Raw genomic sequence first — 97,622 nt, 5'->3', positions numbered from 1 at the left:
TCCTCCCCGATCATCGTTCCAAAAATCGTACCTCACTGGAGGTCGGATTTTTGGCGGGCCGTGGCCCGCACCGCCCCTCAGTCGTTCCGGCTACTTCAGCCCCAGCACCATCGCGTCCGAGGGCGAGGCCCAGGCCGTGCGGGCCTCGCCGAAGCCGGCCTCGCGGAGGGTGCGCGCGTGCCACTCCGCCGAGGGCGTGTCACCGTCCGCGTGCTCGCCGTAGATCTCGAACCGCTCGGCGGTCGGGCCGGCCAGCACCGGGTCGGCGGCGGCCAGCTGCCACCACTCCTTCCAGTCCACCGCACCGGCCGCCTTGGCCGCGTCCATCCGCGCGTGCCGCTGCGCCCGGTCCGCGGCGTTCAGCCGGGGCGTCGCCGGGTCCGGCATGTGGTCGGCGTTGAGGAAGACCCCGCCCTCCCGGACCAGGCCGGCCAGCTGCCCGTACAGCACGGCCAGGTCGTCGCTGTGCAGCCAGTGCAGGGCGGTGGCGGTCAGCACGGCGTCGTAGGAGTCGTACGGCAGCTTCGCCGTCCACCGCGGGTCCTTGAGGTCGGCGCGGACGAACCGCACCCGGTCCTCCCCCGCGAAGTACCCCTCGGCGATGGCCAGCAGCGCCGGGTCGAGGTCGACGCCCGTACTCACGGCCCCCGGCAGCCGCTTGAGCAGCCGGTCCGTGATGCTGCCCGTGCCGCACGCCAGGTCCAGGACGCGCGGCGCGGGGCCCGTCACCGCCTCGACCATGTCCACCATCACCCGGAACCGCTCCTCGCGGTCCGGCAGGTACCACTCCTGCTGCCGGTCCCAACTCTCCTGCCACGCCTGCCAGTCCGCCTGAGCAACGGCCTCGGCCACCGGAACCCCTCCCACCTGTAATACCCTCGAACAGACAACGCCCATTACGGGCTCTGCACGCAGACTAGCCCTCGCCCGGTAAGGACTACAAGTGGAACTGGCCTATTACTCGGACTACGCCGTGCGACTGGTCAACAGCGAGCAGCCGGAGCGCGGCGGCGACACCCTCACCTCGGTCGAGGCCGTACGCGCCCTCTTCGGCGTGGCCCAGCAGAGCGCGCGCCGGGCCACCGACGCCGACGTGACGCGGCTGCGCGCCGTACGGGGCCGGCTGCGCGCCGTCTTCGAGGCGGCCGACTCCGGGGACGAGACGCTCGCCGTCGACCTGCTCAATGCCCTGCTGATGGAGTTCCCGGTCAGCCCCCAGATCTCCGGGCACGAGATGCGGGACGCCGACGGCCGCCCCGACTGGCACCTGCACATCGCCGACCACGCCGCCAACGCCACCGCCGGCTACACGGCCACCGCCTGCATGGGACTGGCCGTCCACCTCACCGAACTGGGCGTGGACCGGCTCGGCATCTGCCGGGCGGCACCGTGTCGCAACGCCTACCTCGACACCTCCACCAACCGCTCCCGGCGCTACTGCTCCGACCGCTGCGCCACCCGCGCCAACGTCGCGGCCTACCGCGCCCGCAAGCGCCAGGAGGCCGCCGGCGGACCGGAGAAGGCGGAGGGCTAGCCGCGCCGGGCTAGCGCCGGGTGCCGCGTGCCGGGCGCAGGGGCCGGACCGGCCGGACCGCCGACAGCGCCCAGGACAGCACCCCGGGGACCGAACGCCGTACCTCCCGCGGCGGGCGCACCCGCAGCCATGCCCTGGCCACTACCAGCTCGTCGGGCACGGTGCCGAACTCGCGGCTGTCGTTCGCCACGTAGGGGTTGTCCCCCTGGACCCACCAGCCTCCGTCGCGCCGCTCCACCGCCCGTTTGACGATGAGCAGATCCTGCCGGAAGGGGTGCTTCAGCACGATCACGTCCCCGGGCCGCACCACCGCGCCGTACTTGACCACCAGCTGGTCGCCGGGGTGCAACGTGGGCACCATCGAGGGGTTGTACACCTCGGCCAGACCGATCGTCCGGAGCGGTCCCCTGCCCTCCCGGCCCTGTCCCTGCCCCTGATCGGTCCAGCGCTCATGAACCTGCTCCGGCATCCGGCACCTCCCGGTCCGTTCCTCCACCAGTCCCAGCCTGACACTGGACTTTTGCCCTAAGACCCCCGGGGCACCCGAGAAAAGGCTTCCCGTACCGAGTAATCTCGCACCTGAGAAGACGATCACGAGGAAGGACTGAACATGCTTTCCCGCCTGTTCGCCCCCAAGGTGAAGGTCAGCGCCCACTGCGACCTGCCCTGCGGCGTCTACGACCCGGCCCAGGCCCGCATCGAGGCCGAGTCGGTCAAGGCCGTCCAGGAGAAGTACCAGGCCAACGAGGATGCGGACTTCCGCACCCGCGCTGTCCTCATCAAGGAGCAGCGCGCGGAGCTGGCCAAGCACCACGTTTCGGTGCTGTGGAGCGACTACTTCAAGCCCCCGCACTTCGAGAAGTACCCGGAGCTGCACCAGCTGGTCAACGACACCCTGAAGGCCCTCTCGGCCGCCAAGGGCTCGAACGACCCGGCCACCGGCCAGAAGGCGCTGGACTACATCGCCCAGATCGACAAGATCTTCTGGGAGACCAAGAAGGCCTGACCCGGGCCCCGGCCCCCTGTCTGCGCTCGCGCAGCTCCGGGCCGACTCGACCGCACCCGGTCCGCAGACCGCCGCACCCGGCGGTCATGGCGGACCGGGTGCGGTCGTTGTACGAGGAGCGGCGGGCGGAAATCAGCCCCCGCGCCCCGGCAGACGTATGACGTCACCGGGGTTTGTACTGGTCTCTGCTGGGTTACTCGTCGGGGTACGCCGTTCATACGCCGTCCACGCGGACCAACGAGGCAAGTGATCGTATGAGAGAGCCGCCCACCGCGGCGGAGCAGGTACTGGCCGCTGCCACCGAAGCGGACCCGCGAGAACTCCCCGAGGTGCTCTGCGCCACCCTGTGCCGGGCCCTGAAGGTGGACGGGGTGACTCTCTCGCTGCTCACCGACACGCCCGACCGGCAGCTCCTGCACGCGAGCGGGACGGCGGCGCTGCGGCTGGAGCAGGTGCAGTTCGAGATGGGCGAGGGGCCGTGCGTGACGGCCGCCTCGACCGGCAATCCGGTGATCGTGGCGGATCTGCACGGCCGGCTGACGCAGTGGCCGCTCTTCGGCCCGGCGGCCCGCGAGCGGCTCCCGGAGATCGGTGCGGTCTACGCCTTCCCGATGACCGACGGCGACGGCGGACACCCCGTCGGCTCGGTGGACCTGCTGCGGCTGGAGCCGTGGGACCCGGACGAGGCGACCCTGCAGGAGTGGGCCTCGGCGACCCGCGCCGTGGGGCTGGCGCTGCTGACGTCGCCGGTCGTCCTGCCGTGGGACCCGACGCCGACGATGCAGGCCCACTGGGGCCGTACGCACCGCGCGGCAGGCGTGCTCTCCCAGCGGATGGGCGTACCCGTCGACGAGGCGCTCGCCCGGCTCCGCGCCGACGCCTTCGGCAGCGGGCGGCCGCTGCCCGACGTCGCCGAGGAGACGCTGGCCCGGCTGCTCGGCGGGGCGGCCGGGGACGGGCACGGTCCGCGGGGCTCCGCCTGAGACCGCCGCCCCGCCGGGACCGTCAGGGCCGGTCGGCCGGGCGGAGGGCCGCCGGGTCGAGCGTGCCGTCGAGGACCTTGCGGGCCAGGCCGGCGAGGCGCTCGTGGTGCGTCCTGGCGTAGCCGCGCAGCGCGTCGAACGCCGCGTCCACGCCGGTGCCCCAGTGTTCCGCCAGGACCCCCTTGGCCTGCTCGATGACGGTGCGGCTGACGATGGCCGCCTGCACCTGCGCCCGCTCGACGTTGCCCCGCTCCGCGGTGTGCTGCTGGAGGATGGCGATGGTCGCCACGTCCGCGAGCGTCTGGCCCAGTCGTACGTCCGAGGGGCCGAGCGCGTGCGGTCCCGCGTGCAGCAGTCCGATCGCCCCGATGGGCCGCTGCCGCAGCCGCAGCGGCAGCGCGTGGGCGGTGGTGTACCCGGCCTGCCGGGCACGTTCGGCGAAGGCCGGAGGCAGGCCCGTCCCGGCGCCCGCCGCAAGGCCGATGTTCACCCGGGGCTCGCCGGAGCGGTGGCTCTCCGCGCACGGGCCGCCGTGTGCCTGCAGCGCGAACAGCTCCAGCAGCCGGGTGTGTTCCTCGGAGACGGCGAGCACCTGGAGGTCGTCGTGCGGATCGGCGAGCATGATGCCGACCGCGGTGACGTCGAGGAGTTCGACGCCCCGGGCGCACAGCCGGTGCAGGGCGTCGATCAGGTCGAAGTCGTCGATCAACGTGCCGACCGCTTCGCCGAACGCCTGAAGCACCCTTTCCTGCGGAGCCACCGCCATCATCTCCTCTTCCGGCCGGACTCGTCCGGCTCGGGTCCATCATTTCGGAAGTCCAGGCGCCTGGCGACCACGTCCTCGGCGACCTCCAGAATGGGCCGCCCGTACCGGTAGGCGTAAGCACGCAGCCGGAGCAGCGCCTGGGACAGCGGGATCTCCGCCTGCACACTGATCATGCCGGTCGCCTGGTGGACGGCCGCACGGTAGAGGTCGGACGGGCGTTCGGCGGCCATGAGCGCGTCGCTCGCGGCGCCGCCGTCCAGGAGCACGGCGGTCAGCGCTCCGGTCAGTATGAGCGCGTCGTCCATGCCGGCGTCGGACAGCGGCCCCGCTTCCTGCCGCTGGAGGGTCAGCACGCCCAGGCAGACGCGGCCGACCAGCAGCGGGAAACAGAACACCGCGCCGACCCCGAGCGACGCCAGCTCGGGCAGCAGCAGGGGCCAGCGGTCGGCGGGCAGCCGCGCCAGGTCCGGTTCGAGCACCACGGCGCCGCGGGCCACCGCGTCGACGCCCGGCCCCTCGCCCAGCGTGAACTGGAGGTCCTCCAGCGGGCCGCTCACGCCGTTCTTCGAGACCCAGACCAGCTCGGACGCCTGGTCGCTGCTCAACAGGGACAGGGCCACCCCGTCCACGCCCAGCGCACGGGCACAGATCTCCGGATCACTGCCGATCAGCCCCCGGTCGCCGCGGACGGGGTGCAAGGTCTGCAGCACGGCGGCCATCCGTGCGCTCGTGCCCACCGGCGTTCACCCGCTCTCCCGTACTCGCCGTGACGGCGGCTCCTGCCCATTCGCAGCGGGCCCACTCCCAGCCTATCCGCTGGTTCCGTACGCGCAGCGACGTGCGGCCGACCCCACCGGAATATCCGCCTCCGCACCGTGCACGGACGGTGCCGACGGGTCGCGGGCAGGGTGCGGGCCGGAGCGGATTCCGGGCGGATTTACCGGTGCATTCCGCCCAGGAATTCTTTTGGGTGCGTATCGCGGACGGGCGTAACGCGGCAGCGGCACCCGGCGCAGACGGAGATGCGGATGCCGAGCGCAGCCGCGGAATTTCCCGGCCGGAACGCGCACCGCCGGCCATGACCGCTTTCCTGTCGCCGAGGCGTGCCGCGCCGGATTGGACATTCCCGTGAACCGTCCCCACGACTCCGTGCCGGCGCCCGGCCCGCACCCCCCGCAGGGCCCCTACGACGCCGGATACGCCCCGTACGACCAGGGCGGGTACGCCCCGTACGACCGGGGACAGCCGCAGCCGGCCTACGACGACCGTCCCCGCGAGCGGTACCGCCGCCCCCGCGACGGCGCGGGCACGGCCCGGACGGCGCTGATCGTCCACACGATCGCCGACATCGCCGCGGCGTTCCTCGTGCTGTGGATCCTGCTGTACCTGCTCGGCGCCAATCAGGCGAACGTCTTCGTCGACTTCGTGGAGAGCGTCGCGGGCGGGCTCGCGTGGTGGTCGCAGGACATCTTCACGATGGACACCGAGGGCCTCCGGGTGGTGCTCAACCACGGCCTGCCGGCCGTCATCTACCTCCTCGTCGGACACGGCATCGCCGCACGGATACGCCGGCTCTGACAGCGGGTCCCGTCGCGGTCAGCCGGACCCCTCCCGCAGCCGCGCCGCCCGGGTCTGCAGGTAGCGCTTCTCCGGCAGGCTGAGGGCCCGCTCGGCGGCGCGTCCGTACGCCGCGCGGGCCTCCGCGGTCTCCCCGGCCCGTTCCAGCAGGTGCGCACGGACCGCTTCGAGGCGGTGGTGGCCCGCCAGGTGCGGGTCGCCGGACAGGGTGGCGAGGAGGTCCAGGCCGGCCCGCGGGCCGCTGACCATGGCGAGCGCGACCGCCTCGTTGAGGGTGACCATCGGGCTCGGGGCGATCCGGCCCAGCAGCCGGTACAGGCCGAGGATCTCCCGCCAGTCGGTGTCCTCGGGGCGCACGGCCTCGTCGTGCACGGCGGCGATGGCGGCCTGGAGCTGGTACGGCCCGAGCGCCGTGCGGCGGAGCGCGTCGCTGACCAGGGCCACGCCCTCGGTGATCGCCGCCCGGTCCCAGGCGCCGCGGTCCTGTTCGGCGAGCGGGACGAGCGACCCGTCGGGCGCCGTGCGCGCGGCGCGCCGGGCGTCGGTCAGCAGCATCAGGGCGAGCAGCCCGGCGACCTCGCCGTCCTCCGGGAGCAGCGCGTGCAGCGCCCGGGTGAGCCGGATCGCCTCGTGGGCCAGCTCGACGCGTTGCAGGCGGCTGCCGGAGGTCGCGGCGTACCCCTCGTTGAAGATCAGGTAGAGGATCTGCAGGACCGCGGCGAGCCGGGTCGCGCGCCCCTCGGGGGCCGGCTGCCGGAAGTGCCCGCCCGCGTCCTGGATCCGCCGCTTGGCGCGGCTGATCCGCTGGGCCATCGTGGCCTCCGGCACCAGGTAGGCGCGGGCGATCTCGGCCGTGGTCAGGCCGCCGACCGCGCGCAGCGTCAGCGCGGTCTGGGCGGCCGGGGCCAGCGCGGGATGGCAGCACAGGAAGAGCAGCGTGAGGGTGTCGTCCTCGGAGGGGGCGCGGCTCTCGCCGGGTGCCGGGGCGTGGAACTCGTCGCGTGGCGTCAGCGCGTACGCCGTCTCCTCACGCCGCCGGCGCGCCTCCTCACTGCGCAGCAGGTCGGTCAGCCGGCGCGCCCCGACCTTGATCAGCCAGCCGCGCGGATTGTCCGGGCGGCCGTCGGCGGGCCACTGGACGGCGGCGGCCAGCAGCGCTTCCTGGACGGCGTCCTCGGCGAGACCAAAGTGCCCGTACCGGCGGACGAGCGCGCCGAGGACCTGCGGCGCCAGGCGGCGCAGCAGGTCCTCGGTGCGTTCCGGTGCGCCCACGGCACGCGGCCGCTCAGGCGTCGCAGGGCGCGCTGTCGGGGATGGACCGGATGGTGACGGGGCTCTCGCCGGCGCCTTCGGGCGTCGGGCACTGGAGGATGCGCTTCGCGATCTCGGTGGCGCGGTCCAGGGAGGCGCACTCCAGCAGCCAGTAGCCGCAGAGCACCTCCTTGGTCTCGCCGTACGGCCCGTCCACGACGGCCGGTACGCCGTCCTTGCCGAGGGTCACGACGCGGGCCTGCGCGGGCTCGCTCAGGCCCTGCCCGTCGAGCATCTCGCCGTTCTCGGCGAGCTCGTTGTTCAGGTCCCCCATGAACTGGAACATCGCCTTCAGGTCGGCCTCGGTCCACCGGACCGTGCCCGAGTCCTTGCCGTTCATGGCGTCGTAGTGGGCCTGGCTCGCCTGGATCATCAGCATGTACTTCACGTCGCTCACTCCTTCGGGAGCTTCCGGCGTCCCCGCTGGGCGCCTCTCATGGGAGACGTCGGAGCCGGCGGCCGGTCCTCGACAGGGGCCGGGAAAATTCCCGGAGATTTTTTCCGGGCGCCCGTCCGCCCCGCGCACACGAGCCTCCGTTACGGATTCTCCTCGCCCCGGATGTCCGCCGCACGGCATACGGGACGATGCGTCGCACGTGTCTCCAAAGGGCCTATGACCCCACCGGAAGCAGGCTCTCGTTGCGCACCAGCCACTGGCGGTAGGCCGTGCTCGACCAGGCCACTTCCATGTACGCGGCCCGCAGGTCGGCGAAGAGCGCGTCGACCCATTCGGTGTCCCGGCCGCCGCCGCGGTAGGCCAGGAACAGGCGTACGGCCAGCGGGTCGCCGCACAGCGGGCGGACCACCATGCCGTGGCGGGGGCGGGAGGTCGGCTGGCAGGGCGTGACGACCTCGCCGGCCGCGACCAGGTCGGCCGCCGCGAGGTAGTCGCCGTGCACCACGCGCGGGTCCATCCCGGCCGCGGTGAAGATCCGTCGCAGCCCGGCCCACTCGCCGTCCACCGACGGGTCGACCATCCACTGGTCGTCGGCGAGGTCGGCCAGCGTGACGCACTCCAGCCCGGCCGCCGGGTGCGTCGCCGGAAGGGCCATGAACTGCGGCTCGCGGGCGAGGAGTTCCCGTTCGACCAGGCCCTCGGGGACGCGCAGCGGCGTGCCCTCGACCTCGTGCACGAAGGCCGCGTCGAGCTGGCCGGCGGCGACCATCTGGAGCAGGGTGTTGCCGGAGAGGTCGATGCGGATGGTGGTGTCGGTCTCGGGCAGCCGGTCCCGCAGCCGGCGCAGCCAGCCGGCCACCGCGCGGCTTCCCGTACTGCCCACCCGCAGCCGGGTGCCGTGCTCGCGCACCACCGCCGACCGGGTCTCGTCGACCAGCGCAGTCATCTCTGCGACTATCGGCCGGGCACGGTGCAGGACGGTGTGGCCCAGCGGGGTCGGCCGGCTGCCGGAGCGCTCGCGGAAGAAGAGCTGACCGCCCAGGGCGTTCTCGATGCGCCGCAGCTGCGTGGTCAACGAGGGCTGGGTCATGCCCAGTTGCCGGGCGGCCTTGCGTACGCTGCCGGTGTCGGCGATGGCGCACAGCGCGCGTAGGTGCCTCACCTCTAGCTCCACGCGCGGAGCATAACGACGTCCTTACGCGTCGCACCAGCCACCCAAACCCCGCGAACCACACATTCCCCACGGGTTATTGGATTGTCCTATCGCCACATGAAATCTCCGCGGCCGTGGATATCTCGCGCAGACTCAGCGGCACCACAGTTCATCCGCGGGCCCCGGCCGTTGCCCCACACCTCGGCCGGGCCCCCGGACACTAAGGAGCCCCCCACATGAGATCTCCGAAGTCTGCGCTGTCCGCCGCCCTTGGTCTGGGCCTGGCCGCGACCCTCGCCGCCGCGATGCCCGCCGTGGCCACCCCCTCGCACGCCCCGACGGACAACCGGGTCACCGCGGCGCAGTACGTCGGTTCGGCCGCCGAGAAGGCCGACACCAAGCGCTTCTTCGAGGCCGTGCTGAAGTCGGCGCTCGCCAAGCAGAAGAAGACCGGCGCCGCCTCGGTGACGGTGACGTACGACGCGAGCGGCGCGCCCACCTTCGCGCAGCAGATATCCGCGAGCGCGCAGATCTGGAACAGCGCCGTCTCCAACGTCAAGCTCCAGTCGGGCAGCGGCGCGGACTTCACGTACCGGGAGGGCAACGACCCGCGCGGCTCCTACGCCAGCACCGACGGCCACGGCCGCGGCTACGTCTTCCTGGACTACCAGCAGAACCAGGAGTACGACTCCACCCGCGTGACCACGCACGAGACCGGCCACGTCCTCGGCCTGCCGGACCACTACGAGGGCCCGTGCAGCGAGCTGATGTCCGGTGGCGGCCCCGGCCCGTCCTGCACCAACGCCCAGCCGGACGCCAACGAGCGCGCGAAGGTCGACCAGCTCTGGGCGAACGGCATCAAGGGCGCCCTGAACAAGGCGTCCTGACCCACAGGGACCGTCGGCCGTCGGCCGACTGCCGATGACCATGGGCCGACGGCCGGCCACCACGGGCCGGCACTGAAGCGCGCGGCGGGGTCCACGAGCCCCGCCGCGCGTGCATCCCCCCACAGCGCGCGCCCACCCGGGCCGCGCGTTCACCCCCCGCCACGTGCGGTGGTCTCCCCCACCGCGGCACCCCTCCGCGCGTTTCAGTGCAGCCCCCCGGCGCGTTTCAGCGCAGCGCCCGGCGCCCCGCCCGGTTCCTCGTACCGCCCCCGGCCCGTCGCGGTCCGGGGTTTTTTGACACGTCCAAACATGGGATGTTCCTATCACCGGTGTACTCGCGTCACATCGATCCCGGCCCCTCAGCGGTCCGGTCACCGGAAGGGGACGGCAGCCGATGCCGTTGCGCAGCACCACCCGCACCAGCCTGGTGGACCTGGTCATCGACCAGATGGAGAGCCTGATCGCCGCCGGCGAGTGGGCGGTCGGCACGAAGATCCCGGCGGAGCCGGTGCTCGTCGAGCAGCTCGACGTCGGCCGCAACACCGTTCGCGAGGCGGTCCGCGCCCTCGTGCACACCGGCATGCTGGAGCCGCGCCAGGGCGACGGCACGTATGTGCGCGCCAGCAGCGACTTCGGGGCGGCCGTGCAGCGCAGGCTGCGCCGCTCCTGCGAGCTGGAGGCCTACGAGGTCCGCGCCTCCCTGGAGCGGGACGCCGCCCGGTACGCGGCACTGCGCCGCACCGAGGAGGACGTCACCGCGCTCCGCGCCGCCCTCGCCGACCGCGACGCCGCCTGGCGCGCGGGCGACACCGCGGCCTTCATCGAGGCCGACATCGCCTTCCACCGCACCGTCGCCGCCGCCGCGCACAACAGCGTCCTGGCCGATCTCTACGGGCACCTCACCGACGCGCTGCGCGCCACGCTGCGGTCCGTCGTCTCGGCGCCCGTGCCCGACGCGGTACGCCACCAGTTCGACGCGCACGCCGCGATCGTCGACGCCATCGAGGCCGGGGACGCGGACGCCGCGGAACGGGCCGCGCTGACGCACCTCGACGAGGCGGCCACGGCCCTTCGGGAGCAGGCATGACAGCGGAAGAGACCGGGACGGCGATACGCACGGAAGGGGCCGGGACCGCCGTCCGTACGAGAGAGCCCGCGGCCGTCCCCCCGAGTACCGCGCGCGGCACGCTCTATCTGGCGGCGGGCGTCGTCCTGCTCGCCCTGAACCTGCGCCCGGCGCTGGTCGCCGTCTCCCCGCTGGCCGACACCGTCCGCGCCGACAGCGGCATGTCGGCCGCCGCCACCAGCCTGCTGACCGCCCTCCCGCTGCTCTGCTTCGGCCTGCTCGCGCCCGTCGCGCCGCGGCTCGGCCGGCGCTTCGGCCTGGAGCGGTCGCTGCTCGGCACGATGGTGCTGATCTGCGTCGGCACCGCGCTGCGACTGGCCGACCAGGTGGCCGCGCTGTTCGCCGGCACCGTCGTCATCGGCGCCGGCATCGCCGTGGCCAACGTGCTGCTCCCCGGACTGATCAAGCGGGACTTCCCCACCCGGACCGGGCTGATGACCGGGCTGTACTCCATGTCGCTGTTCGGCGGCGCCGCCCTGGCCGCGGGCGTGACGGTCCCGCTGCGGTCCGCCACGGGCCTCGGCTGGCAGGCCACGCTGGCCTGCTGGGGCTCGCTCGCGGTGGTCGCGCTGCTGGTCTGGCTGCCGCAGCTCCGGTCCCGTACGCGGGTGCCGGCGGACGCCGCGCGGCAGGCGGCGCATCCGGTGCGCGGCCTGTGGCGGTCCCCGCTGGCCTGGCAGGTCACCGGCTACATGGGCCTGCAGTCGCTCAGCTACTACGCGGCGACCGCCTGGCTGCCGACCATGCTCACGGACGCCGGGATGAGCGCGGGCGACGCGGGCTGGATGCTGTCCTTCTCCTCACTGCTGGGCATCGCGGGATCCTTCCTGGCCCCCGTGATCGCGGGCCGCAGGCTGCGCCCGGGCCACCTGGCCACGCTGGGCGCGGTGCTGTGCGCCGCGGGCCTGGCCGGGGTGCTGGCCGCGCCGGTGTCCGGGGCCTACGTCTGGATGACGCTGCTCGGCCTGGGCCAGGGTGCCGCGATCAGCCTCGCGCTGCTCTTCATCGTGCAGCGTGCGCCCGACACGAGGCACGCGTCGCAGCTGTCCAGCATGGCGCAGTGCTTCGGGTACATCCTGGCCGCGACCGGCCCGGCCGTCCTGGGCGCCGTGCACGACGCCTCCGGTACCTGGACGGTCCCCGTCGTCGTCCTGCTCGTGCTGCTCGTCCCGCAGGTCCTCACGGGGCTCGGGGCCGCCCGGGACCGGCACGTCTCGGGCGAGGGGTGAACCGGAGGGCCGTGATCGGCATACTGGGCGGCGCCCGACCGTAGTCGCCCCGGAGCCGCCCATGTCCGTGATCCGCCACCTCCGCAGAGCGGTACGCCTGCCCCAGCAGCGCAGCCAGGGGGTCGACCTGGCCCACCCGGCGCGCTCACCGCTCGGTACCGCGGTCGTCAACTGCGCGGTGTACGCGGACGGGACCCGGCTGGCCGGCCATCACCCCGTCGACGAGGCGGTGCGCCTGGTCCGCTCCTCGGGGGACGGCTTCGTGTGGATCGGGCTGCACGAGCCCTCCGAAGCGGAGTTCGCCGACATCGTGGAGCTGTTCGGGCTGCACCCGCTGGCCGTGGAGGACGCCGTCCTCGCGCACCAGCGCCCCAAGCTGGAGCAGTACGACACCAACCTCTTCACCGTCTTCAAGACCGCCTGCTACGTCGAGCACGACCGGCTCACCGCGACCAGCGAGGTGGTGGACACCGGCGAGATCATGGTCTTCACCGGCGAGGACTTCGTGATCACCGTCCGGCACGGCGGCCACGGCTCGCTCGGCCCGCTGCGCGAGTCCCTGGAGGCCCTGCCGGAGCAGCTCGCGCTCGGCCCCTCGGCCGTCCTGCACGCCATCGCCGACCTGGTCGTCGACGACTACCTGGAGGCCACGGCGGCCGTCCAGAACGACATCGACGAGGTGGAGAGCGCGGTCTTCGCCGAGAACGGGCGGAACGCCGACGCCGGGCGGATCTATCAGCTCAAGCGCGAACTGCTGGAGCTGAAGCGGGCCGTCGCCCCGCTGGACCGCCCGCTGGACCGGCTCTCCACCGAGCCGCTGGCCCAGGTCGACCCGCGGATACGGACCTACTTCCGGGACGTCGCCGACCACCTGGCACGGGTCAACGAGCGCATCACGGCCTTCGACGAACTGCTGAACTCCATACTCCAGGCGCACCTCGCGCAGGTCACCATCGCGCAGAACGAGGACATGCGCCGCATCAGCGCATGGGTCGCGATCCTGGCCGTGCCCACGATGGTGTGCGGCGTGTACGGCATGAACTTCGAGCACCTGTGGGGCAAGGACTCGGTCTACGGGTATCCGGTGGTCATGCTCGTGATCGTGGCGGCCTGCGCGGTGATCCACCGGGGCTTCAAGCGCAACGGCTGGCTGTAGCGGCGGGCGCCGCGTGCGGGCCGTACCGGTGCGGGGCGGCACGGCCCGCGGCCCTCAGTGCCCGGCGATGCCCAGCGCCTTCGCCTCCTTCTCCGGAGGCACGCCCTTCTGGGGGCGGTCCGGCCGCTGCGGCAGCTGCCCGCCCAGGGACCGCATCCAGTCCCAGGTGTCCGCCACCGTCTCCGCCACCGGCCGGCAGCGCAGCCCCGCCGCGTAGGCCTTCTCCACCCCCGTGCGGTGCAGGGAGTCGTGGTACCCCGCCCAGTCCGGGCCCGTCGGCGGCAACCACACCGGCAGCTCCGTCCACGGCTCGATACCGGCCGCGAGCACGTCCTCGGGCGCGGTCCAGCGCAGCTCGGCGTCCGACCCCGTGACCTCGGCGCAGGCCTCCAGCAGGCTGCCCATGGTCGCGTGCCCGCTCCTGCTGACCAGGTTGTACGGGCCGGCCAGGCCCGACTCGACGGCGTGCAGGATCCAGTCGGCGAGGTCGCGGACGTCGATGTACTGGATCGGGAGGCCGGCCGGCCCCGGCGCCAGCACGGGGCCGCCGCGGGCGATCCGGGTCAGCCACCACGGCAGCCGCCCGACGTTCTCGTACGGGCCGAGGATCAGCCCGGCCCGCGCGAGCAGCGCCCCGCCGTCGCCGAAGGACTCCGCGGCCGCCAGCTCACCGCCCCGTTTGGCCTCCTCGTACGGCACGTCGCCCGCATCCGGCGCGCCCGCCACCAGCGGGGCTTCCTCGCCCATCCCCGGCGCCTTCGGGAAGGCGTACACCGAACCGCTGGACACGTAGGCGTAGCGCCCCGCCCGGCCCGCCAGCAGCCGGGCCGCGTCGCGCACCGCCGAGGGCGCCCAGGCCCAGGTGTCCACGACCGCGTCCCACTCCCCCGTGCGCAGCGCGGCGAGCCCTTCGGGAGTCGTGCGGTCCCCGTGCAGCACCGCCGCGCCCCGCGGTGCCTCGTGCCGGCCCCGGTGGAACACCGTGACCTGCCATCCCTTCGCGAGGGCCGCCTCGGTGACGGCCCGCCCGACGAACTCCGTACCACCCAGAATCAGCAGTCTCATGGTGCGGACTCTGCCCGCACGGCAGTTCGGCCGCACCGCACCTCGCTCACAGCGGAATCGCCGGGTGACGGTCGGAAGTCTCCAGATCCGCGCGCCGAAGACTGTACGGTCTCGCACCCTGTGGCGCGCGCGCACCGCCAACACTTGTGAGGTCGATGTTCCGCTTCCGTTCGCCCTCAGGGGGAGAAGATGACCGGGTCGCGCGTCCTGGCGCTGGGCCACTACCAGCCGGCCAAGGTGCTCACCAACGACGACCTGGCCGAGCTCGTCGACACCGACGACGCCTGGATCACCAGCCGGGTCGGCATCCGTAAGCGCCACATCGCGGCGCCCGACGAGACCGTGGACGCGATGGCGGCAGCGGCCGGAGCGAAGACGCTGGCGGCCAGCGGCCTGGCCCCCGCCGACATCGACCTGGTGCTCGTCGCCACCTGCACGGCGACGGACCGGTCCCCGAACACGGCCGCCCGGGTGGCCGCCCGGCTCGGGCTGGCGGCGCCCGCCGCGATGGACGTCAACGTGGTGTGCGCGGGCTTCACCCACGCCCTGGCCACCGCCGACCACGCCGTCCGGGCCGGCTCGGCGCGCTCCGCGCTGGTGATCGGCGCGGAGAAGTTCACCGACGTCGTGGACTGGTCGGACCGCTCGACCTGCGTCCTGGTGGGCGACGGCGCGGGCGCCGCCGTGGTGACGGCCGCGGCGGAACCGGAGATCGGCCCCGTGCTGTGGGGCTCGGTGCCCGAGATGGGCGACGCGGTGCGCATCGAGGGCGAGCCCGCGCGCTTCTCCCAGGAGGGCCAGACGGTCTACCGCTGGGCCACCACCCAGCTGCCGGCCATCGCCCGGCAGGTGTGCGAGCGCTCCGGCGTACTCCCCGAGGAGCTGGCCGGCGTGGTCCTGCACCAGGCCAACCTGCGGATCATCGAACCGGTAGCGGAGCGCATCGGGGCGGTCAACGCGGTGATCGCCCGGGACGTCGTGGAGTCCGGCAACACCTCGGCGGCGTCCGTGCCGCTGGCCTTCTCCAAGCTGGTCGAACGGCGCGAGATCCCCTCGGGCGCACCGGTCCTGCTCTTCGGGTTCGGCGGCAACCTTTCCTACGCGGGGCAGATCGTCCGCTGCCCCTAGAGGCGGCGCGGTGCGGGCCCTACGGGTGCACGGCGCGGGGACGTCCGATTCGTTCAAGACGGCCGCCCCCGCGCCTTCGTACGCTCGGCCCATGACTGAGCGACACACCACTCGGAACACCGCCGGCGCCGCCGCGCAGGCCGCCCCGGCACCCCGCTTCGCCGCGATCGGCCTGGCAGCCGCCGACATGGCCGCCTCGTTCGCCTTCTACCGGCGGCTCGGCCTGGACATCCCCGCGGAGGCCGACTCCGCCCCGCACGCGGAGGCGCAGCTGCCGGGAGGGCTGCGGCTGATGTGGGACAGCCACGAGACGCTGCGCTCCATCGATCCGGACTGGACGCCGTCCCCCGGGGCCACCCCGCACCTCGCCTTCGAGTGCGCGGGCCCGGAGGCCGTCGACGCCCTCTACGCGGAGCTGGTCGCCGCCGGACACCGCGGCGAGAAGAAGCCGTGGGACGCCGTCTGGGGCCAGCGGTACGCCGTCGTCCTGGACCCGGACGGCCACGGCGTCGACCTCTTCGCGCCGCTGGCCTGAACGGGCCGGCCTCGGCCGGCCGGGCGCCGGTCAGCGCCGCCTCAGAACACCGACCACCCGGTGAGCGTCGTGAAGTGGTCCAGGGCCGCCGCGCCGGCGACCGAGTTGCCGCGCGCGTCCAGCCCCGGACTCCATACGCACAGCGTGCAGCGCCCGGGGACGATCGCCACGATGCCGCCGCCGACCCCGCTCTTGGCGGGCAGCCCCACCCGGTACGCGAACTCGCCCGCGGCGTCGTACGTACCGCAGGTCAGCATCACCGCGTTGATCCGCTTGGCGTCCCGCGCCGCCAGCAGCCGGGACCCGTCGGCGCGCAGCCCGTGGCGCGCGAGGAAGCCGCCCGCGGTGGCCAGATCGCGGCAGCTCATCTCGATCGAGCACTGCCAGAAGTAGTGCTCGATGACGCTGGGCACCGGGTTCTCCAGGTTGCCGAAGCTCGCCATGAAGTGGGCCAGCGCGGCGTTCCGGTCGCCGTGGTCGGCCTCGGAGCCCGCGACCGCCCGGTCGAAGGCGATGTCCGGGTTCCCGCTCTCCTCCCGCAGGAAGTCGAGCATCGCCGTGCTGGCGTCCCCGGTGAGGGTCTGCAGCCGGTCGGTGACGACCAGCGCCCCGGCGTTGATGAAGGGGTTGCGCGGGATGCCGTGCTCCCACTCCAGCTGCACCAGGGAGTTGAACGGCGTACCCGAGGGCTCGCGCCCCACCCGCTCCCAGATGCTCTGGTCCCCCTGCGCCAGCACGAGGGCGAGGGAGAAGGCCTTCGAGACGGACTGCACGGAGAACGGGACCTCCCAGTCCCCGACCCCGTACACGTCCCCGTGGATGTCGGCCAGCGCGATCCCGAAGCGGTCCGGCGAGACGCACTCCAGGGCGGGGATGTAGTCGGCGACCTTCCCCTGCCGTACGAGCGGCTTCGCCTGCGCCGCCACCTCCTCCAGAACGCCCTGGTAGTCCATGGTCCACACGCTATCCCGGCGCGATGACCGCCCCCAGCGGAGCGCCTGCCAACGCCTTCACCTCGCGCGCCAGGTGGGCCTGGTCGGCATACCCGGCGACCGCGGCGACCTGCGCGTACGGCATGCCGGAGCGGGCCAGGTCCAGGGCGCGCACCAGGCGCAGCACCCGGCCGAGGGTCTTCGGCCCGTACCCGAAGGCGGCCAGGCAGCGGCGGTGCAGCTGGCGCTCGCCGACGCCCACCGCGGCGGCCAGCTCGCCGACCGGGGTGCCCCGGGCCGCGGCCCGCGCGATCAGGGCGCCCGCCGGGTCGGGCGCGGCCCCGGCGCGCAGCCGGCCGGCGGCCACTCCCTCCAGCAGCCGGCCGGGCTCGCCGGTCCCGGCCAGCCGGTCGGCCAGCTGCCGCACCCGGCCCGCCGGCCACAGATCGGCGAGGGGGACGCGCAGGTCGCGGAGTTCGTGCGCGGGCACCCCGAAGACCGCGGGGCCCTGCCCCGGAGCGAAGCGCAGGCCGACGACGGGCGACTCCGGGGCGCGCTCGGGGGGCTGCGGCAGGTGGGCACGGGTGTCCGGCCCGGCGACCAGGAGCCGGCCGTCGTACCAGATCAGGTCCGTGCAGCCGTCGGGCAGCACGGGGCGCGGCGCCGGGTCGGGGGACTTGGTCCACACGACCGCACCGGGCAGTTCGGACGGCCGTTCCTGGTACACGTCTCCAGCCTGGCACGGGAACCGCCGCCGCGCCCCGGCCGTTGATCGGGTACGGCACGCACCGGGCCGGCCGAGGCGGGCGCCGGTGTCTGCGAAACCGAAGGACCGACGCGGAGGGCAGCACGATGGCGGGATTCCTGGACCGTGCCAAGGAGCAGGCGCAGCGCGGCCTGGCACAGGGCAAGCAGAAGGTCGACGAGGTGCAGCAGCAGCGCGCGGGTTCCGACCTGCTGAAGCGGCTGGGCGCCGCGTACTACGCGGAGCGGCGCGGCAGCGGCTCCCCGGAGGCCACGGCGGCGGCCGTGCAGGCTCTGGAGGCGCACATCGCCGTGCACGGGGACGGCTTCCTGCGCGGCTGACGGCGGCGGACGCCGGTCGTGCGCCGCCGCGGGCGCCCGGCGTGCGCAGCGCGGCGGAGTTCCCTGGGCGCCCTCGCGCGAAACCCGGCCCGCGGGGACATATGTCCAGCGTATGCCCCGTAAGCGGCCGGTTCGCCTCGCATTGGCCGCGAACTGCTGACCCCGAACCTCCCGTTCCAGTACAAGCGATTTACGAGGCGGTACGCGATCGGCGGCCGTCGTGCACCTGGAACGGAGGCGTCCATGGCCTCACCCATGTCGGCGGACAGATTCCTCGAAGCGCTGCGGGACGAAGGGCTGCGCGTCGTCGAGGTCGGCGACTGGCGTACCCACAACCGCAACCACAAGGGCCCCTGGGGCGGGGTGCACGGCGTGATGGTCCACCACACCGCGACCTCGGGTGCCGAGGAGACCGTGCGGCTCTGCTACGACGGCCACCCGGAGCTGCCGGGCCCGCTGTGCCACGGCGTGATCACCAAGGACGGCACGGTCCACCTGGTCGGCCACGGCCGCGCCAACCACGCGGGGCTCGGCGACGGCGACGTCCTGCGGGCGGTGATCGCCGAGAAGCGGCTGCCGCCGGACAACGAGGCCGACACCGACGGCAACCGCGTCTTCTACGGCTTCGAGTGCGAGAACCTCGGCGACGGCGAGGACCCGTGGCCGGAGGCGCAGATGGAGGCCATCGAGAAGGCGACGGCCGCCCTGTGCCGGGTGCACGGCTGGAACGAGCGCTCGGTCATCGGCCACCTGGAATGGCAGCCGGGCAAGGTCGACCCGCGCGGCTTCACGATGGACGCGCTGCGGGAGCGCATCGGAAAGCGGCTGCGCTGACCCGTACGGGCACGCGGCCGCCGTGGCCTCCGGCCGGTCCGACCCGGCCCACCGCCGGGCGGCCGGGCGGGCCGGACGCCGGCGGTCTGCGGTCTGCGGTCTGCGGTCTGCGGTCTGCGGTTCCGTACACCGATTCGATCCGCGGTGGCTGTCGCGCCGACAATGGGGGCGTGACCGGCACCGTCCCCGACCCGATGACGCTGCGGCCGCGCCTGCCCTCCCCGGTCCAGGAGATCGAGGACGACCGGTTCGCGCGCCGCGGCGTACGCCTGCTGCTCAAGCGGGACGACCTGATCCACCCGGACCTGCCGGGCAACAAGTGGCGGAAGCTGGAGCCCAACCTCCGCGCCGCCGCCGCGGCCGGCGACCGCACGCTCCTCACGTTCGGCGGCGCGTACTCCAACCATCTGCGCGCCACGGCCACGGCGGGCCGCCTGCTGGGCCTGGCGACCATAGGCGTCGTACGGGGCGAGGAGCTGGCGGACCGGCCGCTGAACCCGTCCCTGGCCCGCTGCGCCGCCGACGGCATGCGGCTGCACTTCATCGACCGGGCCCAGTACCGCCGCAAGGACGACCCCGAGGTGCTCGACGCGCTCCGCACGCGCTTCGGGCCGTTCCGGCCGGTCCCCGAAGGCGGCAGCAACGCGCTCGCCGCCCGCGGCTGCGCCGCCCTGGGCCGGGAGCTGGCCGGGGCCGCCGATGTCGTGGCCGTGGCCTGCGGTACCGGCGGCACCCTCGCGGGGCTGGCCGCCGGGCTCGCCCCGGGGCAGCGGGCCCTCGGCTTCCCCGTCCTGAAGGGCGGCCACGGGCCCGACCACTTCCTGGCCGCTGACGTGCTGCGCCTCCAGGAGGCGGCCTTCGGGGGCCGGCGCGGCGACTGGCGGCTGGACCCGGAGTTCCACTGCGGCGGATATGCCCGCACCACGCCCGCGCTGGAGGAGTTCGCCGCGGACTTCGAGGCGCGGCACGGCCTGCCCCTGGAGCGGATATACGTGGCGAAGCTGCTGCTGGGCCTCGTGACACGCGCCGAGGAGGGCGCCTTCGCACCGGGCACCACCGTGGCCGCGGTGATCACCGGTACGCCCTGAGGAGCCTCGTACGCGGGGCACGCCTCACTCGGGACTGACCGTCTCCCGGTAGGCCGCCGCCTCCTCCAGGTCCAGCCGGCGCAGCAGGGTCCGCAGCATCTCGTCGTCGATCCGCCGCGCGTCCCGCAGCTTCACGAAGACCTCGCGTTCCGCGCCGATCATCTCCCGGGCAAGCCGCAGGTAGGTCGCCTCCACCGACTCCCCGGTCTCCGGGTTCGGCGGCCCCAGCCGCTCCCACACGGCGTTGCGGCGCCGCTCCAGTACGGTGCGCAGCCGGTCCTCCAGGGGCCCCGGCAGCGCGTTGCGCGGATCCTCCAGGAGCTCGCGCAGCCGCTGTTCCGCCGCGTCCGACGCCTCGTTCTGGGCCTGTGCCTCGGCGAGCGTCTCGGCCTGCGGGTCCGGCCGGGGCAGCGGCAGGGCGCGGATGAGCGGCGGCAGCGTCAGCCCCTGGATCACGAGGGTGCCGATGACGGTGCTGAAGGTCAGGAAGAGCACCAGGTTGCGCGCCGGGAACGGCTCCCCGTTGTGCATCGTCGCCGGGATGGAGAACGCGATCGCCAGCGAGACCACGCCGCGCATCCCGGCCCATCCGACGATCACCGGCGCCGCCCGGGTCACCTCGGGCTCGCGCTCCCGGATGCGCGGCGACAGCCACCGGGGCAAGTAGGTCGCGGGGAAGACCCACACAAAGCGCGAGACCACGACCACCACGAAGACCACCGCGGCGTACGTGAGGGCCTGCGCGGCACTGAACTCCCCCAGCCCCCGCAGCACGACCGGCAGCTGGAGCCCGATGAGCGCGAAGACCGCGGACTCCAGCACGAAGGAGACCATCGACCACACCGCGGCCTCCTGGAGCCGCGTCTCGAAGTTCACCTGCCACGAGCGGTGCCCGAGGTACAGCCCGACCACCACGACGGCGAGCACTCCGGAGGCCCCCACCTGCTCCGCCGCCGCGTACGCCACGAACGGGATGAGCAGCGACAGGGTGTTCTCCAGCAGCGCCGAGTCCCGCAGCTTGCAGCGCAGCCAGTGCAGCGGCCCCATGAGGACCAACCCGATCCCGACTCCGCCGACCGCCGCGATCCCGAACTCCTTCAGGCCGCCCGCCCAGGTCGCGCCCTCACCGACGGCGGCGGCCAGCGCCACCTTGTAGGCGGTGATCGCGGTGGCGTCGTTGACCAGCGACTCGCCCTGCAGGATGGTCGTGATCCGGCCGGGCAGCCGCAGCCGGCGCGCGATGGCGGTGGCCGCCACCGCGTCCGGAGGCGCGACGACCGCACCCAGTACGAGGGCCGCGGTCAGCGGCAGGTCCGGGATCACGAGGTACGCGGCGTACCCGACGACGACCGTCGCGAAGAGCACGTAGCCGATCGACAGCAGCGCCACCGGACGCAGATTGGCCCGCAGGTCCAGGTACGAGCTCTCCAGCGCCGCCGTGTGCAGCAGCGGCGGCAGCAGCAGGGGCAGCACGATGTGCGGGTCGAGCGGATACTCGGGGACGCCGGGGAGGTATCCGGCGCCCAGCCCGGCGGCGACGAGCAGCAGGGGCGCGGGCACCGGGGTGCGCCGCGCCAGTCCCGCGACCGCCGCACTCCCGGCGACCAGCAGCAGCAGTGGCATCACGTCCATGGCACGACCCCGTCCCCGCGTTCCGGCTAACCTGGCAATCATGAGCGAGTGCACGCACGTTCTCGAACTGCCGCGCCCCGAACCGGCCGCACTGAGTGACACCTGCCCCGAGTGCCTCGCCGTCGGCAGCCACCCCGTGCAGCTGCGGCTCTGTCTGGTCTGCGGCCACGTCGGCTGCTGCGACTCCTCGCCGTACCGGCACGCCACCGAGCACTTCGAGACGACCGGGCACCCGGTGATGCGCTCCTTCGGCGCCGGCGAGGACTGGCGCTGGTGCTTCGCCGACAAGTCCCTGGTCTGAAACCGGGACGCGCGGCCGGTTGTCAGTGGTGCCCGCTAGCCTTCACGACATGATCCGCACCGCGACGCCCGCCGATGTCCCCGCCGTCCATGCCATGATCCGCGAGCTCGCGGAGTACGAGCGCGAGCCGGAGTCCGCGAAAGCGACCGAAGAGCAGTTGCGTGACGCACTGTTCGGTGACCATCCGGCGGTCTTCGGACTGATCGCGGAGGAGTCCGGCTCCCCCGTGGGCTTTGCCCTGTGGTTCCGGAACTTCTCCACCTGGACGGGCACGCACGGTGTCTACCTGGAAGACCTGTACGTCCGCCCCGAACACCGCGGCGGAGGACACGGCAAGGCGCTCCTGGCCACCCTGGCGCAGATCTGCGTCAGCCGCGGATACGGACGTTTTGAATGGTCAGTCCTGGATTGGAATGAACCGTCCATCGGTATATACAAGTCGATCGGTGCACAGCCCATGGACGAATGGACCGTCTTCCGGCTCACTGGAGAGGCACTGCACGACCTCGCGGCGACTGCAGATGTCAACGCAGCGTAACCGGAGCCGATTTGACAGTGCAGACCCCTAGCCACTGTCCGTACCCGTAGGCTTACAATGAGTGACACTCGTGGGTTTGCGGGACACTGCGAGTCCCACCGTCGTGCCAGGTCGGCAGCCACGCCGATCCCGGGCGACATCGCACCGCAGATCGCGATAGCGTCACACAGCGCATGCGCTGTGCCGGGTGGCCGTTCCTTCCGCCGGGAGGATCCGGTCCGGCATGAATATCAGCTCAAACAGCTTGTGTCACCTTGGAGGTGAGGGTGTCCCAGATCGCAGGCGAGCCCGGGAATCAGGACTTCGTGGAAGTCCGGCTGCCCGCTGCGGGTGCCTACCTTTCGGTGCTGCGTACGGCCACGGCCGGACTGGCAGCCCGGTTGGACTTCACCCTCGACGAGATCGAGGATCTGCGTATCGCCGTCGACGAGGCGTGCGCGATCCTCCTGCAGCAAGCCGTCCCCGGCAGTGTGCTGAGCTGCGTCTTCCGCCTGATCGACGACGCGCTTCAGGTGACCGTGTCGGCTCCCACCACCGACGGCCGCGCTCCGGAGCGCGACACCTTCGCCTGGACGGTGCTCTCCGCACTGGCCGGCAAGGTCGACTCCACCGTCGCGGAGGACCGGACGGTCAGCATCAGTCTGTACAAGGAGCGCGGCGCCGGTCCCGGACCGTCATGACCGAAGAGGGGGCCCTGTGAAGGATCTGGAGCGCGGCGCGCGGATGGAGCCGAGACTGGCCATCCCCGAGCAGCAGGCCCGGCCGCACCCGATGGGCACGGACGACCTCAGCGGCCGGTTGAACGCGGCGGAGCAGGCAGAGCGGGCGGACCACATGGACCACAGCGAGCAGCAGCGGCAGCAGCAGGATCCGCAGCATCACCCCCATGATGCGCACGATCCGCAGGACCGCAGCGGTGCCCGCGCGATGTTCTACGAGCTGCGCAAGCTTCCCGAGGGCTCCGACGAGCGCGCGGAGCTGCGCAACACCCTGGTCCGGATGCACCTCCCCCTGGTGGAGCATCTCGCCCGGCGCTTCCGCAACCGCGGCGAGCCGCTGGACGACCTGACCCAGGTCGCCACGATCGGTCTGATCAAGTCGGTGGACCGGTTCGACCCGGAGCGCGGCGTGGAGTTCTCCACGTACGCCACCCCGACCGTGGTCGGCGAGATCAAGCGACACTTCCGCGACAAGGGCTGGGCGGTCCGCGTGCCGCGCCGGCTCCAGGAGCTCCGGCTGTCGCTGACCACGGCAACCGCTGAGCTCTCCCAGCGGCACGGCCGTGCGCCCACGGTGCACGAGCTGGCCGAGCATCTGCGGATCTCCGAGGAGGAGGTGCTGGAGGGGCTGGAATCGGCCAATGCCTACAGCACCCTCTCGCTGGACGTTCCCGACACCGACGACGAGTCCCCCGCGGTCGCCGACACCCTGGGCGCCGAGGACGAGGCGCTGGAGGGTGTGGAGTACCGCGAATCCCTCAAGCCGCTGCTGGAGGACCTGCCGCCGCGCGAGAAGAAGATCCTGCTGCTGCGCTTCTTCGGCAACATGACCCAGTCGCAGATCGCCCAGGAGGTCGGCATCTCGCAGATGCACGTCTCCCGGCTGCTGGCCCGCACCCTGGCCCAGCTCCGCGACAAGCTGCTGGTCGAGGAGTAGCCGACTCCGGCGGGGCGGGAGACCGCCGGACGCGCACACTCCCGGCCGCGGCACCCACGGGCGCGGGCCGCACCGATCCGCCGCACGGACTCCTGCGGGAGTTCCCGGCCCCGGTGCGGCCCGCTCCCGTCGCCGTACGGCCGTACCGCCCGGCCCACGGCCCGGCGCCGTACACCCGATAAGCCCGGCGTACAGCGCCTCCCCGCGTCTCCGGATCTCCGCGTCTCCGCGCCCGCCGGCGCGCACCCGATGGGCGTGCCCCCTGCCACGCCCGCGCGGCACCGGCGCACGACGACGGCCCACGCCGATGCCGGCGGGACGCGTCGGGCGCTCACGCGGGCACAGCCGGACGCCCCCATAACCCGAGCCGCCGTTCCGACGCCGACGCAGGGCCCCGGCAGCGTCGTCGGACGACCCGGCGTCGGACGCCCCGTAGGCCAGCGGCCGCTACGCGTCCTCGCGCGGTCCGATGCCCAGGGCTTCGGTGGCTGTCGGGTTGACCAGCAGGCCGAGGACGACGAGGGCCACCACGCCCAGCACCACGCCGCCCGCGAGCAGCGCGCCGCCGCCGTTGATCAGCGTCCATGCCACCGGCAGCGCCACGATCTGGGTGATCAGCGAGGGCCCGCGGCTCCAGCGGCGCCGCAGCCACAGTCCGCGCGCGGCGATCAGCGGCAGCAGCGCCAGCACGATCATGGTGATGCCGCCCATCTCGGCCTGGCGCGGGCTGTCCGGCGAGCCGGTGAACCCGTCGACCAGCATGTAGGCGCCGAGCGCCGCCAGCGCGAGGCCCTCCAGGCCGGTGAGCACCGCCGCTGCGGTCAGCCGGCGCGGCCGCGGACCGGCCGGTTCGGGGGCGGGCGCGGGGGCGGCTGCGGTGCGGTTCTGCTTGCTGCTGCTCACCCCTGCAGGGTACTGCCGGGGCCCGGTCCACCTGACGGGCAGGGCTGGGCCCTCGTACCAGCAGGTAGGTACCCTGCATCCCATGCGTGCACTTCTTGTGGTCAACCCCGCGGCAACCACCACCAGCGCGCGCACCCGTGACGTACTGGCCCACGCGCTGGCCAGCGATCTGAAGCTGGAGGTCGCGCAGACCGAGTACCGCGGTCACGCGCGCGACCTGGCCCGCCGGGCCGCGGAGAGCGGTGAGACGGAGCTGGTGGTCGCGCTCGGCGGCGACGGCACGGTCAACGAGGTCGTCAACGGTCTCCTGACGCACGGCCCCGATCCGGAGGGCCTGCCGCGGCTCGCCGTGGTCCCCGGCGGCTCCACCAACGTCTTCGCCCGCGCCCTCGGCCTGCCGAACGACGCCGTGGAGGCCACCGGCGCCCTGCTGGACGCGTTGCGGGACGGAAGCGAACGGACGGTGGGACTGGGTTTGGCCGCCGGCACAGCGGACACCCAGGACGAAATGATTCCCGAGCGCTGGTTCACCTTCTGCGCGGGATTCGGCTTCGACGCCGGTGTCGTGGGCCGAGTCGAACAGCAGCGCGAACGCGGCAAGCGTTCGACGCACGCGCTGTACGTGCGGCAGGTCATGCGCCAGTTCATGGGCGACCCGCATCGCCGGCACGGCACGATCACGCTGGAGCACCCGGGCGCCGAACCAGGCACGACGGAGGTGATCGAAGATCTCGTCCTCTCCATAATCTGCAACACCGCACCCTGGACCTACCTGGGCAATCGCCCCGTGTACCCGTCACCGCTGGCGTCCTTCGACACCGCTCTGGACGTCTTCGCGCTGACCAGATTGTCCACGCCTGCGGTCGCGCGGTACGCCACCCAGCTGCTGGCGTCAACCCCGGATCGCGGGCCGCAGGGAAAGCACGCCGTATCGCTTCATGATCAGACGGACTTCACCTTGCATTCACAGGTTCCACTGCCCTTTCAGATGGACGGCGACCACCTGGGACTGCGTTCCAGCGTGACGTTCACAGGCGTACGCCGTGCACTGCGTGTGATTGTGTGAGCAGTAGGGCCTAAAGTCCTTTCAGTCGAACGTTTAGGCTGACTTCCACCCCCTAGAAGTACGGCTGTGACCTAGGCGACACCAAGGAATCAAAAAAAAGTTTCCGGAAGGGGTTGTATCCGTCGCCGAGGTTTGCGAGTCTCTTCATGGCGATCGGGACGGCCGCTCTACCGGCCCCCTTGAGAGCCCGAATCCCCTCCTCTTTTCCAGGACCGCACCAGCCCCTTGCGGGCGTTCGGCCCTTCCCTTGCGGAGGGATTCGTGAAAGCGTTCACATTCACAAGCAACTTTCCCGTAATACGAGGAGATGGAGCAGCCATGGACTGGCGTCACCGCGCCGTTTGCCGCGAGGAAGACCCCGAGCTCTTCTTCCCCATCGGCAACACCGGTCCTGCGCTGCTGCAGATCGAGGAAGCCAAGGCCGTCTGCCGCCGCTGCCCCGTCATGGAGCAGTGCCTGCAGTGGGCGCTCGAGTCCGGTCAGGACTCCGGCGTCTGGGGTGGTCTGAGCGAGGACGAGCGCCGCGCAATGAAGCGCCGTGCGGCTCGTAACCGGGCGCGCAACGCCAGCGCCTGAACCAGACGCCCCGTGGCATCCGAGCCGCAGCGCGCAGTACCCCCGATGCTCCCCCATAGCCTGAAGGGCATGGGCGGTACCCCCACAGCAATGTGAGCTTTGAGCCCCGGACCGCACTTCGGTCCGGGGCTTACTGCTGTTCGGGGCCGGGGACCACGCACCCGTACGGCCGACGCACGCCGGGAGCGCGCGGAGGTGCGTACGGAGTGAACGCGCCGGCCGGCGTCGTCCGAGCGCCGGCCCGGTCGGCCCCGCCCACGCGCCTCAGCGCTTGTCGGCCCCGACCGGCAGGTCCAGCACTACCTGGGTGCCGCGCCCGGGCGCCGGCAGCATGTCGAACGTGCCGCCCATCTCGCCCTCGACCAGCGTCCGCACGATCTGGAGGCCGAGGTTGCCCGCGCGCTGCGGGTCGAAGCCCTCGGGCAGGCCGCGGCCGTCGTCCTGGACGGTGACCCGCAGCCGCGGCTCGGCGGGGCTGCCGCCGCGTACCGCGCCCACCTCGACCGTGCCCAGCTCCCCCGGCGCGAAGGCGTGCTCCAGGGCGTTCTGCAGGACCTCGGTGAGCACCATCGACAGCGGCGTCGCGACCTCGGCGTCCAGGATCCCGAAGCGGCCGGTACGCCGTCCGGTGACCTTCCCCGGCGAGATCTCCGCGACCATGGCCAGCACCCGGTCGGCGATCTCGTCGAACTCCACCCGCTCGTCCAGCGTCTGGGACAGCGTCTCGTGGACGATGGCGATCGAACCGACCCTGCGGACCGCCTCGTTGAGCGCCTCGCGCCCCTGGGGCGAATCCATCCGCCGGGCCTGCAGCCGCAAGAGGGCGGCTACGGTCTGCAAGTTGTTCTTCACCCGGTGATGGATTTCCCGGATGGTCGCGTCCTTCGTAATCAATTCGCGCTCTCGGCGTCGCAATTCGGTGACGTCGCGCAGAAGCACGAGTGAACCGATGTGCGTGCCCTTCGGTTTGAGCGGGATGGCGCGCAGTTGAATGACGCCGTCGTTCCCCTCCACCTCGAATTCGCGCGGTGCCCAGCCGCTGGCGAGCTTCACCAGTGCCTCGTCGACGGGGCCGCGGGCAGGGGCCAGTTCGGCGGTGGCCCGGCCGAGGTGGTGGCCCACGAGATCGGCGGCGAGCCCGAGGCGGTGGTACGCGGAGAGCGCGTTCGGACTGGCGTACTGGACGACGCCGTCGGCGTCGAGCCGGATGAGCCCGTCGCCGGCCCGCGGCGAGGCATCCATGTCGACCTGCTGGCCCGGGAAGGGAAACGATCCTGCGGCGATCATCTGCGCCAGGTCGGACGCGCTCTGCAGGTAGGTGAGCTCCAGCCGGCTGGGGGTCCGTACGGTCAACAGGTTGGTGTTCCGCGCGATGACGCCCAGCACCCGGCCCTCGCGGCGCACGGGGATGGACTCCACCCGTACCGGCACCTCCTCGCGCCACTCGGGGTCGCCCTCGCGCACGATGCGGCCCTCGTCCAGCGCGGAGTCGAGCATCGGGCGGCGCCCGCGCGGCACCAGATGGCCGACCATGTCGTCCTGGTACGAGGTGGGCCCGGTGTTCGGGCGCATCTGCGCGACCGAGACGTACCGGGTGCCGTCCAGGGTGGGGACCCACAGGACGAGGTCGGCGAAGGACAGGTCGGAGAGCAGCTGCCATTCGGAGACCAGCGTGTGGAGCCACTCGAGGTCGGAGTCGCTCAGAGCGGTGTGCTGGCGGACGAGATCGTTCATGGAGGGCACGTATGCGAGCCTACCGGCGTACGGTGTAGGCGTTGACCGTGCACAGGCATGGACTGATGAGCCTGGTCTAGTCCACAATGAATCAGTAAAGGCCTCCGCCTTCCCCGCACAGGAAGGCGGATAGAGGCCCGAGGCGCTCTCTGCCCTGACTGCGCCGCGGCCTCCGATCGGCCGGACCGGGCGCCGCGAGGAACCGCACACCTCACGGCGTGCACCGGCCGATGTCAGCTCCGGGCTGCGGTGCCGGACAGGTTGAGGGTCCTGTCCCGGCGCCGCGGCCCGCGGGTGTTTTCAGAGCTCTTCGCACCGCACTTCCCCCTGTTCCCGGCCCCCGACGGCTCCCCCGTGCGGGTGATCGCGTGGCTGCTTCCGGGGGAAAACGGCGCGGCCCCCGAAACGGCGCGGCCCCCGCTCCCGGAGGAGCAGGGGCCGCACATACGAGTGAGGGAGGGGCGCCGGCCGGACGGGGCCGGCGTGGACCGCCGGGGAGGCTGGGTGCTCCCCTCCCCCGGTCAGCGGGTCTCGGTGACCTTGGCGAGGGAGCGGGGTGCGTCGGGGTCCTGGCCGCGGGCGATGGTCACCTCGTACGCGAGCATCTGCAGGGGCAGGATCTCCAGGATCGGCTGGACCTCCTCGGCGACGCCGTCGGTGGGCAGCGCGAAGCCCGCCGCCGCCTTGTCCACCTCCGCGCGGCTGCCGACGACGACCAGGTCGGCGCCGCGGCCGCGCAGCCGCTCCAGCACCGGCTGGAGGGCCTCGCCGCCCTTGCCCTCGGTGACGATCGCGATGACCGGCGAGATGTTGTCGACCATGGCCAGCGGGCCGTGCAGCAGGTCGGCGCCGGAGTAGGACAGCGCCGGGATGTAGCTGGTCTCCATCAGCTTCAGCGCGGCCTCCTTCGCGGTGGGGTAGCCGTAGCCGCGGGAGGTGAGGACCATCCGCTCCGCGAAGCGGTAGCGGGCGGCGAGCGCCTTGACCTCCTCCTGGCGGGCCAGGACGGACTCGGCCAGGTCGGGCAGGGCCTTGGCGGCCGCGCCGTCGCCGCCGCGCAGCCCCTCGACGAAGAGGTACAGGGCCAGCAGCTCGGCGGTGTACGTCTTGGTGGCCGGCAGGGCCTTCTCGGGGCCTGCGAGCACGTCGATGTGGAACTCGCTGACCTCGGCGAGCGGGGAGCCGGCGTTGTTGGTCACCGCGAGGGTGATGGCCCCGGCGGCGCGGGCGGCCTCGGTGGAGGCGACCAGGTCGGGCGAGCCGCCGGACTGGCTGACGGTGATGACCAGGCAGTCGGTGAGGTCGGGCTGGGCGCCGTAGGCGGTGGTGGTGGACATGGAGGTGAGGCCGCAGGGCTTGCCGAGCTGCACTTCGAGCAGGTACTTGGCGTACAGCGCCGCGTTGTCGGAGGTGCCGCGGGCGGTGAGCAGGACGAAGCGCGGGTTGCGCGCGGCGATCTGCTCGGCGACCTCGCGGATCTTGGGAGCACCCTCGGTGAGGATGCGGCGCAGCACGGCGGGCTGTTCGGCCATCTCACCGGACATGATCCGGCCCGGCTGCTCGCTGTGCTGGGCCGGCGTCGTGGCGGACATGCTGGGTGCCTCCAGGTGGCAGTTCTATGCGGTTCGTGTGCCCGCGGGTGTCAGCGGCCGGCGTCGTCGCCGGTGATGACCTCCGCGGCGGCCCGTCCGCAGACGCGGGCGGCACCGTGAGTCGCGATGTGCAGCGCTCCCGTGGGCGGCGCCTGCGGGACTCCCATCTCGACCACGACGGTGTCGGGCCGGGCGGCGATGAGAGCGGCGAGGGCGTCGGCCATCCAGGGGTGCCGGTGAACGTCGCGTACCACTGCGACGATCCTACGATCCGCCGCCTCGCGGAGCACATTTGAGATCATTGCGGGCGTACCGGTCTCGGCGGCGTGCGCCGCGCTGAAGGAGCCGGTGTCGGTCCCCGGGAGCCGCCGCGCGAGTTCGGCGGCCACGCCCCAGGGGGTCTCGTCGCCCACGGCGATGTTGGCGACCGGCGTGAAGGCCGCGACGTACGCCGGGGTACGCAGCGGCTCGTACGGGGTGCTGCCCGCCGTGAGCCGGAGTGCCCGGCGGGCGGCGCGCAGCCCGACCTCGGGGTCGGCCGTGGTGCCGGACGCCGTTGCCACGGCCGCCCGGTACGGCGCTGCCGTGGTGCGGATCCACTGGGCGGTGTCCCGGGTCCACTGCGACAGGGCGCGGACGCGGGCGGCGGCGTCGGCGAGGCGCTCCTCGGGGAGGGCGCCGGAGCGCACGGCGTCGACCAGCGCGTCGCGGAGGCGGAGGACGGTCTGCTCGTCGGCGAGGCCGCCGCCGACGCAGATGGCGTCGGCGCCCGCGGCGACGGCGAGCACGCTGCCGCGTTCGATGCCGTAAGTGGCGGCGATGGCCTGCATCTCGACGGCGTCGGTGACGATCAGGCCGTCGAAGCCGAGGCCGCCCGACGCGACAGGGGCGCGCAGCAGGCCGTGCAGGGCGGCCGGGCTGAGGGTGGCGGGCAGGTCGTCATCGAGGGCCGGTACGAGGATGTGGGCGCTCATGACGGCCTTCGTGCCGGCGTCCACGGCGGCCTTGAAGGGGACGAGTTCGCGGGCCTGCAGGGTGTCGAGGCCGGCGTCGATGCGGGGCATGTCGTGGTGCGAGTCGACGGCGGTGTCGCCGTGGCCGGGGAAGTGCTTGGTGCAGGCGGCGACGCCGGCGGACTGCATGCCCCGGACGTAGGCGGCGGTGTGCCGGGCGACGAGGGCGGGGTCGGCGCCGAAGGACCGTACGCCGATGACGGGGTTGCCGGGGTTGGAGTTGACGTCGGCGCTGGGGGCCCAGTTGAGGTTGACGCCGCAGTCGGCGAGGCGGCGGCCGAGTTCGCGGGCGACGGCCTGCGTGAGGCCGGGGTCGTCGACGGCGCCGAGGGCGAGGTTGCCGGGGAAGGAGGATCCGCCGCGCACTTCGAGGCGGGTGACGTCGCCGCCTTCTTCGTCGATGGCGATGAGGATGCCGTCGGTCTCGGCGCGGAGGCGGGTGTTGAGGGCGGCGAGCTGTTCGGGGCTGTGGACGTTGCGTCCGAACAGGCCGACGGAGGTGAGGCCCTCGCCGAGGCGGCGCAGCAGCCAGTCGGGCGCGTCGGTTCCGGTGAAGCCGGGCTGGAGGACGGCCAGCGCGTCGCGGGTGAGGGTGTCGGCGGAGCGGGCGAGCGTCGTCATGGAGCGGCGTGTCCCTTCACTGCGCTGGGGCGAGCAGGCGGGCGGGCGGCGGTACGGCCGGGAGCGGTCCGTACGGGGCCGGGGGCGGCCTTCATCAGACCGCATCCGGGTGGGCGCCCGCCGGAAGCGGGCGGTATCGGGCCGCACCACGCCGACGACGGCGTACCCGGGAGGGCCGCCTTCGCCGGTGTGGTGCGGTGCGGCGGGTGCGTTGCCCTCACCCCTTCACCGCGCCCGCGGTCAGTCCGCCGACCGCCTTGCGCTGGAGGAAGAGGAAAAGGATGAGGATGGGGAGGGCGAAGAGGGAGGCGGCGGCCATGGTGGCGCCCCAGTCGTCGCCGAAGTTCGTCTGGAAGCCGGAGAGCCAGAGGGGCAGGGTCTGCGCTTCGGTCTGCTTGTTGAGGATGAGGACGAGGGGGAACTCGTTCCAGGCGGTGATGAAGCCGAAGAGCGAGGTCGCCATCAGTCCGGGCGCGAGCAGCGGCAGGATGATCTTCACGAAGGCCTGGGGGCGGGAGCACCCGTCGACCATGGCGGACTCCTCCAGCTCCTTGGGGACGGCCGCGATGTAGCCGCGGAGCGTGAGGATCGTGAAGGGCAGCACCATCACCATGTAGAAGACGGTGAGCGGGACCAGGCTGTTCAGCAGGGCGGCGTCCCGGACGATCATGTAGATCGCGATCACCATGACCTCCCAGGGGGCCATCTGGGCGATCATGAAGGTGACGATCACGCCGCGGCGTCCCTTGAACCGCATCCGGGCGATCGCGAAGGACGCGAGCAGGGCGATGACGAGGGACATGCCGACGGCGAGGACGGTCACGGTGACGGAGTTGCCGACGTACGTCCAGAAGTGGGGCGCGGTGACGGCGGTCCGGAAGTGTTCGAGGGTCGGGGTGAGCGGGAACCACACGGGGTCCTCGCTGATGATGTCGCCGGTGGGCTTCAGCGCCGTACTGAACATCCAGTAGACGGGGAAGACGAAGCCGGCGGTCAGGAACAGGGCCGTGGCGTTGGGCCAGAGGCGGCCGAAGAGGGTGCGCTTCATCGCTCGTCCTCCTCTTGTCGGAGCACGATGCGGAGGTAGTACGAGGTGAGCGCGAGCAGGACGACGATGGTCAGCAGGGAGATCGCCGCGCCCATGCCGTAGTGCTGGTTGCCCATGCCCTCGATGAAGGCGTAGACGGGGAGGATCTCGGTGAGCCGGTCGGGGCCGCCCTCGTTGATGGCGAAGACCTGGGTGAAGGCCTTGAAGACCCAGATGACTTCGAGGAACGTCGTCGCGTAGAGGAACGGCCTGATGAAGGGCAGGGTGACCGAGGTGAAGCTCTTCCAGGTGCCGGCGCCGTCGAGGGCGGCCGCTTCGTAGAGCTCCTTGGGGATCGTCGTGGTCGCGGCGTAGAGGTTGATCGCGACGAACGGCACGGACTGCCAGACGATCAGGACGATGATGACGAAGAAGGTGGAGAACTGGCTGCCGGTCCAGTTGAAGTCCGCCATGGAGTGCCAGCCGAGCTTGTCCAGCACCCAGTTGACGACGCCGAAGCGCTGCGCGAAGAGCCACTGGTAGACGGTGGTGGCGGCGATGGGCGGCATGGCCCAGGCGAGGACGAGGCCGAAGAGGAGCGTGAACCGCATCCGGGGGCCGAGCCGGGCGAGGAGCAGTCCGACCAGGGTGCCGACGACCATGATGAGGACGACGTTGGCGGCGGTGAAAAGGAGGGAGCGTACGGTGACCCGCCAGAATTCGGCGTTGCCGAGGATCTGGCGGTAGTTGTCGACGCCGTTCCACTCCGTGACGTGCTGGATGAGCTGTCCCATGTTGAGGTTCTGGAAGGACAGCACACCGTTGGTGATCATCGGGTAGCCGAGGAGGACCACGGTGACGGCGAGGGCGGGGAGCAGCAGGAGGTACGGCGCGCGGCCTGCCGCCCATGCGTGGCTCCGCCGCGGCGGCCGGGACGGGCCGCCGGCCTTCTCCTTGCGGACGGTGCCGGGCGGTTCCCCGGTCCGTCTGCTCTGTACTGACATGGCTGCCATCTCGTTCGCGCCCTCCCCGGCGGTACACCTGCCGGGACGCGGTGCGCGCCCGGCAGGTGTCGGTGCTTACTGCTGCTGGCTGAGCCGCTTGTTGAATTCGCCCTCGACCTGCTGCGCGGCGGCCTCGGGGCTCTTGCCGTTGAGGACGGCGGTCATGTACGTCCTGATGGGGTTGGGCGGGTTCTCCACCGCGCCCCATTCGGGGATGAGCGGGGTGGTGCCGCCGCCCTCGACGGCGGGGGCCGCCGCCTCGCCCGCGAGGTTGCCCTTCAGCGCGGACTGCAGCGACTCCTTGTTGGGGATGACGCCGCCTTCCTTGGCGAGCTGTCCCTCGAACTTGTCGGAGAGCGCGATCTTCAGGAACTCCTTGGCCAGGTCCTGCTTCTGGCTGCCGGCGGCGACGGCGAGGTTGGAGCCGCCGAGGAAGACACCCTCGGGCTTGTCGGCGGTCTCACCGGGGATGGTGAAGTAGCCGATGTCCTTCTCGATCTTCGGGTTGGCCTTGATAGCGATGGCGGATTCCCAGCCCATGCCGATGAACGCGCCGGTCTTGCCCTTGGCGAAGACCTCGCCCTGCTGCGGGGTGGCCTCGTCCTTGTCCTTGGGGGCCTTGCTGAAGGACTGGTACTGCTTGTAGATGTCCATGGCCTTGGCGACCTTGGGGTCTGCCAGGTTGGAGACCCACTTGCCGCCCTGCTTCTTCACCAGGTCGGCCTCGGTGCCGATGGTCAGGCCGTCGAAGAAGTACCAGTTCTGGCCGGGCAGGTAGATCGGCTCGGCGTCGGTCTTCTTCTCGATCTGGGCGAGGTCCTTGAAGAACTCGGTGCGGGTCTTCGGGGTGCCCTCGATGCCGGCGTCGGCCCAGACCTTCTTGTTGTAGATCACGACGCGGTTGGCCACGAACCAGGGGGCGGCGTACTGCTTGCCCTGGTAGACGGCCGACTTGTTGATGGACGGCGTCCAGTCGGCGCCGATGTCCTTCTTCAGGTCGTCCAGTTCCGCGAGGCCCTGGGTCTTGGCGTAGGCGGCGGTCTGGGTGTTGCCGACCTCGATGACGTCCGGCGGGTTCTCCTCGGACAGCGCGGTGGTGATCTTCTGCTGAATACCGTTCCACTTCTGGATCTCGATCTTCAGCTTCGCGCCGGTCTTCTTCTCGAAGGCCGCCTTGACGTCCTTGGTCCACCCGGCCGGCGTGGAGCCGTCCATGGCCCATACGGTGAGTGTCTTGTCGTCCACCCCCGCCGACTCGCCGGACCCGCAGGCCGCGACACTTACCAGCATTCCCGCGACAGCTGTCGCCGCGATCAGCCCACGCTTCACAGCACACTCCCCTAATGGCTGGGTGTGGTCTTTAATGGTTTAGACCAGTGCCCGCAGCTTGGCCTAGACCTTTAGGGGTGTCAAGAGGTGTATAAGAGTCGCAGTCGGCTCCGTTACCGGACCGACATCCGGCAGGCGCGGACCTGCGAGGGAGCATCGGCACCCCACCCGTGCCACCATGTGAGCCGCTACGTACGGAGGAGCCGGTGACGACAGCACGAGTGGAGTCGGAAGGGCGGGGCATGGAGACCGACGGGGCCGGAGCGGAGTCCGGCGGCGGAGCCGCACGTACCGCCCGGGTGCCCAAGTACTACCGGCTCAAGCGGCACTTGCTGGAGATCACCGAGACCCTGCCGCCGGGCACGCCGGTACCGCCCGAGCGCACCCTCGCCGCGGAGTTCGACACCTCGCGGACGACCGTACGGCAGGCCCTCCAGGAACTGGTCGTCGAAGGGCGGCTGGAACGCATCCAGGGCAAGGGCACCTTCGTCGCCAAGCCCAAGGTCTCCCAGGCCCTGCAACTGACCTCCTACACCGAGGACATGCGGGCCCAGGGCCTGGAGCCCACCTCGCAGCTCCTGGACATCGGGTACGTCACCGCCGACGATCGGCTGGCCGGGCTGCTGGACATAGCGGCCGGCGGCCGGGTGCTGCGCATCGAACGGCTGCGGCTGGCCAGCGGCGAACCGATGGCCATCGAGACCACCCATCTGTCGGCCAAGCGCTTCCCGGCGCTCCGCCGCAACCTGGTCAAGTACACCTCCCTCTACACCGCGCTCGCCGAGGTCTACGACGTCCGCCCGGCGGAAGCCGAGGAGACCATCGAGACCTCGCTCGCCACCCCGCGCGAGGCCGGGCTGCTGGGCACGGACGTCGGCCTGCCGATGCTGCTGCTGTCCCGGCACTCCCTGGACCACGACGGCAGCCCGGTGGAGTGGGTGCGCTCGGTCTACCGCGGCGACCGGTACAAGTTCGTCGCCCGGCTCCAGCGGCCCACCGACTAGCGGTACGGGCCGGGGCCACCGACCAGCGGTACGGGCCGCGGCCACGGACACGGCCCGCGGGGGCGGGGAATTCGGCGGACGAAACGGAACCGCATATCCCCGTCACCCGGGTTTTCCACAGGGTGTAGCGCACGTCACACGCCCTGCCCTACGGTCCTTCCGTCACCGTCGGGACGGAAGGACGGCCAGTGCGTACGACATCACCCCGAACGATCGTCATCTGGACAGCCGTTGCGCTGATCGGCGCGGCCGGCTGGACCCTTCTCGCCCTGAGCCGCGGCGAGGAGGTGTCGGCGGCCTGGATGGTCGCCGCCGCGCTCGGCACGTACGCCATCGCCTACCGCTTCTACTCCCGCTTCATCGCCACGCGCGTCCTGCGGGTCGACAAGACCCGCGCGACCCCGGCCGAGCGGCTGAACAACGGCATCGACTTCCACCCCACCGACCGCCGCGTCCTGCTCGGCCACCACTTCGCGGCCATCGCGGGCGCCGGACCGCTGGTCGGGCCGGTGCTCGCCGCGCAGATGGGCTACCTCCCCGGCACGATCTGGATCATCGTCGGGGTCGTCTTCGCCGGCGCCGTGCAGGACATGGTGGTCCTCTTCTTCTCCACCCGGCGGGACGGCAAGTCGCTGGGCCAGATGGCGCGCGAGGAGATCGGCCCGTTCGGCGGCGCCGCGGCACTGCTCGCCGCCTTCGCCATCATGATCATCCTGCTGGGCGTGCTGGCCCTGGTGATCGTCAACGCGCTGGCCGCCTCCCCCTGGGGCACGTTCTCCATCGGCATGACGATCCCCATCGCCCTCCTCATGGGCGTCTACCTGCGCTTCCTCCGCCCCGGCCGGATCACCGAGGTCTCCCTGATCGGCATCGCCCTGCTGCTCCTCGCCCTCGTGGGCGGCCGCTGGGTCGCGGAGTCCTCGTGGGCCGACACCTTCACCCTCCAGCCGAAGACCCTGGTGATCTGGCTGGTGGCGTACGGCTTCATCGCCTCGGTGCTCCCCGTCTGGACCCTGCTCGCGCCCCGCGACTACCTCTCCACCTTCATGAAGATCGGCACCATCGGCCTGCTGGCGCTGGGCGTGGTGATCGCCCTGCCGACGCTGAAGATGGACGCGGTGACGGACTTCGCGAGCCGCGGTGACGGTCCGGTCTTCGCCGGTTCCCTCTTCCCCTTCGCCTTCATCACCATCGCCTGCGGCGCCCTGTCCGGATTCCACGCCCTGATCTCCTCGGGCACCACACCGAAGATGGTGCAGAAGGAGACCCAGATCCGGATGATCGGGTACGGCTCGATGCTCATGGAGTCGTTCGTCGCGGTGATGGCGCTGGTGGCCGCCTCCATCATCGACCCCGGCCTGTACTTCGCGATGAACGCGCCGGCCGGCGTCATCGGCGACACGGTCCAGTCCGCCTCCCAGGCGGTCGCCCAGTTCGGCTACGCGATCTCCCCCGACCAGCTGGCCGCCGCGGCCAAGGCGGTCGAGGAACAGACGCTGCTGTCCCGGACGGGCGGCGCGCCCACGCTCGCGGTCGGCGTCTCCGAGATCTTCTCCCAGGTGGTGGGCGGCGCCGGAATGAAGGCGTTCTGGTACCACTTCGCGATCATGTTCGAGGCGCTGTTCATCCTGACGGCGCTGGACGCGGGCACCCGGGTCGGCCGGTTCATGCTCCAGGACATGCTGGGCAACGCCTACAAACCGTTCCGCGACATCAGCTGGAAGCCGGGGCTGCTGCTGAGCAGCGCCGCGGTGGTCGGCCTGTGGGGCTACTTCCTGTGGGTGGGCGTCCACGAACCGCTGGGCGGCATCAACCAGCTCTTCCCGATCTTCGGCATCTCCAACCAGCTGCTGGCGGCGGTCGCGCTGGCGGTGTGCACGACGCTGCTGGTGAAGTCCGGCCGGGTGAAGTGGGCCTGGATCACGGGCATACCGCTGGCCTGGGACGCGGTGGTCACCCTGACCGCGAGCTGGCAGAAGGTGTTCTCCGGCGACCCGAAGGTGGGGTTCTTCACGCAGCGCGCCATCTACCAGGACGCGATCGACGCGGGGAAGGTGCTGCCGCCCGCGAAGTCCATGGACGACATGCACACGGTCGTCACCAACTCCACGGTGGACGGCGTCCTGTCGGCGGTACTGGCCCTGCTGATCGTGATCGTCATCGCCGACGCTGCCCGTATGTGCATACGCCACCTCCGCACTCCGGACGCGGCCCCGCTGCACGAGGCCCCGTACGTCGCCTCCCGCATCGTGGCCCCCGCCGGCCTGATCACCACACGAGAGGAAAAGGCCGAACTGGTGGCGGCAGCGGGGGCCGGCGCCGGGGCCGGGAATGAGGGTGGGGACGGGAGCAGGGGCGACGGGACGAGGGCCTAGGAGGCGGGCGATGGGGGCGACGGAGGCGGAGCGGGCCTCGCGGGGCGGGGCGCGGTGGGTGACCGTCGTGGCGCGATGGGGCCGTGGCGTCCGGTGGTACGTACGGGAGTTGACCGGCGAGTCGGCGTACGAACGGTACGTCGGACATCTCCGCCGGCACGACCCGGACGCGCCGGTGCCCACGCGCCGTGAGTTCGAGCGGCGCCGCACGGACGCCCAGGAGGGAGACCCCCGGTCGGGCTTCCGCTGCTGCTGAGGGGGTGTTGCCGGGGGCCGGGGGTTGAGGGGGCGGGGGGAGGCCCCCGAAGTGCTCGCCCGCCCCGATCCCCGCCTCGACCCACCCCACTCCCCCACCCCCATCAGCCCCACCCCACCCTCACTCCACCCCCGATCCGCCCCCATTCACCCCGCCCCCCGCACCAAACCGTGTCCGTACCGATATGCGGACAGTGGGTGACGCCTACTGCTCCCGAGGCTTAGATTTCCGGCCATTACACGGAGATCGCCAGGGATGGAGCAGCGGATATGACAGAGCCAGCCGAAACACCCCGTTCCGGGCCGATCGTCACGCCCACGCGTGTGGTGGCCGGCCTGTGCCTGTTCGCTCCGTTCGTGGCCATGCTCTGGGTGAGTTCGTACGCGAAGGTCGAACCGACCCTGATCGGCATCCCGTTCTTCTACTGGTACCAGATGCTGTGGGTGCTGATCTCGACGGCGCTGACGATGATCGCGTACAAGCTCGTGCAGCGTGAGCAGCGCGCCCGCAAGGGCGGTGCCTCCAAGTGACGACCCTGGCAACGAACGCCCTGGCAACGAGCGTCCTGGCGACGGACAGTCCGGCACCGCACACCTCTGCACCGCACGCCCTCGCGGCCGACGCGGCCGGTGGCGTGAACGGCATCGCGCTCGCCGTCTTCATCTTCTTCTTCGTCGCCGTGACGGTCATGGGCTTCCTGGCCGCCCGCTGGCGCAAGGCCGAGCAGTCCGACAACCTCGACGAGTGGGGCCTGGGCGGCCGCAGCTTCGGTACCTGGGTGACGTGGTTCCTGCTGGGCGGTGACCTGTACACCGCGTACACCTTCGTGGCGGTGCCCGCGGCGATCTACGCGGCGGGTGCGGCCGGCTTCTTCGCCGTCCCGTACACGATCCTCGTCTACCCCCTGATCTTCACCTTCCTGCCCCGCCTGTGGTCGGTGTCGCACAAGCACGGGTACGTCACCACCTCGGACTTCGTGCGCGGCCGCTTCGGCTCCAAGGCCCTGTCGCTGGCCGTCGCGCTCACCGGCATCCTCGCCACGATGCCGTACATCGCGCTCCAGCTCGTCGGCATCCAGGCCGTGCTGGACGTGATGGGCGTCGGCGGCGGCGAGAGCACGCACTGGTTCATCAAGGACCTGCCGCTGCTGATCGCCTTCGGCGTGCTGGCCGCGTACACCTACTCCTCCGGTCTGCGCGCGCCGGCGCTGATCGCGTTCGTCAAGGACGGCCTGATCTACCTCGTCATCGCGGTGGCGATCATCTACATCCCGATCAAGCTGGGCGGCTTCGAGCACATCTTCCACACGGCGGGCGACGCCTTCGCGCAGACGAATCCGGCGACGGGCAAGCCGCGCGGCGAGCTGGCGAGCGGGCCGAACGCGCAGTGGGCGTACGCGACGCTGGCGCTCGGTTCGGCGCTGGCGCTGTTCATGTACCCGCACTCGATCACGGCGACGCTGTCCTCGCGGAGCCGCAACGTGATCCGCCGCAACACCACGATCCTGCCGCTGTACTCGCTGATGCTGGGCCTGCTCGCGCTGCTGGGCTTCATGGCGATCGCGGCCGGGATCAAGGTGCAGAACGGGCAGCTGGCGATTCCGCAGCTGTTCGAGAACATGTTCCCCGACTGGTTCACGGGCGTGGCGTTCGCCGCGATCGGCATCGGCGCGCTGGTGCCTGCCGCGATCATGTCGATCGCCGCGGCGAACCTGTTCACCCGCAACATCTACAAGGACTTCCTCAAGCCCGGCGCCACGCCCGCGCAGGAGCACAAGGTCGCCAAGCTGGTGTCGCTGCTGGTGAAGGTCGGCGCGCTGGCGTTCGTCCTGACGATGGACAAGACGGTGGCGATCAACTTCCAGCTGCTGGGCGGCATCTGGATCCTGCAGACCATGCCGGCGCTGGTGGGCGGCCTGTTCACCCGCTGGTTCCACCGCTGGGCGCTGCTCGCCGGCTGGGCGGTCGGCATGGTGTACGGCACGGTCGCTGCGTACGGCGTGGCCAGCCCGACGCAGAAGCACTTCGGCGGCTCGAACGCGGAGATCCCCGGCATCGGCGAGATCGGCTACATCGGCCTGACCGCGTTCGTGCTGAACGTCCTGGTCACGGTCGTGCTGACGGTCGTGCTGCGGGCCGCGAAGGCGCCGGCCGGGGTCGACGAGACCTCGCCGGAGGACTACACGGCGGACGCCGGCGACAAGGGCGTCCAGGTGGATCTGCCGCCGGCCACGGCGGGCTCCGCGCACTGATCCGCCCGCATTCGTGAGGCCGACGGGCCGCCGGTGACAACCGGCGGCCCGTTGTCGTACCCCTGGTGCACACTGACGGTCATGGACTTCGTGATCAGGGGGATACGGGCGGCGGAGCACGCGCGGCTGGGTGAGATCACGGCCCAGGCGTACCTCGGGGACGGGCTGCTGGAGTTCGGGGCGGACGACGCGTACCTGCCCGTGCTGCGGGACGTGGCGCGCCGGGCGGCCGAGGCGGAGGTGCTGGTCGCCGTGGCGGAGGGCGAGGTGCTGGGCGGGGTGACGTTCGTGGCGGCGGGCGGGCCGTGGGCGGACATCGCCGGGCCGGGCGAGGCGGAGTTCCGGATGCTGGTGGTGGCGAAGGAGGCGCGCGGCCGGGGTGTGGGCGAGGCGCTGGTACGGGCGTGTCTGGACCGGGCGCGGGAGACGCCGGGCTGCGGTCGGCTGGTGCTGTCCACGCAGCGTGCGATGCACGGCGCCCACCGTCTCTACGGGCGGCTGGGGTTCACCCGTACGCCGGAGCGCGACTGGTCGCCGGTGCCGGGCCTCGGCACCCTGCTGACGTACGCCCGGGATCTGAGGCCGAGGATCTGACGCCGGGGATCCGACGCCGGGATGTGACGCCCGGGAGCCGACGCCCGCACCGGCGGCCCGTGACCATCCGTACGTATCGCGGTACGCACAGCAGCGCAGCGACACAAGATATAGGGATGGTCGCGTGGGGCGACACAAGATGTATGCTCGTCCTCGCTGTCGCCGCAGGGGAATCCGGTGCGAATCCGGAACTGTCCCGCAACGGTATGTGGAGTGGGTATTTACCGCCCGCTCGCGAGTCCGATGACCTGCCGACGGTACGCCCGCAGCCGTTCCGGCACGGGCGTCGAGACGTCCGGGCTCCGCGGGTTGGGCCGGTGGACGCTGCGTGGTGTGTCCGCGTGCCCGGCATGGTGTCCGGCGCGGCTGCCCGTACGCCTCCTCCGCTCTTCCCCGGCCCCAGCCGAGTGAGGAGAGCACAAGGTGACCATCGCGCCAGCGGAGTCAGCACAAGAGGCGCAAGCGGCACAGGAGGCGCAGGCCCCTCGGACGGTGGCCGAGCGGCCCGATGACGCTCCCGGTACGGCCCTGCTGCGCACCCTGACCGACCTCACCGCCGACCTGCCGGCCACCGACCCGGGCAAGGTCGCGGCGGCCGCGCTGCGCGGCCGGCACGCCGGTTCGGACGAGGCGGAGCTGCGGGAGCTGGCGATGGAGGCCGCGGCGGGGCTGATCGGCGACGAGCCGCAGTACTCCAAGCTGGCCGCGCGGCTGCTGACGGCCGCGATCGCCGAGGAGGCCGCGAGCCAGGGCGCGACGGGCTTCGCCGCTTCGGTCGCCACCGGTCACCGCGAGGGGCTGATCGCCGACTCCACGGCCGAGTTCGTCACCGCACACGCGGCCGCGCTGGACGCGCTGGTCGACCGGGCGCTCGCGGACGGCGCCGACGACCGTTTCGGTTACTTCGGCCTGCGTACGGTGTACTCCCGCTACCTGCTGCGGCACCCGCTCACCCGCAAGGTCGTCGAGACGCCGCAGCACTTCCTGCTGCGGGTGGCGTGCGGCCTGGCCGAGGACCACTCCGAGCGGGCGCTCGCGGACGTCGCCGAGCTGTACGCGCTGACCAGCACGCTCTCCTACCTGCCCTCCTCCCCCACGCTCTTCAACTCCGGCACCCGCCACCCGCAGATGTCCTCCTGCTATCTGCTGGACTCGCCGCTGGACGAGCTGGACTCGATCTACGACCGGTACCACCAGGTCGCGCGCCTCTCGAAGCACGCGGGCGGCATCGGTCTGTCGTACTCCCGCGTGCGCGCCCGCGGTTCGCTGATCCGCGGCACCAACGGGCACTCCAACGGCATCGTGCCGTTCCTGCGCACGCTGGACGCCTCGGTCGCGGCGGTGAACCAGGGCGGCCGCCGCAAGGGCGCGGCCTGTGTGTACCTGGAGACCTGGCACGCGGACCTGGAGGAGTTCCTGGAGCTGCGGGACAACACCGGTGAGGAGGCGCGGCGTACGCACAATCTGAACATCGCGCACTGGATCCCGGACGAGTTCATGCGCCGGGTCGAGGCGGACGCGGACTGGTCCCTGTTCTCGCCCGTGGACGTGCCGGAGCTGGTGGATCTGTACGGCGCGGAGTTCGACGCCGCGTACCGCAGGGCCGAGGCCGAGGGCAAGGCCGTCAAGGCGGTGCCGGCCCGGGTGCTGTACTCCCGGATGATGCGCACTCTCGCGCAGACCGGCAATGGCTGGATGACCTTCAAGGACGCCGCGAACCGGACCGCGAACCAGACGGCGGAGCCGGGCCGGGTCGTGCACTCCTCGAACCTGTGCACGGAGATCCTGGAGGTCACGGACGACGGCGAGACGGCCGTGTGCAACCTCGGGTCCGTGAACCTGGCGGCGCACCTGGGCGCCGACGGCGAGATGGACTGGGCGAAGCTGGACACCACGGTCCGTACGGCGGTGACCTTCCTCGACCGTGTCGTGGACATCAACTTCTATCCGACCGAGCAGGCCGGTGCGTCGAACTCGCGCTGGCGTCCGGTGGGCCTGGGCCTGATGGGGCTGCAGGACGTCTTCTTCCGGCTGCGGCTGCCGTTCGACTCGCCGGAGGCGCGTGAGCTGTCCACCCGGATCTCCGAGCGGATCATGCTCGCGGCGTACGAGGCGTCCGCCGACCTCGCGGAGCGGCACGGGCCGCACCCGAACTGGTCGGCGACGCGTACGGCGCGCGGTGTGCTGCACCCGGACCACTACCCGAACGCCGAGCCGCGCTGGGCGGACCGCTGGGCGGCGCTGCGCGACCGCATCGCCGCGACCGGCATGCGGAACTCGCTCCTGCTGGCCATCGCGCCGACCGCGACCATCGCGTCGATCGCGGGCGTGTACGAGTGCATCGAGCCGCAGGTCTCCAACCTCTTCAAGCGCGAGACGCTGAGCGGGGAGTTCCTGCAGGTCAACGCGTACCTGGTGGAGGATCTGAAGAAGGCGGGCAGCTGGGACGCGCGGACCCGTGAGGCGCTGCGCGAGGGCAACGGCTCGGTGCAGGACGTGCCGTGGGTCCCCGAGGAGATCCGCGCGCTGTACCGCACCGCCTGGGAGGTCCCGCAGCGTGCGCTGATCGACATGGCCGCCGACCGCACGCCGTACCTGGACCAGAGCCAGTCCCTGAACCTCTTCATGGCGGCGCCGACCATCGGCAAGCTCAGCTCGATGTACGCGTACGCCTGGAAGCGCGGCATCAAGACCACGTACTACCTGCGGTCGCGTCCGGCCACCCGGATCGCGCAGTCGGCGCGCGCCGCGGCTGCCACCGCCACCGCTCCCGTCCCCCAGCAGGCGAGCGACCCCGAGGCGATCGCCTGCTCCCTGGAAAACCCCGAGTCCTGCGAGGCCTGCCAGTAATGACCACCGAGACGAACGCCGCGGCCAGCCACACCACCACGACCGGCGTGAAGAACCTCCTCGACCCGGGCTTCGAGCTGACCCTGCGGCCCATGCGGTACCCGGACTTCTACGACCGCTACCGTGACGCGATCAAGAACACCTGGACCGTGGAGGAGGTCGACCTCCACTCCGACGTGGCCGACCTCGCCAAGCTCTCCCCGGGTGAGCAGCACATGATCGGCCGGCTGGTCGCCTTCTTCGCGACCGGCGACTCGATCGTGGCGAACAACCTCGTGCTGACGCTCTACAAGCACATCAACTCCCCCGAGGCGCGGCTGTACTTGAGCCGTCAGCTCTTCGAGGAGGCCGTGCACGTCCAGTTCTATCTGACGCTGCTGGACACCTACCTGCCCGACCCGGACGACCGCGCCGCCGCGTTCGCCGCGGTGGAGAACATCCCCTCCATCCGGGAGAAGGCGGAGTTCTGCTTCAAGTGGATGGACTCGGTCGAGTCCATCGACCGGCTGGAGACGAAGGCCGATCGGCGCCGCTTCCTGCTGAACCTGATCTGCTTCGCGGCGTGCATCGAGGGGCTGTTCTTCTACGGCGCGTTCGCGTACGTGTACTGGTTCCGGTCGCGCGGTCTGCTGCACGGCCTGGCCACGGGCACCAACTGGGTGTTCCGTGACGAGACCATGCACATGAACTTCGCCTTCTCCGTGGTGGACACCGTCCGCGAGGAGGAGCCCGACCTGTTCGACGCGGAGCTGGAGCAGCAGGTCACCGACATGCTCAAGGAGGCGGTGGACGCGGAGCTGCAGTTCGGCCGCGACCTGTGCGGGGACGGCCTGCCGGGTATGAACACCGAGTCGATGCGCGAGTACCTCCAGTGCGTCGCGGACCAGCGGCTCCAGCGCCTCGGCTTCGCGCCGGTGTACGGCTCGGAGAATCCGTTCTCCTTCATGGAGCTGCAGAACGTCCAGGAGCTGACCAACTTCTTCGAGCGGCGCGCTTCGGCGTACCAGGTCGCCGTGGAGGGCTCGGTCTCCTTCGACGACGAGTTCTGATCCGGCACCGCCACTTCCTCACGGCCGAGGGATCCGGTTCTTTATGTCCGGCGAATCGGGACCGGATTTGACGAGTCGATGAGCCCCGTTTGATGAGTCGATGACAGCATGCGGCGGCCGGAAACCCGGCCGCCGCCCGTCGGCTCTCCCCTGGCATGAAGGGCAGCGAGCAGCCAAGGAAACGGTTCATCGACTATCCGCGCCGGGGCCGGGGCGGGCTGCGCCGCTGGCTGCCGTCCTGGAGACAGCAGCTCGGCGCCACGGCCGTCGGCGCGGCAGGGCTCGCCGGGCTCTTCGCCTTCGGGTACGCCCAGGTCGGCATCCCGGACGAGAACGACGACGCGCGCCAGGAGGCCACCGTCTATTACTGGGCGGACGGCAGCCAGATGGTGAGCGAGGGTGCCGTCAACCGGCAGAACGTCACCCTCGCCCAGGTGCCCGACTCCGTCGAACACGCCGTCATCGCCGCCGAGAACGCGAGTTTCTACTCCGATTCCGGGGTCTCGTTCCCCGGCATCGCCCGGGCCGCGGTGAACATGGTCAAGGGCCAGGACGCCCAGGGCGGTTCCACCATCACCCAGCAGTACGTGAAGAACACCTATCTCTCGCAGGACCGGACCCTCAAGCGCAAGGTGAAGGAGTTCTTCATCGCGCTGAAGCTGGACAACCGCAAGACCAAGCAGGAAATCCTGCAGGGATATCTCAACACCAGCTATTTCGGGCGGCATTCGTTCGGCATCCAGGCCGCCGCGGACGCGTATTACGGCATTCCGGCCGAGCGTCTCGACCCCAGTCGGGGGGCGGCGCTGGCCGCGCTGCTCAAGGGCGCCGAACAGTACGATCCGGCGCTGAGCGAGGCCAACCGCCGGCGCACCGTGGCGCGCTGGAAGTGGATTCTGGACCGCGAGGTGGAGACCGGCCTGATGAGCCGCGAGGAGCGCGCCCGCTACACGAAGTATCCGGAGCCGCGCAGGCCCACCACCCCCACCAGCCAGAAGGGGCAGACCGGTTATCTCGTCGACGCCGCGAAGAAATACCTCCGCAGCCGTACGGGGCTGACCGACCGCGATCTCGCGCGCGGCGGCTACCGCGTTCACACCACCTTCGAGAAGGACAAGGTGGCGCTGCTGGAAAAGGCCGTGGCGGACGAGCGCCGCCGCAGCATCGACCCGAAGAAGCGCGCCGCCGACACGCACGTCGAATTCGGTGCCGCGTCCGTACGGCCCCGGGACGGCGCGATCGTCGCGCTCTACGGCGGCGCGGACGCGACGAAGCACTTCGCGAACAACGCCGACACCGCGGGCGTCCCGGCCGGTTCCGCCTTCAAGCCGTTCGTGCTCGCCGCGGCCCTCCGCAGCGGCGCCACCCCGGCCAGGGCGGACATCGCCGTGCCCTTCCCGCACCCGCCCGGACCCCACCCGTCCGAGTCCTCTCCGGCCGAGACGGCGGACCCCGCGCTGCCGGACCTGTACGAGGGCCTGGTGTCCTCGGCCCACCAGCCGTTCGTCGCCGCGGGCCGGCGCCTGGGCCTGAAGGCCGTACGGGACCTGGCCCTCGACGCGGGCCTGCGCAAGGAGAGCCTGGCCCGCCCGGAACCGACGTTCCCCCTCGGCACCTCCACGCCCAGCGCGATCCGGCTGGCCGGCGCGTACTCGCTGTTCGGCAACGACGGCCGCCGGACCGAGCCGTACTCCGTGACGAAGGTGGTGCGCGACGGCGAGCCGCTGCCGGGGCTCACGCCGCCGAAGCCGCGCCGGGTACTGGCCCCGGAGGCGGCCCACGGCATCGACGGGGCGCTGAGCGCGTTCGCCCGGAAGACGCTGCCCCGGGAGATCACCGCGAAGCTGCCGTACGGCATCACGGCGGGCGGCACCGGCCCGCGGGACCGCATGCGGTCGTGCTGGTTCATCGGCAACGACGGCGCGCCCGGCGGCGGGCTGACCACCGCCGTCACCGTCTTCCGCACCGAGCCGGGGACGCCGCAGCTGCTGCCCATGAAGGGCGTGGGCGGCGACCACCGGTTCGGCAACGGCATACCGCCCCGGATCTGGGGCGCGTACGCCACCGGCGCGCAGAAGTGAGCGGGCGGCGCGGTACGGCCGGGCGGATGCCGGGCCGCGTCAGTCGTTGGCGACGACGGGGTAGCGCGGCTCGCGCTCGGCCATCTGCTTGAGGGCGTCCTTGCGGTCGCGCTTCGAGAGGCGGTCGATGTAGAGGTAGCCGTAGAGGTGGTCGGTCTCGTGCTGAAGGCAGCGCGCGAAGTAGCCGGTGCCCTCGACGGCGATCGGGTTGCCCTGCACGTCCTGGCCGCGGACCACCGCGTAGTCGGGGCGGGCCAGCTCGGCGTAGGCGCCGGGGACCGACAGGCAGCCCTCGTTGGAGTCGTCCAGCACCCGGCGGCCGGCCGGCAGCTCGTCCAGCACCGGGTTGCAGACCACGCCGACGTGGCGTACGCCCTGGTCGTCCATGCAGTCGTAGACGAAGACCTTCAGGTCCACGCCGATCTGGTTGGCGGCCAGGCCCACGCCCTCGGCGGTGCGCTGGGAGGCGAACATGTCGTCGACGAGCTTCGCCAGCTCGTCGTCGAACTCGGTGACGTCCTTGCACTCCTTGTGCAGCACCGGATTGCCGACCACGGTGATCGGGCGGGAGGTGCCGCGCTCGCGGTAGGCCGTCTCGCGCGCGTCCGCGTCGGTCACGTCGTCGATGAACTCGTCGTCCACCTGCTGCTCGCCGTCTTGATCAAACACCTGCTGCTGCGCCATGTCCGCCGCACGCCTTCCGCGATTCCGCAAAAATTCTTCTTAGCTGCCCGTACAGGGTACGGGGACCGGCCGGGCGCCCGCCGACGGAACCGCGCTCAGCAGACCTCTTCGAGGTCCCGCCACTCGCGGGTGTCCGGGCTGTCGGCCACCCAGCCGTCCAGCAGCCCCCGCACCAGCCCGGCGGGCGCGGCGATGCCGCACTCCCGCTCCGGTACCCACAGGGAGCCGGAACCGGCCGTGCGGTGGCCCAGCGGGCCCGGATGGCCGGGCTCGCTGTGGTCGTGCGGGTCCAGGTGCGCGCCGTCGCCCTCGTCGCTGGGCATCCGGCTCTCGGAGCAGGTACGGCAGAGCAGCCGGACGGAGGAGGACCAGTCCTCGGCGGCGTACCCGGCGTCCGCCGCCAGCCGCTCCAGGGCGTCCCGGTCGGCCTCGCCCGCGGCCTCCAGCAGGACGACCCAGGTGGGCACCGGGGAGGGCGCCCACAGCTCGATCTCGTCGAAGACGGGGTACGAGGGCCCGGCGGTGGTGGTGCGCTCGCCGTGCGGGACGCCGTCGTGCAGGACGACCTCGCCCCAGCGGCGCCCGGAGGACGGCAGCGGGATGGAGAGCACCTCGATGCGGGCCGGGTCCAGCCGGCGGCCCCAGACGACCTCGGCCTCGCCCTCGGGCGAGAGGCGGACCGCGGCGCTGCCCAGCTGCATGCCGCGCGGCTCCCCGGAGGGCGCACCGTCGCCGGGCACGTGGAGGCCGTACGCCTGCCAGGCGCGGCGGGCCAGCGGCCAGTCCTGGAGGGCGGTGGCCGCGATGCCGACGTTCCACCAGTCGGGCGCCCCGGACTCGCGCTCCAGCAGGGCCACGGCGCGCAGCCCGGCGGTGCGGGCCTGCTCCCAGTCGTGCCGGAATTTGTGCAGCAGGGCGAGGTTGAACCACGACTCCGAGAGCCACGGCTCCATGTCGGCGGCGCGGGTGAGCAGGGCGCCCGCGTCCTCGTAACGGCCGTCGCCGATCAGCGTGAAAGCGCGGTCGGTCGCCTGCCGCCACGAGGCGGAGGGCCGGTGCCGTACCTTGCCGAAGATCCTCACGATTCCCGCCTGCCGATTGGTTCCTTGGTGCCGTCCGGCGGACGGCCGAGGGGCCTACTCGACAACCTGCCACAGTTTGCCGCCGGGCTCAGCCCGATGGCTGGTGCCCCCTGCTGCTCCTTGCCTTGCGCAGCCCCCCTGAACCCCGTTTTTCGGGGCTCTCTTCGCATCCAACCATGCCCATATCCGGGGCCGCTCATTACCCATCGGTTGTCCGACCTTGAACCGGTACCCCGATACCCGACAGCTACCCCGTGCGGCACCCGGCACTCGGGTGGCGCGGCCGGTCAGAGGGTTCCGAGGGGCCGGGCGAGGACGCGGGCGAGGGCCTCCACCACCCGGGGTTCGAAGTCCTGCGCGGTCGACAGGCGGAGCCGCTCCAGGGCGCGCAGCGTGCCCCCGGGCCCGCCGTCGCCGCCCGCGAGGTCGTCGTAGGCGTTCACGGTGCGCACGATACGGGCGGGCAGCGGCTGGTCCCGGAAGGGGTCCGCCTGCCGTTCGACGATCACCGCGACCTCGGCGGGCACCCCGGTCTGGCGGACGACGGCCCCGCCGAGCAGGGCGATCCTGCGCTGTTCGGCGGACGGCAGGCCGGCGGTGGCACCCCCGGTGACCGGATCCACCAGGGAGAGCTGGCCGATGTCGTGCATCAGCGCCGCGTACTCCAGGACGCTCAATTCGGCCTCGCCCAGTCCCAGTTCCCGGCCGACGGCGCGGCTGAGGACGGCGACCCGGCGGGCGTGCCCCTGCGGGGTGTAGCCGGCGATCTCGGTGGCGCGGGCGAGGGAGGCGATGGTCTGCCGGTAGGTGGCGCGGACGGCGGCGTAGCGGCGGAAGGAGAACTGGGTGAGGAGCAGCGGCAGACAGAAGACGGGCAGCGCCCAGAGCCCGGCGACGGCCGTGGCCAGCGCGATGACCAGGCCCGTCGCGCAGATCGCGGAGCCGATGCCGAGCAGGGAGCGCAGTTCGTCGCGGAGCAGGGGGCCGTACGGCCAGCCGGTGCGGGCCTTGGCCAGGGCGGCGGCGAGCACGGCGTCGCACAGGGCGGTGAGCGCGAGGAGGCCGAGGAGGTAGCAGGTGTAGTACGTGCCGTCGCCGATCCAGGCGGCCAGCCGGCCGGTGTTGTAGAGCGGCTGGAAGCAGGTGGCGGCGAAGCCGACGGTCAGGACGCGGCGGGCGATGTGGTCCAGCGCCGGGCCGCGGCCGAGCGCCACGTGGGGGACGAGGCCGACGAGACCGGCCGCGACGACGACGGCGACGGCCTGCAGGACGCCGTGCGAGGTGGCGCGGCCGCCGACCTCGCCGAGCAGCGCGTACGCCAGGGCCCCGGCGACGCCGAGCGGGGCGCTCTCGCGGTCGCCGGGCAGCGGCCCCGTGCCGCCCCGCGCGGGCGGCCCGGCGCCCCAGCGGGCCAGCTCGCCGACCGCTATGAGGGCGCCGAAGGCGAGGGCGATGCCGGGGTCGGAGAGGCCGCGCCAGAGGGTGTGGCCCAGCGCGAAGCAGGCCAGGGCGCCGGCGGCGGCGTAGACGAGGACGACGGCACGGGGAGTGCCGGTGCGGTACGGGACGGCGAAGGGGTCGCCCGGCCCGTCGGCGGCGGCCCACGATGCCGCGCCGCTCACCGCTCGCCGCCCGAGGGCCCGGTGCGCGGTCCCGTCGCGGTGCCGGGCAGGGCTGCCGTACCGGGCGGGGGTCCGGGCTCCGGTGCCGTGGTGCGTCTGCGGAGCGGGATGCGCGGGGGGCCGGGCGGCGGCACGGCGGGGCCGTCGGGGCCCGCGGTGACGACGTCGGGCTGCCAGCCGTGCCGGGCCAGCGCGGCGATCAGGGCGCGGACCATGCGCGGGTCGAACTGGGCGCCGGCGCTGCGGCGCAGCTCGGTGACGGCGGCGGCGACCGGGCGGGCGCGGCGGTAGGAACGGGTGGAGGTCATCGCGTCGAAGGCGTCGGCGACCGCGACCACCCGGGCGAATTCGGGGATCTCGCGCCCCCGGAGGCCGTAGGGGTAGCCCTTGCCGTCCATGCGTTCGTGGTGGTGCAGGATCGCGGCCCTGGCCTCGCCGAGGAAGCCGATGCCGCGGACGATCTCGTGGCCGTACTCCGGGTGCAGTTCGATGACGCGGCGTTCCTCGGGGGTGAGCGGACCGTCCTTGCGCAGCAGCCGGGTGGGCACGCCGAGCTTGCCGACGTCGTGCAGGATGCCGGCGAAGCGGATCACGTCGAGGCGGTCCTCGGACATGCCGAGTTCGCCGGCGATCATCACGGAGGCGCGGCCGACGCGTTCGCTGTGGCCGCGGGTGTAGCGGTCCTTGAGGTCGACGGCCTGGACGAGGGCGCGGATGGTGGCCTGGTGTGCCGCGCGCTCGCGGTGGTACTGCGCGAACACCCAGCAGGAGATGTACATGGGCAGCAGCACCAGCAGGGCGGCGGGCGGCCCGTAGGAGCTGCGCCACAGGACGGCCATCATCAGCCCGGCCAGGCCGTGCACCAGGTGCGGGGCGAGGGAGCGGAGCAGCAGGCCGCGCCAGGCCGTGCGCGGCGGGTGCCGTTCGGCGGCGACCAGGACGCCGCCGTCCAGGACGGCCAGCACGGTGCAGAAGGCGGTGGTGGCGGCCGCCGCGGGCAGCAGCGCGTACGGGAATTCGGGGGTCAGGACGGCGTGGCTGCCGCCCGCGCCGAAGACCTCGGCGGCGGCCCGGGCGGCCAGCGCCAGTTCGGCGGCGTGCCAGACGCGGCGGGCGGTGGCCGAGCGCTCCTCGGTACGGGAGAGCAGCGCGCCGGGGAGGGCGACCAGCGCGGCCGCGGCCGGCGGCAGCAGGAAGACCCCGGCGAGCAGCACGGGGCAGCCCCACCGGGGCGGCATGCCCTCGGCCCGGCCGGGGGCGCCGCCGGAGCGGGCGCCGCGGGCCAGGGCCCGGGCCGGCGGGCAGCTGCGGATGCGCTCGCAGGCGGCGTAGAGCACGGCGAGCAGGCCCACGGTGGGCCAGGGGGTGCCGGCCTGGGGCAGGACGGCGGGGACGGCACAGGCGGCCGCCGCCAGCACGGCACAGCCGATGTACGCGTACGCGGCCACGGGCAGCTGCCGCATGGCGCCTCCTCCCCCACGGCTCCCGGATCCGGTGAGCTTAGAAGGCGTCGGCGGCGTGTGCGGGCGCATCGGCGGATTGGGCGGGGCTCGCGCGCCCGCCCTCACCCGTTGGAGTGATCCCGCGCGCTATTCGGCGCGTGCGGCCTCGGTGGGTGCATCGGCGTCCGTCGGGCCGGCCTGGTGACCGGGGCCCTCGGCGCCGGCGGACTCCTGTTGTGCCTGCTCCAGCACGCTCTTCTCGGGCACGGTCTCGCCGGCCCGGATGAGCTCGATCCGCCCCATGACCTTCGACCGCAGGTCGGTGGGGACGTCGTCGTGCCCGCAGCAGCGCTTCACGAGCTTCTTGACGGCCTGTTCGAGGCCGTACTTCTCCAGGCAGGGCGAGCACTCGTCGAAGTGCTCCTCGAACTTGGTGCACTCCCCGTCCGGCATCTCACGGTCGAGATACTCGTACAGGTGGTCAAGGACCTCGGAGCAATCCGTCTCGTGCGGGTCACCGCAGCTCATGATGAAGAGCCTTTCCGATCGTGCGGCTGCTTCGTCGAAGCCGCAGCGCCCGCGCCGGCCGGGACCAGCCCGCGGTCCCGGGCGTAGTCCTCCAGCATGCCGCGCAGCTGTCGGCGGCCACGATGCAGGCGGGACATCACCGTGCCGATGGGGGTTCCCATGATGTCGGCGATCTCCTTGTACGCAAAGCCCTCCACGTCCGCGAGGTAGACCGCTATACGGAATTCCTCGGGGATCGCCTGCAGGGCCTCCTTCACGTCCGAGTCCGGCAGGTGGTCCAGCGCCTGCGACTCCGCGGAGCGCAGCCCCGTGGACATGTGCGACTCGGCGCGTGCCAACTGCCAGTCCTCGATCTCCTCGGCCGCGCTGCGCTGCGGCTCCCGCTGCTTCTTGCGGTAGGAGTTGATGAAGGTGTTGGTCAGGATGCGGTACAGCCAGGCCTTGAGGTTGGTGCCCTCCCGGAACTGATGGAAGGACGCGTACGCCTTGGCGTACGTCTCCTGCACCAGGTCCTCCGCGTCCGCCGGATTGCGCGTCATGCGCAGCGCGGCGGAGTACATCTGGTCCAGGAAGGTCAGCGCGTCGCGCTCGAAGCGCTGATTGCGCTCGGCCTCCGACTCGCCCGTCGCCTGCGTGCGGGCAGCGTCCGCCTGGTCCTCGTTACGTGCTCGTGCCGTCCCGTCGGTCCCTGCGTCGGTACCGGTGACCGGACCCACCTCCTCCAACACCGTGCCGGATCCGGATGCGGATCCGCTCGAATCGGAGAATAGACGACGATCCGGTACCACCGCCGCTCCAGCCGTGACGTGGTGTCCCGCCTGGACCTGTGCCGGCTGCGGCACTGACCAGCCGGTGCCCTGCGGTCGGGCCGGGCATGCGATCCCCATGCGGTGGACTCCCATTCCTCGTGCGTACCAGTACGTGGCTGCTGCCTACGCCACGCACAACAGAGCCGGGCCGCCCCGCATTCCCGGCGCCCGGGGCGGGTGCGCGGGTCAGTCGGGCAGTCCGACCAGCCACTCGGCGGCGGCCTCGACGATGAGCATCAGCGCCTCGTCCTGGGCGATGGGGGCCTTCTTCGGTACGGCGAAGCCGTGGTCGGCGTGCGGCACCTCGACGATCTCGGTGCCGTCGGGGAACTCCTCGGGGCGTCCGAAGGGGTCGCGGCCGCCCTGGATCACCAGGGTGGGCGCGCCGGCCTCGGTGAGTTCGGTCACGCGGGACTTCTCGGGCCTGCCGGGCGGGTGCAGCGGGAAGCTCAGGGCGAGGACGGCGTGCGCGCCGAGTTCCCGCGCCGTACGGCAGGCCACCCGCGCCCCGGCACTGCGCCCGCCCGCGACCACCGGCAGGCCGGGCTTCCGCAGTGCGGGCCAGAGCGCCGTCCAGGCCGCGTCGAGGGTCTTCGGGGCGGGCGCCAGCTTCTTGCCCGCCACCCGCCAGGGCTGTTCCACGAGGGCGACGGTGACGCCGCGCTCCGGGAGGGCGGCGGCCAGCGCCGCCAGGTCCCGTGCCTCGATGCCGCCGCCCGCGCCGTGGCTCACGGCGAGCACGGTACGGGCCGTGCCCTGCGCCTCGTGCCAGGTGATCCGGGCGTCGCCCGCCGGTGTGCCGACCGTCTCGCTCTCGCTCATGGCCCCATCCTGCCCCGGCGGGCCCGCGGGGAGGGCGGCCGGCCGGTCAGAACAGCGTTTCCTCCTCCGGCGCCGCCAGCTCCTTCACCAGTTCGGGGCTGTTGTTGCGGACGTTGCTGACCTCCGTGGAGACGGGGTAGGCGCGCATCATGCCGGCGGGCGGCGGCGCGAGCAGTTCGCGCAGCCGGTCCAGGTCGGTGGTGGCCGGGTCCAGCCAGGCGTCCCAGCGGTCCGGCGGGAGCACCAGCGGCATCCGGGGGTGGATGTCGGCGAGGGACTGCGGGCCCGCGTCGCCGGACGCGCCGGCCAGCGGCGTGGTCTCGGCGGCGGTGGTGACCACGGAACAGGTCGCCCACCAGGCCTGCGGGTGGTCCGGGGGCAGCGTCGGGTCGCGCCAGAACTCGTACAGCCCGGCCATCGCCATCACGGCGCCGTCGGCCGGGGTGACGAAGTACGGCTGCTTACGGGGCCGCTTCTTGCGGCCCTGCTCCTCCAGCTGCCGCTCGCCCACGCCGGTCACCCACTCGAAATAGCCGTCGCCGGGCAGCAGGCAGCGGCGGGCCGCGAAGGGCTTGCGGAAGGACGGCTTCTCGTGGACCGTCTCCGCCCTGGCGTTGATCATCTTCACGCCGACGTCGGGTGATTTGGCCCACGACGGCACCAGTCCCCACTTCAAAGGCCGCAGCTGGCGAACCGGACGACGGTCTTCAGCGTCTTTGACGGGGCGTTCGAGCACCGCGTAGACGTTCTTGGTGGGTGCGACATTCCAGTCGGGAGCGAGGGTCTCCTCGGGCTCCCACTTCTCGACCTCGAAGATCCCCACCAGATCCTCGGGCCGCCTGCTCGCCGCATACCGTCCGCACATGTATGCCACAGTGCCACGCCACAGCAAGGGGAGAGATGGACACCGATCACATCACAGACGTATGGGACCGGGTTTTCGCCACCCAGCCCGATCCGTCGGTCTGGCTGGTCGTGGCCACCGCCGTGGTCGCACTGGCGGTGGTGCTCCCCTACAGCGCCTGGCGGATTGCCCGTAACGCCATCACCATCGCCCACGAGGGCGGCCACGGCCTCGTGGCCCTGCTCACCGGGCGGAAGCTGGACGGCATCCGGCTGCACTCCGACACCTCGGGGCTGACCGTCAGCCGCGGCAAGCCGCACGGCCTCGGCATGATCCTCACCGCGGCGGCCGGCTACCTCGCCCCCTCGCTGCTCGGCCTGGCCGGTGCCGCGCTGCTCGCCGCCGGCCACATCACGGCCCTGCTGTGGGGCGCGACGGCGCTGCTGCTGGCGATGCTGGTGATGACGCGCAACGCGTACGGCGTGCTGACGGTGGTGCTCGCCGGGGCGGCGTTCTTCCTGGTCTCCTGGCTGACCACCGCGGACGTGCAGGCGGCGTTCGCGTACGCGGTGGTGTGGTTCCTGCTGCTGGGCGGGGTGCGGCCGCCGTTCGAGATCCAGGGGAAGCGCAAGCGCTCCGGAGGACAAGTGGACTCGGACCCGGACCAGCTGGCGCGGCTGACGAACGTCCCGGCCGCCGTCTGGCTCGGCCTCTTCCACGTGGTGACGCTCTGCTCGCTGATCGGCGGCGGCCGGTGGCTGCTGAACCTGTGAGGTGAGAACCTGCCGGGCCGGGCGGTGCGGCGCCGATCCGTGCGCAGTTGCTTTACCAGTGCCATGTTTCGCACAGGTTGCGACCCATTTGATCAAGATCTGCCCTCCTGGTGAGCCATTAAAGTGAGCTGCATGACCGAGAGCCCCGCACACACCGCCCTCTGGCCAGCCCCCACCGCGCCCGGGGCGGTCGACGCGACCGTCACCGTGCCCGGGTCCAAATCGGTCACCAACCGTGGCCTGGTCCTGGCCGCCCTCTCCTCCGAGCCGGGCTGGCTGCGCCGCCCGCTGCGCTCCCGCGACACCCTCCTGATGGCCCAGGCGCTCCGCACCATGGGCGTGGGCATCGACGAGACCGTCTCCTCCAGCTCGGCGCCGTCCGGCAAGGCAGGCGGCGGCGAGGCCTGGCGCATCATCCCCGCCGGGCTGCGCGGCCCCGCCACCGTCGACGTCGGCAACGCCGGTACGGTCATGCGCTTCCTGCCGCCGGTCGCGGCGCTGGCCGACGGCCCGATCCGCTTCGACGGCGACCCCCGGTCGTACGAGCGTCCGCTGGGCGGCGTGATCGACGGCCTGCGTGCCCTCGGCGCGCGCATCGACGACGACCACCGCGGCGCGCTCCCGATGACCGTGCACGGCAGCGGCGGCCTGGACGGCGGCCGGGTCGAGATCGACGCGTCGTCCTCCTCCCAGTTCGTCAGCGCCCTGCTGCTGTCCGCGCCGCGCTTCAACCAGGGCGTGGAGGTACGGCACGTGGGCGACAAGCTGCCCTCCATGCCGCACATCCGGATGACCGTGGACATGCTGCGGATCGCCGGCGCGCAGGTGGACACCCCGGAGGCCGGCGGCGAGCCGAACGTCTGGCGGGTCACCCCCGGCGCGCTGCTCGGCCGCGACCTCACCGTCGAGCCGGACCTCTCCAACGCCCAGCCGTTCCTGGCCGCCGCACTGGTCACGGGCGGCCGCGTCACCATCCCGGACTGGCCCGCGCGCACCACGCAGCCGGGCGACGCGCTGCGCGAGATCTTCACCGAAATGGGCGGTTCCTGCGAACTGACCGAGCAGGGCCTGACCTTCACCGGCAGCGGCCGGATCCACGGCATCGACATCGACCTGAGCGAGGTCGGCGAGCTGACCCCGGGCATCGCGGCGGTCGCGGCGCTGGCCGACTCCGAGTCCGTACTGCGCGGCGTGGCCCACCTCCGGCTGCACGAGACCGACCGGCTCGCGGCGCTCACCAAGGAGATCAACGGTCTCGGCGGCGACGTCACCGAGACCGCCGACGGGCTGCGCATCCGGCCGCGCCCGCTGCACGGCGGGGTGTTCCACACCTACGACGACCACCGCATGGCCACCGCCGGCGCGATCCTCGGCCTGGCCGTCGAGGGGGTCGAGGTGGAGAACGTCGGCACCACGGCCAAGACGCTGCCCGACTTCCCCGAGATGTGGACGGACATGCTCAGTCCGGCGACGGCCGCCGCCCGGAGAGCCTGAGAGTTCCGCCCGATGCGCCGCTACGGCAAGCACACCGACGAGGACGACGTCCGGGTCCGCCCCAACCGCAAGGGCAACCGCCCCCGTTCGAACATCCGGCCGAAGCACGAGGACGCCAGCGAAGGGCTGGTGCTCACCGTCGACCGGGGCCGCATCACGTGCCTGATCGAGGACCGCACGGTCATCGCGATGAAGGCTCGTGAGCTGGGCCGCAAGGGAGTGGTGGTCGGCGACCGGGTCATGGTCGTCGGCGACCTCACCGGTGCCAAGGACACCCTGGCCCGCATCGTCCGGGTCCAGCCGCGCACGTCCGTGCTGCGGCGCACGGCCGACGACGACGATCCGTACGAGCGGGTGGTGGTCGCCAACGCCGACCAGCTGGCGATCGTCACCGCGCTCGCCGACCCCGAGCCGCGGCCCCGGCTGATCGACCGCTGCCTGGTCGCCGCGTACGACGCGGGGCTGGAGCCGCTGCTGGTGCTCACCAAGTCCGACCTGGCGCCGCCGGACACGCTGCTGGAGTCCTACGGCGCGCTGGGCGTCCCGTACGTCGTGACCAACCGCGAGGAGCTGGCCGACGGCGCCGCCGCCGACCGGGTGCGCGAGCGGCTGACGGGGCGCATCACCGCCTTCGTCGGCCACTCCGGGGTGGGCAAGACCACGCTGGTCAACGCCCTGGTACCGGAGCGGCGGCGGGCCACCGGGCACGTCAACGCGGTCACCGGGCGCGGCCGGCACACGACCACCTCGGCGCTGGCCCTGCCGCTGGCGGACAACGGAGGCTGGGTGATCGACACGCCCGGCGTGCGGTCCTTCGGACTGCATCACATCGACCCCTCGCGGGTCATCCACGCCTTCCCCGACCTGGAGCCGGGCACGGCCGAGTGCCCGCGCGCCTGCAGCCACGACGAGCCGGACTGTGCGCTGGACCAATGGGTCGCCGACGGCCACGCCGACCCGGCGCGGCTCTACTCGCTGCGGCGGCTGCTGGCCACCCGGGAGCGGCGCGAGGGCGACTGACGGCCCGTCTGCCCGCGCGCCCGGCACGCGGAAGATGGCTGCCGCGAGCCGGTATCAACTGCATAATCACATCAGGCACGGGCTCTCAGAACGGGCGAAGCGGTCGCCGGACTCTGACGGAGGCAAACTGATGGCGTGGCTGCTCGTCGTGGTGGCGGGAATCCTGGAGACGGGCTTCGCGGTGTGCCTGAAGCTCTCGCACGGTTTCACCCGGCTGTGGCCCACGGTCGCCTTCTGCGCCTTCGCGCTCGGCAGCTTCGGGCTGCTGACGCTGTCGCTGAAGAAGCTGGACGTGGGCCCGGCGTACGCGGTGTGGACCGGTCTGGGGGCAGCCGGTACGGCGGCCTACGGCATGATCTTCCTCGGTGACGTGGTGTCGACCCTGAAGATCGTCTCGATCACGCTCGTCATCGCCGGCGCGATCGGGCTCCAGTTCTCGGGCTCGGCGCACTGACGGGACCGGGCGCCCTCGGCCCGGCCCCGTACGCCGGGCTCAGCGCCCGGCCGGCTGGCGCGGCAGGCCGGCGAACGCGCCCCGCACGAGCCGCCCGACCTCTTCGGGGTCGGCGGGCGCGACCACGCAGGACAGGGTGAGCCGGACCGCCGCCGTGCACGCGCTCCCCAGCTCGGTCAGCTCCTCCTTGGGCCAGTCCGCCTCCAGCGCGGCCACCGCCCGGTCGCTGAACCGGCCGACCAGCTCGCTCGGCCCGGGCAGCGGCGCCTCCACCGGCGGCGGCACCATGGGAAAGCCCGTTCGGGCCCCTGGTACCGGCAGCGGAAGCGACTGGTCCGCGGGCGAGGGCAGCCGCTCGTTCCAGCACCCCGTCAGCACGGCCCGTACGAGCGGGTTGGCACGGGCGGTGCGCAGCGTCCAGTCGGCCGCCGCGGCCAGCCTGGCCTGCGCCTCCTCGGGGACACCGGCCGGGCGGCCGTGGTCGGTGCCTGGGTCGTGGTCCTCGGGGAGGCCGTCGGCCGCGGGCCGGGTCAGGATGCGCTCCACGCCCGCCAGATAGCCCTCGGTCTCCCGGCGTACCAGGGCGCGCGCGAGCCCCTGCTTGCTGCCGAACTCGTTGTAGAGGGTCTGCCGGGAGACGCCCGCCGCTGCGGCGACATCGACCATCCGGACGCCTGCCCAGGGCCGCACTTCGAGCGCCGCGTAGGCGGCGTCCAGTAAGGAATCACGCGCTGCGGGCATCGTCGCCTCCCAGGCCGTAGTGCCCATATGGCCTTGTGTGCGCACAGAATTGACGCCCCGCCAGGTGGTGTCAAGGGTCCGGAGCAAAGGTCTGCCGGCGGGCGGGGAACGGCTCCCGGCGGGACGCCACGCCCGCCGGCGGTCCATGGGTTTTCCGTGCTCAGGGACCGAGAAAGATAGTGTTCGCACATGGCCGACTATCACGATGATCTCCGTCTCGCCCACGTCCTCGCGGACGCTGCGGACGCCGCGACCATGGAACGGTTCAAGGCGCTCGATCTGAAGGTCGAGACCAAACCGGACATGACGCCGGTGAGCGAGGCCGACAAGGCGGCCGAGGAGCTGATCCGGGGCCACCTCGCGCGGGCCAGGCCGCGGGACGCGGTGCTCGGCGAGGAGTTCGGCTCGGAGGGTTCGGGGCCGCGCCGCTGGATCATCGATCCGATCGACGGCACGAAGAACTACGTGCGCGGCGTGCCGGTCTGGGCCACCCTGATCGCCCTGATGGAGCGCGGCGAGGGCGGCGACCGTCCGGTCGTCGGCGTGGTCTCCGCGCCCGCGCTGCACCGCCGCTGGTGGGCGGCCGAGGGACTCGGCGCCTACACCGGCCGCAGCCTGACCTCCGCTCAGCGTCTCCAGGTGTCGAGCGTCGGGCGCATCCAGGACGCGTCGTTCGCCTACTCCTCGCTCACCGGCTGGGAGGAGCGCGGCACACTGGGCGGCTTCCTGGACCTGTCGCGCGAGGTGTGGCGCACCCGCGCGTACGGCGACTTCTGGCCCTACATGATGGTGGCCGAGGGCTCCGTGGACATCTGCGCCGAGCCGGAGCTGTCGCTCTGGGACATGGCCGCGTGCGCCGTCGTCGTGCAGGAGGCCGGCGGGCGCTTCACCGGCCTGGACGGGACGCCGGGTCCGCACAGCGGCAACGCGGCGGCCTCCAACGGGCTGCTCCACGAGGACCTGCTGAGCTACCTGCGGGACTGAGCGCCCCGTACGCCGCTCCGGCGACTTCGCCCGCTCCTCCCGCTCGCGGGCCGTCAAACGGCGCCTTGGGGCGCGTGGCCGGCAGACCGGTCCTCACGCGCCCCTTGTCGCGCACCACAGGGCATGTGAACATGAGAATCCCCCCGCTTGTGCGTTTGTGAAAAATTTCTCCAGGCGTCTCCGGCGCCGGGAATTCCTCCGGGGGTTCACCAAGGAGGTGGCTCCACTCCATGCCCATGTACGTCCGAGACGCCATGAGCACGGTGGTCCTCACCATCGGGCCCGCACACACACTCCGGCAGGCAGCACACCTGATGGCGGCACGGCGCGTCGGCGCCGCCGTGGTACTCGACACCGACGCCGAGGGACTCGGCATCCTGACCGAGCGCGACATCCTCAACTCCCTGGGCGCCGGGGAGAACCCCGACCACGAGACCGCACAGACCCACACCACCACCGACGTCGTCTTCGCCGCTCCGGACTGGACTCTGGACGAAGCCGCCGCCGCGATGGTGCACGGCGGCTTCCGGCACCTGATCGTGCTCAACGAATGGGAGCCGGTGGGCGTGGTGTCCGTACGCGACATCATGCGCTGCCGCTCCGCCCACCGGGAACGGGCGGCCACGGCCGTACCGGCCTGAGCGGAGCGGGGCGGACCGCTGCGGCCCGCCCCCGGAATGCCGAGGAGGCCGGACACCCGAGGGTGTCCGGCCTCCTCTCTCCGGGGTGAAGGGGCCCCGGACGACGCGGTCCGCGAAAGTGACCGGTCAGCCGCGCAGGGCCTGGACCGCGGCCTCCAGTCGCTTGCCGTAGTCCGCGTCCGCCTTGCGGAAGTTCTCGATGGCGCGCTGCGCGATGTCGTCGCGCGAGACCTTCGAGATGAAGCCCGCGAGGTTGTCGATCAGGCGGTCCTTCTCCTCCTCCGTCATCAGGCGGTAGAGGTTGCCCGCCTGCACGAAGTCGTCGTCCTCGGCGTGCGAGGGAGCCACCGCCTCGCCGGTGGTGCCGGCGACCGGGAGCGGCTGCCACAGCGCGCGGCCGGTCTCGGCCGGGCCGCCGAAGCTGTTCGGCTCGTAGTTCTTCTGGCCGCCGTGCCGGCCGTCGTACAGCGCGCCGTCCCGGCCGTGGCTGCGCGCCTCGGTGGCGTGCGGACGGTTCACCGGCAGGTGGTCGGCGTTGATGCCGACGCGGTACCGGTGGGCGTCGCCGTACGCGAAGAGGCGGCCCTGCAGCATCTTGTCGGGCGAGGGGCCGATGCCCGGCACGAAGTGGTGCGGGGAGAAGATCGACTGCTCGACCTCGGCGAAGATGTTCTGCGGGTTGCGGTTCAGCTCCAGCTTGCCGATCTCGATGACCGGGTAGTCCGCGTGCGGCCACACCTTGGTGAGGTCGAACGGGTTGAAGCGGTAGTTCGCGGCCTCGGCGACGGGCATGATCTGCACGCCGACGGTCCAGCTCGGGAAGTCACCGCGCTCGATCGACTCCCGCAGGTCGCGCTGGTGGCTGTCGGGGTCCTCGCCCGCGAGCTTGGCGGCCTCTTCGCTGGTCAGGGTCTTGATGCCCTGGTCGGTCTTGAAGTGGTACTTGACCCAGAAGGCCTCGCCGGCCTCGTTGTTCCACTGGAAGGTGTGCGAGCCGAAGCCGTCCATGTGGCGGTACGAGGCGGGGATGCCGCGGTCGCCGAACAGCCAGGTCACCTGGTGCGTCGACTCCGGCGACAGGCCCCAGAAGTCCCAGACGTTGTCCGCCTCCTGCGAGCCGGTGTACGGGTCGCGCTTCTGGGTGTGGATGAAGTCGGGGAACTTGATGGCGTCCTTGATGAAGAACACCGGGGTGTTGTTGCCGACGAGGTCGTAGTTGCCGTCCTCGGTGTAGAACTTCAGCGCGAAGCCGCGGGGGTCGCGCACCGCGTCCGCCGCGCCGAGGTTGCCCGCGACGGTCGAGAAGCGCAGGAAGGTCTCGGTCTGCTTGCCGACCTCGGAGAGGAACTTCGCGCGGGTGTACTTGGTCACATCGGCGGTGACGGTGAAGGTGCCGTACGCACCGGCGCCGCGGGCGTGCACGATCCGCTCCGGGATCCGCTCACGGTTGAAGTGCGCGAGCTTCTCGATCAGCAGCTGGTCCTGGATCAGACCGGGACCGCCGATGCCGGCCGTCTCGCTGTTCTGGTTGTCCGCGACCGGAGCACCGGACTCCGTGGTCAGCGGTCCCGTGGTGCTTTCTACCGACACGTGCGCCTCCTGTGTAAATACCTGCCCTTGGCTTGCGCCGTACTCGATCCTACATTGGACAATGTCTAAGTCAAGAAGGATCCGAATCCCGTACGCGTTCCGGTGATGGACACCGCTGGTACTCTGGCTCATATCTGACTGATGGGTGATTGCGATGAGTGACCTGCTCGAACGACTCCGGGGACGCGGCTGGCGGCTGACCGCACAGCGCCGCGTCGTCGCCGAGGTCCTGGACGGGGACCACGTCCACTACACCGCCGACGAGGTGCACGCGCGGGCGTCCGAGCGCCTGCCGGAGATCTCCCGCGCCACCGTCTACAACACGCTCGGCGAGCTCGTCTCGCTCGGCGAGGTGCTGGAGGTGAGCACGGACGGCCGCGCCAAGCGGTACGACCCCAACGCCCACCACGACCACCACCACCTCGTCTGCTCGCAGTGCGGCACGATCCGTGACGTGCACATCGCGAGCGACCCGCTGGCGGCCCTTCCCGAGCCGGAACGATTCGGCTTCGCGGTCTCGGAGGTCTCGGTCACCTACCGCGGCGTCTGCCCGAACTGCGCGAGCGCCTGACACCCGAGCCACCGCGGTACCCCCTCGATCTCCCATCACCGACCCTTTCAGCCCGCCGCCCACCGCGGCGGGCTTTTCGGTATGCCACCCTCCCGACGGGGTCGCCGACCAGCGATTTTCGGCCGACTGTCGACGGCCGCCGACCTCCCGCGCACCGGCCGGCCCCGCGTACGTCCGCACGCCTCTTCCTGTTTCTGACGGATCGTCATATCGTGCGCCGCGCCACCCCCACGGCTGCCCGGGACCGCCGCGGCAGCCCGCCCGCACTCCGCGAGGAGCACACCGTGGGAGAGCCGCACCCGCCGCACCCGTCCGCCGTCCCGCGCCCGGCCGACACCGGGACGCAGCCCCCGCCCGCCCTCCGTGCCCGGTCGCTCGGCCGCTCCTTCGGGCGCGGCCGCAAGGCGCTCACCGCACTCGGCCCGCTCGACCTCGATGTCGCGCCGGGCGAGTTCGTCTGCCTCGTGGGCCCCTCGGGCTGCGGCAAGTCCACCCTGCTGCGAATTGCCGCAGGGCTGCTCCGGCCCGGCACCGGTGAGCTGGAGATCCGCGCCGCCGGCCCCCGCCCGGCCGCGATGATCTTCCAGGACTACGGCATCTACGACTGGAAGTCCGTACTGGCCAACGTCCGCTTCGGCCTGGACGTCCAACGCGTGCCCCGCAAGGAGGCCGACGCCCGGGCGCGCTCCTGGCTGGCCCGGATGGGGCTCGCCGAATTCGCCGACGCCTACCCGGCCGCCCTCTCCGGCGGCATGCGCCAGCGCGTGGCCATCGCCCGGGCGCTCGCCGTGGAGCCCGAGATCCTGCTCATGGACGAGCCGTTCGCCGCCCTGGACGCCCAGCTGCGCACGATCCTCCAGGACGAGCTGCTGGACCTCACCCAGCACACGCACACGACGACGCTCTTCATCACGCACAGCCTCGAAGAGGCCCTCGTCCTCGGCGACCGGGTCCTGGTGATGTCGGCGCGGCCCGGCCGGATCATCGCCGAGCGGCGCCCGCCCTTCGGCCGGCCCCGGAGCGGAGCGGTCCGCGGCGCACCGGAGTTCACCGCGCTCAAGGCCGAACTGTGGGAACTGCTGCGCGGCGAGGTGGACGGCCGCTCCCGCACGCCGGAGGTGCGCGCATGACGCTCACCGACCGCGCCACGCCCCGCGAGACCGTCCTCGTACGCCGGCCCGGCCCGCGCGAACTCCGGCCGCGCAGCGCCCACCGGCGGCGCCGCGCCCTGGAAACCGGTCTCGCGCTCGCCGTCCCGGCCGTCCTGGTACTGCTGTGGCAGCTGGCCGCCACGAGCGGCTGGATCGACGCCCGGATCTACCCGGCGCCCACCACGATCCTGGCCGACGGCTGGGACCGGGCGCTGGCCGGAGCGCTGTGGCCGGACGTGTGGGCCACGCTCCAACGGGTCCTCGCGGGCTATGCCATCGGGACCGTCTCGGGCTACGCACTCGGCCTCCTGATGGGCTCACTCGCCCTCGTGCGCGCCGCCCTGGAGCCTCTGCTGGACGCCCTGTACGTGGTGCCGAAGCTGGCCCTGCTGCCGGTCTTCCTCAACATGTTCGGGCTCGGCGAGGGGCCGCAGATCGCGCTGGTCGCGGCCACCGTCTTCTTCTTCGTATGGATCTCCACCATGGCGGCGGTACTCGCCGTGCCGGCCGGGCACCGCGACGCCGGACGGGTCTTCGGCGCGAGCGCCTGGCAGATGTTCCGGCACGTACTGCTGCCCGCCTCACTGCCCGCCGTACTGGTCGGGGCCCGGATCGCGGCCGGCGTCGCGGTCCTGGTGATCGTGGCCTCGGAGCAGATCGCCGCAGCCGACGGCCTCGGCCACCTGATCTTCGACTCGCGCGCGCTGTTCCAGAACGACGTGATGTTCGTCGGGATCGTCTGCGTCGCCGTGCTCGGCGTGCTCTTCTCCGAGCTGGTGCGGCTGGCCGGCCGCTTCCTCACCCCCTGGGCGCCGCGCGACCGCGGCCGTTCCCAGAGCTGAGCCCGTAGCCCTCTTCGCGTACGGAGGCCCCATGCGTCGCCGCACCACCGCGCTCGCCGCGCTGACCGCCGCCCTCGTCCTCTCCGCCGGCTGCACCGCACAGGAACCTCCCGCGGCGGCCACCGAGCCCCGGCCGGTCAAGCCGGTCGCCGGCTGCGGCGCGGGCGCCTGGACCGACCCCGCCGACCTGACGGCGGACCGCGCACCGGCCCGGTGCGACAAGGGAACGCCGGCCGCCCGCCCCCTCAAGAAGCGGCGGTCGCTCACCCTCGCCACCGGCACCCTGAACGCCGAGTACGTCGCGCCCGTACGAATGGCGCTGGCCAAGGGCGAGTTCGCCAAGGAGGGCCTGGACGTCCACCTCAAGGTGCTGCCCACGCCCGAGGCGCTGCCGCTGCTCGCCAAGGGCGACGTGGACGTGCTGTGGGCGGCGCCGGAGGCCGCCGTCGTCAACGGCATCGCCGGCGGCTTCGACATCCGCTGGGTCGCCGGGAACTTCTCGCCCGACCCGCGGTCCAAGAGCGGCCTGTGGATCCGTCTCCGCAAGGGCGAGACGGCCCGCTCGGCGTCCCTGAAGAACGCGAGCCTCGGCACGATGATCGGCAAGGGCTCGGTGATCATGTACCCGATGGACCGGTCCTTCGCCCGGCACGGCGCCCGCATGGACTCCGTCACCTTCCAGCAGCTCGGTTCCGCGGACGTGCTGACCGCGCTCACCGGTGGCGGGGTCGACGCCGCCTGGCTGCTGGACCCGGTCTGGCGGACCGTCGACCACGACAAGAGGTACGCGTTCCTCGGCGGCCAGCCGCAGGGCGAACCGCTCGGCGGCGCCCTGTACGGCCCGAACCTGCTGCAGCGCGACCCGGACGCCGGCGTCGCCTTCCTCCGCGCGTACATCCGTACCGTCAACACCTACTTCCGCGGCGACTACAAGGCCGACGGGAAGTTCGTCGCGGAGCTGGCGAAGCTGCTGAAGGTCGAAGCGGACGTCCTGACGGCGGTGCCGTCGCTGCGGATGGACTGGGAGATCCGCAAGGGCACGGCGGACCGGCTGCAGCGCGCCTACCGCGACGCGGGGGTCACCGAGGGGACACCGGTCCCGGAGAACCGGCTCGTGGACCGCGCCCTCTATGCAGAGGCGGTCGGCCACCGGCCCTGACCGCGCACGCACACATGACGAAGGCCCGGATCCTGAGATCCGGGCCTTCGCCTTCAGTAGCGGGGACAGGATTTGAACCTGCGACCTCTGGGTTATGAGCCCAGCGAGCTACCGAGCTGCTCCACCCCGCGCCGTTGTGTTCACAACTCTAACCCCAAGCCGACGACCAGCGCAAATTCCTCTCCCGGCGCCCCGCGCACCGGGTGTCCGGCCGGCCTCGCGGGACCGGCCGGACCTCATGCGCTCAGCTCCTCCTTGAGGGCATCGCTCAGCCGCGAGGCACGCTGGGTGACCTCCGGCGGCCCCAGCTCCACGGCCCGCGCGCACCACCGCTGGCTCTCCGCGAGCGCGCCCCGCCGGGCCGCCAGCAGCGCGAGACGCAGCGCCGCGCGGCCGTGCCCGGCCTCGGCGGCCCGCGTCCACCACAGGGCGGCCTCCGGGAGGCTGCCCTCGCGCGCCAGCAGCAGCCCGAGGTTGAAGGCCGCGTTGCGGCTGCCGGCCTCGGCCGCCGCCCGGTACCAGTCGGCCGCCGCCACCGCGTCGCCCCGGGACGCGGCGAGCATGCCCATCCGCACCTGGGCACCGCGGTGCCCCTGCTCGGCGGCGCGCTCGTACCACTCCTCGCTCTCGCCGCCGGACTCCTCCGGGCCGCGGGCCTCGCGGTCCAGCAGCGCGGCGAGCCGGTAGGCCGCCTCGGTGCTGCCCGCGCCCGCGGCGCGCCGCAGGTGCCGCTCGGCGTCCTGCCACTCGCCCTCCCGCAGGAAGGAGATGGCCGCCTGCAGCGCGGCCTCGGTGTGCCCGGCGTCGGCGGCCCGCTCGTACCACTTGCGGGAGGTGCGCTCCGCGCCCCGGCCCGCGTGCAGGATGCCGAGGTTGAACGCGGCGTCCACGCTGCCGGCCTCGGCCGCCTTGGAGAACCACGGCTCGGCCCCGGACGCGTCGCCGCGCTGGAGCAGCAGCACGGCGAGCGCGTTGGACGCCTCCCGGTGACCCGCGTAGGCGGCCCGGCGGTACCACTGCTCGCTGCGGCCGTCGCTGCCCTGCTGGGCACAGAGCAGGCCGATGTTGTACGCGCCGTTGACGTCGCCGGCCTCCAGCGCCGCGCGGTACCACCGCTCGGCGGTCTGCAGCTCGCCGCGGTCGGCGTGCAGCGCACCCAGCGCGTTGGCGGCGTTGCCGTCGCCCTCCTGGGCAGCCCGGCGCCACCACTCGGCGGCGCTCTCCTCGTCGCCCGCGTCCTTGAGCAGGAAGCCGAGCGCGCACGCGGCGCGCGGCTCGCCGTCCTTGGCCGCGATGAGGTACCACCGCCCGGCCTCCTTCAGCTCGCCGCGCTCCTCCAGGAGCGTGCCGAGGTGCAGCGCCGCCCTGCGGTGACCGCGGGCCGCGGCCTGGCGGTACCACTGCTCGGCGGCAGCACGCGGTTCGGCGTGCTCGCCGTACGCGGAGCCGTCGGCCTCCCGCTCGTCGAGGATGCGCGCGAGGCGGTACGCCGCTTCGCGGTGGCCGCGTTCGGCGGCGGCCACGAACCACTGCTCGGCACCCTCCTCGCCGCGGTGGTCCAGCAGGTCGGCCAGCGCGTAAGCGCCCAGGCAGTGGCCGGATTCGGCGGCCTGGCGCAGCCAGTACTCGGCGGCGGGCTCGTCGCCGCGCTCACGGTAGTGGCGGCCCAGCGCGTGCGCCGCGGCGGCGGAGCCGGCCACGGCGGCGATGCGCCACCAGCCGGCCGCCTCGTCGGCGTAACCGCGCTGGTGCAGCAGGACTCCGAGGTTGTTGGCCGCGGCCCGGTCGCCCGCGACGGTGGCGGTGCGCAGGCACGGTTCGGCACCGTCCAGATCGCCGCGCCGCAGCAGCATCGCGCCGAGCATGCTCGCCGCTGCCGGATCGCCGGCGGCGGCCGCCTTGCGGTGCCCCACCTCGTCCAGGACCTCGGCGGCCTCGGGCGGCTCGGCGGTGTCGGCCGCGTCCGTCGCGTCGTCCGCGACCGGCGGCAGCTCGGATTCGCGCCCGTCGTCGGGCGCATGCACAAACGGTCCTGTCTCCAACAACCTTGCCTTGTCCCCCATAAGGGCCATCGTCGCACCACCCGAAGCCCGGGTACACCTGGTATACCGCAGCCAGTGAGGTCACTACAGCGTTTTGTCGACTTCCCGACACGACGACATGCCAAACGCTCGGAAGGCGAGTCTCCCCAATGCGAGTGGTTTAACGCGCAGATATGTGACGCCCACACATGACGAAGGCCCGGATCCTGAGATCCGGGCCTTCGTCTTCAGTAGCGGGGACAGGATTTGAACCTGCGACCTCTGGGTTATGAGCCCAGCGAGCTACCGAGCTGCTCCACCCCGCGCCGTTGTGTATTTAAGGTACCACGGCGCGGAGTCGCAGCCATAATCGGCGGTCAGCCGCCCTGCTTGTCCCCCTTGTCCGAGCCGCCCTTGTCCGACGAACCGGCCTTCTCGCCCGCCTTCTTCTCGGCAGCGGCCGCCCGGTCCAGCGCGGCCTTCAGCTTCTTCTGCGCCTCGCCGTAGCCGCTCCAGTCGCCTTCCACGCGGGCCTTCTCGCCGTCCTCGTAGGCCTGCTGCGCGTCGTCCAGCGCGTCCTGCACCGACTGGTCCGAGGGCGGGGTCGTACTGCCCTCGTCCGGCGGCGTGGTGGTGTCCTCCTCGCCGTCGTCACCGACGTTCGGTGCCTTCTTGCCGAACACCACGTCCAGCGCCTCGCCGAGGCTGTTCTCGAAGGCCGCCTTGTTGCCGTAGCTGACGAGCACCTTCTTCAGCAGCGGGTAGTTCGTGCCCGCGCCCCTCAGATAGACCGGCTCGACGTACAGCAGGCCGCCGTCCAGGGGGACGGTGAGCAGGTTGCCGTACTCGATCTCCGAGTCGCCCTTCTTGAGGATGTTGAGCGTCTTGGCGACCGTGTCGTCGGAGTTGAACTTCGACTGCACCTGCTGCGGACCCGGGACCGTGGTCTCGGACGGGAGTTTCAGGATTCTGATCTTCCCGTAGTCCGGACTCTTGGCGTTGGCGTCGACCGCCATGAACGCGCCCAGGTTGTCCCGCTTGTTCGGCGTGAACGTCGTCGTCAGCGAGAACGTCTGGTTCTTCTGGTCCGGCATCTTCATGCTGAGGTAGTACGGCGGAACCGCGGTCGCCGACTTGGTCGTCGGGTCGTTCGGGATCTGCCAGCGCTCGCTGCCGGTGTAGAAGGTGTTCGCGTCGGTGACGTGGTACGTGGTCAGCAGCTGACGCTGCACCTTGAACAGGTCCTGCGGGTACCTCAGGTGCTCCATCAGATCGTTGCTGATCTTCGACTTCGACTCGACCGTGCCGGGGAAGGCCTTCATCCAGGTCTTCAGGACCGGGTCCTTCTTGTCCCACTGGTAGAGCTTGACGGAGCCGTCGTACGCGTCGACCGTCGCCTTCACGGAGTTGCGGATGTAGTTGACCTGGTTCTGCTGGGCCACCACCGCGCGCTGGCCGTCGGTCAGCGAGTCCGCCGTGGTGTCGCCGAGCGTGGTCCGCGAGGCGTACGGATAACCGTTGCTCGTGGTGTACGCGTCCACGATCCACTTGATGCGGCCGTCGACCACCGCCGGGTAGGCGTCGCCGTCGATGGTGAGCCACGGCGCGACCGACTCCACGCGCTCCTTGGGCGTGCGGTTGTACAGGATGCGCGAGCCCTCACCGATGGCGCCCGAGTACAGGATCTGGGGCTCGCCGAAGGCCACGGCGTACGCCGCCCGGTTGACGGGGTTGGCGAGGTTCACCCCGCTCTTGCCGGTGTAGCTGTAGCTCTTCTCGCCGCTGTCGTCGGAGTAGTCCAGCTCCTTCTGCGGGCCCCCGACGATGGAGTACTGCGAGGTCTTCTCGCCGTAGTAGACACGCTGCTCGTACTTGCCCAGGTGGCCCTTGGCCGGGAGGTTCTTCTCGGTGTAGTCCGGCTCGCCCTCGTTGACCGTGCCGGTCCCCTTGGCGGTGACCGCGCCGTACCCGTGGGTGTACTTGAAGTGGTCGTTGATCCAGTTGCGCTCGGGGATGCCGGCGATGTTCAGCTCGCGCAGGCCGATGACGGTGTCCTGCTCCTTGCCCTTGTCGTCCTTGTACCGGTCGACGTCGAGCGTGGCGGGGAACTGGTAGTAACCGCGGACCTGTTGCTGCTGCTGGAACGTGGGCGAGACGACGTTCGGGTCCAGCAGGCGCATGCTCGCGGTGGTGTCGGCGTCGGCGCGCAGCCGCTCGTTGTCCGCCTTGTCCGTCGGCTTGTAGTCACCCTTGTAGCCGGTGACCTTGGAGCCGCCGATGCCGTAGGCATCCCGGGTGGCCTGGATGTTCTCCTTGATGTACGGAGCTTCCTTGGCCTGCTCGTTCGGCTGGACCTGGAACTTCTGCACGATTGCCGGGTACAGCCCGCCGATCAGGACGGCGGAGAGCACCATCAGGCCGAAGCCGATGACGGGCAGCTGCCAGGTCCGCCGCCAGAGCGTGGCGAAGAAGAGCACGGCGCAGATCGCCGCGATGAAGAACAGGATCGTCTTCGCCGGCAGGTAGGCGTGCGCGTCGACGTACCGCAGGCCCGTCCAGCCCTCGGCGGACTTCAGCCCGCTGGACTTCACCGCGAGGCCGTACCGGTCCAGCCAGTACGCGATCGCCTTCAGCGACACGAAGATGCCCAGCAGCACCGAGAGATGGCCGGTGGCCGCGGCCGTGGCCCGCGAACCCGGGCTCGTGACCCGCAGACCGCCGTACAGGTAGTGCGTGAGCGCCGCGGCGATCAGGCACAGCACCACACACGCGAAGCCGAAGCTCAGCAGGAAGCGGAACCACGGCAGGTCGAAGGAGTAGAAGGAGATGTCCTTGCCGAACTGCGGGTCCTTCTGTCCGAACGGCACACCGTTGACCCACTGCAGCCAGGTGCGCCACTGACTGGAGGCGGACGCGCCCGCGATCAGACCGACCAGCGCGGTGACCGCGACCAGCACCCACTTCTTGTACGGCGCGATGCTCATCCGGTAGCGGTCCAGGCTCTGCTGCTCCAGCGACATGGCGCTGAGCGGCGGGCGGAGCCGGTGGGCCAGCCAGACGTTGACCCCGATGGCCGCCGCCATCAGCACGCCGAAGAAGAAGAACAGCCCGACCTTGGTCCACAGGGTCGTGGTGAAGACCGAGGAGTACCTCACCGAGCGGTACCACAGCCAGTCGGTCCAGAACCCGGAGAACATCACGAAGAGCATGGCCAGCACGGCCAGCACGCCCAGGGTCAAAAGCCCGGTCCGCATCCGCCGGGACGGGCGGCCCACTCTCGTCCGTGGCCCCGATGGGCCTGAGCCGCGGTCCGGCATCTGGAAAGCCAAGGTGCGCACCTCGAAGTTCGCTGTCGTATGAAGCGGGCCCGGTGATAGTAGGACCCACTGTTGCAACTTACTAAGGCTTTACCCGGTTCCCGTTTTCCGGGAAGTTCAGGGCACGATATTCCACATGACCAACCTCCCCGTGGACGGCACCCCTCTCGCCGCCGACCCGCTGACCCGCGCCGTGCTCGAAATCGACGAGTACGCGGCCGGGATCGGCTGGGACCAGCCCGCCCGACTTTTCGCCCTTGTGGACACCGCGCGCCTGCGCGACCAGGAACCCGCCCTCGCCGCCCAGCTGGGCATCGACGAGAACGCCGACGCCTCCCTGACCCCCGTGGAGCAGGACGAGGTGCCCGCCACCGTGCCGCTCGACGAGTTCCTCGCCACCATCGCCTGGCCCGACGCGGTGGCCGGCTGCGCCATGACCGTGGAGCGGCTGATGCTGCCGCCGTCCGCCGAGGAATCCGTGCCGGCCGGCATGGACGAGGACGAGCTCGCCAAGTGGGTCGCCGAGCACCCCGACCGCCAGGAGGTCCGGATGACCGTGGCGGTGCTGCGGGACGGCCGGCGTGAATCGGCGCTGCGGCTGCGCGAGAAGGACTCCACCGCCGAGGTGCTCACCGGCGCCGACCTCGTACCGGGCCTGGCCGAGGCGTTGACGGCGACGTTCGAGGAGTAGGGGAGTAGCGGAACAGGTGCTCCGGGGGCGCTCCGGGGGGGCGGGGCGCTGTCGGGGCCTTTGGGGGGTATCGCCTGGGGGCGGGGCGCCGGGGGCGCCCCGCCACGGAGACCGTTCCGTCGTCAGGAACGCCCGGCCGGCGTGCAGCTGGGCAGATCCTTCGTGTCGCCCTTCCGGATCTTCGCGAGGGCCCGCGTCGCGTCGTGAATGGTGTTCACCTTGACGAGGTGGAGGCCGTCCGGGGTGTCCTTGGCCGCGGTGGCGCAGTTGTCCTTCGGCGTCAGGAAGTATTCGGCGCCCTTGTCGCGGGCCGCGACGATCTTCATGGAAATGCCGCCGATCGGCCCGACCACGCCCTTGTCGTCGATCGTGCCCGTACCGGCCACGAACTTCCCACCGGTCAGATCGGCCGGCGTGAGCTTGTCGACGATCCCGAGCGCGAACATCAGGCCGGCGCTCGGACCGCCCACATCGGCGAGCTTGATGTCGATCTCGAACGGGAACGTGTGGTCGAGCCCGGCCTGGATGCCGACGATCGCCCGGCCATCGGTGGCCTTCTTGGTCGTCAGCGAGACGTCACGGCCGCCCGTGGGCTTCTTGCCCTTCTTCTCCGCCGCGGCCGCCTCCTTGGCCGGGATCAGCGTGAAGGTGACCTTCTCGCCCGGCTTGCGCTTCGTGACCAGCCCGGCGACGTCCGTCGGCTGCTTCACGGCCTTGCCGTCCACCGCCTTGATCACGTCACCGGCGTGCAGCGCGCCGTCGGCCGGGGTGTCCTTCATGACGGAGGCGACCACGACCTGCGTGTCGACCGGGATGTGCAGCTCCTTCAGGGCCGCCACCTTGGCGCTCTCCTGAGACTGGCTGAACTCCTCGGCGTTCTCCTGGTCGGCCTGCTCGGCGGTCTGGTCGTCCGGGTAGAGCGTCTTGTGCGGCACCACGGCGTTGTCGTGGGCCAGCCAGCCGTACGCCGCCTCGAAGAGGTTCATGCGGTAGTCGGGGCCGGTGACGCGGACCGTCGTCATGTTCAGGTGACCGGTCGTCGGATACGTCTTGCGGCCCTCGATCTGGAGCACCGGCTCACCGGCGTGATCGCCCAGGGTGTTGACCGTCGGCCCCGGCGTCATCTGCGCGTACGGCACGGGGATCAGCACCCCGGCGCACAACAGCGCGATCAGCATGAGGGTCGAAGCGAGGAGCGTCGCGGTCCGGCGTGGCATGGAACGACAGTACGGGACGAGTATGACAAGCGGCCCGCGGGGCCGTCCGTACGGGTCCCGGCTCGCCCCGGCGGCTCAGGCCGCGTCCGAATGCTCCCGAGGACGCGCGTCCTCGGACCGTTCCATCGCTTCGCGGAACCGGGCGTAACCGGCCAGCTCGGCGACGTCGCCGGCCTTGCGGTTACGCGTCGTCCAACTGCTCCACACCGTGGCAGCCAGCGCGGCGAGAAGCGGAATCAGCAACCAGAGGAGCGCACCCATAGCGGCCTCCCGACCCCTTGTACAACCGCAACGACGAATTAGCAGATTAACCATCCGCCAGCTCAACGCTCACGCCCGGGTGCGGGTTACGCAACCGGAGGAGGATGTCGGCTGTCCGGCTGATCAACGGGCGACTGCGGCGGGGCACCCGTGGAGAGCGCGTACCCACTCAGGAACAGCTCACCGCCCCCGTACGCCCCATGTATGCGTCCTACACGCTTTCTTTACGCCATTCGGGGCGCGGAGCCCCGGACCGAAGTGGGGCTTACGCGCCGACCCGCCCTCCCGTCACCCGACCTCCGCCCCCAGAAGACGGCGCTTACGCGCCGACCCGCCCTGCCCGTCGCCCGACCTCCACCCCCCGATGACGGCGCTTACGCGCCGACCCACTCTTCTGTCCCGTCCGAAAACGTCTGGTGCTTCCAGATCGGCACTTCGTGCTTGAGGTCGTCGATCAGCCGTCTGCACGCCTCGAAGGCCTCCGCACGGTGCGCGCAGGACACCGCGACGACGACCGCGAGGTCTCCGATGGCAAGGTCCCCCACCCGGTGGACCGCGGCCAGCGCCCGTACGGGGAAGTCCGCCGCCACCTTCTCCGCGACCCGGCGCAGCTCCGCCTCGGCCGACGGGTGTGCGGAGTAGCCGAGGCCGTCGACGTCCGAGCCGCCGTCGTGCGAGCGGACCGTGCCGACGAACAGGGCGGTCCCGCCGGACGCGGCGTCCCCCACCGCGGCGAAGACCTCGTCCACGGACAGCGGCGTGTCCCGAATGGCCAGCAGCCGGATCGGATCCGCCACCCCCTGCTCACCGGGGTGGTCGGGATGTGTCGACGGGTGGTGGTTCGTACCTGACATGCGCCCATCGTGCCCCACGGACACGGCGCTGGGGAATGGCTGTTTCACCTGGTGTACGGACCGCCGTATGGAGGGTCCTACCAGACCGTAGGGGGACGGACGGCGGGTACGGACGACGCCTTCCCGCCGTCCGGAGGGAGCCACCGCTTCCGTACGGTCCCCGGCACGTCCGGGGCGTGCGGTGCCCGAGAGGCGTGGACAGGCCGCCGGCCGTCCGCTTCGGAGGCGGCGCCCGGCGCGCTCAGAGGCGCCGCCGGGCCTTACGGGCGCGGCGCACGAGGGCGGCGGTGCCCAGGAGGGCGACGGTCGCGCCCGCGGCACCCGCCGCGGTGGCGTCCTTGCGGCCCAGCCGACGCCCGGCCACGGTGTGCCGTCCGGCGACCTCCTCCAGGAGCTCCGCGAGCACCTCCTCATTGGTCCAGCGCGGCCGCCAGCCCGCTTCGTGCAGCCTGCTGCCGCTGACCACCCACGGGTGCATGGTGTACGCCAGGTCGCCGGCGGGCGACGGCGTGAGCCCGATGCGGTGCAGCCGGGCCGCGGCCCCCAGGGCGACCGAGGACGGCAGCTCCATGCGCCGGATGCCGGTGAGCTCCTCGACCTCCTCCTGCTCCAGCCAGCCGTCGCAGCCGACCGCGAGCTCGCCCTCGACCTTCTCCAGCGCCGCGTATTCCAGCGCGCTGACCAGGTCTTCCACGTGGCAGAACTGCCACGTGGGTCGGGAGCCGGCGACGACCAGGAGGCGCGGCGACTCGAAGTACCGGGTGAGCGCCGTGTCGGTGCCGCCCACGAGGACGGTGGGGCGCAGCACGGTGACGTTCAGTCCCGGGTGCGCTCGCGGCGCCCGGTGGGCGAGGCGCTCGATCTCCAGGAGGTCGCCGACCCCCGTGGCATCGGCGGTGGCGCGGAGCTCGGCGTCCTCGGAGAGCGGGACGTCGTTGTCGGGCAGCGCCCCGTAGACCATCGCCGAGGTGCACAGCACGACCCGGTGCACGCCGGCCGCAGCAGCCGCCGTGAGGACGGTCTGGGTGCCGCGCACGTTGTACGCGGTCCGGGCGGCCGGATCGGTCTCCAGGTCGAGGTCGAGCGCGAGGTGCACCACGACGTCGGCGCCCCGGAGCTTCTCCGCGATGGCGGGGTCGCGGACGTCCAGTACGTGCCAGTCGGCGCCCTCCTCGTCCCCGCGTCGCTCGTCGATGGCCACGACCCGCTTGACCTCGTCCGATTCCAGCAGGGCTCGGGTCAGCAGAGTGCCGATCCCGGATGCGGCGCCGGTGACCGCCACGACGGGGCGGTGCTGCGGTGCGCCTGCCGCGGCGAGGGTCGTCTCGGGCATCTTCTCGGGCCTGGCAGCGTCGTTTCGCGCTGCGCGAACGGTCGGATCTGGGGAACTCACCGGGCGTCTCCAGCGGTTGTCTTCAGTACGTATGCGCACCGGCGCGTACGGACCAGCGTGCGTCCATCCTGCCGCAGGCACCCCGACAGCCAAGCACCGAGCCCCTCAGCGGCGCGGGGTGTCACAGGGGCGTCGGGCCGTCTTCTCCGCGGCCGCGGAGAACGGCCGGGCACCCTCTAGGCTGGAAGGGAATGTCGGGCAGCCGCCGTCGGCCCGGGGCCGGCGGCCCTACGAGCCGAGGAAACCCGTGAGTGACAACCCATTCGGATTCGGCCTTCCGCCGGAGGAGCCGGAGGACGGCGACAACGGCAAGCAGAAGGGCGGCCAGGGAGGTAGCCAGGGCCCCGCGAATCCGTTCGGGTTCGGCGGCGGGAGCGGCGGCGCGGACAACCCGTTCGCGGCGCTCTTCGGCGGCATGGGCGGGCCCGGGGGCGAGATGAACCCCGGTGACCTCGGAGCCGCCTTCCAGAAGCTCGGCCAGATGCTCTCGTACGAGGGCGGCCCGGTGAACTGGGACATGGCCAAGGACATCGCCCGGCAGACGGTGGCGCAGGGCGCCCCGGACGGCAGCAAGGACGCCAGCGTCGCGCCCGGCGAGCGGGCCGCGGTCGAGGAGGCCGTGCGCCTGGCCGACCTGTGGCTGGACGGCGTGACGTCGCTGCCGTCGGGTGCGGGCAGCGTGGTGGCCTGGAGCCGTGCCGAGTGGGTCGAGGAGACCCTCCCGGTGTGGCGCGAGCTGGTGGACCCGGTCGCCGAGCGGGTCGGCGCCGCGATGGGCGATGTGCTCCCCGAGGAGATGCAGGCCATGGCGGGCCCGCTGCTCGGGATGATGCGCTCCATGGGCGGCGCGATGTTCGGTACGCAGATCGGGCAGGCGCTCGGCACCCTGGCCGGCGAGGTCGTCGGCTCCACGGACGTCGGGCTGCCGCTGGGGCCGGCCGGCAAGGCCGCCCTGCTGCCGGGCAACGTCGAGGCGCTCGGCTCCGGCCTGGGCGTGCCGCCCGAGGAGGTGCGGCTGTACCTGGCCCTGCGCGAGGCCGCCCACCAGCGCCTCTTCGCCCACGTGCCGTGGCTGCGCTCGCACCTCTTCGGCGCGGTCGAGGGCTACGCGCGCGGCATCAAGGTCGACACCAGCAAGCTGGAGGACGCGGTCGGCCAGCTCGACCCGGCCCACCCCGAGCAGCTGCAGGACGCCCTTCAGCAGGGCATGTTCCAGCCCGAGGACACCCCGGAGCAGAAGGCCGCGCTGGCCCGCCTGGAGACGGCGCTGGCGCTCGTCGAGGGCTGGGTGGACGCGGTCGTGCACGCCGCGGCGGCACCGCACCTCCCGTCGGCCGACGCGCTGCGAGAAACGTTGCGGCGGCGCCGGGCGACCGGCGGCCCGGCCGAGCAGACCTTCGCCACTCTGATCGGTCTGGAGCTGCGTCCGCGGCGCCTGCGGGACGCCTCGCGGCTGTGGGCCTCGCTCACGGACGCGCGCGGCCTGGAGGGCCGGGACGCCCTGTGGTCGCACCCGGACATGCTGCCCACGGCGCAGGACCTGGACGACCCGGACGGCTTCGTGCACCGCGAGCAGCTGGACTTCTCCGAGCTGGACAAGATGCTCGGCGAGGCGGCGAAGGGCACGGCGGAGGGTGGCAAGCCGGACCTGACCAAGCACGAGGGCGAGCGCCCCGAGGGCGGCGCTGCGGAGCGTGAGGACGGCGACGAGGGCGACGGCGGCAAGTGACCCTGAGCCTTCATGAGGACGCGGCGCGGGTCCTGAAGGAGTGGCCCGCGCACGCGCCCGATCAGGAGCAGCTGCGCCTGGCGTACCTGGATCATCTGGCCGCGTACCCGGACGGCATGTGGAAGCCCTGCGGCGACGGGCACATCACGGCGAGCGCCCTGGTGGTCGACCCGTCGCGCGGCCGGGTGCTGCTCACGCTGCACAAGAAGCTGCGCATGTGGCTGCAGATGGGCGGCCACTGCGAGCCCGAGGACGCGACGCTGGCGGACGCGGCGCTGCGCGAGGCGCGTGAGGAGTCCGGCATCGCCCGGGGCCTGACGCTGCTGCCCGGCGGCCCGGTGCGCCTGGACCGCCATCACACGCCGTGCGCGTGGCACCTGGACGTGCAGTACGCCGCGCTGGCTCCCGAGGGCGCCACGGAGGCGATCAGCGACGAGTCGCTGGACCTCCGCTGGTTCCCGTACGACGAGGTGCCCGGCGTGGCCGACGAGTCGGTGGTCCGGCTCGTGGAACGGACCCGAGCGCTGCTCTGAGGCGACGAGCGCGGTTCTGAGGGGACACGAGAGGGCCCGGCACCGGGGAAGGTGCCGGGCCCTCTCGCGCGTCCCTGGCGGGCGCCCTGCCGGTCCGGAGGCGCCCTGCGCATCCGTCCCGGCGGCGTCCGGTCGGTTCCTGAATCCGGTCGGGTCGTGAACCCGGTCAGTTCGTGAAGATGTTGCCCTGGTTCTGCCCGCGGGCGCCGTGCTGGCCCATGCCGTACTGCGCCGCGAGGCCGTTCCCGATGGCCGCGTTCTGCGGCGGCAGCAGCTCGCTGGGCTGGACGAGCGCGTAGCCCTGTCCGAGGAAGCTGAGCTCCCAGCCCTCGCCGGTGCTGCCGCGGCGCCGCCACACCCCCGAGGAGTGCGTCTGGGCCTGCATCTGGACGCGCAGCGAGGTGGCCCAGGCGACCACCGCGTCCGCGTCGGCGTTCACGTACTTGTCGGGCGTCACCTGCATCATCAGCGGCTGGCCCGAGGTCATCAGCGCGACCTTGCCCTGCCCGGAGATGTTGAGCTGGTACTTGCCGGTTCCCGAGATGCCGTACTGGCTGTCCACGGAGATGACCTCCCAGTGGAGCGTGGAGTCCAGCGCGAGCACGTAGTTGCTGTCGACGGTCAGGCCGTCGTGGTCGACGTCCACGAGGTGCACGTGCTGGGCGAGGTTGGCCAGGTAGACCGTGCCCTGCCCGGACACGCGCATCAGGTCCAGGCCCTCGCCGGCCCGGGCGCGCTGCCGACGCTGGTTAGGGGTCTGGTACTCCCCGTCGAATTCGAGCAGCCCCTGATAGGCGACCATCGTGCCCTTACGGGCGAGCAGGTCCTCGTGGCCGGTCAGCGCGACCCGCAGGAGCTGCGGGTTCTGCAGTACGTACCGGTCCTGCGTCTGCGCCTCTGTGTAGGCGAAAAGCGGGCTCTGCATGGTTACGTAAGTCCTCCCCCTCAGCCCCGGGCCCGGAGCCGGTCGGCGCTGTCCTCGCTGGGCTGTACGACCACGAAGCCCTGGCCGGAGAAGCCGAGCTGGTACGCCTCGCCACTGCCGCGCCCGATCATCGAGGACGCCTTGAAGCTGCGCTTGCCCTTCACGTTCAGATTCGTCGACCAGGCCACGAGCGCGTCGGGGTCCACGTAGGTCTCGTCCTCGCCGCGGCCGCAGTCGACGACGATCGGGGTGCCGCGGGACGTCAGGGCGACCCATCCGGTGCCCGAGATCCCCACGTTGAACAATCCCTGCCCGGCGAACTTCGCCATCCCCTTGACGCGCTGCACGCCCCACTGGAGGTGCGCGTCGAACGCGAGCAGGTTGGTGCCGTTCACGGAGATCGCGTCGTCGTTGAGGTTCAGGCACACGACGTCCGCGCCGTAGTCGGCGAGGTAGAGAAGGCCGTCCCCGCTGGCCTTCATAAGGGGCGTCCCCTCGCCGGTCAGCCACTGGGAGGCCATCTGACGGACGGCCGGCGGGTTCGGCTCGTACTGGACGAAGCCCTCGTAGGCGACCATCGAACCGGTGCGGCAGAAGACGTCCTGACCGCTCTGCATGGCGATCTTCACCATCGCACTGCCGTGGTTCTCCATGCGGGCCGCGGGTGCGGTCGGGGCATAGCCCGAAAGCTGCTGCTGAGTCATGACGGGCTCCCTCAGACCTCGTAGGGCTGGACGACGATGAAGTTGCCGGGGGCTCCCCGGAACTGCAGGTTCACGGTCTCGCCGGAGTGCCCGGGGTACGCGTTGCGGCGCAGCCGCACCTGGCTGGAGACGATCACCTGAGACGCGGCGGACCACGCGACGATGGCGTTGGCGTCCGCGAAGGTGGTCGGCGTGACGGGCAGGACGACGGGCGTACCGGAGGTCTTCACGACAACCGTGCCGGTGCCCTGGAACTGCATCGTGAACAGCGCGCCCCCGGGGATGCCGTGCCCTTCGATGCGCCGCACCTCGTGCTGCAGCGACTCGTCGAAGGCGAGCACGCTCTCGGCGTTGACGCAGATGGCGTCGCCTTGCAGTTCGATCGGGTGCACGTGGGCGCTGTTCTCGGCGAAGAAGACCTGGCCCTGGCCGGAGCAGCGCATCAGCTGCATCTCCTGGCCGGTGGCGTTGCCCACGATGCGCCCGCGGAAGCCGGCTCCCTTGTAGCTGAAGTCGACCTTGCCCTGGTAGAGCACCATGCTGCCCTGCCGGGCCAGCACCGGCTGTCCGTCGATGCCGAGGTCGGCGCGGATCAGCTTCTCGCTCTGCGGCGTCCAGCGCTGGCCGGTGGCGGCCTCCCGGTACTTCTGAAGCGAGGCCTCCAGGCCCGCGCCCGCACCCTGCTGCGGCACCACGTAGGCACCACTGCCCTGCGGCGCCGGCTGCCCGTAGGCGGGCGGCTGCTGGCCGTACGGACCGGGCTGGCCGGGCGGCGGCACCGGCTGCCCCGGGTGCGCTCCCGGAGCTCCGTACGGAGCGGGCTGGATCTGCGCTCCGTACGGGGCCTGCGGCGGAGGCGTGGCGGCGGGCGGCGCCATGGGCGCGGCGATGGTCGGGGCCGCGTGCATCTGCGCCTGCTGGTCGCTCTGCGGCGCGACGGGCGGCTGGGGTGCCTGAGGCTGCGGGGCGGCGGGCGCCTGAGGAGCCGGGTACTGCTGCGGCACGTCCGGCTGCTGGGCGACGGGCTCCGGCTGCGTGGCGTGCGGCGGCACGGGCGCCGGGGCCGGGGCAGGCTGCTGGGACGGGACGCCGAAGTCCGGGGCCGGCTCGGGAGCGGCGGGCGGCGCGAAGGCGGGCGGCGGCTTGGTGGCGGCGGGCGGGGCGAAGCCGGGCGCGGCGTCCGGCTGCGGCGCGGCCTCGGGCTCCTCGGCGACCTCGCCGCCGAAGTTCCTCAGCAGCGCTTCCAGTCCGCCGTCGAAGCCCTGCCCGACGGCGGCGAAGCGCCACACGTCCTTCATGTAGAAGTCGCCGAGCATGACAGCACGCTCCGTGCTGAACTCCGCGCCCGTGAAGGAGTAGCGCGCGACCTCCTGGCCCCCGGCGACGATGCGGATGTAGCCCGGGCCGATCTGCGACATCTGGCCCGCGCCGTCGATCGCCGCGGTGAAGGACAGCTTCTGGATGTGCTGCGGGATCCGGTCGAGCGTGACCCGGAAGGACTCGGTGTCGCCGGCCTGCGGGCCGAGCTGCTGGAGGGACTCCTCGGGCGACTTCGGCTGGTTGAAGAAGACGAAGTACCGGTCGTCGGACAGCCGTTCGTCGGCGTCCAGGCCGAAACAGCTGATGTCGAAGGTCAGACCGGGAGCGGCGATCTGTACGCCTACGTACAGATCCGTACCCGCGGTCAGGTCACTGATCCTGGCCTTGTGGCCCCGTTGGAATTCCCTGGCCATACGTAACGACCGTCCCCCATCCGAGCTTGATTGCGTTGCGCGTCAGGCTAACGGCTGGCTCGGACACGGGACGATGCCGGGGTTCGACGGTTCGGTCACGAAAATCCCGGGAGCGCCGTACGGCTCATTCGCTGCGTGCGGCGGGCAGGTGCGGCAGCCGGCCGGCGGCGACCACCCCTTCCAGATAGCCGCGCGCCCGCTCCGTACGGGGGTAGGCCGTCAACAGCTCCCAGAAGCTGGGGCCGTGCCCGGGAACGAGCAGATGGGCCAGCTCGTGCAGCAGCACGTAGTCGATGACGTACTCCGGCATGCCCTGGAGCCGGTGCGAGAGCCGGATGCTGCCCTCGGCGGGGGTGCACGATCCCCAGCGGGTGTTCTGATTGGTGACCCAGCGCACCGAAGCCGGGCGGGCCCGGCCGCCCAGGTACTGCGCCGACAGCCGCTCGGCACGCTCGGCGAGCTCGTCGTCGCCCAGTATCCGCTTGCTCTCCTGCGCGGCCAGCTTGTCCAGCATGACCGTCACCCAGCGGCGCTCCTCGGCCTCGGACATCCGGGCCGGGATCAGGACGACCGTCCGGTCGCCCTCTCGGTACGCCGAGACCGTGCGACGCCTCCGCGAGCTTCTGCGCACCTCGACCGCGCTGGTCGTGGCGCCGCTGCCCTGCGGGCTCGCGGCGTTCCGGCGCTGCGGGTCGGCGGCACGATGCAGTGGGTCGGCGGGCACGCCCCGACGTTACCTGTTGGCGGCGGGGGAAGTCCCGTCCCCGAGCCGGGTTGCCGGCGAATCCCTCCATGACGAGTACGCGGACGCCCGGCACTGGTACACAGAGACGGCTCGGCGTTAGTACGACTATCTCCGCCGCCTGTGGACAACTCCGGGCGCCGGCCCGGGCGCTTGCCGCATGCTCGATCCGTGCGACAGATCCGGACCTCGGCGAACGACCGGCAGGCGTCTCCGCGAGCCCCGCGTCGCATCCGCACCAGCGCCCGGTCACACACCGACCAGCACCACACCAACGGGGGACGACATGCGACACCCACACCCGACCACGCCACATGCCCCACCCCCTTCCTCGTCCCCTCCCCCTTCCTCTTCGCGTCCGGCTCCGCGCCCCGGCCCGCGGCCGATGCTCAAGCCCGCCCTGCGGCGCGGCTGGCGCGACAGGTCCACCGTGCGCTTCGGCGTCGCACCGGCCCATGCCGTGGTGATGGGCCCCGTGGACAGCGCGACCGGCAGTCTGCTGAGCCTGATCGACGGCACCCGCAGCGTCGAGCAGCTGGAGCGTGAGGCCACCGCACTGCAGCTGCCGCCGGAGCACACCAGAGAAGTGGTGGACCGCCTGGACGCCGCCGGACTGCTGGACACCCCGGCCCCCGCCTCCCCGGTCGGCGAAGCGCTCCGGACCGACCTCCCCGCGTTCGACCGGCTGCGCCCGGACCTGGCCGGCCTGTCGGTGCACCACCGGGACAGGACGGGTGCGGACGAACGGATGTGGGCACGCCGCTCGGCGCGGGTCCGCGTGCGCGGTACGGGCCGGGTGGGCGCGTCGATCGCGGCGCTGCTCTCCGCGGCCGGCGTCGGGCAGGTGGAGGTGCTGGACGGCGGCCGGGTCGAGCCGTGGGACGTGCTGCCCGCCGGCTTCTCCGCCGACCGCGTCGGCACACGCCGGGACGTCTCCGCTCGGCGCCTGGTCAACGAATGCTCCCCGTGGACCAAGCGCCCGCGCTCCTCGCCCGGATCCGCGCCGTCCGGCACCACGCCGCCCTCAGGTGAGGAACGGATCGGCGAGCCGGGTCCGCTCGTCCTGACGGTGCTCGCTCCGCGCGACGGCCTGGCCGCCTACGCCCCCGATCCCCGGCTCGCCGAGCCGCTTCTCACCTCCGGCATACCGCATCTGTACGCAGGCGTGGTCGAGGCCACGGGAGTGGTGGGGCCGTTGGTGCTCCCCGGGGACACGGCCTGCGCCGGCTGCTGGGAGCTGCGCCGCACGGAGGCCGAGCCGGCCTGGCCGCGGCTGCTGGCCCAGTGGCGGTCGGGCCGCGCCGCCCCGGCCGTTCCCGCGTGTGACGCGGCGCTGGCGACGACGGTGGCGGGGCTTGCCGCGACACAGGTCCTGACCTTCCTCGACGGGTATCTGCCACCCTGTACGGGCGCACGGACAGAGCTTGCGCTCCCCTGTACGAGCTGGGACATCGATCGGATCGAGGCGCATCCTGAGTGCGTCTGTGGCGCGGCGCGCTCCCCTGCCACCGCAGCCGCCTCGGATCCTCGTCCCCGACACGCCACAATGACGGAGTAACCCCACTGGGGACCGGAGCGAGTTGGAGGGGCACATGGCGGCACCACACCGAGCCGACACGTCCGCCGCCTTCTCCGCGACCGACCGTCCCGGCCGTACCGAAGGGTGCGACCGGTGGAGTCGGCCGGCCGATCCGGCCGATTCGCCCCACCCGATGGATCCGACCAGCCCGATTGACCCGAGCAACCCGATTGACCGAGTACTGACCTGACTCGTGGGAACAACGCGCCCCGCCGGAGCGGGGATCTTGGGAGGACGCGCACATGTCTGATCTGCCGCGCAAGGCCGTCGTGCGGACGGCCAAGCTCGCCGCCCTCCCCCTGGGCTTCGCCGGGCGCACCGCACTCGGGCTGGGCAAGCGCATCGGCGGACGCCCGGCGGAGATGATCGCCACCGAGCTCCAGCAGCGCACCGCCGAGCAGCTTTTCGCAACGCTGGGCCAGCTCAAGGGCGGCGCCATGAAGTTCGGGCAGGCGCTGTCGGTGTTTGAGTCGGCGCTTCCGGAAGAGATCGCCGGGCCCTACCGTGCCGCGCTGACCAAGCTCCAGGAGGCGGCCCCGCCGCTGCCGTCCGCCACTGTTCACACGGTGCTCGCCCAGCGGCTCGGGGAGGACTGGCGGGAGCTGTTCACGGAGTTCGACGACAAGCCCTCGGCCGCGGCCTCGATCGGGCAGGTGCACCGGGCGATCTGGCACGACGGCCGCGAGGTCGCGGTGAAGGTGCAGTACCCGGGCGCCGGCGAGGCGTTGCTCTCCGACCTCGCCCAACTGGGCAGGTTCGCACGGCTGCTGGGGCCGCTGGTGCCCGGCATGGATGTGAAGCCGCTGATCACCGAGCTGCGCGACCGGGTCTCGGAGGAGCTGGACTACGGCCTGGAGGCGGCGGCCCAGCGGACGTACGCCGAGGAGTTCGCCGGCGACCCCGACGTCGTCGTGCCGGCCGTCGTCCACCAGGGTGACGAGGTACTGGTCACGGAGTGGATGGAGGGAATCCCGCTCTCCGAGATCGTCTCGCACGGTACGCCCGAGCAGCGGAACCGTGCCGGGCAGCTGCTGGCCCGCTTCCTCTTCTCCGGCACCGCCCGTACGGGCCTGCTGCACGCCGACCCGCACCCGGGCAACTTCCGCCTGCTGACCGGTGACGCACCCGACGGACCGCCGGAGAAGTGGCAGCTGGGGGTGCTGGACTTCGGCACCGTCGACCGGCTGCCCGACGGGCTGCCGCCCACGATCGGTACGTCACTGCGGATGACGCTGGACGGCCGGGCCGATGAGGTCTACGAGCTGCTGTGCGAGGAGGGGTTCGTCAAGGACTCCATCGAGCTGGAGCCGGACGCGGTCCTGGACTACCTGCTCCCGATCATCGAGCCGGCCCAGGCCGAGGAGTTCACCTTCACCCGCGGCTGGATCCGGAACCAGGCCACCCGGATCGCCGACCCCCGCTCCCCCGCCCACCAGCTGGGCAAGCAGCTGAACCTCCCGCCGTCGTACCTCCTCATACACCGGGTGACGCTGAGCACGATCGGCGTGCTGTGTCAGCTGGGTGCGACGGTCCGGCTCCGGGACGAACTCATCAGCTGGCTCCCGGGCTTCGTCCACCCGGCCCCGATCCCCGTGCCGGACCCCGAGTCCGCCCCGATCCCCACCCAGACCAACCGCGACACCAACCCCGAGACCAGTGCCGAGACCACGGAGGCACACACCACGGAGGAGGACACCGCCGAAGAGTCCTCCGCCTGACCCTCCGCACCAGGCGACTCCGGTCCCCGGCCCTCGGGAGCCGGGGCGGCCCCGGAGGGACGACGGGCCACAGCTATTGCCGCGCAGGCGGCTGCCCGACAGGGGGTGGCGGGGTCACCACCAGGCCGAGTCCAGGCGGGATTCGATGGCTCGCAGGTGGGTCCGGGCGCAGGTTTCGCAGAAGTAGCGACGGGTGCCGTTTTCCACGGAACAGGTCCAGGTCGGCGGGGTGCCGTCGACCACGGCGCCGCACAGGGCGCAGACCGTGGTCTCCTCGGGCCCGAACGTTTCACCGCTCTCGGACGTGTCATTCGGTGCGGCGTGTGGGTCCGTCGGTCCGGAGTTCGGGGCCTTCGGTCCGGGGTGTGGGTCCGTCGTTCGGGGGTGTGCGTCCGTTCTGAGGCTGCCGCCCTCCCGGTCGGTTTTGCCGGTCAACTCCGCCCGCTCATGCGTCTCGTCGTCCACTGCCCGACGATATCTCCGTCAAGGCCGACAATACGTGCAGAAGACACTGGTAATGCGGATCGTGTCGGAGCACGGGCCCGCCTTTCCGGCGCACGGAGCGGGCGACCCGGCGCACAGTTCGACCATCGGGTGCATGTGCCATCCAACGGGCGCATGGAACGGAAGCCACGGCGCACGATTTCCTGCTTTCCGCTCCCCCGTGCCCTTGGCTTCCCTCGGTCTCCCTCCCCCGTCATCGCTCGGAAAAGCGCATAGCGCGCCGCACTGCCCGGGAAGGGCGTAGGGCGCGCTATGTGAGTCGAACGGCTCGCGAGCCGGTCACTGCATGACGGCCATGGCCAGGGCGCGGCGGGCGCGGAGGGAAGCGCGTTCGGCACGCCGCTGCATGCGGCGGGCCGTGGCGAGCCGGTGGGCTCTGCGGTCCCTCTCGGCCTCGCGCAACCTCTCATGGATATGCGCGCGAGCCAGGGCTTCTGGGATGAGTTGCATTTCGCGGGTCCTGTTCTGGCGACGCTCGTTCGCGCCGGAGTTCGCGGGGGCGGGCATGTCGGTGAGGGATGGGTTCATCGTCGGATCCTGCTTCTGGGGGTCCCGGGTGACGGGACGGTCGATCGTTCCTGTGCCGGTGGTGTTCATGCCGCGACCGGGTTCTTGCGCGGACGGCCACGCGGGCGCTTCCGGGGGACGACAACGCCCTGGACGAAGAGCTCACCGCCCCAGACACCCCAGGGCTCGCGGCGGTCCTTGGCGCCGGCCAGGCAGGCCTCGCGCACCGGACAGGTCTGGCACAGCGACTTGGCGTACTCGACGTCGGCCGGGGACTCGGCGAAGAAAACCTCCGGGTCGTAGGTACGACACGGAACGGCGGCGCCGAGGCGGTCGATCTCGTCGTCGAGCTCGGTGAGGGGAAGCAAGGAGTTCTCCTGGGTGTCGGGCGGGGGAATCAGGTCGGTGGCGACGGACGGGGTGTGCGTCTGGAGTTGCACGGTGGTGTGTTCCTCGTCTGTTCGGCCCGGCTGGTGGCTGGGCTGTCGTATCGCGTCCTCCGCCGGCTGCGGAGGACAAACAAAAGGGCCGCGGATCCCGGTGTGGGTTCCGCGGCCCTGGAAGGTGCCGACCTGATCTCGCCGATCAGGCTGGATCACTCCAGGGTTCGAGCCCGCGGAAGGCCCACATGTCGTTCTGCTGCGTGTACTCGGTCGTGCCGTACTGCGTCAGGGATTCGGCACCATTGGCCGCCGCAAAGGCAAAGGCATGCGCGTTTGCCACTGCTGCTACCTCAGGTGCCTCGGTCGGTCGCTCGCTGCGCTCGCGAATCGGAAGAATCGCGAGGGACGCGGGACGCGGGGCCGCGACGCCGGACAGACGGACGGAACCGGACAGGCCGGCTCCGGACAGACCGGTGCCACGGAGCGAAGAGCCGAGCGGGCAGGTGGCGACGACCGAGAGATCGGTCATTTTCTGGGTCTCGATGAAGCTGATCACTGGTCTCGCCTCCTTTCGGCGTCTTCGGGGACCGGCGCGAACCGGTCCGGGTTGTTCAGTACAGCACGAATCCAACGGTTCTCGGAAGGCCCGTTGTCTCCGTGCTTCCGAAGGCTATGGGGATGCGCTCCGCGCGCGCAAACTATTTTTCCGACGACTTTTCCGCGTCATCGGAGACGTTCCCCGGAAGCCTTCATTCCGCAGCGTCCTCGTCACCTTCGGCCCGGCCCGCCGCGAGTTCTCCACCCGGGAGTTCCTCCCCCGCGCACAGGGCCAGGACGTCGGCACCGAATCTGCCGAGCTTGCGCCGTACAACTCCAGGGATGCCCGCCAGCTCCTGTTCGGTTCCCGGAACGGCCTCGGCGATCGCCATCAGCGTCTTGTCAGTGAAGACGCAGAATGCCGGCTGGCCCAGCGCGGCGGCCTGCCCCTCGCGCCAGTCCCGCAGCCGCTCGTACAGCCCCTCGTCCAGCTCGGAGGGGCAGTCCTCGCAGCGCATCAGCTTGATCTCGCCGCCGTCGGAGAGCACCCGGCCGCACACCCGGCAGCGGATCGGCCCGCGCCGCGTGCGGCGGACCGCCTCCCGCTCCTCGCCCCGGGCGGCCGTGCCGCCGACGCCCCGCTCGATGCCGCCGCCCCCGCCGGGCGAGCGGTGCCCCGCGGCCCCGGAGCCCGGCCGCAGGGCTTTCAGGAAGCGGCTGGCGCTCCGGTGGGCCCGGCCGCCGGGAGAACGCGAGAGGGCCCACGAGAGGCTCAGATGGCGCCGCGCACGGGTGATGCCGACGTACAGCAGGCGGCGCTCCTCCTCCAGCTGCTCGTCCGTCCTGGCGTACGTGATCGGCAGCATGCCGTCGGTGAGGCCGACCAGGAAGACCGCGTCCCACTCCAGGCCCTTGGCGGCGTGCAGCGAGGCGAGCGTCACACCGTCGACCGTCGGGGCGTGCTGGGCGCTCGCCCGCTCGTCCAGCTCGGCGACCAGGTCGGCGAGGGTGGCCTCGCGGCGCGCCCGGGCGAAGTCCTCGGCGAGCCGGACCAGCGCCGCCAGCGACTCCCAGCGGTCGCGCACTGCGCCGGAGCCGGCCGGCGGCCGGTCGCCCCAGCCCATCTCGCTCAGGACGGCCCGCACCTCCGAGGGCAGGTCCTGGGCGTCGTCCAGCAGCGCGTCGTTCCCCCCGAAGCGGGCGGCCGCGCGCAGCTTGTGACCGGCCTCGCGCACCTCCGGACGCTCGAAGAACCGCTCGGCGCCGCGGAGCTGGTACGGCACGCCCGCATCTGCCAGCGCCTGTTCGTAGACCTCGGACTGGGCGTTGATGCGGAAGAGGACGGCTATCTCGCCCGCGGGCACGCCGGAGGCGATCAGGTCGCGGATGCGGCGCGCGGTGCCCTCCGCCTCGGCGGGCTCGTCGCCGTACTCCACGTGGACCGGGTCCGGGCCCGCCTCGCGCTGGGAGACCAGCTCCAGGCGGTGCTCGGCGGCGCGGCCGCTGGCCTGCGACAGGAGCCCGTTGGCGAGGTGGACGACCTGGGGGCTGGAGCGGTAGTCGCGGACCAGCTTCACGACCGTCGCGCCGGGGTGGCGGGTACGGAAGTTCAGCAGGTGGTCGGGGGTGGCGCCGGTGAAGCTGTAGATCGTCTGGCTCGCGTCGCCGACCACGCAGAGGCTGTCGCGGTCACCGAGCCACAGCTCCAGGAGGCGCTGCTGGAGGGGGCTGACGTCCTGGTACTCGTCGACGACGAAGTGCTGGTACTGGGAGCGGACCTGCTCGGCGATGTCCGGGCGGTCCTGGAGCACGCCGACGGTGAGCAGCAGCACGTCCTCGAAGTCGATGACGCCGCGGTCCCGCTTGAGGTCCTCGTAGGTGCGGTAGATCTGGGCGATCTCGGCGGGGTCGCGGGGGGCCTCGCGGGTGGCCTTGGCGACGGCTGCCGGGTAGTCGGCGGGGACGGTCTGGGTGACCTTGGACCATTCGATCTCGCCGGTGACGTCACGCAGCTCGGTGCGGTCCAGCCGGATGCCGGAGCGGGCGCCGGCCTCGGCGACCAGCTGGACCTTGCGGTCCAGCAGCCGGGGGACCTCGCCGCCGACCGCCTTGGGCCAGAAGTACTGGAGCTGGCGCAGCGCGGCGGAGTGGAACGTACGGGCCTGGACGCCGGCGGCGCCGAGCTGGCGCAGCCGGCCGCGCATCTCGCCCGCCGCGCGGTTGGTGAAGGTGACGGCGAGGACGGTGGTGGGCTGGAGGATGCCCGCGCGGACGCCGTACGCGATGCGGTGGGTGATCGCGCGGGTCTTGCCCGTACCCGCACCGGCCAGCACGCAGACGGGGCCGTGCAGCGCGGTGGCGACCTCGCGCTGCTCGGGGTCGAGCCCTTCCAGCACCGCGTCGGCGTCCGCCGGGGCGGCGGGGAAGTTCGTCGCCGACGGTGCCTGCGGGAAGAGGGTGGGGTCCGATGCTGCTGTCACCCCGCCATGCTGCCAGGTCCGTGGCGGCGGCCGGGAATGTTGTCCACAGGCGCGGCCGGTGGTCGTACTTGTGCGCACGTCCCGAAGGAGCCGGAAGCGTGCGGGGCGGGAAGCGCCGGAAGGAGGCGGGAATACTCACCCGCGAGCGCCCCGGAGGGCCGGGAATGGTCCGGGGTAGGTGCGCGTTGAACCACTGCGGTCGCGGCAATCCGCCGCCACCACGCCGAGCAGCAGCAAGAAGGAGCGCGAGACTCATGGCGGGCACTGTCACGATGTACAGCACCACCTGGTGTGGTTACTGCCGTCGGCTCAAGGGCCAGATGGACCGCGAGGGCATCGCGTACACCGAGATCAACATCGAGCACGACCCCGAGTCCGCGAAGTACGTGGAGACCGTGAACGGCGGCAACCAGCTGGTGCCGACCGTCGTCGTGGTCCCCGAGGCCGGCGGCGAGCAGCATGCGATGGGCAACCCGCCGCTCGCGTGGATCAAGGAGAAGCTCGCCGCCTGAGGCCCGCGCACACCATTGCGCGGCCCACGCTGTGAGGCCGGACACGCAGAGGGCCGGAACCGTACGGTTCCGGCCCTCGCGCATGCCCGCGGACGCTACGGCTTCGGCAGCGGCTTCCCGTACCAGAGCTCGATCAGGCGGGCCGCGATGGAGATGCCGTACGGCGGCAGCACCTCGCCCGATTCGAAGGCCTCGCGCAGGTCCTCGCGGGAGAACCAGCGGGCCTCCTCGATCTCCTCGCCGTCCACCTGGATCTCGGGGTGTGTGGCACGGGCCATGAAGCCGAGCATCAGGCTGGAGGGGAAGGGCCAGGGCTGGCTGGCGACGTACTCGACGTCCCCGACGACCACGCCGGCCTCTTCGTAGACCTCGCGCCGCACCGACTGCTCGATGGACTCGCCCGGCTCCACGAAGCCGGCGAGCGTGGAGAACCGGCCTTCGGGCCAGTGCACCTGCCGCCCCAGGAGCGCGCGGTCCTCCTCGTCGGTGACGAGCATGATCACTGCCGGGTCGGTACGCGGGTAGTGCTCGGCGCCGCAGGCCGGGCAGCGGCGGATGTGGCCCGCCGCAGCGATGACCGTGCGCTCGCCGCAGCGCGAGCAGAAGCGGTGCAGCCGCTGCCAGTTCTCCAGGGCGACGGCGTGCACGAGCAGGCCGGCGTCGCGCTCGGACAGCAGCAGACCGGCTTCCCGCAGGCCCGCGGGGCGCGCGGACTGGTCCATGCGGCCCGGGAGCGAGTCCTTCTGGAGCGCGAAGTAGCGGACGCCGTCCTCGTCCTGCCCGAGGTAGTAACGGTGGGTCTCGGTCATCGGCGCCTCGAAGGAGGGCGTCATGACCAGTTCCGTACGGCCGTCGGGGGTGTCGTCCACCAGGGCCTGGCCGCCGGAGACCACGAAGACGCGCGTCGTCGGGTGGCTCCACGCCGCGGCGAGCCATGCCTCGTCGAGTCGGTGATGCGCGCTGCGGTCGATGCCGCTGTCGGCGCTGAAGGTGATGGGCCGGTGTGCGTCGTGATCGATCCGGGTGGTCACTGGTGTTTCCAACTCCCCCTGTGCGAGAGGTGCGGGCTGCGTACGGATGCGGGGCGCGGGCCGGCAGGAGGCCGCGGCCGCGGTGGTCGGGTCATTCCGGGCGCCAGTTCTCCGCCAGGTCGCCCCACAGGTACGCCGCGGTCTCGACGCCCTTCATGAGCAGGTCCAGCTCCACCTTCTCGTTGGGCGCGTGCCAGCCGTCGGAGGGCACGGAGATGCCGAGGAAGAGCACCGGGGCGCCGAGCGCGTCCTGGAGGTCGGCGGCGGGCCCCGAACCGCCCTCCCGGGTGAAGCGGATCTGCTGCTCGAAGGCGCGGCCCATCGCGCGGGCGACCGACTGCAGGGCGGGGTGGTCCAGCGGGGTCAGGCAGGGCCTGGTGGCGCCCCAGAAGGTGATCTCGTGCCGGATGCCGGCTGGCAGCCGCTCGGCGACCCAGGAGCGGACGGCCTCCTGGACGGCGGCCGCGTCCTGGCCGGCGACCAGCCGGAAGGAGAGCTTCAGCTGGGCCCGGGAGGGCACGATGGTCTTGCCGCCGGGGCCCTGATAGCCGCCGCCGATGCCGTTGACCTCGGCCGTGGGGCGGGCCCAGATGCGCTCCAGGGTGGTGTGGCCGGCCTCGCCGAGCGCGGCGTGCGAGTGCGCCGTACGCAGCCACGCCTCCTCGTCGAAGGGCAGCTCGGCGAAGAGCTCCCGCTCCCGCTCGGTGAGCTCGACCACGCCGTCGTAGAAGCCGGGGATCGCGACCCTGCGGTCCGCGTCGTGCAGCCCGGCGGCCAGCCTGGCCGCCTCGGTGGCCGGGTTCGGCACGGCGCCGCCGAAGGAACCCGAGTGGATGTCCTGGCCGGGCCCGTACAGGTCGATCTGGCAGTCGGTGAGGCCGCGCATGCCCGTGCACACGGTCGGCGTGTCCGCCGCCCACATGCCGGTGTCGGAGACGATCACCGCGTCGCACGCGAGGCGGTGCGCGTGCTTGGTGATCAGCGCGGGGAAGTTCGGCGAACCGGACTCCTCCTCGCCCTCGACGATCAGCTTGAGATTGACGGCGGGGGCAGTACGGCCGGTCGCGGCGAGGTGCGCCCGCACCCCGAGGGTGTGGAAGAAGACCTGGCCCTTGTCGTCGGCCGCGCCGCGCGCGTACAGCTTGCCGTCGGCGGTGTGCGGCTCGAAGGGGTCGGTGTGCCAGCCGTCCTCCAGGGCGGCGGGCTGCACATCGTGGTGGCCGTAGACGAGCACCGTCGGGGCCTCCGGATCACCGGACGGCCACTCGGCGAACACCGCGGGCAGCCCCTCGGTCTCCCAGATCTCGACGGTCGGGAAGCCGGTCTCGGCGAGCTTCGCGACCAGCCATTCGGCGCTGCGGCGTACATCGGGGGCGTGGCCGGGGTCGGCCGACACCGAGGGGATGCGCAGCCAGGCGCCGAGGTCGTCGAGGAAGGCCTCACGTCGGCTGCTGATGTACGTGCGGACAGCGCTGTCCGGGGTGCTGCTCATGCCCCTGAGCCTATCGGCCCGTATGGGTCGTACGGTCGCCGGTCTCACCTGCGTGACCGGCCGGGTACGCCGTGTCGGCGTCGTACGCGCCCGGTGCGGCGGCCGTGCCGTCGGTGCCGCCCGGGGGCTCGCCGAGGAGGATGCGTTCCAGCTCACGGCGGCCGGGGAGCCCCGCGGGGCGCACCAGTTCGCCGCTGCGCACGTACAGGAAGGCGGCGCGCACGGCGGTGAGCGGGACGCCGCGCTGCTCCGCCCAGGCCAGGCGGTACAGGGCCAGCTGGAGCGGGTCGGCGTCCTGGCTGCGGCCGGTCTTCCAGTCGACGATCTCGTACACCGGGCCGTCGTGGCCGTCCGTCGCCTGCGGGTCGGGGGCGAGGCGGTAGACGGCGTCGATGCGGCCGCGGATGATGCGGCCCCCGAGGGTGAGCTGGACGGGCACCTCCACCCGGTACGGCGTGCGCCGCGCATACGGGGTGCGCGCGAACGCCTCCTTCAGGGCGGCGAGATCCCGCTCGTCCGCGATGCCCTCCTCGGCCGGCGTCTCCTCGTCGGCGCCGGGCAGCTCCTCGGGGCCGAGCATCGGCAGCGTCAGCTCCTCGAAGCGGGACTCGACCCAGGCGTGGAAGCGGGTGCCGCGGCGCGCTCCGGGCTGCGGGGGGCGCGGCATCGGCCGGGCCAGCTCGCGCGCGAAGCCGTCCGGGTCGGCGGCCAGCCGCATCAGCTGCGAAGCGCTGAGCGAGGACGGCAGCGGCACGTCCTGGACGCGCGCCCGGGACCGGCGCAGCTCGCCCGCCAGCGCGTCCAGGTCGCGGTCCCAGGACGCGACGGCCCGCCGCTCCTCGGGGACCAGCGAGGCCATGGCGTCCGCCTCGTCGCCGTCCCGGGCCGCGGGGACGGCGGGCGTGTGCGCGGTGCCGTCGGGGACGGCGCGTGCGGGGTGGCCGGGGTGCGAGGCGTCGTCCGGCGCGGCGTACGTGCCGTCCTCGTCGTACGGCGGCTCGTGGGGCCCGTCCTCGTCGTCCTCTCCGTACGGCGGCTCGTAGGCCTCGTCCTCGCCGTACGGATCGCCGTACCTCTCCTCGTCCTCGTACGCGGGCTCCTCGGGCGGCCACTCCGGGTCGTCCGCCGGGCCGGGGCCGGCCGGGGCCTCCGCCGGCCCGGAGGGGTCCGTCCCGGGCTGCTCCGTGCCGTGCTCCAGGCGCTGCACCCGGGCCAGTACCGCTTCGGCCGCGGCCCGGCGGCGGGCCATCGCCTCCGGGTCCAGCGGGAGCGGCCACTCCCCTGCCGCGTCGTCGTCCGCGGCCACGAGGGCGGGGTTCTCCGCGTCCTCCTCGGGCGGGTCGGCCCACTCCTCGATCTCGCCGTGGCCCGCCTCGCAGTGCGCGCGCAGCGCGTCCAGGAAGGCGGACGGGCCGCGGGGCCTCTTCTGGTCGGGCCCCCACCAGTGGCCGGAGCCGAGCAGCAGGGAGCGCGGGCGGGTGAACGTGACGTATCCGAGGCGCAGTTCTTCGGTGGCCTGGTGGTCCTTCATCGCCTCCTTGAAGGCCTTCAGGCCGCGGCTGTCCCACGCCGGTACGTCGGGGAGGGTGTCGGCGTCGCCGCGCAGGGCGTGCGGCAGCACCTTGGCCTGGCTGGTCCAGGACTCGCGGGCCCGGCTGCTGGGGAACTGCTTCTCGACCAGCCCGGGGACCGCGACCACGTCCCACTCCAGGCCCTTGGACTTGTGCGCGGTCAGCACCTTGACGGTGTTCTCGCCGCCCGGGAGGGAGCTGTCCAGGCCCTTCTCGTGCTGCACGGCCGTACGCAGGAACCCGAGGAAGGCCAGCAGCGTGGCCTCGCCGTCCAGGGCCGCGAACCCGGCGGCGATGTCGAGGAAGGAGCCCAGGGTCTCGCGGCGGCGGGCGGCCAGGGCGTGCGGGGAGGCGGACAGCTCGACGTCCAGCCCCGTGGTGGCCAGGACGCGGTGCAGGACGTCCATCAGGGGGTCCCCGAGGGAGCGGCGCAGCTCGCGCAGCTCGGCGGCGAGGTGCGCGAAGCGGACCCGCGCGGCGGCCGAGAAGGGCAGCGCGGCGCCCGGCCCGTCCTCCCCCGAGGCGCCGGCGTCCGTCCCGAGGAACGTGTCCAGGGCGTCGGCGAGCGAGATCACCTCGGCCGGGTCGGTGCCCTCGACGGCCTCGGCGAGGCGGCGCTCGGGATCGTCGGAGGGCCCGTCGCGGTGGACGAGCGTACGGGCGAGGCGGCCCAGCAGGGCGAGGTCCCTGGGGCCGATGCGCCAGCGCGGCCCCACGAGGAGGCGGACCAGGGCGGCGTTGGCCGTGGGGTCCTGGAGCACCTCGCAGACGGCGACCAGGTCGGCGACCTCGGGGAGGTGCAGCAGCCCGGAGAGGCCGACGACCTCCACGGGGATGTCGCGGGCGACCAGCTCGCCCTGGATGCGGGCGAAATCGCCGGCGGTGCGGCACAGGACGGCGATCTCGCCGGGCGGCGTGCCCGTACGGACGAGGTGAGCGAGGGAGTCGGCGAGCCAGCGCATCTCGTCGGCGTGGGTGGGCAGCAGGGCGCAGCGCACGACGCCGTCGCGCTCGGCACCCGGGGCGGGCCGCAGGGCCTCGACGCCTTCGTGGCGCTCGCGCAGCGGGGCGGCCAGGCCGTTGGCGAGGTCCAGGAGGCGGCCGCCGCTGCGGCGGTTCTCGCTGAGCGCGAAGCGGCGCGCCGGGCTGCCGTCGGCGAACGGGAAGTGCCGGGGGAAGTCGTCGAGGTTGGCCACCGAGGCGCCGCGCCAGCCGTAGATGGCCTGGCAGGGGTCGCCCACGGCGGTGACGGCGTGGCCGGTGCCCCCGCCGAAGAGCCCGGAGAGCAGCAGGCGCTGGGCCACGGAGGTGTCCTGGTACTCGTCCAGCAGGACGACGGCGAACTCCTCGCGCAGCAGGCGGCCCACCTCGGCACGGGTGGTGGCGAGCGTGGCGGAGAGGGCGATCTGGTCGCCGAAGTCGAGGAGGTCGCGGCGGCGCTTCTCGCCGCGGTACGCGCCGACCAGGTCGAGCAGCTCCAGGCGGCCCTGCACCGCCTCGGGGACCTTGCGCAGCTCGGCGTTGCTGAGCTTGGCGGCGCCGAGCTCGGCGAGCAGCCGGGTGTCGTACGCGCGCAGCTCCTCGGGGGCGACGAGGTGCTCGGCCAGCTCGCCGTCGAGGGCGAGGAGGTCCTCCACGAGAGTGGGCAGCGAGGTGGTGAGCGCGGGATACGGGCCCGGCGCTTCGCGCAGCACCCGGGCGGCGAGCTGGAAGCGGGTGGCGTCGGCGAGCAGCCGGGCGCTGGGCTCGACCCCGATGCGCAGCCCGTGGTCCTTCAGGAGCTGGCCGGCGAAGGCGTGGTACGTGGAGATGCGGGGTTCGCCGGGGGCTTCGTCGGCGCTCCCGTGGCCGGGCGGCGCCGGGTCCGGGTCGGTCACGCCGGCCGCGAGCAGGGCGGCACGCACCCGCTCGGCCAGCTCGCCCGCGGCCTTGTTCGTGAACGTCAGGCCGAGGACCTGCTCGGGGGCGACCTGCCCGGTCCCCACCAGCCACACCACGCGCGCGGCCATCACCGTCGTCTTGCCGGAGCCGGCACCGGCCACGATCACCTGCGGAGCGGGCGGTGCCGTGATGCAGGCCAGCTGCTCCGGGGTGAACGGGATGCCCAGCAGCTCCTTGAGCTGTTCGGGGTCGGTGATGCGCGCGGACACGTCCGAGACGGTAACGGGCTGCACTGACAACGGAGCAAAACCGCCGGTCAGTGGGGCGTACCGTCACTCGACGACGTGCTGCCCCTCGGGCCGCGCCGAACAGGAACTCTTGAAGGCGCAGTGCGTGCAGTGCTGTCCGGTCGAGGGGACGAAGCGCTCCTCCAGGACGCGGCCGGCGGCGGTGGCCAGCAGGTCACCCACCCACTCGCCCGCCCCGTCACCCGCCAGGGGCTGCTGCGCCTGCACCACGGGCAGCGCGTCGCCGCCGTCCTTCTTCGCGGCGCCCTGGCGCAGCTGCACCAGCTCCGCTCCCCCGGGCTCCGGGGTGCGGCCCCCGAAGACCTCGTCGACGGCCCCTTCGCGCACCGCGAGCTGGTACACGGCGAGCTGCGGGTGCCGGGCCACCTCGGGGCCGGTCGGCCGGCTCTTGCCGGTCTTGAAGTCCACGACGTACGCATGGCCGTCCGCGTCGGCCTCGACGCGGTCCATGCTGCCGCGGATGCGGACCGCGTACTCCTCCGCGGCACCGGCCTTCAGTG

Annotated in this window: 90 protein-coding genes, 2 tRNA genes, 1 pseudogene and 1 riboswitch (1 of these 94 cut by a window edge); of the genes and pseudogenes, 44 read left to right on the top strand and 49 right to left on the bottom strand. The window is 72.1% G+C overall.

Going from position 1 to position 97,622, the window contains the following annotated elements; translation table 11 throughout:
• Positions 1 to 90: 90 nt before the first annotated feature.
• Positions 91 to 852: a class I SAM-dependent methyltransferase gene (locus tag ABZ840_RS29095; RefSeq protein ID WP_361564069.1), complete on the bottom strand. Its 762-nt coding sequence runs from the start codon at positions 850 to 852 to the stop codon at positions 91 to 93.
• Between the two features lie 91 nt (positions 853 to 943).
• On the opposite strand from ABZ840_RS29095, the gene ABZ840_RS29090 reads away from it, so the two are divergent.
• Complete coding sequence (locus ABZ840_RS29090) at positions 944 to 1,534, top strand: CGNR zinc finger domain-containing protein (protein WP_361564066.1); 591 nt, start codon at positions 944 to 946, stop codon at positions 1,532 to 1,534.
• Between the two features lie 10 nt (positions 1,535 to 1,544).
• On the opposite strand, the gene sodX is transcribed toward ABZ840_RS29090, so the two are convergent.
• The gene (gene sodX, locus ABZ840_RS29085; protein ID WP_361564063.1) at positions 1,545 to 2,003 is read right to left on the bottom strand and encodes a nickel-type superoxide dismutase maturation protease; all 459 of its coding nucleotides are present in this window, start codon (positions 2,001 to 2,003) and stop codon (positions 1,545 to 1,547) included.
• A 141-nt stretch (positions 2,004 to 2,144) separates the two neighbouring features.
• Between sodX and sodN the strand changes: the two genes are divergently transcribed.
• Together sodN and ABZ840_RS29075 are read left to right on the top strand one after the other, a co-directional pair.
• Entirely contained in the window at positions 2,145 to 2,540 is a 396-nt protein-coding gene (gene sodN, locus ABZ840_RS29080) for a superoxide dismutase, Ni (RefSeq protein ID WP_030085982.1), read from the top strand.
• A 254-nt stretch (positions 2,541 to 2,794) separates the two neighbouring features.
• On the top strand, positions 2,795 to 3,523 hold the full coding sequence (locus tag ABZ840_RS29075; protein WP_361564060.1) for a GAF and ANTAR domain-containing protein: 729 nt from the start codon (positions 2,795 to 2,797) through the stop codon (positions 3,521 to 3,523).
• A 22-nt stretch (positions 3,524 to 3,545) separates the two neighbouring features.
• Here ABZ840_RS29075 and ABZ840_RS29070 read toward each other — a convergent pair whose 3' ends face one another.
• Together ABZ840_RS29070 and ABZ840_RS29065 are read right to left on the bottom strand one after the other, a co-directional pair.
• Positions 3,546 to 4,289, bottom strand: coding sequence for a GAF and ANTAR domain-containing protein (locus tag ABZ840_RS29070; RefSeq protein WP_361564057.1), 744 nt, complete (start codon positions 4,287 to 4,289; stop codon positions 3,546 to 3,548).
• The gene (locus tag ABZ840_RS29065; RefSeq protein ID WP_361564054.1) at positions 4,289 to 5,026 is read right to left on the bottom strand and encodes a GAF and ANTAR domain-containing protein; all 738 of its coding nucleotides are present in this window, start codon (positions 5,024 to 5,026) and stop codon (positions 4,289 to 4,291) included. The genes ABZ840_RS29070 and ABZ840_RS29065 overlap by 1 nt, the downstream gene beginning before the upstream one ends.
• 562 nt (positions 5,027 to 5,588) lie before the next feature.
• Here ABZ840_RS29065 and ABZ840_RS29060 point away from each other — a divergent pair.
• A pseudogene (locus ABZ840_RS29060) lies at positions 5,589 to 5,867 on the top strand (hypothetical protein); the annotation flags it as partial.
• Between the two features lie 18 nt (positions 5,868 to 5,885).
• On the opposite strand, the gene ABZ840_RS29055 reads toward ABZ840_RS29060, so the two are convergent.
• From ABZ840_RS29055 to ABZ840_RS29045, 3 genes are all read right to left on the bottom strand, one after another.
• On the bottom strand, positions 5,886 to 7,139 hold the full coding sequence (locus ABZ840_RS29055) for a DUF6596 domain-containing protein (RefSeq protein ID WP_361564052.1): 1,254 nt from the start codon (positions 7,137 to 7,139) through the stop codon (positions 5,886 to 5,888).
• A gap of 13 nt (positions 7,140 to 7,152) precedes the next feature.
• Positions 7,153 to 7,566, bottom strand: a complete 414-nt coding sequence (locus ABZ840_RS29050; RefSeq protein WP_361564050.1) for a YciI family protein — start codon at positions 7,564 to 7,566, stop codon at positions 7,153 to 7,155.
• Between the two features lie 223 nt (positions 7,567 to 7,789).
• Positions 7,790 to 8,737: a LysR family transcriptional regulator gene (locus ABZ840_RS29045; protein ID WP_361564047.1), complete on the bottom strand. Its 948-nt coding sequence runs from the start codon at positions 8,735 to 8,737 to the stop codon at positions 7,790 to 7,792.
• A 227-nt stretch (positions 8,738 to 8,964) separates the two neighbouring features.
• Between ABZ840_RS29045 and snpA the strand changes: the two genes are divergently transcribed.
• From snpA to ABZ840_RS29025, 4 genes are all read left to right on the top strand, one after another.
• The gene (gene snpA, locus ABZ840_RS29040) at positions 8,965 to 9,615 is read left to right on the top strand and encodes a snapalysin (protein ID WP_361564044.1); all 651 of its coding nucleotides are present in this window, start codon (positions 8,965 to 8,967) and stop codon (positions 9,613 to 9,615) included.
• A 394-nt stretch (positions 9,616 to 10,009) separates the two neighbouring features.
• Positions 10,010 to 10,702, top strand: coding sequence for a FadR/GntR family transcriptional regulator (locus ABZ840_RS29035; protein WP_361564042.1), 693 nt, complete (start codon positions 10,010 to 10,012; stop codon positions 10,700 to 10,702).
• Positions 10,699 to 11,970 carry an MFS transporter gene (locus ABZ840_RS29030; RefSeq protein ID WP_361564040.1) on the top strand — a complete coding sequence of 424 codons (1,272 nt, stop codon included), beginning with the start codon at positions 10,699 to 10,701 and terminating at the stop codon, positions 11,968 to 11,970. Before ABZ840_RS29035 ends, ABZ840_RS29030 begins: the two co-directional genes overlap by 4 nt.
• A gap of 61 nt (positions 11,971 to 12,031) precedes the next feature.
• Positions 12,032 to 13,126, top strand: coding sequence for a magnesium and cobalt transport protein CorA (locus ABZ840_RS29025; RefSeq protein ID WP_361564037.1), 1,095 nt, complete (start codon positions 12,032 to 12,034; stop codon positions 13,124 to 13,126).
• A gap of 54 nt (positions 13,127 to 13,180) precedes the next feature.
• Here ABZ840_RS29025 and ABZ840_RS29020 read toward each other — a convergent pair whose 3' ends face one another.
• Positions 13,181 to 14,191, bottom strand: coding sequence for an NAD-dependent epimerase/dehydratase family protein (locus ABZ840_RS29020; protein WP_361564034.1), 1,011 nt, complete (start codon positions 14,189 to 14,191; stop codon positions 13,181 to 13,183).
• 189 nt (positions 14,192 to 14,380) lie between these two features.
• On the opposite strand from ABZ840_RS29020, the gene ABZ840_RS29015 reads away from it, so the two are divergent.
• A complete protein-coding gene (locus tag ABZ840_RS29015) occupies positions 14,381 to 15,319 on the top strand; it encodes a beta-ketoacyl-ACP synthase III (protein ID WP_361564032.1) in 939 nt (312 codons plus the stop codon).
• A 91-nt stretch (positions 15,320 to 15,410) separates the two neighbouring features.
• Positions 15,411 to 15,854 carry a VOC family protein gene (locus ABZ840_RS29010; protein ID WP_361564029.1) on the top strand — a complete coding sequence of 148 codons (444 nt, stop codon included), beginning with the start codon at positions 15,411 to 15,413 and terminating at the stop codon, positions 15,852 to 15,854.
• A 41-nt stretch (positions 15,855 to 15,895) separates the two neighbouring features.
• Here the strand turns inward: ABZ840_RS29010 and ABZ840_RS29005 are convergent, their stop codons facing one another.
• Both ABZ840_RS29005 and ABZ840_RS29000 read right to left on the bottom strand, forming a co-directional pair.
• On the bottom strand, positions 15,896 to 16,807 hold the full coding sequence (locus ABZ840_RS29005; RefSeq protein WP_361564027.1) for a glutaminase: 912 nt from the start codon (positions 16,805 to 16,807) through the stop codon (positions 15,896 to 15,898).
• Positions 16,808 to 16,817: 10 nt separating this feature from the next.
• Entirely contained in the window at positions 16,818 to 17,513 is a 696-nt protein-coding gene (locus ABZ840_RS29000) for a helix-turn-helix domain-containing protein (RefSeq protein WP_361564025.1), read from the bottom strand.
• A gap of 125 nt (positions 17,514 to 17,638) precedes the next feature.
• On the opposite strand from ABZ840_RS29000, the gene ABZ840_RS28995 reads away from it, so the two are divergent.
• From ABZ840_RS28995 to ABZ840_RS28985, 3 genes are all read left to right on the top strand, one after another.
• A complete protein-coding gene (locus ABZ840_RS28995; RefSeq protein WP_361564022.1) occupies positions 17,639 to 17,872 on the top strand; it encodes a hypothetical protein in 234 nt (77 codons plus the stop codon).
• Positions 17,873 to 18,115: 243 nt separating this feature from the next.
• Positions 18,116 to 18,706 (top strand): peptidoglycan recognition family protein, encoded by a 591-nt coding sequence (locus ABZ840_RS28990; RefSeq protein ID WP_361564020.1) that lies wholly within the window; start codon positions 18,116 to 18,118, stop codon positions 18,704 to 18,706.
• Between the two features lie 194 nt (positions 18,707 to 18,900).
• Positions 18,901 to 19,794, top strand: a complete 894-nt coding sequence (locus tag ABZ840_RS28985; RefSeq protein ID WP_361564105.1) for a pyridoxal-phosphate dependent enzyme — start codon at positions 18,901 to 18,903, stop codon at positions 19,792 to 19,794.
• A 24-nt stretch (positions 19,795 to 19,818) separates the two neighbouring features.
• Here ABZ840_RS28985 and ABZ840_RS28980 read toward each other — a convergent pair whose 3' ends face one another.
• Positions 19,819 to 21,426, bottom strand: a complete 1,608-nt coding sequence (locus tag ABZ840_RS28980) for a Na+/H+ antiporter (protein WP_361564018.1) — start codon at positions 21,424 to 21,426, stop codon at positions 19,819 to 19,821.
• A 40-nt stretch (positions 21,427 to 21,466) separates the two neighbouring features.
• On the opposite strand from ABZ840_RS28980, the gene ABZ840_RS28975 reads away from it, so the two are divergent.
• The 4 genes from ABZ840_RS28975 (at position 21,467) to ABZ840_RS28960 (ending at position 23,921) form a co-directional block, all read left to right on the top strand.
• A complete protein-coding gene (locus ABZ840_RS28975; RefSeq protein ID WP_361564015.1) occupies positions 21,467 to 21,727 on the top strand; it encodes a UBP-type zinc finger domain-containing protein in 261 nt (86 codons plus the stop codon).
• Between the two features lie 49 nt (positions 21,728 to 21,776).
• Complete coding sequence (locus tag ABZ840_RS28970) at positions 21,777 to 22,265, top strand: GNAT family N-acetyltransferase (RefSeq protein ID WP_361564013.1); 489 nt, start codon at positions 21,777 to 21,779, stop codon at positions 22,263 to 22,265.
• 266 nt (positions 22,266 to 22,531) lie between these two features.
• A complete protein-coding gene (locus tag ABZ840_RS28965; protein ID WP_361564011.1) occupies positions 22,532 to 22,945 on the top strand; it encodes an anti-sigma regulatory factor in 414 nt (137 codons plus the stop codon).
• 43 nt (positions 22,946 to 22,988) lie between these two features.
• Positions 22,989 to 23,921, top strand: coding sequence for an RNA polymerase sigma factor SigF (locus tag ABZ840_RS28960; RefSeq protein WP_052867834.1), 933 nt, complete (start codon positions 22,989 to 22,991; stop codon positions 23,919 to 23,921).
• A 447-nt stretch (positions 23,922 to 24,368) separates the two neighbouring features.
• On the opposite strand, the gene ABZ840_RS28955 is transcribed toward ABZ840_RS28960, so the two are convergent.
• On the bottom strand, positions 24,369 to 24,824 hold the full coding sequence (locus ABZ840_RS28955; RefSeq protein WP_361564008.1) for a hypothetical protein: 456 nt from the start codon (positions 24,822 to 24,824) through the stop codon (positions 24,369 to 24,371).
• 82 nt (positions 24,825 to 24,906) lie between these two features.
• Here ABZ840_RS28955 and ABZ840_RS28950 point away from each other — a divergent pair, with 82 nt between their 5' ends.
• Positions 24,907 to 25,890 carry a diacylglycerol kinase family protein gene (locus tag ABZ840_RS28950; RefSeq protein ID WP_361564006.1) on the top strand — a complete coding sequence of 328 codons (984 nt, stop codon included), beginning with the start codon at positions 24,907 to 24,909 and terminating at the stop codon, positions 25,888 to 25,890.
• A gap of 318 nt (positions 25,891 to 26,208) precedes the next feature.
• Positions 26,209 to 26,466 carry a WhiB family transcriptional regulator gene (locus ABZ840_RS28945; protein WP_003983230.1) on the top strand — a complete coding sequence of 86 codons (258 nt, stop codon included), beginning with the start codon at positions 26,209 to 26,211 and terminating at the stop codon, positions 26,464 to 26,466.
• A gap of 264 nt (positions 26,467 to 26,730) precedes the next feature.
• Here the strand turns inward: ABZ840_RS28945 and ABZ840_RS28940 are convergent, their stop codons facing one another.
• From ABZ840_RS28940 to ABZ840_RS28915, 6 genes are all read right to left on the bottom strand, one after another.
• Complete coding sequence (locus ABZ840_RS28940; protein ID WP_361564003.1) at positions 26,731 to 28,200, bottom strand: PAS domain-containing sensor histidine kinase; 1,470 nt, start codon at positions 28,198 to 28,200, stop codon at positions 26,731 to 26,733.
• 521 nt (positions 28,201 to 28,721) lie between these two features.
• On the bottom strand, positions 28,722 to 29,792 hold the full coding sequence (locus ABZ840_RS28935; protein ID WP_361564000.1) for an SIS domain-containing protein: 1,071 nt from the start codon (positions 29,790 to 29,792) through the stop codon (positions 28,722 to 28,724).
• 50 nt (positions 29,793 to 29,842) lie between these two features.
• Positions 29,843 to 31,426 (bottom strand): glycoside hydrolase family 3 protein, encoded by a 1,584-nt coding sequence (locus ABZ840_RS28930; RefSeq protein WP_361563998.1) that lies wholly within the window; start codon positions 31,424 to 31,426, stop codon positions 29,843 to 29,845.
• A gap of 217 nt (positions 31,427 to 31,643) precedes the next feature.
• Positions 31,644 to 32,474 (bottom strand): carbohydrate ABC transporter permease, encoded by an 831-nt coding sequence (locus ABZ840_RS28925; RefSeq protein ID WP_361563996.1) that lies wholly within the window; start codon positions 32,472 to 32,474, stop codon positions 31,644 to 31,646.
• Positions 32,471 to 33,457 (bottom strand): sugar ABC transporter permease, encoded by a 987-nt coding sequence (locus tag ABZ840_RS28920; RefSeq protein WP_361563994.1) that lies wholly within the window; start codon positions 33,455 to 33,457, stop codon positions 32,471 to 32,473. Before ABZ840_RS28920 ends, ABZ840_RS28925 begins: the two co-directional genes overlap by 4 nt.
• A 75-nt stretch (positions 33,458 to 33,532) precedes the next feature.
• Positions 33,533 to 34,786: an extracellular solute-binding protein gene (locus tag ABZ840_RS28915; RefSeq protein ID WP_361563991.1), complete on the bottom strand. Its 1,254-nt coding sequence runs from the start codon at positions 34,784 to 34,786 to the stop codon at positions 33,533 to 33,535.
• Positions 34,787 to 35,028: 242 nt separating this feature from the next.
• Here ABZ840_RS28915 and ABZ840_RS28910 point away from each other — a divergent pair, with 242 nt between their 5' ends.
• The 9 genes from ABZ840_RS28910 (at position 35,029) to ABZ840_RS28870 (ending at position 47,246) form a co-directional block, all read left to right on the top strand.
• A complete protein-coding gene (locus ABZ840_RS28910) occupies positions 35,029 to 35,790 on the top strand; it encodes a GntR family transcriptional regulator (RefSeq protein ID WP_361564102.1) in 762 nt (253 codons plus the stop codon).
• A 188-nt stretch (positions 35,791 to 35,978) separates the two neighbouring features.
• A complete protein-coding gene (locus ABZ840_RS28905) occupies positions 35,979 to 38,165 on the top strand; it encodes a carbon starvation CstA family protein (RefSeq protein ID WP_361563989.1) in 2,187 nt (728 codons plus the stop codon).
• 10 nt (positions 38,166 to 38,175) lie between these two features.
• Positions 38,176 to 38,421 carry a YbdD/YjiX family protein gene (locus ABZ840_RS28900; protein ID WP_361563986.1) on the top strand — a complete coding sequence of 82 codons (246 nt, stop codon included), beginning with the start codon at positions 38,176 to 38,178 and terminating at the stop codon, positions 38,419 to 38,421.
• Positions 38,422 to 38,690: 269 nt separating this feature from the next.
• Positions 38,691 to 38,951 (top strand): DUF3311 domain-containing protein, encoded by a 261-nt coding sequence (locus tag ABZ840_RS28895; RefSeq protein WP_361563984.1) that lies wholly within the window; start codon positions 38,691 to 38,693, stop codon positions 38,949 to 38,951.
• Between the two features lie 104 nt (positions 38,952 to 39,055).
• Positions 39,056 to 40,672 (top strand): monocarboxylate uptake permease MctP, encoded by a 1,617-nt coding sequence (gene mctP / locus ABZ840_RS28890; protein WP_361564099.1) that lies wholly within the window; start codon positions 39,056 to 39,058, stop codon positions 40,670 to 40,672.
• A gap of 81 nt (positions 40,673 to 40,753) precedes the next feature.
• Complete coding sequence (locus tag ABZ840_RS28885; protein WP_361563981.1) at positions 40,754 to 41,266, top strand: GNAT family N-acetyltransferase; 513 nt, start codon at positions 40,754 to 40,756, stop codon at positions 41,264 to 41,266.
• Positions 41,267 to 41,392: 126 nt separating this feature from the next.
• Positions 41,393 to 41,537: riboswitch (cobalamin riboswitch) on the top strand.
• 221 nt (positions 41,538 to 41,758) lie between these two features.
• Positions 41,759 to 44,116, top strand: a complete 2,358-nt coding sequence (locus tag ABZ840_RS28880; RefSeq protein WP_361564097.1) for a ribonucleoside-diphosphate reductase subunit alpha — start codon at positions 41,759 to 41,761, stop codon at positions 44,114 to 44,116.
• Complete coding sequence (locus ABZ840_RS28875) at positions 44,116 to 45,165, top strand: ribonucleotide-diphosphate reductase subunit beta (RefSeq protein WP_361563979.1); 1,050 nt, start codon at positions 44,116 to 44,118, stop codon at positions 45,163 to 45,165. The genes ABZ840_RS28880 and ABZ840_RS28875 overlap by 1 nt, the downstream gene beginning before the upstream one ends.
• 155 nt (positions 45,166 to 45,320) lie before the next feature.
• Positions 45,321 to 47,246: a transglycosylase domain-containing protein gene (locus tag ABZ840_RS28870; RefSeq protein ID WP_361563976.1), complete on the top strand. Its 1,926-nt coding sequence runs from the start codon at positions 45,321 to 45,323 to the stop codon at positions 47,244 to 47,246.
• Positions 47,247 to 47,285: 39 nt separating this feature from the next.
• Here the strand turns inward: ABZ840_RS28870 and def are convergent, their stop codons facing one another.
• The 8 genes from def to ABZ840_RS28830 form a co-directional block, all read right to left on the bottom strand.
• The gene (gene def / locus ABZ840_RS28865) at positions 47,286 to 47,930 is read right to left on the bottom strand and encodes a peptide deformylase (RefSeq protein ID WP_361563973.1); all 645 of its coding nucleotides are present in this window, start codon (positions 47,928 to 47,930) and stop codon (positions 47,286 to 47,288) included.
• A 95-nt stretch (positions 47,931 to 48,025) separates the two neighbouring features.
• Positions 48,026 to 49,012, bottom strand: coding sequence for a hypothetical protein (locus ABZ840_RS28860; RefSeq protein ID WP_361563971.1), 987 nt, complete (start codon positions 49,010 to 49,012; stop codon positions 48,026 to 48,028).
• 287 nt (positions 49,013 to 49,299) lie between these two features.
• Positions 49,300 to 50,520 carry an HD domain-containing protein gene (locus ABZ840_RS28855; RefSeq protein ID WP_361564094.1) on the bottom strand — a complete coding sequence of 407 codons (1,221 nt, stop codon included), beginning with the start codon at positions 50,518 to 50,520 and terminating at the stop codon, positions 49,300 to 49,302.
• A gap of 110 nt (positions 50,521 to 50,630) precedes the next feature.
• Complete coding sequence (locus tag ABZ840_RS28850; RefSeq protein ID WP_361563968.1) at positions 50,631 to 52,097, bottom strand: HD-GYP domain-containing protein; 1,467 nt, start codon at positions 52,095 to 52,097, stop codon at positions 50,631 to 50,633.
• A 126-nt stretch (positions 52,098 to 52,223) separates the two neighbouring features.
• Positions 52,224 to 52,604, bottom strand: coding sequence for a mycothiol system anti-sigma-R factor (gene rsrA / locus ABZ840_RS28845; protein ID WP_361563965.1), 381 nt, complete (start codon positions 52,602 to 52,604; stop codon positions 52,224 to 52,226).
• Entirely contained in the window at positions 52,601 to 53,320 is a 720-nt protein-coding gene (locus ABZ840_RS28840; RefSeq protein ID WP_361564091.1) for a sigma-70 family RNA polymerase sigma factor, read from the bottom strand. The genes rsrA and ABZ840_RS28840 overlap by 4 nt, the downstream gene beginning before the upstream one ends.
• Positions 53,321 to 53,599: 279 nt before the next feature.
• On the bottom strand, positions 53,600 to 54,235 hold the full coding sequence (locus ABZ840_RS28835; RefSeq protein ID WP_361563963.1) for an alpha/beta family hydrolase: 636 nt from the start codon (positions 54,233 to 54,235) through the stop codon (positions 53,600 to 53,602).
• Positions 54,236 to 54,281: 46 nt separating this feature from the next.
• Positions 54,282 to 55,100, bottom strand: coding sequence for an SOS response-associated peptidase (locus ABZ840_RS28830; protein WP_361563961.1), 819 nt, complete (start codon positions 55,098 to 55,100; stop codon positions 54,282 to 54,284).
• 35 nt (positions 55,101 to 55,135) lie between these two features.
• On the opposite strand from ABZ840_RS28830, the gene ABZ840_RS28825 reads away from it, so the two are divergent.
• From ABZ840_RS28825 to ABZ840_RS28810, 4 genes are all read left to right on the top strand, one after another.
• Entirely contained in the window at positions 55,136 to 55,852 is a 717-nt protein-coding gene (locus ABZ840_RS28825; protein ID WP_361563958.1) for a M50 family metallopeptidase, read from the top strand.
• A gap of 132 nt (positions 55,853 to 55,984) precedes the next feature.
• Entirely contained in the window at positions 55,985 to 57,346 is a 1,362-nt protein-coding gene (aroA, locus tag ABZ840_RS28820) for a 3-phosphoshikimate 1-carboxyvinyltransferase (RefSeq protein WP_361563956.1), read from the top strand.
• A 12-nt stretch (positions 57,347 to 57,358) separates the two neighbouring features.
• Positions 57,359 to 58,366, top strand: coding sequence for a ribosome small subunit-dependent GTPase A (gene rsgA, locus ABZ840_RS28815; RefSeq protein ID WP_361563954.1), 1,008 nt, complete (start codon positions 57,359 to 57,361; stop codon positions 58,364 to 58,366).
• A 130-nt stretch (positions 58,367 to 58,496) separates the two neighbouring features.
• Positions 58,497 to 58,820 (top strand): multidrug efflux SMR transporter, encoded by a 324-nt coding sequence (locus ABZ840_RS28810; RefSeq protein WP_361563951.1) that lies wholly within the window; start codon positions 58,497 to 58,499, stop codon positions 58,818 to 58,820.
• A gap of 39 nt (positions 58,821 to 58,859) precedes the next feature.
• On the opposite strand, the gene ABZ840_RS28805 is transcribed toward ABZ840_RS28810, so the two are convergent.
• Entirely contained in the window at positions 58,860 to 59,561 is a 702-nt protein-coding gene (locus tag ABZ840_RS28805; RefSeq protein WP_361563949.1) for a TetR/AcrR family transcriptional regulator, read from the bottom strand.
• A 189-nt stretch (positions 59,562 to 59,750) separates the two neighbouring features.
• Here ABZ840_RS28805 and hisN point away from each other — a divergent pair, with 189 nt between their 5' ends.
• Entirely contained in the window at positions 59,751 to 60,545 is a 795-nt protein-coding gene (gene hisN / locus ABZ840_RS28800; RefSeq protein ID WP_361563946.1) for a histidinol-phosphatase, read from the top strand.
• A 236-nt stretch (positions 60,546 to 60,781) separates the two neighbouring features.
• Positions 60,782 to 61,186, top strand: coding sequence for a CBS domain-containing protein (locus ABZ840_RS28795; RefSeq protein ID WP_361564088.1), 405 nt, complete (start codon positions 60,782 to 60,784; stop codon positions 61,184 to 61,186).
• Between the two features lie 126 nt (positions 61,187 to 61,312).
• Here ABZ840_RS28795 and ABZ840_RS28790 read toward each other — a convergent pair whose 3' ends face one another.
• A complete protein-coding gene (locus tag ABZ840_RS28790; RefSeq protein ID WP_361563943.1) occupies positions 61,313 to 62,776 on the bottom strand; it encodes a catalase in 1,464 nt (487 codons plus the stop codon).
• Between the two features lie 154 nt (positions 62,777 to 62,930).
• Here ABZ840_RS28790 and ABZ840_RS28785 point away from each other — a divergent pair, with 154 nt between their 5' ends.
• From ABZ840_RS28785 to ABZ840_RS28770, 4 genes are all read left to right on the top strand, one after another.
• Positions 62,931 to 63,347: a Fur family transcriptional regulator gene (locus ABZ840_RS28785; RefSeq protein WP_361563941.1), complete on the top strand. Its 417-nt coding sequence runs from the start codon at positions 62,931 to 62,933 to the stop codon at positions 63,345 to 63,347.
• Positions 63,348 to 63,559: 212 nt separating this feature from the next.
• A complete protein-coding gene (locus tag ABZ840_RS28780) occupies positions 63,560 to 64,477 on the top strand; it encodes an ABC transporter ATP-binding protein (RefSeq protein WP_361563939.1) in 918 nt (305 codons plus the stop codon).
• Positions 64,474 to 65,340, top strand: coding sequence for an ABC transporter permease (locus tag ABZ840_RS28775; protein ID WP_361563937.1), 867 nt, complete (start codon positions 64,474 to 64,476; stop codon positions 65,338 to 65,340). Before ABZ840_RS28780 ends, ABZ840_RS28775 begins: the two co-directional genes overlap by 4 nt.
• A gap of 31 nt (positions 65,341 to 65,371) precedes the next feature.
• Entirely contained in the window at positions 65,372 to 66,499 is a 1,128-nt protein-coding gene (locus ABZ840_RS28770; RefSeq protein ID WP_361563935.1) for an ABC transporter substrate-binding protein, read from the top strand.
• Positions 66,500 to 66,556: 57 nt separating this feature from the next.
• On the opposite strand, the gene ABZ840_RS28765 is transcribed toward ABZ840_RS28770, so the two are convergent.
• From ABZ840_RS28765 to ABZ840_RS28750, 4 genes are all read right to left on the bottom strand, one after another.
• Positions 66,557 to 66,630: transfer RNA gene (locus ABZ840_RS28765), tRNA-Met, on the bottom strand.
• Between the two features lie 105 nt (positions 66,631 to 66,735).
• Positions 66,736 to 68,571: a tetratricopeptide repeat protein gene (locus ABZ840_RS28760; RefSeq protein WP_361563932.1), complete on the bottom strand. Its 1,836-nt coding sequence runs from the start codon at positions 68,569 to 68,571 to the stop codon at positions 66,736 to 66,738.
• 201 nt (positions 68,572 to 68,772) lie between these two features.
• Positions 68,773 to 68,846, bottom strand: a tRNA-Met gene (locus ABZ840_RS28755).
• Positions 68,847 to 68,897: 51 nt separating this feature from the next.
• Complete coding sequence (locus tag ABZ840_RS28750; protein ID WP_361564085.1) at positions 68,898 to 71,837, bottom strand: UPF0182 family protein; 2,940 nt, start codon at positions 71,835 to 71,837, stop codon at positions 68,898 to 68,900.
• A gap of 136 nt (positions 71,838 to 71,973) precedes the next feature.
• Between ABZ840_RS28750 and ABZ840_RS28745 the strand changes: the two genes are divergently transcribed.
• Positions 71,974 to 72,528, top strand: a complete 555-nt coding sequence (locus ABZ840_RS28745; RefSeq protein ID WP_361563929.1) for a PPA1309 family protein — start codon at positions 71,974 to 71,976, stop codon at positions 72,526 to 72,528.
• 122 nt (positions 72,529 to 72,650) lie between these two features.
• On the opposite strand, the gene ABZ840_RS28740 is transcribed toward ABZ840_RS28745, so the two are convergent.
• The 4 genes from ABZ840_RS28740 to ABZ840_RS28725 all read right to left on the bottom strand — a co-directional run bounded on the left by ABZ840_RS28740 (position 72,651) and on the right by ABZ840_RS28725 (position 76,253).
• The gene (locus ABZ840_RS28740) at positions 72,651 to 73,745 is read right to left on the bottom strand and encodes a PDZ domain-containing protein (protein ID WP_361563926.1); all 1,095 of its coding nucleotides are present in this window, start codon (positions 73,743 to 73,745) and stop codon (positions 72,651 to 72,653) included.
• 75 nt (positions 73,746 to 73,820) lie between these two features.
• Entirely contained in the window at positions 73,821 to 74,006 is a 186-nt protein-coding gene (locus tag ABZ840_RS28735; protein ID WP_361563923.1) for a hypothetical protein, read from the bottom strand.
• A gap of 374 nt (positions 74,007 to 74,380) precedes the next feature.
• Positions 74,381 to 74,860, bottom strand: coding sequence for a molybdenum cofactor biosynthesis protein MoaE (locus tag ABZ840_RS28730; protein ID WP_361563920.1), 480 nt, complete (start codon positions 74,858 to 74,860; stop codon positions 74,381 to 74,383).
• Positions 74,861 to 75,101: 241 nt separating this feature from the next.
• Positions 75,102 to 76,253 (bottom strand): SDR family oxidoreductase, encoded by a 1,152-nt coding sequence (locus ABZ840_RS28725; protein ID WP_361563917.1) that lies wholly within the window; start codon positions 76,251 to 76,253, stop codon positions 75,102 to 75,104.
• A 247-nt stretch (positions 76,254 to 76,500) separates the two neighbouring features.
• Between ABZ840_RS28725 and ABZ840_RS28720 the strand changes: the two genes are divergently transcribed.
• Together ABZ840_RS28720 and ABZ840_RS28715 are read left to right on the top strand one after the other, a co-directional pair.
• The gene (locus tag ABZ840_RS28720) at positions 76,501 to 77,982 is read left to right on the top strand and encodes a zinc-dependent metalloprotease (protein WP_361563914.1); all 1,482 of its coding nucleotides are present in this window, start codon (positions 76,501 to 76,503) and stop codon (positions 77,980 to 77,982) included.
• A gap of 2 nt (positions 77,983 to 77,984) precedes the next feature.
• Positions 77,985 to 78,515 carry an NUDIX hydrolase gene (locus ABZ840_RS28715; RefSeq protein WP_361564082.1) on the top strand — a complete coding sequence of 177 codons (531 nt, stop codon included), beginning with the start codon at positions 77,985 to 77,987 and terminating at the stop codon, positions 78,513 to 78,515.
• Positions 78,516 to 78,681: 166 nt separating this feature from the next.
• On the opposite strand, the gene ABZ840_RS28710 is transcribed toward ABZ840_RS28715, so the two are convergent.
• From ABZ840_RS28710 to ABZ840_RS28695, 4 genes are all read right to left on the bottom strand, one after another.
• Complete coding sequence (locus ABZ840_RS28710) at positions 78,682 to 79,440, bottom strand: AIM24 family protein (RefSeq protein WP_361563912.1); 759 nt, start codon at positions 79,438 to 79,440, stop codon at positions 78,682 to 78,684.
• Positions 79,441 to 79,460: 20 nt separating this feature from the next.
• Positions 79,461 to 80,144, bottom strand: a complete 684-nt coding sequence (locus ABZ840_RS28705; RefSeq protein WP_361563909.1) for an AIM24 family protein — start codon at positions 80,142 to 80,144, stop codon at positions 79,461 to 79,463.
• An 11-nt stretch (positions 80,145 to 80,155) separates the two neighbouring features.
• A complete protein-coding gene (locus tag ABZ840_RS28700) occupies positions 80,156 to 81,877 on the bottom strand; it encodes a TerD family protein (protein ID WP_361563906.1) in 1,722 nt (573 codons plus the stop codon).
• Positions 81,878 to 82,001: 124 nt separating this feature from the next.
• Complete coding sequence (locus tag ABZ840_RS28695) at positions 82,002 to 82,601, bottom strand: M48 family metallopeptidase (RefSeq protein WP_361563903.1); 600 nt, start codon at positions 82,599 to 82,601, stop codon at positions 82,002 to 82,004.
• A 403-nt stretch (positions 82,602 to 83,004) separates the two neighbouring features.
• Between ABZ840_RS28695 and ABZ840_RS28690 the strand changes: the two genes are divergently transcribed.
• Entirely contained in the window at positions 83,005 to 84,177 is a 1,173-nt protein-coding gene (locus ABZ840_RS28690; RefSeq protein ID WP_361563900.1) for a ThiF family adenylyltransferase, read from the top strand.
• 263 nt (positions 84,178 to 84,440) lie between these two features.
• Entirely contained in the window at positions 84,441 to 85,916 is a 1,476-nt protein-coding gene (locus tag ABZ840_RS28685) for an AarF/ABC1/UbiB kinase family protein (RefSeq protein ID WP_361563898.1), read from the top strand.
• A 114-nt stretch (positions 85,917 to 86,030) separates the two neighbouring features.
• On the opposite strand, the gene ABZ840_RS28680 is transcribed toward ABZ840_RS28685, so the two are convergent.
• The 5 genes from ABZ840_RS28680 to ABZ840_RS28660 all read right to left on the bottom strand — a co-directional run bounded on the left by ABZ840_RS28680 (position 86,031) and on the right by ABZ840_RS28660 (position 90,405).
• Positions 86,031 to 86,381: a hypothetical protein gene (locus ABZ840_RS28680; protein WP_361564108.1), complete on the bottom strand. Its 351-nt coding sequence runs from the start codon at positions 86,379 to 86,381 to the stop codon at positions 86,031 to 86,033.
• A 318-nt stretch (positions 86,382 to 86,699) separates the two neighbouring features.
• On the bottom strand, positions 86,700 to 87,017 hold the full coding sequence (locus ABZ840_RS28675; RefSeq protein ID WP_361563895.1) for a hypothetical protein: 318 nt from the start codon (positions 87,015 to 87,017) through the stop codon (positions 86,700 to 86,702).
• Positions 87,014 to 87,367 carry a WhiB family transcriptional regulator gene (locus ABZ840_RS28670; protein WP_361563892.1) on the bottom strand — a complete coding sequence of 118 codons (354 nt, stop codon included), beginning with the start codon at positions 87,365 to 87,367 and terminating at the stop codon, positions 87,014 to 87,016. The genes ABZ840_RS28675 and ABZ840_RS28670 overlap by 4 nt, the downstream gene beginning before the upstream one ends.
• 145 nt (positions 87,368 to 87,512) lie before the next feature.
• Entirely contained in the window at positions 87,513 to 87,866 is a 354-nt protein-coding gene (locus tag ABZ840_RS28665) for a hypothetical protein (protein ID WP_361563889.1), read from the bottom strand.
• A gap of 193 nt (positions 87,867 to 88,059) precedes the next feature.
• A complete protein-coding gene (locus ABZ840_RS28660) occupies positions 88,060 to 90,405 on the bottom strand; it encodes an ATP-dependent DNA helicase UvrD2 (RefSeq protein ID WP_361563886.1) in 2,346 nt (781 codons plus the stop codon).
• Between the two features lie 176 nt (positions 90,406 to 90,581).
• On the opposite strand from ABZ840_RS28660, the gene ABZ840_RS28655 reads away from it, so the two are divergent.
• A complete protein-coding gene (locus ABZ840_RS28655) occupies positions 90,582 to 90,839 on the top strand; it encodes a glutaredoxin domain-containing protein (protein ID WP_361563884.1) in 258 nt (85 codons plus the stop codon).
• A gap of 95 nt (positions 90,840 to 90,934) precedes the next feature.
• Here the strand turns inward: ABZ840_RS28655 and nudC are convergent, their stop codons facing one another.
• From nudC to ABZ840_RS28635, 4 genes are all read right to left on the bottom strand, one after another.
• Positions 90,935 to 91,870: an NAD(+) diphosphatase gene (gene nudC / locus ABZ840_RS28650; RefSeq protein WP_361563882.1), complete on the bottom strand. Its 936-nt coding sequence runs from the start codon at positions 91,868 to 91,870 to the stop codon at positions 90,935 to 90,937.
• Positions 91,871 to 91,961: 91 nt separating this feature from the next.
• Positions 91,962 to 93,362: a dipeptidase gene (locus tag ABZ840_RS28645; RefSeq protein WP_361563880.1), complete on the bottom strand. Its 1,401-nt coding sequence runs from the start codon at positions 93,360 to 93,362 to the stop codon at positions 91,962 to 91,964.
• 10 nt (positions 93,363 to 93,372) lie between these two features.
• Complete coding sequence (locus ABZ840_RS28640) at positions 93,373 to 97,083, bottom strand: UvrD-helicase domain-containing protein (protein ID WP_361563877.1); 3,711 nt, start codon at positions 97,081 to 97,083, stop codon at positions 93,373 to 93,375.
• 63 nt (positions 97,084 to 97,146) lie between these two features.
• Positions 97,147 to 97,622, bottom strand: partial view of an ATP-dependent DNA helicase gene (locus ABZ840_RS28635; RefSeq protein WP_361564080.1) — the 3' end only. The gene runs 3,124 nt beyond the window's last position; 476 of the gene's 3,600 nt are visible here — the last part of the coding sequence; its start codon lies off the right edge, out of view — the gene reads right to left on this strand; the stop codon is at positions 97,147 to 97,149.

It is taken from the genome of Streptomyces sp. NPDC047117, from assembly GCF_040643545.1.
Classification (GTDB): Bacteria; Actinomycetota; Actinomycetes; order Streptomycetales; family Streptomycetaceae; genus Streptomyces.
The sequence above is the reverse complement of the archived record's forward strand: the minus strand, read 5'-3'. Positions and strand labels throughout refer to the sequence as shown.

Excerpts from the sequence above, each read along its gene's own strand:
- ABZ840_RS28775 (WP_361563937.1), top strand. The coding sequence starts at position 64,474 with ATGACGCTCACCGACCGCGCCACGCCCCGCGAGACCGTCCTCGTACGC.
- ABZ840_RS28935 (WP_361564000.1), bottom strand. The coding sequence starts at position 29,792 with ATGTCCGCCACGACGCCGGCCCAGCACAGCGAGCAGCCGGGCCGGATC.
- ABZ840_RS28830 (WP_361563961.1), bottom strand. The coding sequence starts at position 55,100 with ATGTGCGGACGGTATGCGGCGAGCAGGCGGCCCGAGGATCTGGTGGGG.
- ABZ840_RS28645 (WP_361563880.1), bottom strand. The coding sequence starts at position 93,362 with ATGAGCAGCACCCCGGACAGCGCTGTCCGCACGTACATCAGCAGCCGA.
- ABZ840_RS28685 (WP_361563898.1), top strand. The coding sequence starts at position 84,441 with ATGTCTGATCTGCCGCGCAAGGCCGTCGTGCGGACGGCCAAGCTCGCC.
- hisN (WP_361563946.1), top strand. The coding sequence starts at position 59,751 with ATGGCCGACTATCACGATGATCTCCGTCTCGCCCACGTCCTCGCGGAC.
- ABZ840_RS29010 (WP_361564029.1), top strand. The coding sequence starts at position 15,411 with ATGACTGAGCGACACACCACTCGGAACACCGCCGGCGCCGCCGCGCAG.
- ABZ840_RS28940 (WP_361564003.1), bottom strand. The coding sequence starts at position 28,200 with ATGAACGATCTCGTCCGCCAGCACACCGCTCTGAGCGACTCCGACCTC.
- ABZ840_RS28810 (WP_361563951.1), top strand. The coding sequence starts at position 58,497 with ATGGCGTGGCTGCTCGTCGTGGTGGCGGGAATCCTGGAGACGGGCTTC.
- ABZ840_RS28805 (WP_361563949.1), bottom strand. The coding sequence starts at position 59,561 with ATGCCCGCAGCGCGTGATTCCTTACTGGACGCCGCCTACGCGGCGCTC.
- ABZ840_RS28995 (WP_361564022.1), top strand. The coding sequence starts at position 17,639 with ATGGCGGGATTCCTGGACCGTGCCAAGGAGCAGGCGCAGCGCGGCCTG.
- sodX (WP_361564063.1), bottom strand. The coding sequence starts at position 2,003 with ATGCCGGAGCAGGTTCATGAGCGCTGGACCGATCAGGGGCAGGGACAG.
- ABZ840_RS29030 (WP_361564040.1), top strand. The coding sequence starts at position 10,699 with ATGACAGCGGAAGAGACCGGGACGGCGATACGCACGGAAGGGGCCGGG.
- ABZ840_RS28900 (WP_361563986.1), top strand. The coding sequence starts at position 38,176 with ATGGGGGCGACGGAGGCGGAGCGGGCCTCGCGGGGCGGGGCGCGGTGG.
- ABZ840_RS28745 (WP_361563929.1), top strand. The coding sequence starts at position 71,974 with ATGACCAACCTCCCCGTGGACGGCACCCCTCTCGCCGCCGACCCGCTG.
- ABZ840_RS28770 (WP_361563935.1), top strand. The coding sequence starts at position 65,372 with ATGCGTCGCCGCACCACCGCGCTCGCCGCGCTGACCGCCGCCCTCGTC.
- ABZ840_RS28835 (WP_361563963.1), bottom strand. The coding sequence starts at position 54,235 with ATGAGCGAGAGCGAGACGGTCGGCACACCGGCGGGCGACGCCCGGATC.
- ABZ840_RS28885 (WP_361563981.1), top strand. The coding sequence starts at position 40,754 with ATGGACTTCGTGATCAGGGGGATACGGGCGGCGGAGCACGCGCGGCTG.
- ABZ840_RS29020 (WP_361564034.1), bottom strand. The coding sequence starts at position 14,191 with ATGAGACTGCTGATTCTGGGTGGTACGGAGTTCGTCGGGCGGGCCGTC.
- ABZ840_RS28675 (WP_361563895.1), bottom strand. The coding sequence starts at position 87,017 with ATGAACACCACCGGCACAGGAACGATCGACCGTCCCGTCACCCGGGAC.
- ABZ840_RS28985 (WP_361564105.1), top strand. The coding sequence starts at position 18,901 with ATGACGCTGCGGCCGCGCCTGCCCTCCCCGGTCCAGGAGATCGAGGAC.
- sodN (WP_030085982.1), top strand. The coding sequence starts at position 2,145 with ATGCTTTCCCGCCTGTTCGCCCCCAAGGTGAAGGTCAGCGCCCACTGC.
- snpA (WP_361564044.1), top strand. The coding sequence starts at position 8,965 with ATGAGATCTCCGAAGTCTGCGCTGTCCGCCGCCCTTGGTCTGGGCCTG.
- ABZ840_RS28735 (WP_361563923.1), bottom strand. The coding sequence starts at position 74,006 with ATGGGTGCGCTCCTCTGGTTGCTGATTCCGCTTCTCGCCGCGCTGGCT.
- ABZ840_RS28910 (WP_361564102.1), top strand. The coding sequence starts at position 35,029 with ATGGAGACCGACGGGGCCGGAGCGGAGTCCGGCGGCGGAGCCGCACGT.
- ABZ840_RS28825 (WP_361563958.1), top strand. The coding sequence starts at position 55,136 with ATGGACACCGATCACATCACAGACGTATGGGACCGGGTTTTCGCCACC.
- ABZ840_RS28960 (WP_052867834.1), top strand. The coding sequence starts at position 22,989 with ATGGAGCCGAGACTGGCCATCCCCGAGCAGCAGGCCCGGCCGCACCCG.
- ABZ840_RS28945 (WP_003983230.1), top strand. The coding sequence starts at position 26,209 with ATGGACTGGCGTCACCGCGCCGTTTGCCGCGAGGAAGACCCCGAGCTC.
- ABZ840_RS28700 (WP_361563906.1), bottom strand. The coding sequence starts at position 81,877 with ATGGCCAGGGAATTCCAACGGGGCCACAAGGCCAGGATCAGTGACCTG.
- ABZ840_RS29075 (WP_361564060.1), top strand. The coding sequence starts at position 2,795 with ATGAGAGAGCCGCCCACCGCGGCGGAGCAGGTACTGGCCGCTGCCACC.
- ABZ840_RS29070 (WP_361564057.1), bottom strand. The coding sequence starts at position 4,289 with ATGGCGGTGGCTCCGCAGGAAAGGGTGCTTCAGGCGTTCGGCGAAGCG.
- ABZ840_RS29005 (WP_361564027.1), bottom strand. The coding sequence starts at position 16,807 with ATGGACTACCAGGGCGTTCTGGAGGAGGTGGCGGCGCAGGCGAAGCCG.
- ABZ840_RS28740 (WP_361563926.1), bottom strand. The coding sequence starts at position 73,745 with ATGCCACGCCGGACCGCGACGCTCCTCGCTTCGACCCTCATGCTGATC.
- ABZ840_RS28850 (WP_361563968.1), bottom strand. The coding sequence starts at position 52,097 with ATGCGGCAGCTGCCCGTGGCCGCGTACGCGTACATCGGCTGTGCCGTG.
- def (WP_361563973.1), bottom strand. The coding sequence starts at position 47,930 with ATGGCGCAGCAGCAGGTGTTTGATCAAGACGGCGAGCAGCAGGTGGAC.
- rsrA (WP_361563965.1), bottom strand. The coding sequence starts at position 52,604 with ATGAGCTGCGGTGACCCGCACGAGACGGATTGCTCCGAGGTCCTTGAC.
- ABZ840_RS28785 (WP_361563941.1), top strand. The coding sequence starts at position 62,931 with ATGAGTGACCTGCTCGAACGACTCCGGGGACGCGGCTGGCGGCTGACC.
- ABZ840_RS28975 (WP_361564015.1), top strand. The coding sequence starts at position 21,467 with ATGAGCGAGTGCACGCACGTTCTCGAACTGCCGCGCCCCGAACCGGCC.
- ABZ840_RS28970 (WP_361564013.1), top strand. The coding sequence starts at position 21,777 with ATGATCCGCACCGCGACGCCCGCCGATGTCCCCGCCGTCCATGCCATG.
- ABZ840_RS29015 (WP_361564032.1), top strand. The coding sequence starts at position 14,381 with ATGACCGGGTCGCGCGTCCTGGCGCTGGGCCACTACCAGCCGGCCAAG.
- rsgA (WP_361563954.1), top strand. The coding sequence starts at position 57,359 with ATGCGCCGCTACGGCAAGCACACCGACGAGGACGACGTCCGGGTCCGC.
- ABZ840_RS28730 (WP_361563920.1), bottom strand. The coding sequence starts at position 74,860 with ATGTCAGGTACGAACCACCACCCGTCGACACATCCCGACCACCCCGGT.
- ABZ840_RS29035 (WP_361564042.1), top strand. The coding sequence starts at position 10,010 with ATGCCGTTGCGCAGCACCACCCGCACCAGCCTGGTGGACCTGGTCATC.
- ABZ840_RS28870 (WP_361563976.1), top strand. The coding sequence starts at position 45,321 with ATGAAGGGCAGCGAGCAGCCAAGGAAACGGTTCATCGACTATCCGCGC.
- ABZ840_RS29025 (WP_361564037.1), top strand. The coding sequence starts at position 12,032 with ATGTCCGTGATCCGCCACCTCCGCAGAGCGGTACGCCTGCCCCAGCAG.
- ABZ840_RS28760 (WP_361563932.1), bottom strand. The coding sequence starts at position 68,571 with ATGGCCCTTATGGGGGACAAGGCAAGGTTGTTGGAGACAGGACCGTTT.
- ABZ840_RS28925 (WP_361563996.1), bottom strand. The coding sequence starts at position 32,474 with ATGAAGCGCACCCTCTTCGGCCGCCTCTGGCCCAACGCCACGGCCCTG.
- ABZ840_RS28920 (WP_361563994.1), bottom strand. The coding sequence starts at position 33,457 with ATGTCAGTACAGAGCAGACGGACCGGGGAACCGCCCGGCACCGTCCGC.
- ABZ840_RS28750 (WP_361564085.1), bottom strand. The coding sequence starts at position 71,837 with ATGCCGGACCGCGGCTCAGGCCCATCGGGGCCACGGACGAGAGTGGGC.
- ABZ840_RS28980 (WP_361564018.1), bottom strand. The coding sequence starts at position 21,426 with ATGGACGTGATGCCACTGCTGCTGCTGGTCGCCGGGAGTGCGGCGGTC.
- ABZ840_RS28930 (WP_361563998.1), bottom strand. The coding sequence starts at position 31,426 with ATGACGACGCTCGCCCGCTCCGCCGACACCCTCACCCGCGACGCGCTG.
- ABZ840_RS28655 (WP_361563884.1), top strand. The coding sequence starts at position 90,582 with ATGGCGGGCACTGTCACGATGTACAGCACCACCTGGTGTGGTTACTGC.
- ABZ840_RS28950 (WP_361564006.1), top strand. The coding sequence starts at position 24,907 with ATGCGTGCACTTCTTGTGGTCAACCCCGCGGCAACCACCACCAGCGCG.
- ABZ840_RS28875 (WP_361563979.1), top strand. The coding sequence starts at position 44,116 with ATGACCACCGAGACGAACGCCGCGGCCAGCCACACCACCACGACCGGC.
- ABZ840_RS28705 (WP_361563909.1), bottom strand. The coding sequence starts at position 80,144 with ATGACTCAGCAGCAGCTTTCGGGCTATGCCCCGACCGCACCCGCGGCC.
- ABZ840_RS28690 (WP_361563900.1), top strand. The coding sequence starts at position 83,005 with ATGCTCAAGCCCGCCCTGCGGCGCGGCTGGCGCGACAGGTCCACCGTG.
- ABZ840_RS28795 (WP_361564088.1), top strand. The coding sequence starts at position 60,782 with ATGTACGTCCGAGACGCCATGAGCACGGTGGTCCTCACCATCGGGCCC.
- ABZ840_RS28895 (WP_361563984.1), top strand. The coding sequence starts at position 38,691 with ATGACAGAGCCAGCCGAAACACCCCGTTCCGGGCCGATCGTCACGCCC.
- ABZ840_RS28990 (WP_361564020.1), top strand. The coding sequence starts at position 18,116 with ATGGCCTCACCCATGTCGGCGGACAGATTCCTCGAAGCGCTGCGGGAC.
- ABZ840_RS28710 (WP_361563912.1), bottom strand. The coding sequence starts at position 79,440 with ATGCAGAGCCCGCTTTTCGCCTACACAGAGGCGCAGACGCAGGACCGG.
- aroA (WP_361563956.1), top strand. The coding sequence starts at position 55,985 with ATGACCGAGAGCCCCGCACACACCGCCCTCTGGCCAGCCCCCACCGCG.